Consider the following 115,343-nt stretch of genomic DNA (forward strand, 5'->3'; position numbering starts at 1 on the left):
CCATCGATTTTCCGGAAACCTCCACCACCGCGCGGCTTACCGCTCAGCTTGAGCAGGCGGTAAGCGAACTCGATGCGCAGCACGATATTGTGTTTCTCACCGACCTGCTCGGCGGCACGCCGTTCCGCGTGGCGTCAACGCTCGCGATGCAAAGGCCGGGTAGCGAAGTGATTACCGGCACCAACCTGCAGCTGCTGCTGGAGATGGTGCTGGAGCGCGACGGATTAAGCAGCGAGGCGTTTCGTCTGCAGGCGCTGGAGTGCGGGCATCGCGGCCTGACGAGCCTGGTCGACGAGCTGGGGCGCTGTCGCGAAGAAGCTCCGGCTGAGGAAGGGATATGAGCCAGCTGCTGCGCGGGCCACGGATCCTTACCGAACAGGGCTGGCTGGACGACCACCAGCTACGCATAGAAAGCGGCGCGGTTGCGGTGATTGAACCCATCCCGGCGGGCGTTACGGCGCGCGATGCGGAGCTGCTTTGCCCGGCGTATATCGATACGCACGTCCACGGCGGCGCGGGCGTGGACGTCATGGATGATGCGCCCGACGTGCTGGACACCCTGGCGATGCATAAAGCGCGTGAAGGCGTGGGCGCATTTCTGCCCACCACCGTGACCGCGCCGATGGAAGCCATCCACAGCGCGCTGATGCGTATCGCCCGGCGCAGTCAGTCCGGCGGACCCGGCGCGCAGATCCTGGGCAGTTATCTGGAAGGACCGTACTTTACGCCCCAGAACAAAGGGGCGCATCCGCCCGAGCTGTTCCGGGAGCTGGATATCGCCGAGCTGGACAGGCTGATTGACGTTTCACAGGGCACGCTACGGGTGGTGGCGCTCGCGCCGGAAAAACCCGGCGCGCTGCAGGCGATTCATCATCTTAAACAGCGCGGTATCCGCGTCATGCTGGGCCACAGCGCTGCTACGTACCGGCAAACTCTCGCCGCGTTTGATGCGGGTGCCGACGGGCTGGTGCACTGCTACAACGGTATGACGGGGCTGCACCACAGAGAGCCCGGCATGGTCGGCGCAGGGCTGACGGACAAACGGGCGTGGCTGGAGCTGATTGCCGACGGCCACCACGTCCATCCGGGAGCGATGCGTGTATGCTGCTGCTGCGCTCAGGATCGCGTGGTGCTGATTACCGATGCCATGCAGGCGGCAGGTATGCCGGACGGTCGGTATACCCTGTGCGGTGAAGAGGTCACGATGCAAAACGGCGTGGTTCGAACCGGCTCCGGCGGGCTGGCGGGCAGCACGCTGTCGCTGGATGCCGCGGTCAGAAATATGGTGGAGTATGCGGGCGTAACAGCCGAAGAGGCAATCCATATGGCCTCGCTGCACCCTGCCCGGCTGCTGGGCGTTGACGGTCAGCTTGGATCCTTAGCCCCGGGCAAACGCGCCAATATTATTGCGCTGGACGGGGGTTTACACCTCCAGCGGATCTGGATTCAGGGCCAGGCTCTCCCCCTTTAGCCCTTTCATTGTGTCTCCTTTTGGCTTTACGGCCTGAAACCGTAAGGCCTTTCTTTTCCTTTCCTTAAATTTTCCCTTTCCTTTCACGATCACACTTTTCGTTTTATTTCTTTTCTTTCATTGAAGTTTCGATTTCTTTTCTATAGATTTTATTTAACTGCTTAAGTGAATAAGTGAAACGAAACGAAAGATAGCGACACGATTGCCAGCGTCTGATGTGGAATTCACACGACTAAGGACTGAGTTATGCAACAAACCACTACCGCCACCACAACCGGCACCTGGACCGAGGAAGAGATCCGCCAGCAGCCTGTCAGCTGGATCCGCTCGCTCAACAACATCGATAACCTGCGTGCTTCGATCGACAGTTTCCTGACGCCGCTGCTGCGCAAGCGCGATCTGCGGATCGTCCTGACCGGCGCGGGCACGTCCGCCTTTATCGGCGATATCATTGCGCCATGGCTTTCAAGCCACACCGGGAAAAACTTCACCGCCGTCCCGACAACCGATCTGGTCACGAACCCGATGGACTACTTCAGCCCTGGGCACCCGCTGCTGCTGGTTTCGTTTGCCCGCTCCGGCAACAGCCCGGAAAGCGTCGCGGCCGTTGAGCTGGCAAACCAGTTCGTGCCGGAGTGCTACCACCTGTCCATTACCTGCAACGAGGCGGGGAGCCTGTACCAGAACGCCGTCGGCAGCGATAACGCCTTTGCCCTGCTGATGCCTGCCGAAACGCACGATCGCGGGTTCGCGATGACCAGCAGCATTACCACCATGATGGCGAGCTGTCTGGCCGTGTTCGCCCCGGAAACGATCAATAGCCACACCTTCCGCGACGTCGCCGATCGCTGTCAGGCGATCCTCGCCTCGCTCGGGGATTTCAGCCACGGCGTCTTTGGCAGTGAACCGTGGAAACGGATCGTGTATCTGGGAAGCGGCGGCCTGCAGGGCGCGGCGCGCGAATCGGCGCTGAAGGTGCTGGAGCTGACGGCGGGCAAGCTGGCGGCATTTTACGACTCCCCTACGGGCTTCCGTCACGGGCCGAAGTCGCTGGTCGATAGCGAAACGCTGGTGGTGGTGTTCATCTCCAGCCATCCATATACGCGTCAGTACGATCTGGATCTGCTGGCCGAACTGCACCGCGATCGCCAGGCCCTGCGCGTCGTCGCCATCGCCGCTGAAAACGATCCGGTCATTGAAGCGGGTCCGCACATTCTGCTGCCGCCTTCACGTCCGTTTATCGATATGGAACAGGCGTTCTGCTTCCTTATGTATGCCCAGGTCTTTGCGCTCACCCAGTCGCTTAGCACAGGCATTACGCCCGATACGCCATCCGCCAGCGGGACGGTCAACCGCGTGGTGCAGGGCGTCGTTATTCATCCGTGGCAGGCTTAAGAGGATCTGATTATGAGTATTATCTCGACGAAATATCTTCTGCAGGACGCACAGGCAAAAGGCTACGCCGTTCCGGCGTTCAACATCCACAACGCAGAGACGATCCAGGCGATCCTCGAAGCGTGCAGCGAAATGCGATCGCCGGTGATCCTCGCGGGCACGCCGGGCACCTTTAAGCACATTGCGCTGGAAGAGATCTACGCCCTGTGCAGCGCGTACTCCCACACCTACGACATGCCGCTGGCGCTGCACCTCGATCACCACGAATCGCTGGACGATATTCGCCGCAAGGTCAACGCGGGCGTGCGCAGCGCGATGATCGACGGCAGCCACTACCCGTTTGAACAAAACGTGAAGCTGGTGAAGTCGGTGGTCGATTTCTGCCACCTCAACGACTGCAGCGTCGAGGCCGAGCTGGGCCGTCTGGGCGGCATGGAAGATGACATGAGCGTGGACGCGGAAAGCGCATTCCTCACCGATCCGCAGGAGGCGAAACGCTTCGTCGAACTGACCGGCGTAGACAGCCTCGCCGTCGCCATCGGCACCGCCCACGGCCTGTATACCAAACGCCCGAAAATCGACTTCCAGCGGCTGGCGGAAATCCGCGAAGTGGTCACCGTGCCGCTGGTGCTGCACGGTGCGAGCGATGTGCCGGATGAGTTTGTGCGCCGCACCATCGAGCTGGGCGTGTGCAAAGTCAACGTGGCGACCGAGCTGAAAATTGCTTTCTCTGACGCGGTTAAGGCCTGGTTTGCCGAAAACCCGCAGGGCAACGATCCGCGCTTCTATATGCGCGTCGGCATGGACGCCATGAAAGAGGTGGTCAGAAGCAAGATCGCCGTTTGCGGATCGGCAAACCGATTGCTGCTTCCGGCAGAAGCCTGATTAAAAAGGAGCTTACGCTGATGAAAAAAATCCTCGCACTCTCAGTGCTGGCCATGTGCGTTTCCCATAGCGCGGTGGCCGCGAACTACGCGCTCGGTAACGACAATATTGCTCTGTCATTTGATGATGCAAACTCAACGGTAGTGGTTAAGGACACCAGGGCTAACCATCCGCTCACGCCGCAGGAGCTGTTCTTTCTGACGCTGCCGGACGAGACGAAAATCCACACCGCTGATTTTAAAATCAAGCATGTCGAAAAACAGGACAGCGGCTTGGTCATCGATTTCACCCATCCGGACTTTAACGTAACGGTAAAGCTGAACCTGGTGAAGGGGAAATACGCCAGCATCGACTACACCGTTGCCGCCGTTGGTCAGCCGCGAGACGTGGCGAAAATTACCTTCTTCCCGACCAAAAAGCAGGCTCAGGCACCTTACGTAGACGGGGCGATTAACAGCTCGCCGATCGTCGCAGACTCGTTCTTTATTCTGCCGGACAAGCCCATCGTTAACACTTACGCCTATGAAGCGACCACCAATCTCAACGTAGAGCTGAAAACGCCGATTCAGCCAGAGTCGCCGGTCAGCTTTACCACCTGGTTCGGCACCTTCCCGGAGACCAGCCAGCTGCGCCGCAGCGTAAACCAGTTTATTGATGACGTCCGCCCGCGTCCGTATAAGCCCTATTTACACTACAACAGCTGGATGGATATCGGCTTCTTTACCCCGTACTCCGAGCAGGACGTGCTGGGGCGGATGGATGAATGGAATAAGGAATTTATCACCGGGCGCGGCGTGGCGCTGGATGCGTTCCTGCTTGACGATGGCTGGGATGACCTGACCGGACGCTGGCTGTTTGGCCCGGCATTCGGCAACGGTTTTGGCAAAGTTCGGGAAAAAGCCGACAGCATGCAAAGCTCGGTTGGACTGTGGCTCTCGCCGTGGGGTGGATATAACAAACCGCGCGACACTCGCGTCTCGCATGCAAAAGAGTACGGTTTCGAAACGGTAGACGGGAAGCTGGCGCTGTCAGGCCCAAACTATTTTAAAAACTTCAATGAGCAGATCGTTAAGCTTATTAAAAACGAACACATTACCTCGTTCAAGCTGGACGGGATGGGTAATGCCAATTCGCATATTAAGGGCAGCCCGTTCGCCTCGGATTTTGACGCCTCTATCGCTCTGCTGCACAACATGCGAAGCGCCAACCCGAATCTGTTTATTAACCTGACGACCGGAACCAACGCCAGCCCGTCCTGGCTGTTCTACGCTGATTCCATCTGGCGCCAGGGCGATGACATCAACCTGTACGGCCCCGGCACGCCGGTTCAGCAGTGGATGACCTACCGCGATGCGGAAACGTACCGCTCCATTGTTCGCAAAGGGCCGCTGTTCCCGCTGAACTCGCTGATGTACCACGGGATCGTCAGCGCGGAAAACGCCTATTACGGGCTGGAGAAGGTGCAAACGGACAGCGACTTTGCCGATCAGGTCTGGAGCTACTTCGCCACCGGAACCCAGCTGCAGGAGCTGTATATCACCCCTCCAATGCTGAATAAGGCGAAGTGGGACACCCTGGCGCGGGCCGCGAAGTGGTCGCGGGAAAACGCCGGCGTGCTGGTGGATACACACTGGATTGGTGGCGATCCAACCGCGCTGCAGGTTTACGGCTGGGCATCCTGGAGCAAGGACAAAGCGATTCTCGGCTTGCGTAACCCGTCGGATAAGCCGCAAAGCTACTACCTGGATTTGACGAAAGATTTTGAAATCCCGACAGGGAACGCGGCGCAGTTTCGTCTGAAAGCGGTGTACGGCAGTAATTCAACCGTACCGGAGGAGTATAAAAACGCGGTGGTGATTACGCTGCAGCCGCTGGAAACGCTGGTGTTTGAGGCGGTGCCAGTTAGCTAAAAGACGCATAACGATCTGCAGGCCGGGTTAGGCGCAGCCGCCACCCGGCAAAACAGGCGGCAGGGGCTTACTCCCCCTGCTGCTCCAGCGCATGCTTATACAGCGCATTTTTCTTCACGCCGTGAATTTCCGCCGCCAGCGCAGCGGCCTTCTTCAGCGGCAGTTCCGCCTGCAGCAGAGCCAGCGTGCGCAGCGCGTCGGCTGGTAGCGCGTCTTCCTGCGCCTTATGCCCTTCGACAATCAGCACCATTTCACCCTTGCGGCGGTTTTCGTCCTCCTTCACCCACGCCAGCAGTTCACCCACTGGGGCACCGTGAATGGTTTCCCAGGTTTTGGTCAGCTCGCGCGCCAGCACCACGTAGCGGGCTTCTCCCCACACGGTCACCATATCTTCCAGGCTCTCCAGCAGGCGGTGCGTGGATTCATAGAAAATCAGGGTGCGCGGTTCCGCTTCCAGATCTTTTAACACGTCACGGCGGCCTTTGGATTTAGCAGGCAGGAAGCCTTCATAGCAGAAACGGTCAGACGGCAGACCTGCGGCGCTCAGCGCAGCAATGGCAGCACACGGCCCCGGCAGCGGCACAACGCGAATACCGGCTTCACGACAGGTACGCACCAGGTGATAGCCGGGATCGTTGATCAGCGGCGTACCGGCATCGGAGACCAGGGCAATGTTCTGCCCCTCTTTCAGCTTCGCCACCAGCGTTTCGGCTTTTTGTTGCTCATTGTGATCGTGCAGAGCAAACAAACGGGCGTTAATCGCGAAATGTTGCAGCAGCAGGCCGGTGTGGCGGGTATCTTCAGCGGCAATTAAATCAACAGCTTGCAGTACGGTGAGCGCACGTTGGGTAATATCAGACAAATTCCCGATAGGAGTAGGTACAATATAAAGCTGGCCTTGAGAATTATCTGCCGTTTCGTGTTGTTTCATTGTTTCGTCCGTATTGCCGATTTAATATTGAGCATTGCGTAAAAAAAAATCACTGGATACAGTATGGTACCGTTAACGTTTCTTCGAAAAAAAGCCACGCGCAGCGTGCCGCTTCTGCTGGCAGCCCTGATCTTTGCAGGCTGTGGCACCCAGGCACCTGACCAGAGCACCGCCCATCTTCAGGGTTCTGCTCAGGCTGATTCTGGCTTTTATCTGCAACAAATGTCGCAGAGTTCAAATGATACCAAGACCAACTGGCAATTACTCGCCATTCGTGCACTGCTGAAAGAGGGTAAAACCCAGCAGGCAGCCGAACTGTTTAACCAGTTGCCAAAAGATCTTAACGACGCCCAGCGTCGTGAGCAGAGCCTGCTCTCTGCCGAGCTGAAGGTCGCGCTGAAAGATTACGCCGCCGCGAAGAAGATCCTCGGGGATATTGACGTGAGCGCGCTGGATAAAAATCAGCAGGCTCGCTTCTGGCAGGCGGGCATTACCGCGGAGCAGGGGCGCCCTTCCCTGACGCTGCTCCGCGCCCTCGTCGCGCAAGAGCCGCTGCTCAGCGGTGCCGACAAGCAGAAAAATATTGATGCCACCTGGCAAGCGCTTGCCTCGATGACTCAGGAACAGGCGCAGGCGCTGGTCATCAACGCCGATGAAAACGTCCTTCAGGGCTGGCTGGATCTGCAGCAGATGTGGTTTAACAACCGCAGCGATCCAAAGATGCTGAAAGCCGGTATTACGGACTGGCAGACGCGCTACCCGCAAAACCCGGGTGCGAAAATGCTGCCAACCCAGCTGGTGAACGTGCAGAACTTTAAGCCAGCGTCCACCAGCAAAATTGCGCTGCTTCTGCCGCTCAACGGCCAGGCGGCGGTGTTTGGCCGTACCATTCAGCAGGGCTTTGAAGCCGCGAAAAACGGTACCACCTCGGTAACCGGCAGCGCGGTTCCCGCGCAGGCGGCCCAGGCGGCTAACGTGAATGATGTGGTCAGCCCGTCCGCAGCGGAGACCAGCGACCTGACCACGGCGCAAGCGCCGGCGCAGGGTACAATGCAAAACCCGGTGACGGCCCCGACGACGCCTCCGGCTACAGCTGCACCGGCTGCGGCAGCCCCGGCTACTACAGCACCTGCCACTCAGGCTCCGGCCGAGACGCAAGCGGCGCCAGCGCCTGACGCAACGGCAGAACAGCCTCAACCGCAGCCTGCACAACCCGCGGCCCAACCTGCTGCGCAGCCGCAGGCCGTGGCAACCACCAGCGCCAACCCGGGCGCTGAGTTGAAAATTTACGACACCAGCTCGCAGCCGCTTGACCAGGTTCTGGCGCAGGTTCAACAGGACGGGGCGAGCATCGTTGTCGGTCCGCTGCTGAAAAACAACGTGGAAGAGCTGATGAAGAGCAATACCACGCTGAACGTGCTGGCGCTCAACCAGCCTGAGCAGGTTCAGAACCGAGCCAATATTTGCTACTTCGCGCTTTCCCCTGAAGATGAAGCCCGCGATGCGGCGCGCCATATTCACGAGCAGGGTAAGCAGGCTCCGCTGCTGCTGATCCCACGCAGCGCGCTGGGCGATCGCGTGGCCAATGCCTTTGCCGATGAGTGGCAGAAGCTCGGCGGTGGCGTGGTGCTGCAGCAGAAATTCGGTTCCGTCTCTGAACTGCGCGCGGGCGTAAACGGTGGAGCGGGTATCGCGCTTAACGGCAGTCCTGTCACCGCGAGCCTGCCGCAGCAGCAGGGCGTGACGATTGGCGGCCTGACGATCCCTGCCCCACCTACCGACGCGCAGATTAGCGGTGGCGGCAAAGTGGATGCGGCCTATATCGTTGCCACGCCGCAGGAGATCGCCTTTATCAAACCGATGATCGCGATGCGTAACGGCAGCCAGAGCGGCGCAACGCTCTACGCCAGCTCGCGCAGCGCGCAGGGCACCGCAGGCCCGGATTTCCGTCTGGAAATGGACGGTCTGCAGTACAGCGAAATCCCGATGCTGGCAGGCAGCAACCCGGCGCTGATGCAGCAGGCGCTGAGTACCGTACGTAACGATTATTCGCTGGCGCGTCTGTATGCGATGGGTGTCGATGCATGGGCGCTGGCGAACCACTTTACCCAGATGCGTCAGGTGCCGGGCTTTGAGCTTAACGGCAACACCGGCGATCTGACCGCGACTCAGGACTGCGTGATCAACAGGAAGTTATCATGGCTCAAATACCAGCAGGGGCAAATCGTCCCGGCCAGTTAAGCCGTAAAGAGACCGGCGATGCGTGGGAGTTAAAGGCGCGTCGCTGGCTTGAAGGCAAAGGACTGCGCTTTATCGCCGCTAACGTCCGCGGGCGCGGCGGCGAAATCGACCTGATCATGAAAGACGGTCAGGTCATCGTGTTTGTAGAAGTCCGCTTTCGACAGTCCTCCCGTTTTGGCGGTGCTGCCGCCAGCGTGACGCTCGCCAAACAACATAAATTATTACAGACTGCCCACTTGTGGCTTGCCCGCCATAATGGGAGCTTTGATACTGTGGATTGCCGGTTCGATGTGATAGCCTTCACCGGAAATGAGATCGAATGGCTTAAAAACGCTTTTGGCGAAGACGCATAATTAAGATTTAAAAGGGATAACGTGCTCGAAAGAATTAAAGTGTGCTTCACAGAAAGCATCCAGACTCAGATTGCCGCGGCGGAAGCCCTTCCGGATGCTATCTCGCGTGCCGCAATGACGCTGGTGCAATCCCTGCTTAATGGCAACAAAATCCTCTGTTGTGGCAACGGCACGTCAGCCGCCAACGCACAGCATTTTGCTGCCAGCATGATCAATCGCTTTGAAACAGAACGCCCGAGTTTACCCGCCATTGCACTTAATACCGATAATGTGGTCTTAACGGCGATTGCTAACGATCGTCTGCATGACGAAATTTACGCAAAGCAGGTGCGAGCCCTGGGTCACGCCGGAGATGTGCTGCTGGCCATCTCCACGCGCGGCAATAGCCGGGATATTGTCAAAGCCGTTGAAGCCGCCGTCACCCGCGACATGACCATCGTGGCCTTAACCGGCTATGACGGGGGTGAGCTGGCGGGTCTGCTTGGGCCGCAGGATGTGGAAATCCGCATTCCTTCTCACCGGAGCGCGCGTATTCAGGAGATGCATATGCTCACGGTGAACTGCTTATGTGATTTGATCGATAACACGCTTTTCCCTCACCAGGATGATTAAGGAGTTCTTATGAAGGCTTTATCGACCCTCGCAGTCCTTATGTCTGCATTACTGCTTCAGGGATGTATCGCTGCGGCCGTTGTGGGTACCGCCGCGGTAGGCACCAAAGCGGCAACCGATCCTCGCACCGTGGGGACACAGGTGGATGACGGTACGCTGGAGCTGCGCGTCAACAGTGCGCTGTCGAAAGACGAACAAATCAAGAAAGAAGCGCGTATCAACGTGACGGCTTATCAGGGCAAAGTGCTGCTGGCAGGCCAGGCGCCAAATCTGGAGCTCGCCTCGCGTGCGAAACAGATTGCGATGGGCGTAGAAGGAACCACAGAGGTGTTTAACGAAGTGCGCCAGGGCAAGCCAATTGGCCTGGGTGACGCCTCTTCCGATACCTGGATCACCACCAAAGTGCGTTCCCAGCTGCTGGGCTCGGACCAGGTGAAATCCTCCAACGTGAAAGTGACGACTGAAAACGGCGAAGTGTTCCTGCTGGGTCTGGTGACCGACCGTGAAGGGAAAGCGGCGGCCGATATCGCCAGCCGGGTGAGCGGCGTGAAGCACGTCACCACCGCGTTTACTTACATCAAATAAAAAAAATCCCCTCGCTTGAGGGGATTTTTTTGTAGGCCCGGTAAGCGCTAGCGCCACCGGGCTTTTATTACATCAACGCAATACTCCCCACCATCACCCCGCTCAACGCCACCAGCCCTGCGGTCAGCCACAGCGCTTTCGCCGGGAACGACTTTCGCAGCATGATAAGCGACGGCAGGCTGATCGCCGGCAGCGTAATCAGCAGCGCCAGCGCCGGCGCGGTGCCCATACCGGCCAGCATCATGGTCTGAACAATCGGGATCTCCGCCGCCGTTGGGATCACAAACAGACAGCCTGCAACGGCCATCGCAATGACCCACATCAGCGTGTTGTCGATAGCGCCATCCGCATGCGGGAAGAGCCAGACGCGCGCCGCCCCCAGAACCAGTACCGCCAGGATATAGACCGGGATGGTGCTCCAGAAAAGCTGCCAGAGCGCCCTGCCCCAGCGCGCAAAGAAGCCACCCTGCGGCTCGCTGACGTCCAGCTCAACGGCTGCGGTTTCTGCAGCCGTATCCTTCACCAGTTTTTGCACCAGCGTCGCCACCACCAGCACGGTCAGCAGCCCGGCGACCAGACGGATGAACGCAAAATGCCAGCCCAGCACAAAGCCCATAAACACCAGCGTTGCCGGGTTGAGCAGCGGGTTCCCCATCCAGAACGCCAGCGCGCCGCCCATCGACACGCGCTGACGGCGCATCCCTGCGGCCACGGGCGCGGCGCAGCAGGAGCACATCATGCCCGGCAGCGAGAAAATTGTCCCCAGCAGCGTGCCCTGAAAGCGCGGCTGCCCAAGGGTTTTCACCAGCCAGTTACGGGGGATAAGCACCTGAATCAGTGACCCCAGGATCACGCCTAAGACGGCGGCCTTCCAGACGGCAAGGAAGTAGACCATGGCGTAGTCCCACGCCGCCTGAAGCGGGTTGGCATCCGCCTGAGCGAGAATAGATTTACCGATGCTGTGCGTTTCGGCGGCGGTGAAGGCTTTGCCGTAGTACGGCTGCCATTTCACGTACCAGAGGCCAACAATGACCACGAGAAAGAAGAGTGCGGGCTTCCACCACTGAACAGGTGTTGCCGCCTGAGATGAAGACTGACCAGTCATAGCATTCCCCGGAGAGTATTAGGTTATTAGCCGGGGGGAGTTTACGCCTCGCCCTGCGCGATTTCACGCAGTTTTGCCGAAGGGATAATGTTTACGCCCGCTTTCGACGGGGCCAGCCCCTCTTTTAACATCGCGCGCGCGACGTCCCGCGCCTCGATGGATTTCCAGTTGCCGGGAAGAATGCGAAACAGCGGGGCAAATATCGACTCGTTAAACCGGCGTTCGTCCCGGTGGCCGATCAGCATCGAGGGGCGCACAATCGTCAGCTGCTCCCATTTCTGCGCAATCAGCGCATCCTCCATCTTGCCCTTCACCTTGTTGTAGAAGAAAGGCGACCCGGCACTGGCGCCCAGCGCGCTGACCACCAGAAAATGTTTGGCCCCCAGCTTTTTCGCCGTGAGCGCGGTATCCACCACCAGCGTATAGTCGGCGTGGATAAAGGCCTCTTTGCTGCCCGCCTCCCGCCGCGTGGTGCCCAGACAGCAAAAGGCGATATCAATGGGATCCTGCACCTGCGCCAGCGCGTCGGTCAGCTGAGGATCGTGCGGATTAAAGACGCCGGATATGTCCGCCAGCGGTCGACGCGTCGGGGCGGCGATATAGTTCACGCGGCGATCCTGAATCAGCAGCCGCAGCAGATGATCGCCCACTAACCCGGTAGCACCTGTAATCAATACCTGACTCATCTTTTCCCCTTTACAGAATTGTCCGTTTGCGAACTCAGCGTCGTCGACCACACTTAGAAGTCTGTTACGGGTAAGTATTTACCACAAGCGGAGAAAAATCAGTCTGAAGCCAAAACAACGGAGGAAGCATGGGCAAGAAAATCGCAGTCTTGATTACCGACGAGTTTGAAGATTCAGAATTCACCTCTCCAGCAGAGGCGTTCCGCAAGGCGGGACATGAGGTCATCACCATTGAGAAAGAGGCGGGTAAAACGGTGACAGGCCATAAGGGCGAGGCGACCGTAACCATCGATGAGACCATCGATAACGTGAGTCCCTCAGATTTCGACGCTCTGCTGTTACCCGGCGGCCATTCCCCGGATTCCCTGCGCGGGGACGAGCGCTTCGTGACCTTCACCCGGGATTTTGTCTCCACCGGCAAACCGGTCTTTGCCATCTGCCACGGCCCGCAGCTGCTCATCAGCGCAGAAGTGGTCCGCGGGCGTAAGCTTACCGCCGTGAAACCGATCGTTATCGATCTGAAAAATGCGGGGGCCGAGTTTTACGATCAGGAGGTGGTCAACGACAAAGACCAGCTGATCACCAGCCGAACCCCGGACGATCTCCCGGCGTTTAACCGCGAAGCGCTACGCCTGCTCGGCGCGTAACCAGTGCAGCTTCTTGCCAAAGCCCAGGGTGTTGTCGGTAAATTTCAGCTCATCGAGGCGGATTTCCCACACCGGGGCTTTTAGCGCAGCGGCAACGGGAAAGCGGCGCGTGTAGAGCTTACGGCGCGCGTCGCTCTCTTCACCATCCAGACGACGGATCTCCCCTTTAAACTGCACGCCGCGGATCAGCGCGACCGTTTTCGGCTGGCCGTTTACCGTCCCCGCCACCTTAGCCTGCTGGCCGGTCATCTGCGCATGCCGCGTTTTGTCTTCGCTCATGACATAAAAAGCCACGCGCTCAGGATCGTAGTAGTAAAACGCATTTGCGCACCACATCTCCCCCTCGTCATAGACGCACCAGGTGACAACATGCTGCTTCGCCAGCCAGCGGTTAATGGCGGCCAGTGTTTCCATTTTCGTTCTCTCTCATGCTATGGTGCGTTCACCTTAACATACTGAATCCGTTTACCGTGTGCTGGTTTCTCTATCTTGTCCGAACCGCTGATAACGCACTCTACACCGGGATCACCACCGATGTGGCGCGGCGTTTTTTACAACATCAAACGGGAAAAGGGGCAAAAGCGCTGCGGGGGAAAGGGGAATTACAGCTCGCCTTCTCAGCGGCCGTCGGCGACCGCTCGCTGGCGCTCAGGCTGGAATACCGCATCAAGCAGCTGACGAAGCGCCAGAAAGAGCGCCTCGTGACCGGAGACGGCTCCTTTGAGGCGCTGCGCGAGAGCCTGATTAAAAGCGATTGAAATGGTCGTGATACTCGACCAGGCCGTTGACGCCGTTGAGCGCGTCGTCCGCCAGACGATGGACCTGGAAAGCGGATTCCGTACCCGGCCAGCGACAGCGCAGATCGTAATGCGCGGCCTGCTCAAAGCCCAATCGACCATAGAACGCCGGATCGCCCAGCGTGACAACGGCGGCATAGCCAAACTCATTGAGCGAATCCAGCCCTTCATAGACCAGCTGGCGCGCCAGCCCCTGCCCGCGATAGCTTTCATCTACCGCCAGCGGCGCCATGCCTACCCACTGTAGCTCTTCGCCCTGAACGATGACCGGGCTGAAGGCAACATAGCCCACCACCTGACCTTCGTCATCGGTGGCAACCAGCCCCAGCGTAATCAGGCCGTCTTCGCGAAGGTCGTGGACCAGTTGGGCTTCGGCATCGCTCGCAAAGGCGCGGCGTAACAACGCATCGATCCCCGGCGCATCAATCCCAATTTCGACTCGAATCAGCATGGCTCACCTACTGAAGTGTGTTTACCGTTCGGCGGGGTTTTCAGCCCGGCCTCAACGAAATCTGCCATTTGCATTAACATCACGCGCAGCGCTTTCGGCATCTGCTCCAGCTCAATGGCATCCATTAAATTCTTCACGTACAGGCCCAGCTCCGTGTCGCCTTCAATCACCAGACGGCGCTGGAAGAAGAGCGTATCCGGATCCTGCTTGCGCGCGGCGATCATCAGCAGATCGCTGGCGTTAGCGCTAAAGCTCACATCCGCGTCGGCGGATTCGCGTACGATCAGCTGGTCATTCTCAACGGAGGTAAACCAGCGCAGCCCGATGTCACGCACCTCAATACTTAACCAGCGGCCTTCCAGGAATTCCAGCTCGCCGTCCTGCAGCGCCTGGCGGAACTGCCAGCTCAGGACCTGCTCCAGCACCTGGCGTTTTAGCGCGAACGGCGCCAGCTTGACCGGCACGCTCAGCATTGATGGTCCAAATTGTACGAGACGTGAACGCAGTTTATCCAGCACGAGCTTTACTCCCTGATATCTATAGTCCTGCTATTTTGCCATATCCGAAGCACAACATAGCGGCGTAAATCAACAAACCGTCGCCCGCCGTACCTCATTATTGGTGTCATCAATACGCCATTAGATGCCTTAAATCAAAAATTGTCGCGTATGGGTTAATTAAAATCCCAGCTCGTTAACAATTTTGCGATCGACTACATCAGGATAAATTATGGAGCTGCTCTGCCCTGCCGGAAACCTTCCGGCGCTTAAGGCGGCCATCGAAAATGGGGCCGATGCGGTCTATATCGGGCTGAAAGATGACACCAACGCCCGCCATTTTGCTGGCCTCAACTTTACGGAGAAAAAGCTTCAGGAAGCCGTTAACTTCGTTCACCAGCACCGCCGCAAGCTGCATATCGCCATCAATACCTTTGCTCATCCTGACGGCTACGCCCGCTGGCAGCGCGCGGTGGATATGGCGGCACAGCTGGGTGCCGATGCGCTGATCCTGGCCGACCTCGCCATGCTTGAGTATGCGGCAGAACGCTATCCCCATATTGAGCGCCACGTCTCTGTTCAGGCATCTGCCACCAACGAAGAGGCGGTGCGTTTTTATCATCAACACTTTGACGTGGCCCGCGTGGTGCTGCCGCGCGTGCTCTCTATTCATCAGGTTAAGCAACTCGCGCGCGTCACGCCAGTGCCGCTGGAGGTTTTTGCCTTTGGCAGCCTGTGCATCATGGCCGAAGGCCGCTGCTATCTTTCCTCTTATTTAACCGGTGAATCGCCAAATACCGTCGGGGCCTGCTCACCTGCCCGCTTTGTTCGCTGGCAGCAGACCCCTCAGGGGCTGGAGTCTCGCCTGAATGAGGTGCTGATTGACCGCTACCAGGACGGTGAAAACGCCGGTTATCCAACTCTATGTAAAGGCCGCTATCTGGTCGACGGCGAGCGCTATCACGCGCTGGAGGAGCCGACCAGCCTCAACACGCTGGAGCTGCTGCCGGAACTGCTGGCGGCCAATATTGCCTCGGTGAAAATCGAAGGACGTCAGCGTAGCCCGGCCTATGTGAGCCAGGTAGCGAAAGTGTGGCGTCAGGCCATCGACCGCTGCATGGCGGATCCGCAGAACTACGCTCCACAGCAGGCCTGGATGGAGACGCTCGGATCGATGTCCGAAGGCACGCAAACCACGCTTGGCGCGTATCACCGTAAATGGCAGTGAGATCATCATGAAATATTCATTAGGACCGGTGCTCTACTACTGGCCAAAAGAGACGCTGGAAGATTTTTACCAACAGGCCGCGACCAGCAGCGCCGACGTGATTTACCTCGGCGAAGCGGTGTGCAGCAAGCGCCGCGCCACCAAAGTGGGCGACTGGCTGGATATGGCGAAAGGCCTGGCCGGAAGCGGCAAGCAGGTGGTGCTCTCCACGCTCGCGCTGGTGCAGGCGTCGTCCGAACTGGGCGAGCTGAAGCGCTACGTTGAAAACGGCGAGTTCATGCTGGAAGCGAGCGATCTGGGCGTGGTGAACATGTGCGCTGAACGCAAGCTGCCGTTTGTCGCGGGCCATGCCCTGAACTGCTACAACGCCGTAACCCTGCGCCTGCTGCTCAAACAGGGAATGACGCGCTGGTGCATGCCGGTGGAACTCTCCCGCGACTGGCTGGCAAACCTGCTTAAACAGTGCGACGAGCTGGGCATTCGCAATCAGTTTGAAGTGGAAGTGCTGAGCTACGGTCATCTGCCGCTGGCCTACTCCGCCCGCTGCTTTACCGCGCGCTCGGAAGACCGCCCGAAAGACGAATGCGAAACCTGCTGCATCAAGTACCCGAACGGACGCAGCATGCTGTCGCAGGAGAATCAGCAGGTGTTTGTCCTCAACGGTATTCAGACCATGAGCGGCTATGTCTATAACCTCGGCAACGAGCTGGCGTCGATGGACGGGCTGGTGGATATGGTTCGGCTGTCGCCCCTGGATACCGGCGTATTCGCGATGCTGGACGCCTTCCGCGCCAATGAAGACGGCGCCGCGCCGCTGCCGCTGACGGCAAACAGCGACTGCAACGGCTACTGGAGACGGCTTGCCGGGCTGGAGCTGCAGGCGTAAAAAAGGCTCACTTTGTTAACAACGGTTATCATTTTTTAATGCAGTATTAAAGATTGACCGTCGACAAAGTGAGCTGTTATGACTGACAAATCCATTCCGTTTTCGGTGCTGGACCTGGCGCCGATCCCTCAGGGCTCCTCGGCAAGAGAAGCCTTTTCGCACTCTCTGGATCTGGCTCAGCTGGCCGAAAAGCGTGGCTATCACCGCTACTGGCTGGCCGAGCACCACAATATGGTTGGCATCGCCAGCGCCGCGACCTCGGTTTTGATCGGCTATCTGGCGGCAAATACCACCACCCTGCACCTGGGCTCCGGCGGCGTGATGCTGCCGAACCACGCCCCGCTGGTGATTGCCGAGCAGTTTGGTACCCTGAATACCCTCTATCCGGGGCGTATTGATTTGGGTCTTGGTCGTGCGCCGGGCAGCGATCAGCCAACCATGCGCGCCCTGCGTCGCCATATGAGCGGCGATATCGACAACTTCCCGCGCGACGTGGCCGAGCTGGTGGACTGGTTCGACGCGCGCGATCCGAACCCGCACGTGCGTCCGGTGCCGGGCTACGGCGAGAAGATCCCGGTGTGGCTGTTGGGATCAAGCCTCTACAGCGCACAGCTCGCCGCGCAGCTTGGGCTGCCGTTTGCATTTGCCTCCCACTTTGCACCGGATATGCTGCATCAGGCGCTGCATCTCTACCGCACGAACTTCAAACCGTCCGAGCGTCTTGAGAAGCCGTACGCGATGGTGTGTATCAACATCATTGCCGCCGACAGCAATCGCGACGCGGAATTCCTGTTTACCTCAATGCAGCAGGCTTTTGTGAAGCTGCGCCGCGGTGAGACGGGCCAGCTTCCGCCGCCGGTGGAGAATATGCATCAGCTGTGGTCAGCCTCCGAACAGTATGGCGTACAGCAGGCGCTGAGCATGTCGCTGGTAGGCGATAAGGTGAAAGTGCGCCACGGGCTGGACGCGGTGCTGCGCGAAACGCAGGCGGATGAGATTATGGTTAACGGCCAGATTTTCGATCACCAGGCGCGTTTGCATTCGTTTGAACTGGCGATGCAGGTGAAAGAGGAGCTGGTGGGGTAGTTTTTTGCTTTTCTCCCTCTCCCTATGGGAGAGGGCCGGGTGAGGGGTTCAACCCCTCGTTTTACTGATAAACGGGCAACAGGTTAAAACTCGACAGCACGTGTACCAGTGCGTTACCAACGCCGAATACCAGAATTAGCGCAATCATCGGCTTGCCGCCCCAGACGCGGAATTTTGGGCTGCCGAAGCGTTTACGTGATTTGCGCGCCAGCAGCGCCGGCACAATCGCCGCCCAGATAGTTGCCGCCAGCCCTGCATAGCCGATGGCATACAGGAAGCCGTTCGGCCACAGCAGGCCGCCCACAATCGGCGGCAGGAAGGTCAGCAGCGCGGTTTTTAAACGCCCCATCGCAGAATCATCAAAGCCGAACAGATCCGCCAGATAGTCAAACAGGCCCAGCGTCACGCCCAGGAAAGAGCTCGCCACCGCAAAGTTAGAGAAGATCACCAGCAGCAGATCCAGGCTGCGGCTGTTCAGCACGCCGCTCAGCGCCTGCACCAGCTCGTCGATATTACCGCCCTTCTGGGCAATGCCGATAAATTCCGGACGCGGGATGTTGCCCATCGTCCCCAGCAGCCAAATCACATACAGACCCAGCGCCAACAGCGTGCCGTAGACCAGACACTTCACAATGGTGCGGGGATCTTTGCCGTAGTACTTCATCAGGCTCGGCACGTTACCGTGGTAACCGAACGACGCCAGACAGAACGGCAGCGTCATCAGCAGGTACGGCGTGTAGGAGGTGTTCACTTCGGCAACGTTAAACAGCGTGGCGGGCGTAACGTGCCCCAGCAGGCTGCCGAAGGTCAGGAAGAAGGTGATGACCTTAGCGCCTAATACAATCGCCGTCATGCGGCTCACCGCTTTGGTACTCATCCAGACGATAAACGCCACAGCCAGCGCAAAACACAGCCCCGCCAGACGCGCCGGAACGTTCAGCGACATCTCCGAGAAGGTGTGATGCAGAATCGAGCCGCTCGCCGAAATATACGCGTAGGTCAGGATATAGAGCACAAAGGCGATGGACAGCCCGTTCACCAGGTTCCAGCCTTTACCCAGCAGATCTTTAGTGATGGTGTCGAAGCTGGAGCCAATGCGGTAGTTCAGGTTCGCCTCAAGGATCATCAGCCCGGAATGGAGCATACAGAACCAGGTAAAGACCAGCGCCGCCAGCGACCAGAAGAACCACGCACCGGACATGACCACGGGCAGGGAGAACATCCCGGCACCTATAATGGTTCCGCCGATGATCACCACGCCGCCAAGCAGCGAAGGTGACGTTTGGATGGTGGTTAGTGTCGCCATACAGCCTTTTCTCCAGTCAATCATGCGGTTCTGCATTTTAATGTGACGCACTGTACCAGTACAAGAGTACAAAGGAAATAAAAAAAGCCCCGATAGCGTATATCGGGGCTGTATATTTTACTTTACGTCAGAAGCGTAAGGCTTACGCGTCACCGAAACGGCGACGGCTGGTGCCTTCTTCACGACGTGGGCCACGGTTTTCGCGACGCTCGCCGGAGAAACGACGACCTTCACCACCGCGACCTTCGCTGCGGCCGCCTTCACGACGCTCGCCACCGAAGCCGCGACCACCGCCACGACGTTCACCACCGCGGTCAGGGCGTGGCTGTGCATCACCCATCAGCTGCATGTTCATCGGCTTGTTCAGGATGCGGGTACGCGTAAAGTGTTGTAGCACTTCGCCCGGCATGCCTTTTGGCAGCTCGATGGTGGAGTGGGATGCGAACAGCTTGATGTTACCGATGTAACGGCTGCTGATGTCGCCTTCGTTAGCGATCGCGCCAACGATGTGACGAACTTCAACGCCATCATCACGGCCCACTTCAATGCGGTACAGTTCCATGTCACCCGCGTCACGACGTTCACGACGTGGACGGTCTTCACCACCACGCTCTGGACGGTCACCGCGTGGGCCACGGTCATTACGGTCGCCACGACGTTCGAAGCGATCGTCACGGTCACGGAATTCACGCTTAGGACGCATCGGCGCATCTGGTGGCACGATCAGGCTACGTTCGCCCTGAGCCATTTTCAGCAGTGCTGCAGCCAGGGTTTCCATGTCCAGCTCTTCGCCTTCAGCAACAGGCTGAATCTGCGACAGCAGCGCACGGTACTGGTCCAGATCGCTGCTTTCCAGCTGCTGCTGTACTTTCGCGGCGAATTTTTCCAGACGGCGTTTGCCCAGCAGATCTGCGTTTGGCAGGTCAGCTTCTGGAATGGTCAGCTTCATGGTGCGTTCAATGTTACGCAGCAGACGACGCTCGCGGTTCTCAACGAACAGCAGCGCACGGCCAGCACGACCCGCACGACCGGTACGGCCGATACGGTGAACGTAAGACTCGGAATCCATCGGGATGTCGTAGTTTACAACCAGGCTGATACGCTCAACGTCCAGACCACGTGCTGCCACGTCGGTTGCAATCAGGATATCCAGACGACCGTCTTTCAGACGCTCCAGAGTCTGCTCACGCAGGGCCTGGTTCATGTCGCCGTTCAGCGCTGCGCTGTTATAGCCGCTACGCTCCAGAGCTTCAGCCACTTCCAGGGTCGCGTTTTTGGTACGAACGAAGATAATCGCCGCATCAAAATCTTCCGCTTCCAGGAAACGTACCAGCGCTTCGTTTTTGCGCATGCCGTATACAGACCAGTAGCTCTGGCTGATGTCCGGGCGAGTGGTTACGCTGGACTGAATACGCACTTCCTGAGGATCTTTCATGAAGCGCTTGGTGATACGACGAATCGCTTCAGGCATGGTGGCAGAGAACAGCGCGGTCTGATGACCGTCCGGGATCTGCGCCATGATGGTTTCGACGTCTTCGATGAAGCCCATACGCAGCATTTCATCTGCTTCATCCAGTACCAGGCCGCTCAGTTTAGAGAGGTCCAGAGTACCGCGCTTCAGGTGATCCAGCAGACGGCCCGGCGTACCGACAACAATCTGTGGGCCCTGGCGCAGGGCGCGTAGCTGCACGTCATAACGCTGGCCGCCGTACAGGGCTACCACGTTTACGCCGCGCATATGTTTAGAGAATTCCGTCATGGCTTCTGCAACCTGAACAGCCAGTTCACGGGTTGGAGCCAGGACGAGGATCTGCGGTGCACGCAGGTCCGGATCAATGTTGTTCAGCAGCGGCAGCGAGAATGCTGCAGTTTTACCGCTACCAGTCTGGGCCATGCCCAGCACGTCACGACCAGAAAGCAGGTGTGGGATACACTCAGCCTGGATCGGAGATGGTTTTTCGTAACCCAGATCGTTAAGGGCTTCAAGGATAGGAGCCTTCAGGCCCAGATCTGCAAAAGTGGTTTCGAATTCAGCCATGTAGTACAAGTGCCTCGATATTAATGGCGGCCAGTCTACTTAGCTCATCGTGAAAATGATTAGCAATTTTCATTGAAAAGTGTGAACCGGCTCAAAGTAGGTGTATTGACGAACAACAACGCCCTCACCAGTTAAGGTGATGGCAATCAAAAGATTACGGGCTGATGTTTATGTCGTCAGCTATTGCTGGTCCGATTCTGCCAGGTCGTCATGCTCCTGGCCCAAGAGCGATAATTCCAACAATGCATAACGGTGCTCAACGAAGTTGTGTACGTTGTTAGCAACCGCTAATTTGAACAGTGCCGTAGCGCTGTCCATATCCCCCAGACTTAGGTAGTACTTACCTAAATAGAAGTTGGTTTCACTGAGATGCTCAGCGAGCGAGGTGTTATCCGTTGCGTCCGCCTTGAGGCGTTCCATCAGCGTTGCTTCGCTAATGTTGCCCAGGTAGAACTCGACAATGTTCCATCCCCACTGTTCCTTGTCCGATTTATCGAAGCGCTGTTTCAGTGCTTCTTTTGCCTGCTTCTCATCGAGCTTCCGCTCAACGATGTAAAGCCACAGGCTACGGAAAGGATCATTAGGATCGTCTTGATAAAACGCCAGCAGATCATCTTGCGCTAACTTATCACGACCGCCGTAATACAATGCGATACCGCGATTCAAGTGCGCGTAGTTGTAAGTTGGATCAAGCTCAAGTACAGAATCAAACGCTTCATAGGCAGCATCAAAATTGCCTGCCTGCGTTAAATAAATGCCTAAGTAATTGAATACTTCAGGCATATCAGGTCGGATAGCCAGCGCTTGTGAAAAATCATTTCGCGCCAATGCCCTCAGACCGAGACTATCATACAACACTCCGCGCTCATATAAAAGCTGTGCGCGTTCTTCATCGGTTAAAGCCCGACTGGCAAGTATTTGTTCCATGCGTGCCAGAATCACTTCCTGCTGCAAAGTCGGTTGCAATGGCACTGCGAGGACTTCGCTCTTACGCCAGGCAGAGTTGCTGCATCCTGCCAGCGTTAAAGCTGTCGCAACGAAACACCAGCGCAAAAAAGGCTTCATTTCCCACTCCCGAAGACAACTATTGGATGAACGTCCTGTCCCCCGGCGGCTTAACAAGGCGTCCTGCCTGATAATAGGCCCTCCGCAAAGCGGAGGGCAAATGGCAACTTACTCGCCTTGCTGTTCTGCTGCCTGTGCTTCTGGCGCAGCAGCTGGCTGAGACTGCTCGGTTGCTTCTTTAATGCTCAGACGGATACGGCCCTGGCGATCAACTTCCAGAACTTTCACCGGTACTTCCTGACCCATCTGCAGGTAATCGGTCACTTTCTCAACGCGCTTGTCAGCGATCTGAGAGATGTGAACCAGACCTTCTTTACCGCCACCGATGGCAACGAACGCGCCAAAGTCAACGATACGGGTCACTTTACCTGCGTAGACGCGGCCCACTTCGATCTCTGCCGTGATTTCTTCGATGCGACGGATCGCGAATTTCGCTTTCTCGCCGTCGGTTGCTGCGATCTTCACAGTACCGTCATCTTCGATTTCGATGGTGGTGCCAGTCTCTTCGGTCAGCGCACGGATTACGGAACCGCCCTTACCGATAACATCTTTGATCTTGTCTGGATTGATCTTGATGGTGTGGATACGTGGAGCGAATTGAGAAATGTCGCCACGCGGCGCGTTAATCGCCTGTTCCATCACGCCCAGGATGTGCAGACGCGCACCTTTAGCCTGGTTCAGAGCAACCTGCATGATCTCTTTGGTGATACCTTCAATTTTGATATCCATCTGCAGCGCAGAGATACCTTCGCGGGAACCCGCGACTTTGAAGTCCATATCACCCAGGTGGTCTTCGTCACCCAGAATGTCAGACAGAACAACGAAGTTGTCGCCTTCTTTCACCAGGCCCATTGCGATACCCGCAACGGCGGCTTTGATTGGCACGCCTGCATCCATCAGCGCCAGAGAAGCACCACACACGGAAGCCATGGAAGAAGAACCGTTGGATTCGGTGATCTCAGAAACCACACGAACGGTGTACGGGAACTTGTCAGCTTCTGGCATTACTGCCAGCACGCCGCGCTTCGCCAGACGACCGTGACCAATTTCACGACGCTTCGGCGAGCCAACCATACCGGTTTCGCCTACGGAGTACGGAGGGAAGTTGTAGTGGAACAGGAAGCTGTCAGTGCGCTCGCCCATCAGTTCGTCGATGATCTGTGCGTCACGTGCAGTACCCAGGGTCGCGGTAACCAGCGCCTGCGTTTCGCCACGGGTGAACAGCGCGGAACCGTGAGTACGTGGCAGAACGCCAGTACGCACATCCAGACCACGGATCATGTCTTTTTCGCGGCCATCGATACGCGGCTCGCCTGCCAGTACGCGGCTACGAACAACGTTTTTCTCGATAGCGTGCAGGATGTCGCTCAGTTCGTTAGCATCCAGCGCTTCGTCTTCAGCAACCAGGGTCGCGATAGTTTCAGACTTGATCACGTCAACCTGAGCGTAACGCTCCTGTTTGTCAGTGATGCGGTATGCATCGCTCAGACGAGATTCTGCCAGGGCTGCAACGCGTGCGTTCAGCGCGTCGTTTGCTGCTTCTGGCTGCCAGTCCCAACGTGGTTTACCGGCTTCTTTCACCAGGTCGTTGATGTTCTGGATAACGATCTGCTGCTGGTCGTGGCCAAATACCACAGCGCCCAGCATCTGGTCTTCGCTCAGCAGTTCAGCTTCGGATTCAACCATCAGTACAGCCGCTTCAGTACCCGCAACAACCAGGTCCAGCTTACTTTCTTTCAGCTCTTCCTGGGTTGGGTTCAGCACGTACTGGTCGTTGATGTAGCCAACGCGCGCGGCACCGATTGGGCCATTGAATGGAATACCAGACAGTGACAGGGCAGCGGATGCGCCGATCATGGCAACGATGTCCGGGTTAACCTGTGGGTTAACGGAAACAACGGTCGCGATAACCTGTACTTCGTTAACGAAGCCTTCCGGGAACAGTGGACGAACCGGGCGGTCAATCAGACGCGCAATCAGGGTTTCGCCTTCGCTTGGACGGCCTTCACGACGGAAGAAACCACCCGGGATTTTACCGGCAGCGTAGGTACGCTCCTGGTAGTTAACGGTCAGCGGGAAGAAGTCCTGACCTGGTTTAGCTTTTTTCTGGCCAACAACGGTAACGAATACCGCAGTGTCATCCATGCTTACCATAACGGCAGCAGTAGCCTGACGTGCCATCATGCCGGTTTCCAGCGTGACGGTATGTTGACCATACTGGAATTTACGAACGATCGGATTCAGCAAAGTTCTGTCCTTTCTTAAATGTTTGACAGCACACCACCGGTGTGCTGTCGATTTAACCCGACCTTCTTCGCATCCTCGCGACTAATGACAACCAACACCCCCATGGGTGAAGCCTCTCATTAGCCGCGCGAACCTCTGCAATGAAGATCATTTATAGCAACAATACAATAGTTTCCAGTGAATTGCTGCCGTCTGGTTGAAAAAAGGGGCCATCAGGCCCCCTTTTCTGAAACTCGCAAGAATTAGCGACGCAGACCCAGACGCTCGATCAGCGCGGTGTAGCGTGCAACATCTTTACGTTTCAGGTAGTCGAGCAGTTTACGACGCTGAGAAACCATACGCAGCAGACCACGACGGCTGTGGTGATCTTTTTTGTGCTCTGCAAAGTGACCCTGCAGGTGGTTAATCTGTGCAGTCAGCAGTGCAACCTGAACTTCGGTAGAACCGCTGTCGTTAGTACCACGACCAAACTCAGAAACGATTTTAGCTTTAGCTTCAACGCTTAGAGACATTTTCAAACTCCAAAGTATAAAGAATGTAAGGATGCCGATCTCTAATTCAGCAATCCCATGTACGCCCCGCAGATTGTTAAACAATTTACCAGGCGTTAAGCGGCGATATTCTACTCGTCTCCCCTGCTTATCGCAAGGTGAGCCGTTATCACCGTCACGCGTCGACCGGATACTCGACGACCAGACGACGAGGCGCAACGCGCCCTTCGCCATCCATTTCGCCCATACCGATGAATTTCCCTTCGTCACCTTCGGTCACGCGTACCAGTCCTTCAAGCGGCGCTTCCGCCGTACGAACCGGGTTGCCGTTCTTAAAGTAAACGGACGATGTTAAAGGAAGATTAACAACCGGGAAGTCTGCTGCCGGACTGTCCATCGGCATCAGCAAGGGATCCAGCAAATCTGCCGGCGCAATCCCCTGCGCTTCCGCCTGTTCTACCAGCTCGCGCAGCTGTTCCAGGGTCACCATCCGCTCCACCGGGTACTTGCTCACCGCCAGGCGGCGCAGGTAAATCACATGCGCGCCACAGCCCAGCTTTTCACCGAGATCGTCGATGATGGTACGAATATAGGTCCCTTTCGAACAGTGTACTTCCAGCTCCAGCTCATCGCCTTCATGGCGAATAAACAGCAGCTCATACACGGTTATCGGACGGGCTTCACGCGGGACGTCAATGCCCTGGCGTGCATATTCGTAGAGCTTCTTGCCCTGATATTTCAGCGCCGAATACATCGACGGCACCTGCATCGTGTCCCCACGGAAGCTCTCCAGCGCAGCATCAAGCTGCTCCGCGCTGAATGTCACCGGGCGCTCTTCTACTACCTGGCCGTCCGCGTCGGAGGTATCCGTGCGCTGGCCCAGTTTAGCGATAACGCGGTAACGCTTATCGGAGTCGAGCAGGTACTGGGAAAACTTTGTCGCCTCTCCGAGGCAGACCGGCAGCATGCCGGTTGCCAGCGGATCGAGCGCGCCGGTGTGGCCCGCACGGTTGGCGTTATAAATACGCTTAACTTTCTGCAGCACGTCGTTGCTGGAAGCGCCCTGGGGTTTATCCAGCAGCAGCACACCATGCACGTCGCGACCACGACGACGAGGACGACTCATTAGTCCTCCTTGCTGTCGTCCGCCGGGTTAACACGACGCTCGTCGTCATGTTTAACCACGCTGGTCACCAGGTTGGACATACGCATACCTTCGACCAGAGAGTTGTCGTAGAAGAAGGTCAGCTCAGGCACGATACGCAGGCGCATCGCTTTGCCGAGCAGGGAGCGGATGAAACCAGAGGCTTCCTGCAGCGCTTTAATGCCGTTTTTCACTGCCGCTTCGTCCTGATCGTTCAGGAAGGTAACGAACACTTTTGCATAGGCCAAATCGCGGGACATTTCGACACCGGAAACGGTGGTCATCATGCCGACGCGCGGGTCTTTAATTTCACGTTGCAGAATGAGTGCGATCTCTTTCTGCATTTCCTGCGCTACGCGCTGAGGGCGACCAAATTCTTTCGCCATAATAAATTCTCCAGACAAAAAAGGGGCTAAAAGCCCCTTTTAAAATTATTGCCGGGTGGCGCTTCGCTTACCCGGCCTACGCTAGTTAATCTTCTAAGGATTTTGGGTTGCAACAAGGCGGCAAGCTCGTGAATCCCCGGGAGCATAGATAACTATGTAACCGGGGTGAACGAGCGCAGCCAACGCAGTGGCGGCCCAAAAGCCGACGAAGATTAAGCGATGGTACGCTGAATTTCGATGATCTCGAACACTTCGATCATATCGCCAACGCGAACGTCGTTGTAGTTCTTCACGCCGATACCACATTCCATGCCGTTACGGACTTCGTTAACGTCATCTTTGAAGCGGCGCAGGGATTCCAGCTCGCCTTCGTAGATAACCACGTTGTCACGCAGTACGCGGATTGGGTTGTGACGCTTGATGTTACCTTCGGTAACCATACAGCCCGCGATCGCACCGAATTTCGGTGATTTGAACACGTCACGTACTTCAGCCAGACCAATGATCTGCTGTTTCAGCTCAGGAGACAGCATGCCGCTCATCGCTGCTTTCACTTCGTCGATCAGGTTATAGATGACGGAGTAGTAGCGCAGATCCAGGCTTTCAGCTTCAATCACTTTACGCGCAGACGCATCCGCACGAACGTTGAAGCCAACCAGGATAGCGTTGGAGGCAGCAGCCAGGGTCGCGTCGGTTTCGGTGATACCACCTACGCCAGAACCGATGATCTTCACTTTCACTTCGTCGGTAGACAGTTTCAGCAAGGAGTCGGAGATCGCTTCCACAGAACCCTGAACGTCGGCTTTCAGAACGATGTTCACTTCGTGAACTTCGCCATCGGTCATGTTGGCAAACATGTTCTCGAGTTTAGATTTCTGCTGACGAGCCAGTTTAACTTCACGGAATTTACCCTGACGATACAGTGCCACTTCACGCGCTTTCTTCTCGTCACGCACCACGGTCACTTCGTCACCGGCAGCCGGAACACCGGACAGACCCAGGATTTCCACTGGAATGGACGGACCCGCTTCCAGCACTTCCTGGCCCAGTTCGTTACGCATCGCACGAACGCGACCGTATTCGAAACCGCACAGAACGATATCGCCTTTATGCAGCGTACCTTCGCGAACCAGAACGGTAGCAACCGGGCCACGTCCTTTATCCAGGAAGGATTCGATAACCGCACCGCTCGCCATACCGTTACGGATGGCTTTCAGCTCCAGAACTTCGGCCTGCAGCAAGATCGCGTCCAGCAGTTCGTCGATACCGGTACCCGCTTTCGCAGACACGTGTACGAACTGGCTTTCGCCGCCCCACTCTTCCGGCAGAATACCGTACTGGGAAAGTTCGTTTTTAACACGATCGGGATCCGCTTCTGGCTTATCGATCTTGTTCACTGCAACCACAACCGGCACACCTGCTGCTTTCGCGTGCTGGATAGCTTCGATGGTCTGCGGCATGACGCCGTCGTCCGCAGCAACAACCAGGACAACGATATCCGTCGCCTGAGCACCACGGGCACGCATTGAGGTAAACGCTGCGTGGCCTGGGGTGTCCAGGAAGGTGATCATACCGTTGTCAGTTTCTACGTGGTAAGCACCGATGTGCTGGGTAATACCACCCGCTTCACCAGAGGCAACCTTAGTAGAACGAATGTAGTCAAGCAGAGAGGTTTTACCGTGGTCAACGTGACCCATGATGGTCACAACCGGTGCACGCGGTTCAGCCGCAGCACCAGTATCACGGTCGCTCATTACTGCTTCTTCCAGCTCGTTTTCACGACGCAGGATAACTTTGTGGCCCATCTCTTCAGCAACCAGCTGTGCGGTTTCCTGATCGATGACCTGGTTGATGGTCGCCATGGCACCCAGCTTCATCATTGCTTTGATGACCTGAGAGCCTTTAACCGCCATCTTGTTCGCCAGTTCGCCAACGGTAATGGTTTCGCCGATCACAACGTCACGGTTAACGGCCTGAGCCGGCTTCTGGAAGCCCTGCTGCAGCGCGGAACCTTTACGCTTGCCGCCTTTACCACCGCGAACAGCCGCGCGTGCTTCTTCACGGTCAGCTTTGGATTCAGCGTGCTTGTTGCCTTTTTTCGCCGGACGCGCTGCTTTTGCATTACGACCACGGCCACGGCCGCCTTCTACTTCACGGTCGTTATCATCTTCAGCCTGACGCGCATGCTGAGAAGTGGTCACGTGATAGTCGCTGGTGTCTTCAGTCGGCTCAACGGTATTCACACCATTCTTCTCGTTTTCTTCTGCCATACGGCGCGCTTCTTCGGCGACGCGGCGAGCTTCTTCTTCCAGCTTACGGCGGGCTTCTTCTTCCGCTTTACGCTTCAGCTCGGCAGCTTCATTTTCACGGCGGGCTTTTTCAGCCTGGGCGGTTTTGGTCATTTCGTCTGTCTGTTGATTGCTCACTTTGTCTTTTTCCGCAGCGTCACGCTTCACTTTATCACTTGCGTCGCGTTTCGCTTTTTCTGCGGCCTCACGTTCAGCTTTTAATTCTGCTTCACGTTTGGCGGCTGCTTCCGCCTCACGCTGAGCTTGTTCTTCCGCTTCACGCTGTGCCTGCTCTTCCGCGGCAAGGCGTTCTGCCTCTTGCGGATCACGTTTTACAAAGGTGCGCGTCTTGCGGACTTCAATTTGCACCGATTTGCTTTTGCCACCGGTACCAGGGATGTTTAACGTGCTGCGCGTTTTGCGCTGCAGCGTTAACTTGTCAGGCGTAGAACCGTGTTCACGGTTCAGGTGCGTTAACAAGGTTTGTTTTTCTTGCGCGGTCACCGAGTCATCAGCGGACTTCGGGATCCCTGCATCAGCAAATTGCTGTACCAGGCGGTCCACGGAGGTCTGAATCTCAGCAGCCAGCGATTTTACAGTTACATCAGTCATGCTGTTCCTTCCTGCTACAGTTTATTACGCTTCGTCGCCGAACCAGCAAATATTACGTGCGGCCATGATGAGCTCGCCGGCTTTCTCGTCGGTTAAACCTTCGATATCAGCCAGGTCATCAACGCCTTGCTCAGCGAGATCTTCCAGCGTACAAACACCACGGGCAGCCAGCTTGAACGCAATCGCACGATCAAGACCTTCCAGATTCAGCAGGTCATCAGCCGGCTTCTTATCGCCAAGGCTTTCTTCCTGAGCCAGTGCCAGGGTGGTCAGTGCGTTTTTAGCGCGTTCACGCAGGGCTTCAACGGTTGGTTCATCCAGACCGTCAATTTCCAGCAGCTCTTTCATTGGCACATAGGCCAGTTCTTCCAGCGTAGAGAAACCTTCTTCAACCAGAACAGTGGCGAAGTCTTCGTCAATATCCAGGTATTTAGTGAAGGTATCGATCGCCGCATGGGCTTCAGCCTGATGCTTAGCCTGCAGGTCATCAACGGTCATTACGTTGAGTTCCCAGCCGCTCAGCTGTGACGCCAGGCGTACGTTCTGACCGTTACGGCCGATTGCCTGCGCCAGGTTGCCCGCTTCAACAGCGATATCCATGGTGTGTTTGTCTTCGTCAACAACGATAGACGCCACATCAGCTGGAGCCATTGCGTTGATCACGAACTGCGCCGGGTTGTCATCCCACAGAACGATATCAATACGTTCGCCGCCCAGCTCAGTAGAAACAGCCTGGACACGCGCACCGCGCATACCGACGCAAGCACCGACCGGGTCGATACGCTTGTCGTTGGTTTTCACCGCAATTTTCGCACGGGAGCCCGGATCGCGAGCCGCCGCTTTAATCTCGATAACTTCTTCACCGATTTCCGGCACTTCGATACGGAACAGTTCTACCAGCATTTCTGGTTTAGAACGGGTCACGAACAGCTGTGCACCACGCGCTTCAGGGCGAACGGCGTACAGAACACCGCGAATACGGTCGCCTGGGCGGAAGTTTTCACGCGGCAGCATATCTTCACGCAGGATCACGGCTTCAGCGTTACCCGGCAACCCTTCGGATTTGATCTCCAGGGAGATGTTGTCGCGGTTCACTTTCTTCACCACGCCGGTGATGATTTCGCCTTCCTGATCGCGGAACTGATCGACAACCAGCGCGCGCTCGGCTTCGCGCACTTTCTGCACGATAACCTGTTTAGCGGTCTGAGTCGTGATACGGTCGAAGGTCACAGATTCAATCTGATCTTCAACGTACTCACCCACGTTCAGACTTTCGTCTTCAAAACGGGCGGCTTCCAGCGTGATCTCTTTGGTCGGCTGGGTCACTTCTTCAACGATTACCCAACGACGGAATGTATCGAAGTCACCGCTTTTACGATCGATTTCTACGCGAACATCGATCTCTTGTTCGTATTTTTTCTTGGTTGCTGTAGCCAGTGCACTTTCCAGCGCTTCGAAAATCTTCTCACGCGGCAGTGATTTCTCGTTGGAGACGGCTTCAACAACAGCCAAAATTTCTTTGTTCATCGCGGGCTTTTCACCTCAATCCAGACTGTTAAAAGTGGGGAACCAGGTTCGCCTTCTGGATATTACTCAGCGCGAACACTTCATCTTTGCCTTCGACTGTCACCGTGATCATTTCACCATCAACGGCTTTGATAATTCCCTGCCATTTACGGCGGTTCTGTACGGCCATACGCAGAACGAGAGCCACTTCTTCACCGGTAAAGCGCACATAGTGCTCGGCCGTGAACATCGGGCGATCGAGGCCAGGTGAGGAAACTTCCAGGTTGTACGCAACGGTAATCGGGTCTTCAACATCAAGAACCGCACTCACCTGGTGGCTGACATCAGCACAATCATCAACATTGATGCCATCTTCACTATCAATATAGATGCGCAGCGTCGATGTACGGCCGCGAACGAATTCGATGCCGACCAGTTCGTAGCCCAGTGCTTCGACCGGTGCAGTAATCATCTCTGTTAATTTTTGCTCTAATGTGGACAAGCCCACCCCCAAGACATAAAAAAAGGGCGTAAAGCCCAGTTATTCTGTAGTCAGATAACAAAAAACCCCGATAAATCGGGGCTTTAGATAACTGAACCCTATAGCCACAACTGTGGCCTGGAGCACTTTCCGAAAGAATTTTTTCAAATCCAGCTACGAAGGCTCTAAGTCTTCACAGTATATTTGAAAAAGAACTTTATGGGAAAGTGGTTGCGGGGGCCGGATTTGAACCGACGACCTTCGGGTTATGAGCCCGACGAGCTACCAGGCTGCTCCACCCCGCGCCTGAAACGTGGCAAATTCTACGCGTTTTGGACAGAATTTGCAAATAATGCTGGGATTTGGTACCGAAGACGGGACGTAAAATCGGCGTTTAGTATATTGATAGTTGACCCCACCTGTCAACCCAACTTCCGCCAGATCAATTAGACCAAAATTTTTACAAAAAACGCACGACTCTCTTCCGGTCTTCGCCAAAAGATGATTAAATGAATACTCACTTATTTTGCATAAAAATGCACAAGAGAGCGAAAGCGGTCTCTAATCAGTCAATCAAGCAGGGTTTTATTCTATGACGACGATTCTCAAGCATCTTCCGGTTGGACAACGTATTGGCATCGCTTTCTCAGGTGGCCTGGATACCAGCGCTGCACTGCTTTGGATGCGCCAGAAGGGAGCGGTTCCGTATGCCTATACTGCGAACCTGGGTCAGCCGGATGAGGACGACTACGATGCCATTCCTCGTCGCGCTAAAGAGTATGGTGCAGAGAACGCGCGCCTGATTGACTGCCGTAAGCAACTGGTCGCTGAAGGTATCGCGGCTATTCAGTGCGGTGCGTTCCATAACACCACCGGCGGCCTGACCTATTTCAACACCACCCCGCTGGGTCGTGCTGTCACCGGCACCATGCTGGTTGCTGCGATGAAAGAAGACGGCGTCAACATCTGGGGTGACGGTAGCACCTATAAAGGTAACGATATTGAACGTTTCTATCGTTATGGCCTGCTGACCAACGCCGAACTGCAGATCTACAAGCCGTGGCTGGATACCGACTTCATCGACGAGCTGGGTGGCCGCCATGAGATGTCCGAGTTTATGATCGCCTGCGGTTTCGACTATAAGATGTCTGTCGAGAAAGCTTACTCCACTGACTCCAACATGCTGGGTGCGACGCACGAAGCGAAAGACCTGGAATTCCTGAACTCAAGCGTGAAGATCGTTAACCCGATCATGGGCGTGAAGTTCTGGGACGAAAACGTCAAAATCCAGGCCGAAGAAGTGACAGTACGCTTCGAACGCGGCCATCCGGTTGCGCTGAACGGTAAAACCTTCTCTGATGATGTTGAACTGATGCTGGAAGCTAACCGTATTGGCGGTCGTCACGGTCTGGGCATGAGCGATCAGATTGAAAACCGCATCATCGAAGCGAAAAGCCGCGGCATCTATGAAGCCCCGGGAATGGCGCTGCTGCACATCGCTTACGAGCGTCTGCTGACCGGCATTCACAACGAAGACACCATTGAGCAGTATCACTCTCATGGCCGTCAGCTGGGTAAACTGCTGTATCAGGGCCGCTGGTTAGATCCACAGGCGCTGATGCTGCGCGATGCGCTGCAGCGTTGGGTGGCAAGCGCGATCACCGGTGAAGTGACGCTGGAATTGCGTCGCGGTAACGATTACTCCATCCTGAATACCGTGTCTGACAACCTGACCTATAAAGCAGAGCGTCTGACCATGGAGAAAGGTGAATCCGTGTTCTCGCCGGACGATCGTATCGGTCAGCTGACCATGCGTAATCTGGACATCACCGATACCCGCGAGAAGCTGTTCAACTATGTTGAGAATGGCCTGCTCTCAGCGAATTCCGGTAACGGTCTGCCGCAGGTTGAAAACCTGGAGCACAGCGATAAGAAGTAATCGCTGATATAACGTGCAAAAGGCGTCCTATGGACGCCTTTTTTGTGGACTTTCGTAGGGCGGGTAAGCGCAGCGCCACCGGTGACGCTGCGCTTACCGGGCCTACAAAACCACATCTCAGAATATGCAGACGAAAAAAAAGACGCCTTTCGACGTCTTTCTTCTGGAATATTGGTACCGAGGATGGGACTCGAACCCACAAGCCCGTTAGGGCACTACCACCTCAAGGTAGCGTGTCTACCAATTCCACCACCTCGGTACAGAATACTTAGTGCGGGATATCGCTGGCTGGCTTAGCCGGTGCAGCTGGCTGAGTCTGCTCAGTTTTCGCTGGCGCGCTCAGATTTTCCCACTCGCTTCCTTTGCTGGTCTTGTTGCTGTTGATATTACCAAGCACCAGACTGATGATGAAGAACAGCGTAGCCAGAATCGCCGTTGTGCGGGTCATGAAGTTCGCAGAACCACTTGAACCGAACAGCGTACCGGAAGCGCCTGCTCCGAAGGAGGCTCCCATATCAGCGCCTTTACCTTGCTGCAGCATAATCAGCGCTACGAGAGCGATGGCTACAATAAGGAAAACAACTAAAAGAGCTTCGTACATAATCAACCTGTTCCTTGCGGATTTGCCGCATACCAATGCTTCGACCAATTAGCAGGATTTTTGTTTCCCACTGAAGCGGGTGTGAATACTAACCAAAGCGAATGACCTTCGCAAGGGCATTTTTGACGCATTGTATCAACTGCGGAAAAAAACAGCAAAAAGCCATTAATTGCTTAAAACAAAGGCGACAAAAGCCGCCTTTTTATACATTTAGCGTGCACAATTATGCAGCTTTCACAGCGTCCGCAATACGGTGTGCAAATTCGGTTACCTGCGCTTCGTCTTCACCTTCCACCATCACGCGGATCAGCGGTTCAGTACCGGACTTACGCAGCAGCACGCGCCCACGATTGCCCAGGGCCGCTTCAACGTCAGCCATCACCGCTTTGACGTTCTCGTTTTCAAGCGGATCGCCTTTACCGGCAGTGAAGCGTACGTTAACCAGGATCTGTGGGAACATTTTCATCCCGCTGCACAGATCGTGCAGGCTCATATGGTTGCGCGCCATCGCGGCAACCACCTGCAGCGCGGCCACGATACCGTCACCGGTGGTGGTTTTATCGAGCAGGATCACGTGACCCGAGTTTTCTGCACCGATGCGCCAGCCCTTCTCCTGCAGTTTTTCCAGCACATAGCGGTCACCGACTTTCGCGCGGACAAACGGAATACCGAGCTGTTTCAGCGCCAGTTCCAGGCCCATGTTACTCATCAGCGTGCCCACCGCACCGCCGCGCAGCTGGCCCTGACGCAGGCCCTCACGAGCAATGATGTAGAGGATCTGATCGCCGTCGACCTTGTTACCTTCGTGGTCGACCATGATAACGCGGTCACCGTCGCCGTCCAGCGCAATGCCCAGGTCGGCTTTCTCTGCCAGAACACGCGCCTGCAGGGCACGAACGTCAGTTGCCCCCACCTGCTCATTAATGTTCAGACCATCCGGCTCGCAGCCAATGGTGATGACTTTCGCACCCAGTTCGCGGAAGACATTGGGGGCGATGTGATAGGTTGCGCCGTTTGCACAGTCCACCACAATTTTGAGGTGAGCCAGGCTTAGCTCATTCGGGAAGGTGCCTTTGCAGAATTCGATATAACGGCCCGCCGCATCAACGATACGGTTCGCTTTACCCAGCTCTGCGGAATCAACGCAGGTGATCTCTTTTTCCATTTCGGCTTCAATAGCTTCTTCCACGTCATCCGGGAGCTTGGTGCCGTCAATGGAGAAGAATTTAATGCCGTTGTCGTAGAACGGGTTGTGAGAAGCTGAGATAACAATCCCCGCTTCCGCACGGAAGGTGCGCGTCAGATACGCGACAGCAGGCGTTGGCATTGGGCCCGTAAAGGACGCGGACAGTCCAGCCGCCGCCAGACCCGCTTCCAGCGCTGACTCCAGCATATAGCCGGAAATACGGGTGTCTTTACCGATAATGATCTTACGGGAACCATGACGCGCCAGCACTTTGCCAGCAGCCCAGCCGAGCTTCAGGACAAAATCAGGGGTGATGGGAGCATCGCCTACACGCCCACGGATACCATCGGTACCAAAATACTTACGATTACTCATAGCGTTTGTTTTCCTTCGCTGCCAGTGTGGCTTCCACCACACGCATGGCTTCTACTGTTTCTTTGACGTCATGGACACGAATAATGTGCGCGCCCTGCATCGCCGCAATCACCGCGCAGGCCAGGCTGCCGCTCAGGCGTTCGCTCGGCCCCACGTTCAGCAACTGCCCAATCATCGACTTTCTCGACATCCCCACCAGCAGCGGCAGGTTAAAGTGATGGAATTCCGATAAGCGCGCAAGCAACGCATAATTGTGGGAGAGATTTTTACCGAAACCGAACCCCGGGTCGAGCAACAATTTCTCTTTTGGGATACCTGCACGTTCACAGCGCGCAATATGCTCAATAAAGAAGCGATTCACATCGGCAAAGACATCGTCATACCTCGGTGCTTCCTGCATGGTTTTTGGTTGGCCCTGCATGTGCATCAGGCATACCGGTAATCCCGTCTCTGCCGCAGCTTCCAGTGCGCCGGGCTCAGTGAGCGAGCGAATATCATTGATAATGTGAGCGCCCACTCTCGCCACTTCACGAATCACTTCGGGTTTAGAGGTATCAACGGAGATCCACACTTCAAACCGCTGCGCGATAGCTTCAACCACCGGCACCACGCGCGCCAGCTCTTCTTCCACAGACACGTCCGCCGCACCAGGACGCGTCGATTCACCGCCAACGTCAATGATGGTGGCACCCGCATTAATCATTAAATTCGCGTGCTTAACCGCCTCGATAAGCGTGTTATGCGTGCCGCCGTCAGAGAAAGAGTCAGGGGTAACATTCAGGATCCCCATCACATGGGGATGTGAAAGATCGAGATGCGAGTCCTGAGCGAATAATTTCATGGCGAAATCCCTGGTATCTATATCGTTAAACAGAAATGAAAAACCCCGGAGCAAGCTCCAGGGTTTGAGTTACAGACAAACGCTTCAACAGCAGTGGCTTACTTATCGCCCAACTGTTCTGACATGGTGTTGCCCGGGTTTGGCGTACGCGGTTCATCAACCGGACGCGGCGCACGCGGGGTGCCATTGTTGTCAGAATTATTGGAAGCGCCTGGGTCTTCCCAGCCCGCTGGCGGACGCACTTCACGGCGCGCCATCAGGTCGTCAATCTGCGGTGCATCGATGGTCTCATATTTCATGAGCGCATCTTTCATCGAATGCAGGATGTCCATATTGTCGGTCAGGATCTGGCGTGCACGTGCGTAGTTACGCTCTACCAGAGATTTTACTTCCTGGTCGATGATACGAGCCGTCTCATCGGACATATGTTTCGCTTTAGCCACAGAACGGCCCAGGAATACTTCACCCTCTTCCTCTGCATACAGCAGCGGACCGAGTTTGTCGGAGAAGCCCCACTGCGTCACCATGTTACGCGCCAGGTTTGTCGCAACTTTGATGTCGTTGGACGCACCGGTAGAAACATGTTCCACACCGTAGATAATCTCTTCTGCCAGACGACCGCCGTACAGGGTCGAAATCTGGCTTTCCAGCTTCTGACGGCTGGCGCTGATCGCGTCGCCTTCAGGCAGGAAGAAGGTCACACCCAGCGCACGACCACGCGGAATAATCGTCACTTTATGCACCGGATCGTGTTCCGGCACGAGGCGACCGATAATCGCGTGACCCGCTTCGTGGTATGCCGTGGACTCTTTCTGCGCTTCCGTCATCACCATAGAGCGACGTTCCGCACCCATCATGATTTTGTCTTTCGCTTTCTCGAACTCCACCATCGATACGACGCGCTTGTTACCGCGAGCGGCAAACAGAGCTGCTTCGTTGACCAGGTTCGCCAGGTCAGCACCGGAGAAGCCCGGGGTACCGCGCGCAATGATTGCCGCGTCGATATCCGGCGCCAGCGGTACGCGACGCATGTGAACTTTCAGAATCTGTTCACGGCCGCGAACGTCCGGCAGACCCACAACAACCTGACGGTCGAAACGGCCTGGACGCAGCAGCGCGGGGTCAAGTACGTCCGGACGGTTAGTCGCCGCGATAACGATGATACCTTCGTTACCTTCGAAGCCGTCCATCTCAACCAGCATCTGGTTCAGCGTCTGTTCACGTTCATCGTGACCACCGCCCAGGCCTGCGCCACGCTGGCGGCCTACGGCGTCGATTTCATCGATGAAGATAATGCACGGTGCTGCCTTCTTGGCCTGCTCGAACATGTCACGCACACGAGATGCACCGACACCCACGAACATTTCGACGAAGTCAGAACCTGAAATAGTAAAGAACGGCACCTTCGCTTCACCTGCGATGGCTTTCGCCAGCAGGGTTTTACCGGTACCCGGAGGGCCAACCATCAGCACGCCTTTCGGGATCTTACCGCCCAGTTTCTGGAAACGGCTCGGTTCACGCAGGTATTCAACCAGTTCGCCCACTTCTTCTTTCGCTTCGTCACAACCGGCGACGTCAGCGAAAGTAGTCTTGATCTGGTCTTCCGTCAGCATACGCGCCTTGCTCTTACCGAACGACATGGCACCTTTGCCACCGCCGCCCTGCATCTGGCGCATAAAGAAGATCCAGACGCCGATAAGAAGCAGCATCGGGAACCAGGAAATGAAGATAGAAGCCAGCAGGCTTGGTTCTTCTGGCGGCTCACCTACCACCTTGACGTTTTTGGTCAGAAGGTTATCAAGCAGCTTAGGATCGTTCACCGGGATGTAAGTCGTGTAACGGTTACTATCTTTCTTGGTAACGTTGATCTCACGTCCGTTGATACGCGCTTCGCGAACCTGGTCCTGATTGACCTCCTGCAGGAAGGTAGAATAATCCACCTTGCGGCCATTCGACTCGCTGGGCCCAAAGCTCTGGAATACTGACATCAGCACAACGGCAATGACCAGCCAGAGTATTAGGTTTTTCGCCATGTCACTCAAGGGATTAACCTCATATTACAACTGTGTTAAAAACAGCGTCAGGATACTCTATATCCAGTTTCATTCAAACTTTCGCCTGAAATCCACCGGTTATCATTTTCGCCCGGTCGCTACAATATACACTTCTCGGGAACGGGCCCGGGAAGAGTCCGGCTTACGAACTTTAACCTTCGCAAACAGGGAGCGAATTTCCTTAAGATACTCCTCGAAACCTTCGCCCTGAAACACCTTCACAACAAAACTACCACCAGGCGCTAGTACATCACGACACATTTCTAACGCTAGCTCCACCAGATACATGGCGCGGGGGATATCCACCGCCGGTGTTCCGCACATATTTGGTGCCATATCTGACATGACAACCTGGACCTTACTATCACCTACACGATCAAGTAACGCTTTCAGCACTAATTCATCACGAAAGTCGCCCTGAAGGAAGTCGACACCGACGATGGGATCCATTGGTAAAAGATCGCACGCGATGATTCGGCCCGTTCCGCCGATCTGCGTTACCGCATACTGGGACCATCCGCCAGGTGCAGCACCGAGGTCAACAACCGTCATCCCCGGCTTAAAAAGTTTGTCACTTTGCTGTATTTCATCAAGTTTAAACCAGGCACGGGAACGTAACCCCTTTTTCTGTGCCTGTTGAACATATTTATCGCTAAAGTGTTCCTGAAGCCAGCGGCTGGAGCTGGCAGAACGCTTTTTACCTGTCATTTAACATTTCCGTCCTGGTTCATCGTTACCTGCCTGTGACGTAAATTTCTACGCAGCTATTTGGCGATATAAGGGAGATGGCGGTAGAATGAACCGTTTTCAATCCCAACGTAAGCAAAAATATACGATGAATCTGAGTACTAAACAAAAACAGCACCTTAAAGGTCTGGCACATCCGCTCAAGCCTGTAGTGATGCTTGGCAACAATGGTTTGACCGAAGGGGTGCTTGCCGAGATTGAACAAGCGCTGGAACACCACGAGCTGATCAAGGTGAAAATCGCCTCTGAAGACAGAGACACTAAAAACCTGATCGTGGAAGCCATCGTGCGCGAAACCGGCGCCTGTAATGTACAGGTCATCGGTAAAACGCTGGTGCTCTACCGCCCATCTAAAGAGCGTAAAATCTCGCTGCCACGCTAAGGATATCCTGAATCAAACACATTTTCTGTGTGAAACGAGGGATTTCTGTCAGCAGGCGAGCAAAATGCCATGCTCCTTGAGTTGATAAAAGGCCGCTATGCGGCCTTTTTCTTTTCTTTACAATGTATCAACATCTTAGTAGAGATGCGAATTACAGGTATTCAACCTTGATAATTTCGTATTCCACTTCACCGCCAGGGGTGCGGATGGTGACAACATCGTCCTGCTCTTTGCCAATCAGGCCGCGAGCAATCGGGGAGTTCACTGAAATCAGGTTCTGTTTGAAGTCTGCTTCATCATCACCCACGATGCGATAGGTCTGCTCTTCGTCGTTGTCCAGGTTCAGCACGGTCACGGTAGAACCAAAGATCACACGCCCGTTGTTAGGCATTTTGGTGATATCAATAACCTGTGCATTGGACAGTTTTGCTTCGATATCTTTAATACGCCCTTCACAGAAGCCCTGCTGCTCACGCGCGGCGTGGTATTCAGCGTTCTCTTTCAGGTCGCCATGCTCGCGCGCATCCGCGATAGCGGCGATGATTTCAGGGCGACGCACGGATTTCAGGAAATCCAGCTCTTCGCGCAGTTTTTCGGCACCACGTAAGGTCATCGGAATAGCTTGCATTTGTTATACCTCTTAAACATTCCTGTTGGGAGCAGTGTTCCCTGCTCCTGCCCCCCTAAGCGGGCAAGAAGCAAAAAGAAAACCGACCCGGGAGCAATGCCCCAGGTCAGCAGCAATTTTTCAATTTGATATGCATTTTACCGCGAAGTTCACTATGGGTCATCGTTTACTTTGCAGTGCCATGCACCGTAGTATGACGGTTTGTTTTCGGGTTGTTAGCGCGAGATTATGCGATTTTCCAGATTTATCATCGGATTGACTACCAGTATAACGTTCACCGCCCAGGCCGCGAATGTTGATGAGTATATTAATCAGCTCCCCGCAGGCGCGAACCTTGCACTGATGGTGCAGAAGGTTGGCGCACAGGCTCCCGAGATTGACTATCACAGTCAACAGATGGCGCTGCCTGCCAGTACCCAAAAGGTGATCACTGCCCTCGCCGCCCTGCTCCAGCTCGGTCCTGACTTCCGTTTTACGACCACACTCGAGACCAAAGGTAACGTTGAGGGTGGCGAACTGAAAGGCGATCTTATCGCCCGCTTTGGCGGGGATCCGACCTTTAAGCGCCAGGATATCCGCAATATGGTTGCGGTACTGAAAAAATCTGGCGTACAGAAAATTGATGGCAATGTGCTGATCGACACGTCCATCTTTGCCAGCCACGATAAAGCCCCAGGCTGGCCGTGGAACGACATGACCCAATGTTTTAGCGCCCCCCCCGCCGCCGCGATTGTTGACCGTAACTGCTTCTCGGTTTCGCTTTACAGCGCGCCAAAGCCAGATGATTTAGCGTTTATCCGCATAGCGTCCTACTACCCGGTCACAATGTTTAGCCAGGTCCGCACGCTGGCGAAAGGCTCCCCGGATGCGCAATATTGTGAGCTGGACGTCGTGCCGGGCGATCTTAACCGCTTCACGCTTACCGGCTGCCTGACGCAGCGCGCCGATCCGCTGCCGCTGGCCTTTGCGATACAGGATGGTGCAAGCTATGCGGGTGCCATTCTGAAAGATGAACTGAAACAAGCGGGCATAACCTACACCGGCACGCTGCTTCGCCAGACGCAGGTCAACCAGCCCGGCACGGTCATCGCCAGCAAACAGTCTCCGCCGCTGCACGATTTACTGCGAATCATGCTGAAAAAGTCGGACAACATGATTGCCGACACCGTGTTCCGCATGATTGGCCACGCGCGTTTCGGCGTGCCGGGCACCTGGCGCGCGGGTTCAGACGCCGTTCGTCAGATCCTGCGCCAGCAGGCCGGGATCGAGCTGGGTAATACCATCGCCGTCGATGGATCCGGATTATCGCGTCATAATTTGATCTCTCCGGCCACGATGATGCAGGTGCTTCAGTACATTGCACAGCATGACACTGAGCTAAACTTTATTTCAATGCTGCCGTTGGCCGGGCATGACGGTTCGCTGCAGTATCGCGCCGGGCTTCACGCTGCCGGCGTGGATGGCAAAGTATCCGCTAAAACTGGCTCGCTGCAGGGGGTTTACAACCTTGCAGGCTTCATCACTACCGCCAGCGGACAACGCATGGCATTCGTGCAGTATCTTTCCGGCTATGCCGTCGAACCGACCGACCAGCGCAATCGCCGTATTCCGCTTGTTCGCTTCGAAAGCAGGCTTTATAAGGACATCTACCAGAATAACTAGCGATGAAACTACTCATAGTTGAAGACGATCTGTTATTGCAGGAAGGGCTGGCGCTGGGGCTGGCCAATGAAGGGTATGCCCTTGACTGTGCTGGCACCGCAGCGGAGGCGGACGCTCTGATCCAGAGCGGCGAATACAGTCTGGTGATCCTCGATTTGGGCTTGCCTGATAAAGACGGCGCCACGCTGCTCAGCCAGTGGCGACGCCGCGGTATCGCCAACCCGGTGTTGATCCTGACGGCACGCGATGCCATTGAGGATCGTATCACCGGCCTTGATGCAGGCGCAGATGATTACCTGGTGAAGCCTTTTGCGCTTGCGGAGCTGCAGGCGCGAGTGCGGGCGTTGATTCGCCGCTATCAGGGCCATAGTGATAACTTACTGACCGACGGCGATATTACGCTGAATCTGCAAACCCAGCAGGTACTGCGCCGTGATCAGGCCGTAGAGGTGACGCCAAAAGAGTTCGCCCTGCTTACGCGTCTGATCATGCGCAGCGGGCAAACGGTGCACAGAGAAACGCTCCAGCAGGATATCTACTCCTGGCAGGACGACCCGGGGTCAAATACCCTTGAAGTTCACATTCACAACCTGCGTCGCAAGCTCGGCAAGGACAGAATCAAAACCGTCCGTGGCGTTGGCTATCGCCTTGAGAGCCAGAAATGAACAGCATGCGTCGGCGTTTGATGGTGCTGCTGGCGGTTATTCTCTTATTTTTCCAGCTGATAAGCGTCATCTGGCTGTGGCATGAAAGCCGTGAGCAGATTGGTTTTCTGGTGAATGAAACGCTGTCGGCAAAAGCCCGCAATAACCATGTCGAAAAAGAGATCCGCGAGGCGATCGCTTCCCTTCTCGTCCCTTCTCTGGTGATGGTCGGTTTCACACTCCTGTTTTCATTCTGGGCGGTCACCTGGATAACCCGACCGCTGAATAAACTGCGTGACAGCCTGGCTAACCGTTCGGCGGATAACTTAACTCCGCTTCCTATGTATTCCGACATGGAAGAAATAGGCGCGGTGACAACCTCCCTGAACCAGCTGCTCGCCCGGCTGGACAATACTATTCAGCAGGAGCGTCTCTTCACCGCTGACGCCGCACACGAGCTTCGAACGCCCCTTGCCGGTATCCGGCTTCATCTGGAGCTTATGGCGCAGTCAGGCGCACCACAGGCTGCGACGTTAATTAGCCGTATCGATCAGCTCATGCATACCGTTGAGCAGCTGCTGATGCTGGCCCGTGCCGGACAGGCAATGGCCAGCGGACACTACGAAACCGTGAGCTGGACTGAAAATATCATTGAACCTCTCGGCCTGGGCCATGAAGCCAAAGAGCATACGGTGATTTGGCCTGCTAAAAGCGCGCTCACGGTTCAGGGAGACGCAGTGCTCCTGCGTCTGATGCTGCGCAACCTGCTGGAGAATGCCGGGCGCTACAGCCCGGCAGGGACAACGATTACAGTGACATTAACCGGGGTCGACGGGGGAACGCAGATTAGCGTGATCGATCAGGGGCCCGGTATTGATGACGCGCACCGACAGTCAATTACCGAGCCATTCCGCCGTCTTGACCAGCGCTACGGTGGCAGCGGTCTGGGCCTGAGTATTGTGCAGCGCATCGTGCAGCTCCACCACGGCAGGTTGACGCTTGAGAATGGCGCTGAAGGTGGTTTGATCGCCAGCTGCTGGCTACCCGCAACGCTGGAATAAAAAAGGCCCCCATAATGGGGGCTTTGGACAGATATTAGTGCTTGTAGATGAACTCGACGCCTTCTTCGTCGTCTTCATCCCAGTCATCGTCCCAGTCTTCATCATCTTCTTCAGCTTCCAGTTCTTCGAGCTGCTGACGGTGGTAGTCATCCCACATGAATTCGACTTTTTCAGGCTGCTTCGCTTCTTCCGCCTGAACAATTGGGTTCTCAATGATGAAGGTCATCACATCCCAGCACAGATCTTTCACGCCAACCTGGCTTGCCGCAGAGATCAGGTAATATTTATCTTCCCAGCCCATAGCTTCAGCAATCGCTTTAGCTTTCGCTTCCGCTTCGGCTTTGTCCATCAGGTCGATCTTGTTGAAGACCAGCCAGCGTGGTTTATTCGCCAGTTTTTCGCTGTATTTTTCCAGCTCACCGATGATGATGCGGGCGTTTTCAACCGGATCGGAACCGTCGATAGGATCGATATCGATAAGGTGCAGCAGCACGCGGCAACGCTCAAGGTGTTTCAGGAAGCGAATACCCAGACCCGCGCCTTCCGCAGCGCCTTCAATCAGACCCGGAATATCGGCAACCACAAAGCTCTTCTCGTTATCCATACGGACAACGCCCAGGCTTGGTACCAGCGTGGTAAACGGATAGTCCGCCACTTTTGGTTTCGCCGCAGAAACGGCGCGAATGAACGTCGATTTACCGGCGTTTGGCATACCCAGCATGCCCACGTCTGCCAGAAGCATCAGCTCCAGCTGCAGATCGCGCTTATCACCCGGCGTACCCATCGTTTTCTGACGCGGAGTACGGTTAACGGAGGATTTGAAACGGCTGTTACCCAGACCGTGCCAGCCGCCTTTCGCCACCATCAGGCGCTGACCGTGTTTGGTCATGTCACCCATGGTTTCACCGGTTCCCTGGTCAATCACACGCGTACCGACCGGAACTTTAATGGTGACGTCTTTACCGCGTTTCCCGGTACAGTCACGGCTCTGGCCGTTCTGGCCGCGCTCGGCGCGGAAGGATTTTTCGAAACGGTAGTCGATCAGCGTGTTGAGGTTCTCATCCGCCTCCAGCCACACGTCACCACCATCCCCGCCGTCGCCGCCGTCAGGACCGCCACGTGGGATATACTTTTCACGGCGGAAGCTCACGCAACCATTGCCGCCATCACCAGCCACGACCAGGATCGTCGCTTCATCAACAAACTTCATTTTACTCTCCGTAACTCATTCGCCTGAGCGGGGGACTACTACAACCGCTTCATTTTTGCGCCAACGTCCCCAAAGACGATGACCAATGGCGGAATACATCGCGCCCGCAACCACGACAAACGCACCGAGATAACCCAACAGGTTGAGCATCGGTCTGACGAAGACATCGGGCCAGGCCATTGATAACAAATCTGAAAATAACAGCGTAAACAGCGGAGTAAGCGTAATTAACGCGCTCACCTGTGCTGCCTGCCAGCGCGCCATCGCTTCGGCCAGCGCGCCATAACCGACCAGCGTGTTCAGCCCACAAAAAATGAGGCACGCCAGTTGCCAGTCGCTAAGCTGGGAAATCACACCCGGCTTGGCTAATGGCAGCAATGCTATTGTACACAAAGTGTACAATAAAAAGAGGATCTGCTGTGAGGCAAGACGACGCAATAACACCTTTTGTGCGACGCCATAGCTCACCCAGACCGTTGCTGCCCCCACACCAAAAATCACACCCCATGTGTAATCCGTCAGGCGGGTGAAAATCTCTATCAGACTGGTGTTGAAGAACATCACCAGACCGCACAGCAGCATGCTCGCCCCGATAATCTGCGTACCTCGCATCTTCTCCTTGAGGATAAAGACGCTGGCGACCATCATGCCCACCGGTGAAAGCTGACCTATCACCTGCGACGCCGTGGGGCTGAGATATTGCAGGGAAGAGCTGAACAGGATGAAGTTACCGAACAGACCGCCCGTCGCGATAGCCAGCAATACCAGCCAGCGCGGTTTGCGGAAAAGCCGCAAGGGTGGAAGCTTACCTTTGATAGCCAGAATGGCCCCGAGGCCGATGCTTGCCATCAGAAAGCGATAAAAGACCACCGTAGGCGGCTCCATCACTTCCAGTACCTGCTTCATTGCAATTGGCAGCGCACCCCAGCACATTGCGGTAGTGAGCGCCAAAAGAATACCAATGCCGGCCTGCTGCTTCATGCCCGTTTTCCCTACAGAAAAAATTACCGGGTTTCCAATGTAAAAAGCCCCGCAACAGGTTGCGGGGCTTTAATCCGTTACCGGACCGAGAAAACCTTACTCAGCAACGATGCTGATGTATTTACGGTTGTTCGGGCCTTTAACTTCAAATTTCACTTTACCGTCTGCTTTAGCAAACAGAGTGTGGTCACGACCGCAACCTACGTTGTTGCCAGCGTGGAATTTGGTACCACGTTGACGAACGATGATGCTACCCGCCAGAACGGATTCGCCACCGAAACGCTTAACGCCAAGGCGTTTAGCTTCTGAATCGCGACCGTTACGTGTGGAGCCGCCAGCCTTTTTATGTGCCATTTAAATCTCTCCTCAGGTCTTAGGCGCTGATGCCAGTAATTTTCACATCAGTGAACCACTGACGGTGGCCCTGCTGCTTACGGTAGTGCTTACGACGACGAAACTTAACGATTTTAACTTTCTCGCCACGACCGTGTGCAACAACTTCAGCTTTGATAACGCCGCCATCAACGAAAGGAACGCCGATTTTGACTTCTTCACCGTTTGCGATCATCAGAACTTCTGCGAACTCAACAGATTCGCCAGTTGCGATGTCCAGCTTTTCCAGGCGAACGGTCTGACCTTCGCTTACTCGGTGTTGTTTACCACCACTTTGGAAAACCGCGTACATATAAACTCCGCTTCCGCGCACGTCCTCGTATGAATCAGAGTGCGCTATAAATATTCACAATAGGGCGCGAATATTACGCAAAACGCGAGCCTTTGACAAGTGCTACCGTCAATACATGAAGAAAAAAAACACAACACGTACGGTAACGTTTATCTGTGCCGTTTTTTCAGTACAATCAGCACTACTATTGATAAACCGAAACCCTTCGTTACCCCATTGAAGATGGGATCAACAGGATAAAAAGCCCGGCTTTTGCGATGAATTTAGAAAAAATCAACGAGTTAACCGCGCAAGATATGGCGGGTGTGAATGCAGCAATCCTGGAGCAACTCAACTCTGACGTTCAGCTGATCAATCAGTTGGGCTATTACATCGTCAGCGGCGGCGGTAAACGCATTCGTCCGATGATTGCCATTCTGGCTGCCAGAGCCGTTGGCTATCAGGGAAATGCTCACATCACTATCGCAGCGCTCATCGAATTTATTCACACGGCCACGCTTCTGCATGACGATGTTGTGGATGAATCGGATATGCGTCGTGGCAAAGCCACGGCAAACGCCGCTTTCGGAAACGCAGCCAGCGTCCTGGTGGGGGATTTTATCTATACCCGTGCCTTCCAGATGATGACCAGCCTGGGCTCACTGAAAGTGCTGGAAGTGATGTCCGAAGCCGTAAACGTCATTGCTGAAGGCGAAGTGCTGCAGCTGATGAACGTCAACGACCCTGACATTACCGAAGAAAACTACATGCGCGTCATCTACAGCAAAACTGCGCGCCTGTTTGAAGCGGCTGCCCAGTGTTCCGGCATTCTTGCTGACTGTACCGAAGCACAGGAAAAAGGCCTGCAGGACTATGGCCGCTATCTGGGTACGGCATTCCAGCTGATTGATGATTTGCTGGACTACAGTGCGGACGGCGAGACGCTCGGCAAAAACGTGGGCGATGACCTGAACGAAGGCAAACCAACTCTGCCGCTGCTTCATGCTATGCGCAATGGAACAGCCGACCAGGCGAAAATGATCCGTGAAGCGATTGAGCAGGGAAATGGCCGCCATCTTCTGGAACCTGTCCTGGAAACCATGGCTATCTGCGGATCGCTGGAATGGACGCGTCAGCGTGCGGAAGAAGAAGCCGACAAAGCCATCGAAGCGCTTCAGGTCATTCCAGACAGCCCATGGCGCGATGCACTGATTGGTCTTGCCCACATCGCCGTTCAGCGCGACCGTTAATCCCCTTGTTTCTCCCCGCAGCGATAGCGGGGAGATTCCAGTACACACCTGTAAATTCCGTGTTCATGTAAATTCATCGGTTTAGAGACCGCATGAATAAAGCCGTGTCTTATTCTGAATATCCCTTCAAGTAACGCGAACTTTTTAGAACAAGAAGTTGAAATGGGTATAGTAACCGCGTCGTTTCAGAAGAAACGGCGTAGGTGAATCCGAACTTAAGGACGGCGTTATGGATACGAAATTTATCGACTGGCACACGGCTGATATTATTGCCGCACTGCGCAAAAGAGGCACTTCACTGGCAGCAGAGTCCCGCCGCCATGGACTGAGTTCTTCAACTCTGGCAAACGCCCTCACCCGCCCCTGGCCCAAGGGAGAATTAATTATCGCGACGGCGCTGGATACGCATCCGTGGGTAATTTGGCCTTCGCGCTACCACGATCCCATTACCCATGAATTTATCGACAGATCGCGCATGATTCGCCAGAGAAAGGTAAAAAGAGAACCGCAGGAATAACGCGTTTTTGACAGGAACAGCAACCCCCCGGTCATTGCTGGCAGGGGGCTGCCGGAACGATTACTCGCCCTTCACACGCTCGATGTTGGCACCCAGCGCGCGCAGTTTATCTTCGATACGCTCATAACCACGATCGATGTGATAGATACGGTCCACGATGGTTGTGCCTTCCGCGATACAACCCGCCAGCACCAGGCTTGCAGACGCACGCAGATCGGTTGCCATCACCTGAGCACCTGACAGTTTCTCAACGCCGTGGCAGATCACGGTATTGCTTTCGATCTCAGCATGCGCGCCCATACGGATCAGCTCCGGTACGTGCATAAAGCGGTTCTCGAAAATGGTTTCTGTGATGAAGCCAGTGCCTTCGGCAACCAGGTTCAACAGGGTGAACTGTGCCTGCATGTCCGTAGGGAACGCCGGATGCGGCGCCGTACGCACATTGACCGCTTTTGGACGCTGCCCGTGCATATCAAGACTGATCCAGTCTTCGCCGATTTCGATATCCGCACCCGCATCGCGCAGTTTCGCCAGCACCGCATCCAGGGTATCTGGCTGCGCGTTGCGACAAACAATCTTCCCGCCAGAAATCGCCGCAGCGACCAGGAAGGTACCGGTTTCGATACGGTCCGGCAGTACGCGATAGACACCGCCGCCCAGACGCTCAACGCCTTCGATGGTGATACGGTCGGTACCCTGACCGGAAATCTTCGCCCCCAGCGCCACGAGGAAATTGGCGGTATCCACAATTTCCGGTTCGCGCGCGGCGTTTTCGATGATGGTAGTACCTTCTGCCAGCGTCGCCGCAGACATAATGGTGACCGTTGCGCCCACGCTCACTTTGTCCATGACGATGTGCGCGCCTTTCAGACGACCATTAACGGACGCTTTAACGTAACCTTCTTCCAGCTTGATCTCGGCGCCCAGTTTTTCCAGACCAAAGATGTGCAGGTCAACCGGACGCGCACCGATGGCGCAGCCGCCCGGCAGAGAGACCTGACCCTGACCAAAACGCGCTACCAGCGGGCCAAGCGCCCAGATGGATGCACGCATGGTTTTCACCAGATCGTAAGGGGCTGAGAAGTTGTTCACCTTGCTGGCGTCGATCCAGACGGAACCGTTACGCTCAACTTTCGTGCCCAGCTGGGTGAGCAGCTTCATGGTGGTGTCGATATCTTTCAGCTTCGGTACGTTCTGAATTTCTACCGGCTCTTCAGCCAGCAGCGCAGCAAAGAGGATTGGCAGCGCGGCGTTTTTAGCGCCAGAAATTGTGACTTCGCCCTGGAGACGCGTTGGCCCCTGTACACGAAATTTATCCATTGTGTGCTCTCTTATAAATTCAACCGTGCTGCGGGCCTGTCGCCCTCAGCTCAAAAACCGTTTAGTTTGCGATCGCGTGCCCACTCTTGCGGGGTGAACGCTTTAATCGACAGGGCGTGGATGCGGTTATCCGCAATATATTCCATCAGCGGCGCGTACACAGCCTGCTGTTTCTTCACGCGGCTCATACCGTCGAACATCTCACCCACAGCAATAACCTGGAAGTGACTGCCATCGCCAGTGACGTGGGCTTCCTGAAGGGAGAGTGCATTCATCAGCACTGTCTGGATTTCATGATTTTCCATGGGCTCTTAATCATCTGATAGTGAAAACAAGCCCAACATCTTAGAGCAAAGTGGCGTTGTCTTAAACAAGCAAAAAGCCCCGACGATGAAACAGTCAGGGCTTTCGGAAGTAACGCACTGAAAATATTAACGAGGCAGTACGTCCTGAGGGAGATTGTAGAGCTGCGCAAGGGTCACGACATTATCGCTCGCGCCGTGAAGCGTGACGCTTGTCCCCTGCTTTTTCCCCACGGCAACCAGATGGGCAAGCAGCGCAACACCCGCCGTATCCACCCGCGTAACGTCGGTTAAGTCGATACGCGTCACGCCCTGCATCGCTTCGTGGCGTTTGTCCCACAGTGGGTTCAGCAGATCCTGATCCAGTTCACCGGACAGCTTTAATGTCTCGCCTTCACGCGACCAGCTGAGTTGCTGTGACATTACTTCTTCTCGTCCAGGGTAATTTTCTGGCGAGAGATAGACTGCAGCTGAGCGGTCAGGCCATCAATGCCTTTGGTGCGCAGCAGGTCGCTCCATTCGTTCTGTTTGGTGGTGATCATGCTTACCCCTTCGGCAATCATGTCATACGCCTGCCAGTGACCGGTCTGGCTGTTTTTACGCCACTGGAAATCCAGACGAACCGGCGGACGACCGTTAGGATCGATGATCGTCACACGGATAGGGACGATAGTCGCATCGCCCAGCGGCTGCTCAGGCGCAATCTGATAGGTCTGGCCGTGGTACATCGCCAGCGCCTGGCCATAAGCCTGTTTCAGGTATTCACGGAACGCGGCAAAGTAGGCATCACGCTGCGCAGGGGTCGCGTCTTTGTAATAACGTCCCAGCACCAGCGCACCCGCATATTTAATCTGCACATACGGCAGCAGCTCCTGGTCAACAACTTCACGCAGATAATCAGGATTAGCACGAATTTTAGGCTGTTCGTTTTTAAGACGGTCGAAGGTCTTTTTCGCCGCTTCGTCCATCAGTTTGTACGGGTTACTCTGATCCGCAGCGTGGGCGGCGGTTAGAGGGGCGATGACCAGCATGGCAACCATTAACAGTCGTTTAAACATGAATGACTTCTCCTGATATTAATTCGCAGCACCTGGCGTCGGTGCGACGTCGGTATGATCTTCGCTCTGCGCTGGGGCAGCGTCGGATTTTTTCTCATCCCCTTTACTGCTGTAAAGGAACTGACCAATCATATCCTCCAGCACCATCGCGGATTTCGTATCCTGAATGACGCTACCGTCTTTAAGGATAGTCGTTCCCAGCTCGGGATCTTCAAAGCCGACGTTAAGCGCCAGATATTGTTCGCCCAGCAGGCCGGAAGTGCGGATAGAAAGGGAGCTGGTGTCCGGGATATGGTTGTAACGCTCTTCGATATCCATCGCGACGCGTGGCAGATAGGTTTTCTCATCAAGCGTAATGTCAGATACGCGTCCGATCACCACGCCGCCGATGCGAACCGGTGAACGCGCCTTCAGCCCGCCGATGTTATCGAAGGTGGCGTAGATGCGATACGTCGGCTCGGTGCGCACAGACGTGATATCCGCCGCTCTCAGGCAGATAAACAGCGCGGCCAGCAGCGCCAGCAGCAGGAATACACCGACCCAAATTTCATTTTTTCTCGTTTGCATGAACTCAATTCCCAAACATCAGTGCGGTGAGCACAAAATCCAGACCCAGTACGGCCAGCGACGAATGTACGACTGTACGTGTTGTTGCACGGCTAATGCCCGCCGACGTCGGGATAGCATCGTAACCATTGAACAATGCAATCCAGGTGACCGTAATGGCAAATACCACGCTTTTAATCAGGCAGTTAACTAGATCCATCCGCAGGTCGATGGCGTCCTGCATCGCGGACCAGAAGAAACCGGCGTCAATGCCTTTCCAGTGCACGCCAACCAGCGAACCGCCCCAGATACCCACGGCGACAAACAGAATAGTCAGTAACGGTAAAGAGATCACCCCAGCCCAGAAACGCGGCGAGATCACGCGACGCAGCGGATCGACCGCCATCATCTCCATGCTGGAGAGCTGCTCGGTCGCACGCATCAGGCCAATTTCAGCCGTTAATGCCGACCCCGCACGCCCGGCGAACAGCAGCGCCGCCACAACCGGCCCCAGCTCGCGCAGCAGCGAGAGCGCCACCAGCATCCCAAGGCTGGTTTCCGCACTGTAGGTTGTCAGAACAAGATAGCCCTGTAGTCCAAGCACCATACCGATAAACAGACCGGAAACAATGATGATGAGCATTGACAGCACGGCGACATTATAAAGCTGCCGCACCAGCAGCGGTGCGTGCTTGCGGAATTCCGGCTTGCCGACCAGCGCGTTGAATAACATCAATCCGGCGCGCCCGAACGTCCTGATGGTTTTTATGCCACGGTGTCCGAGAGCGGCCAACGCATTTAACAGCATGAGTGGCTTAACTCCCTATTCCCAGTAAATCGTCACGATAGTCGCCCGCCGGGTAGCGGAACGGCACGGGGCCATCGGCAATACCGTCGAGGAACTGCCGCACGCGCGGATCGCAATTTTCCTGCAGCGCCTGAGCGCTGCCGTGTGCGACGATCTTTTTGTCCGCCACAATATAGGCGTAATCGGCAATGCTCAATACTTCAGGTACGTCGTGAGATACCACAATGCAGGTGACGCCAAGCGCGCTGTTCAGTTCAGAGATGAGCTTCACCAGCACGCCCATCGTGATGGGATCCTGTCCAACAAACGGTTCGTCGAACATGATTAAATCAGGTTCTAATGCAATGGCTCGCGCCAGCGCGGCGCGGCGCGCCATCCCGCCGGACAGTTCCGAAGGCATCAGCTTCGCGGCGCCCCGCAAACCGACGGCTTCGAGCTTCATCATCACCGTGCTTTTCAGCAGTTCAGGCGGCAGGCTGGTATGCTCGCGCAGCGGATAGGCCACGTTATCAAAGACATTCATGTCGGTGAACAAGGCTCCCGACTGAAAGAGCATGCTCATGCGTTTGCGGACAGTATACAGACGCGAGCGTGACATCTCCGGGATGTTTTCGCCATCGAAGAGGATTTCACCGCGATCGGGTGGGATTTGCCCACCAATGAGGCGCAGCAAGGTCGTTTTACCGATCCCGGACGGCCCCATGATGGCAGTGATCTTGCCACGCGGTACGGTCAATGAAATATCATCAAATATCAATCTGTTGGCGCGAGAAAAACTCACGCCGCGAACATCGACTAAATTCGCCATCGTTTGGCTCATTTATGGTTCCTTTATTACCCTGCTCACGTTAAGGCATGCCGCCTGAATCAGCCCTCAACTCTGCATTTTTACAGAATAATAGCCGTTGAGGTTAGCGAAAGCTGGCATTTGTTTTACTTTTCCGGCGCATAAAGTCAAAATTAGGAATTCGTTACGCCTCAGACTGTATGCAGTCCAGCCATTCCCGTGCGATGGACCGACGAGTATACCTGAAGAAAGGACTTTTGATGCTTTTAGCAACAGCACTGTTAATAATTGGTTTACTTTTGGTGGTCTACAGTGCTGACCGTTTAGTGTTTGCAGCATCTATCCTGTGTCGCCTGACGGGCGTACCGCCTGTCGTCATCGGGATGACCGTTGTCAGTGTGGGAACGTCACTTCCTGAAATCATCGTCTCTGTCTCGGCATCGCTGCATGGTCAGTTAGACCTGGCAGTAGGTACCGCGATTGGCTCCAACATCGTCAATATACTCTTGATTTTGGGCCTGGCCGCACTGCTCCATCCATTTCGCGTGCATTCTGATGTTCTGCGCCGCGAATTGCCGCTAATGTTAATCGTAAGCCTGCTGGCAGGCTGCGTATTTTACGATGGTGTGCTGAGCTACAGCGACGGCATTTTCCTGCTGGCGCTGGCCGTTATTTGGCTGCTGTATAGTGTTAAAATCGCCCGTCTGGCTGAGAAGCAGGGTCAGGATAGCCTCACGCGGGAGCAGGTCGCCGAACTGCCGCGAGAAGGCACGCTGCCTGTTGCCCTGCTCTGGCTTGGCGTTGCGCTGATCATCATGCCGATGGCAACGCGCATGGTCGTGGATAACGCGACGGTGCTGGCGAACTATTTCGCCATCAGTGAACTGACCATCGGCCTGACGGTGATTGCCATCGGCACCAGCCTGCCGGAGCTGGCCACGGCCATTGCGGGGGCTCGTAAAGGTGAGGATGACATTGCCATAGGTAATATCATCGGTTCCAACATATTTAATATCGCCATTGTGATGGGCCTGCCGGCCCTGATTACGCCAGGGCCCTTTAATCCCCTGGCATTCTCACGCGACTACGGTGTGATGTTATTGGTCAGCGTGATATTTGCCCTGCTCTGCTGGCGGCGGCAACGACAGATCGGCAAAGGCGCAGGCGCGCTGCTGACGGGTGGATTTATCGTATGGATGGCGATGCTGTACTGGCTCTCGCCTCTTCTCTCTGGGTAAACGGAAACGCACTATGTCGCAAATAGAATTGCAGCCGGGTTTTGACTTTCAGAAAGCAGGCAAAGAGGTTCTGGAGATTGAACGTGAAGGTCTGGCGCAGTTAGATCAGTACATTAATCAGGATTTTAGTCTGGCATGTGAGAAGATGTTCTACTGTGCCGGCAAAGTCGTGGTGATGGGGATGGGTAAGTCCGGCCACATTGGACGCAAAATGGCGGCAACGTTTGCCAGCACCGGAACCTCTTCCTTCTTTGTACATCCGGGGGAAGCCGCGCACGGTGACCTGGGTATGGTCACGCCGCAGGATATCGTCATCGCCCTGTCCAACTCCGGGGAGTCCAATGAAATTCTGGCGCTGATCCCGGTACTGAAGCGACTGCAGGTGCCGCTTATTTGCATGACCAGCCGTCCGGAAAGCAGCATGGCGCGGGCGGCGGATATTCACCTGTGCGTGAAAGTGCCCAAGGAGGCCTGTCCGCTCGGCCTGGCGCCGACGTCCAGCACCACCGCCGCGCTAGTCATGGGTGATGCGCTTGCCGTCGCGCTGCTCGAAGCCCGCGGTTTTACGCCGGAGGATTTCGCGCTTTCCCACCCGGGCGGCGCGCTGGGGCGCAAGCTTCTGCTTCGGGTTAACGATATTATGCACACCGGGGATGAGATCCCTCACGTCAGTAAAGAAGCCTCCCTGCGTGATGCGCTGCTGGAAATCACCCGTAAGAATCTGGGTATGACGGTCGTGTGCGACGATCTGATGAAAATTCAGGGGATCTTCACCGATGGCGACCTGCGTCGCGTGTTCGACATGGGTGTAGATGTCCGCACGCTCGGCATTGCCGACGTGATGACGCCAGGCGGTATCCGCGTCCGTCCGGGTACGCTGGCGGTGGATGTGCTGAACCTGATGCAGTCCCGTCACATTACCTCAGTGATGGTTGCCGATGGCGACCAGTTGCTGGGTGTGGTACATATGCATGATCTGCTGCGCGCAGGCGTAGTGTAATGAAGGATAAGACAATGAGTAATGCGGGTGCATCCCTTGCAACCTGTTATGGACCGGTCAGCACCCAGATGATGGCGAAGGCGGAAAACATTCGTCTGCTCATCCTGGACGTGGATGGCGTACTTTCCGATGGCCTGATTTACATGGGAAATAATGGTGAAGAGCTGAAAGCGTTTAACGTTCGCGACGGCTACGGTATCCGCTGTGCGCTCACCTCGGGTATTGAGGTGGCTATCATCACCGGGCGAAAAGCTAAACTGGTAGAAGACCGCTGTGAAACCTTAGGAATTACCCATTTGTATCAGGGTCAATCCGATAAGATGGCTGCGTTTAAGGATTTACTGGGTAAACTGGCTATCGCACCGGAAAACGTGGCCTACGTCGGGGACGATCTGATTGACTGGCCCGTGATGGCTGAAGTCGGGCTGAGCATCGCCGTTGCCGATGCGCATCCGCTGCTGATCCCGCGCGCTGATTATGTCACCCACATCAACGGGGGCCGTGGTGCCGTACGTGAAGTCTGCGATCTGCTTTTGCTGGCGCAGGGCAAGCTTGATGAGGCCAAAGGGCAATCGATATGAGTAAAACCAGACGCTGGATTATCATTTTGCTTTCGCTTGTCGCACTGGTCTTGATTGGCGTGAACCTTGCCGATCGCGACGATACGCAAACGGAAGTGGTCAACAATAACGATCCAACCTATAAAAGCGATCACAGCGACACCGTGGTCTACAGCCCGGAAGGCGCGCTGAACTATCGCCTGATTGCCCAGCATGTTGAATATTTTTCAGATGACGGTATTTCGTGGTTTACCCAGCCTGTCATGACCACATTTGATAAGGACAAAGTGCCGACGTGGTCAATTAAGTCAGATCGGGCAAAACTGACAAATGACCGTATGCTTTATCTGTATGGTCACGTTGAAGTCAACGCCCTGACCGCTGACTCGCAACTGAGAAAAATTACGACGGATAATGCCCAGATTAACCTGGTAACCCAGGACGTGACCTCGCAGGATCTGGTCACACTGTATGGCACAACATTTAATTCCAGCGGTTTGAGAATGCGCGGGAACTTACGCAGCAAGAACGCCGAGCTGATTGAAAAGGTTAGAACCTCCTATGAAATTCAAAACAAACAAACTCAGCCTTAAAGTAATTATCGCCAGCGCGATGCTGGCGACCAGTCTCCCCGCGCTTGCTGTAACGGGCGATACCGACCAACCGATCCATATCGAGTCTGATACCCAGTCTCTCGATATGCAGGGCAACGTCGTCACCTTCACGGGTAACGTCGTCATGACTCAGGGCACCATCAAAATTAACGCCGACAAAGTGGTCGTGACCCGTCCGGGTGGCGAGCAGGGCAAAGAGATCATTGATGGTTACGGCAATCCGGCAACCTTCTACCAGATGCAGGACAACGGCAAGCCGGTGAAAGGCCACGCCTCGCATATGCACTACGAGCTGGCGAAGGATCTGGTCATCCTGACCGGAAATGCGTATCTGGAACAGCTGGACAGCAACATCACCGGCGACCAGATCACCTATCTGGTGAAAGAGCAAAAAATGCAGGCCTCCAGCGAGAAAGGCAAACGCGTCACGACCGTACTGGTTCCGTCGCAGCTGCAGGACAAAGGCAAAGGCCAGGCCCCGGCACAGAAGAAGAGTAACTAATTCGTTATGGCAACATTAACTGCAAAAAATCTCGCGAAGGCCTACAAGGGCCGCCGTGTCGTAGAAGATGTCAGTCTGACCGTCAACTCCGGCGAAATTGTAGGGCTGCTTGGCCCTAACGGTGCGGGTAAAACCACCACCTTCTACATGGTCGTTGGCATTGTGCCACGCGATGCCGGCAACATTATCATTGACGATGAAGACATCAGCCTTCTGCCGCTGCACGCGCGCGCGCGTCGCGGGATCGGCTACCTGCCGCAGGAAGCCTCCATTTTCCGTCGTCTCAGCGTTTACGATAACCTGATGGCGGTCCTGCAAATTCGTAACGATCTGACCAGCGAACAGCGTCAGGATCGTGCCAACGAGCTGATGGAAGAGTTCCACATTGAGCATCTTCGCGACAGCCTCGGTCAGGCACTCTCCGGGGGTGAACGCCGTCGCGTTGAGATTGCGCGTGCGCTGGCTGCAAACCCGAAATTTATCCTTCTGGATGAACCGTTTGCCGGCGTTGACCCGATCTCGGTTATCGACATTAAACGCATCATTGAACACCTGCGTGACAGCGGGCTTGGCGTACTGATCACCGACCACAACGTCCGTGAAACGCTGGCCGTGTGTGAACGCGCGTATATAGTGAGCCAGGGCAATCTGATCGCCCACGGTACGCCGCAGCAGATCCTCGAAGACGATCATGTTAAGCGCGTCTATCTTGGGGAAGACTTCAGACTCTGATAGGGTAGAGGTAACGTAACGCCGAACCGGAGAAAAATGCTCTGAACATGAAGCAAGGTTTGCAATTAAGGCTCAGCCAACAACTGGCAATGACGCCGCAGCTACAGCAGGCAATTCGCCTGTTGCAGCTGTCCACGTTAGAACTTCAGCAGGAGCTCCAGCAGGCGCTGGACAGCAACCCCCTGCTGGAACAAACCGATCTTCATGACGAGGTAGATACTCAGCAGTCACAGGATACAGAAGCGCTCGACACCGCGGATGCACTCGAACAAAAAGAGATGCCCGACGAGCTACCGCTGGATGCCAGCTGGGATGAAATCTACACCGCCGGAACCCCTTCCGGTACGCGTGCAGACTACCAGGATGATGAGCTACCGGTCTACCAGGGAGAGACCACCCAGTCGCTGCAGGATTACCTGATGTGGCAGGTGGAACTCACCCCCTTCTCCGATACCGACCGCGCGATTGCCACCTCAATTGTCGATGCCGTTGACGACACCGGCTATTTGACCGTCACGCTGGACGATATTCTGGAAAGCATGGGCGACGACGAGATTGAGCTTGAGGAAGTCGAAGCCGTTCTGAAGCGCATCCAGCGTTTCGATCCGGTAGGCGTGGCCGCAAAAGATCTGCGCGACTGTCTGCTGATCCAGCTTTCTCAGTTCAGCAAAGAGACGCCATGGATCGACGAGGCGCGCTTAATCATCAGCGATCATCTGGATCTGTTGGCCAACCACGATTTCCGCTCCCTGATGCGCGTCACGCGCCTGAAGGAAGAGGTGCTGAAAGAAGCGGTAAATCTGATCCAGTCGCTCGATCCGCGCCCGGGACAGTCGATCCAGACCAGCGAGCCCGAGTACGTCATCCCGGACGTGCTGGTCAGAAAACACAACGACCGCTGGGTCGTTGAACTGAATTCAGACAGCATCCCTCGCCTGCAAATCAACCAGCAGTATGCCTCCATGTGCACCAGCGCGCGTAACGACTCCGACAATCAATATATTCGCAGCAATCTTCAGGAAGCGCGATGGCTGATCAAAAGTCTGGAGAGCCGAAATGATACGCTGCTACGCGTCAGCCGCTGTATTGTCGAACAGCAGCAGGCGTTCTTTGAGCAGGGCGAAGAGTATATGAAACCGATGGTACTGGCGGATATCGCCCAGGCCGTCGAGATGCATGAATCAACCATTTCCCGTGTCACCACGCAGAAGTATCTGCACAGTCCACGCGGTATTTTTGAGCTTAAGTATTTCTTCTCCAGCCATGTAAATACCGAGGGCGGCGGCGAAGCGTCGTCAACGGCCATTCGTGCCCTGGTGAAGAAGTTGATCGCCGCGGAGAATCCCGCGAAGCCACTAAGCGACAGTAAGTTAACCACCATGCTGTCCGATCAGGGTATTATGGTGGCACGTCGTACTGTTGCGAAGTATCGAGAGTCTTTATCCATTCCGCCGTCCAACCAGCGTAAACAGCTGGTCTGACACAACCGATAAGGAAGACACTATGCAGCTCAACATCACTGGACAAAACGTCGAAATTACTGAGGCTTTACGCGACTTCGTGAACGCGAAGTTTGCAAAACTCGAGCAGTATTTCGAAAGGATCAATCAGGTCTATATTGTGTTGAAAGTGGAGAAAGTGACTCATATCTCGGATGCCACCCTGCATGTTAACGGGGGTGAACTGCATGCCAGTGCGGAAGGGCAAGACATGTACGCTGCTATCGACGGCTTGATTGATAAGCTTGCACGACAGCTCAATAAACATAAAGATAAACTGAAACAACACTAATTGTCCGGGCAGTTAACGGGTGCAGGACGGCCTGTTGTGAAACACAACAGGCCATTTGTACAGTTAGCGCTTAGGTGAAATTATGATGAACAACGATTCCGCTCTTCAACTGAGCAATGTCCTTAACCAGGAATGTACCCGCAGTGCGGTTCACTGCCAGAGCAAAAAACGTGCGCTGGAGATCATCAGTGAACTGGCTGCAAAACAGCTGGGCCTGCCGCCACAGGTGGTATTCGAAGCGATTCTGACCCGTGAAAAAATGGGCAGTACCGGTATCGGCAACGGCATCGCGATCCCGCACGGCAAACTGGAAGAGGATACCCTGCGTGCCGTGGGTGTGTTTGTGCAGCTTGAAACACCCATCGCCTTCGATGCCATTGATAACCAGCCCGTCGATCTCCTCTTCGCGCTGCTGGTGCCTGCCGACCAGACGAAAACCCATCTGCATACGCTGTCGCTGGTCGCAAAACGTCTGGCCGATAAAACCATTTGCCGTCGACTGCGCTCGGCCCAAAGTGATGAAGAGCTCTATCAAATTATCACTGAAGCAGAAGGCAATCAGGATGATGCATAACCAGGAGATGGCCTTCACATCTGTTGTCCTGAGGAGAAACGGAACATGGTGCTGATGATTGTCAGTGGCCGTTCAGGGTCGGGGAAATCCGTTGCTCTGCGCGCGCTGGAAGACATGGGTTTTTACTGCGTCGATAACCTGCCGGTCGTGTTATTGCCCGACCTGGCCCGCACGCTGGCGGAGAGACAAACCTCTGCCGCCGTCAGTATCGACGTTCGCAACATGCCTGAATCGCCAGAGATCTTCGAACAGGCCATGAGCAACCTGCCTGACGCGTTCTCGCCTCAGCTGCTGTTCCTTGATGCAGACCGCAATACGCTGATCCGCCGCTACAGCGATACCCGTCGCTTGCACCCGCTATCCAGCAAGAACCTCTCTCTGGAGAGCGCTATCGATGAAGAGAGCGACCTGCTGGAACCGCTGCGTTCTCGTGCCGACCTGATTGTCGACACCTCTGAGATGTCCGTTCACGAGCTGGCGGAAATGCTGCGTACCCGGCTGTTGGGTAAACGCGAGCGTGAACTGACGATGGTGTTCGAATCCTTCGGCTTTAAGCACGGTATTCCGATTGATGCGGATTACGTTTTCGACGTGCGCTTCCTGCCGAACCCGCACTGGGATCCGAAGCTGCGTCCAATGACCGGTCTGGATAAGCCGGTGGCGGCGTTCCTCGACCGGCACACAGAAGTACACAATTTTATCTACCAGACGCGAAGCTACCTTGAGCTATGGTTACCTATGCTGGAGACAAACAATCGTAGCTACCTGACGGTGGCGATTGGCTGTACCGGCGGTAAACATCGTTCGGTTTATATCGCCGAACAGCTGGCCGACTATTTCCGCTCGCGCGGGAAGAACGTTCAGTCCCGTCATCGCACGCTGGAAAAACGTAAAACATGACCGTAAAACAAACAGTTGAGATCACCAATAAGCTGGGTATGCATGCACGCCCGGCGATGAAGCTGTTCGAGCTGATGCAGGGTTTCGATGCCGAGGTTCTGCTGCGGAATGACGAAGGTACCGAAGCGGAGGCGAACAGCGTGATTGCGCTGCTGATGCTGGATTCCGCCAAAGGGCGCCAGATTGAGGTTGAAGCCACCGGTCCTCAGGAAGAGGAAGCGCTGGCGGCGGTGATTGCCCTGTTTAACGCAGGGTTCGACGAAGATTAAGGTCTGCTATTCAGGCGGGTAGCGCTGCGCTTACCCGCTCTACATAAGATTATTACGCTGCATAAACCCCTCTCCACCCAGCTGATTCATCTGGCGCATAATCCACGCCTGACGGCTTCGCACGTACCCTGATGGGGCACTAGCCTTAAAGCGGATAGGGTTCGGTAACACAGCGGCCAATAGCGCCGCTTCTGACATGCTCAGACGGCTGGCTGGCTTATTGAAATACCGCTGTGCGGCAGCTTCGACGCCAAATATGCCGTCGCCAAACTCAGCGACGTTGAGATAGACGGTCAGAATGCGTTTTTTACTCCAGACCGTTTCCATCCCCAGGGTCAACCCCGCTTCCAGCCCTTTTCGCACCCAGCTTCGACCGTCCCACAGAAACAGGTTTTTGGCCGTCTGCTGCGACAAGGTTGACGCACCGCGCACGCGGTTTTCATGGCGTTCGTTATGGGCTAGCGCTTTCTCAATGGCCGCAACGTCGAATCCCCAGTGCTCCGGGAATTTCTGGTCCTCCGCCGCGATGACTGCCAGCCCCATGAACGGAGAGATCTCGTCCATGCTCACCCAGTCAGAGTGGGCAACGTAACCGAAATCGCCGCTGAACCACGCGCTAAGCTGGCGCTCAACCATAACGGCAGAGAACGGAACCGGCATAATGCTGAATAAAGCCAGCCCGCCTCCCCAGAATACCGCCAGCACAAGTACGATGCGCAAGAGAAAACGTTTCACCCCTGCGCCTGCGGCAAATTTACGCCTCATTCAGTCAGCACCAGCACGCGAGCCACCAGCTTTTCAATACCTGAGACCGCCTCAGCGATATTATTCGCCAGCATATACGCCGGGGTGGTGACAATTTTGTTATCTACATCAACCACAATGTCATCAACCGGGCACGGAACGTGTTCGCCCCCCATTTCCTCGACGATCTCTGCGGTATCAATATCCGTCCCGATAGTCAGACGCAGCGGGAAATCAAAAATCCTGGGCAGCATTACCGGCGCGATGCAGATAAAGCCCAGCGGTTTACCTGCCGCATGCATGGCCTGCGACAGTGCTTTAAGATGAGGATCGATCTGACACTCCGCGCCCTGCCCAGCAAAGGTACTGAGATTTTTGGCCGCGCCAAACCCACCCGGCACAATGAGCGCATCAAGCTCTGTCGGGTCTGCCTGAATAAGAGGATGGATATCACCTCGCGCAATACGCGCGGCTTCAATCAGTACATTACGAGTCTCTGCCATCGGCTCGCCGGTCAGATGATTAATCACATCTGCCTGATTTTTGTCTGGCGCAAAACAAATAACCTCTGCTCCCTGCTTAGCCAGGGCCAGCAGCGTGATTACGGCTTCATGTATTTCAGAACCATCGTAAACACCGCATCCGCTCAGCACGACACCAATCTTTTTCATCATGACAATCCTTTTCTGCAACTTGCTGAAGCACATTAATAATTTTGATTAAAACGCTATGCTTCACACATTTCACTGATTCATGTAACAAACCATTTAAGATTTGCTATCTTATCTGCGTGCGGCCTAAATTTTTCAGGCAGCGCCCTTTCGAAAATAACTTTATAAAACAGGCGCAGCCACGATTTCCCTGGTGTTGGCGCAGTATTCGCGCACCCCGGTTAAGCCGGGGTCATTTTTTTCTGGCGTCGACCCAGGCTTTAAGCACCGCCACATCGTTTTGCCACTCTTGTTTCATCTCTTCAACCCAATCACCCACGTTATCTTCCCATGCAGGTAAATCAGGCGACTGAATCTGTTGACCCAGCTGCTGCAGATGGCGTAAGCCAACCGAGCCGGCGGCACCTTTGATTTTATGTCCTTCTTCGACGATGCCCTTCTGGTCCCGGGCGGTCAGGTTTGATTCCAGCACGCTCAGATAGCCCGGCATCATTTTTTCGAACACCGCCAGACCATCGGTAATCAGTTTCGGGCCGACCAGATCGATGTACTGCTCCAGCATCGCGGTATCGAGTATCGTTTGGGCTTTTGCGCTATCAACAGACGTCATGGTGCTCTCCTCTTCATCACGGGTATCCCAGAACTTCTTAATCATGGCGGTCAGAGCAGGCACCGCCAGCGGCTTGCTGAGTACATCGTCCATACCGGCATCGAGATACTCTTTTTTATCTTTCAGCACGTTCGCCGTCAGCGCCACCAGCGGCGGCAGTTCGTCGGCCGCGTACTGACGCGTCAGCTCACGCGAAATATCCAGCCCGGTCATATCCGGCAGCTGAATATCCAGCAGAACAAGATCGTATTCGCCCGGTTTAAACATCTCCAGCGCGGCCTTACCGGTCATCGCGACATCCACGCTGTTGCCCAGTTTTTCCAGCACCGATCGCGCCACAATCACGTTCAGCTCAATATCTTCCACCAGCAGGACGTGCAGCGCGGGCAGCGGCATGTCGTCGTTTTCAAAGGTGTCTTCAACCTCTTCCGCCACCGCCGGCGCATGGACCGTCAGCGTGAAGGTTGACCCTTTACCCGGCTGGCTGGCAACGGTGATATCGCCACCCATACTCTTCGCCAGCCGTTTAGAGACCGCCAGGCCAATGCCCGTTCCGGTAGCCGGTTTCCCGCCGTTGCTGTCCTTCACCTGGTAGTACATGGCGAAAATTTTGTCCTGCTCCTCCTGCGGAATACCTATCCCGGAGTCCTCCACCTCGAAGTGCAGCATGTCGCCTTCGTCATAGCGGATGCGCACCGCCACCTGCCCCTTCTGGGTAAATTTCACCGCGTTGCTGATAAGGTTCCACAGGATCTGGCGCAGACGCGTGCCGTCAGTCACCACTTTATGCGGCAGCGGCAGGGTTGGCTCCATGACAAAACTCAGTCCCTTCTGCTGTGCCTGCAGGCCGGACAGGTTTTCGAGGTCGGCAAGGAAGCTGGTGAAATCCACAGGCTGATTATCAAGCTGAACTTTACGGCGCTCCATCTTATCCATATCAATAATATCGTTGAAGATATTACCCAGCGTGACCGCTGAGACATGGATAGTCTTGAGGTATTTCTCCTGCTCTGCGGTCAGGTCGGTATCAAGCAGAATACGGCTCAGCCCGACAATGCCATTAAGCGGCGTACGCAGCTCGTGGCTGATAGTGGAGATAAAGGTAGTCTTGTCGCGGCTGGCGCGCTCCAGAGCGTCCTGGTAGCGCTTACGCTCGGTGATATCGCGGCCAAAGCCCATCAGGCCGTGGCGTTTCCCCACGCGGTCATAGTAGGGCACCTTACGGATCTCAAAACAGGCTTTGCGTCCGTCCGGGTAATCCAGCCACTGTTCATAGGTCAGCGAGACGTTATGGCGGAATACTTTTTCGTCCGTCTCCATGACCTTGGCCGCCGCTTCTTCAGAGTAAACGTCCTGCGGCTTCAGGTTAATCAGCTGCTTCTCGCTTTTCCCGGTGAGCAACTCCATCGCCCGGTTACAGCCGGAAAACTCTTTATCTTCATTACGGTAAAACACCAGATCCGGCGAAGCATCGAGGAACGACCGCAGGAAAGAAGATTGCTGCTCAAGCTGGATCTGCGTGACCTCGCGCTCTTTCATTTCGATTTTCAGCTGCTCCAGCGTGGCCTGACGCTCGGCTTCCGCCTTCTCACGATCTGAAATCTCCTGATTCAGCTGCGCAATGTTGTCTTTAAGCTGGACGTTGAGCTTCAGGTCGCGCTCGCGCATCTCTTCCAGTTTATCGACCAGTTTTGATAGACGCTGACGGGACTCTTCCAGCTGTTCAACCACCACGGAAAGGAAATAGACCGCCCAGGGAGTAATGAGCAAGCCAAAGAAGATGGAGCGGATAACGTCGATACTCTCGACCTGACCATGCAGAACCATAGTGACGGCCATTTGCACGACAATGGCCAGAACGACCAGCGCCAGCGCAAGCAGCATGGAGAAACGCACCAGCCCAAGCTTCATCATCAGGTCGACGTAATACTGGGCAAGCATTCGAATTTGCTTCATAGAGGATCCCTTCACGACTTTATCGCTCAATAATACTCAAATTCAGGGCGAGGCGTTGAAGGTTGTGAGAAAAAGTGCCGGGTGAAACAGGAGATTAGCCTCGCTCCCGGTTAACCGGAAGCGAGGAGAGGTCGATCAGGAGCGTTTCAACAGCAGCCAGAGGCTGATCAGGAGGAAACTTGCGCTTGGCAGCAGCGCACCGATTATCGGCGGAATGCCATAAACCAGCGTCAGCGGACCGAAGATCTGATCGAGCACGTAGAACACAAAGCCGAAGCTGATACCGGTCACTACGCGCACGCCCATCGGCACGCTGCGTAACGGACCGAAGATAAACGACAGCGCCATCAGCATCATCACCGCCACGGACATCGGCTGGAAGATCTTGCTCCACATGTTGAGCTGATAACGTCCCGCATCCTGCCCGCTCGACTTCAGGTATTTCACATAGTTGTGCAAACCGCTGATGGAGAGCGCGTCAGGGTCCAGCGCAACAACACCGAGCTTATCGGGCGTCAGGTTGGTCTTCCACGTACCGGTTACAGTCTGAGAACCGGCGATCTGTTTCGGATCGGTCAGGTCAGACTCATCGACCTGGGACAAACGCCACAGTTTATGTTCGGCGTCAAATTTCGCCGAAGAGGCGTGGCGGACTGACTCCAGACGGCGCTGGTCATCGAAAGCATAGATGCTCACCCCACCCAGTTCATCATTCCCCTTCACCCGTTCGATATAGACGAAATTTTTACCGTCTTTCGCCCATAAACCTTGTTGGGTCGAGAGCAGCGAGCCGCCGTACATGGCCTGCGCACGGTAGTTACGCGCCATCTGTTCGCCCTGCGGCGCGACCCACTCGCCAATCGCCATGGTCAACAGCACCAGTGGGATCGCAGTTTTCATGACCGACAGCGCAACCTGCATGCGGGTAAAGCCCGAGGCCTGCATAACAACCAGTTCGCTGCGCTGCGCCAGCATTCCCAGCCCCAGCAGCGCGCCCAGCAGGGCCGCCATCGGGAAGAAGATCTGCACATCTTTCGGCACGCTGAGCAGGGTATACATCCCCGCGCCCATCGCGTCATAGCTCCCCTGCCCGGCTTTTTTCAGCTGATCGACAAATTTGATAATGCCGGAGAGCGACACCAGCATGAACAACGTCATCATGATGGTGGTAAAAATGGTTTTACCGATATAGCGATCAAGAACGCCAAACGCCTGCATTAGATGGCTCCTTTACGCGAGAATCGGGCACGTATGCGGCGCACAGGCACCGTATCCCACAGGTTTAATCCCAGCGCCAGTAAGATGTACAGGCTGTTGACGAACCATGTCCAGACCATAGGGTCCAGCTTACCCTTCGCGCCGTTAGAACGAATCGAGGTTTGCAGCAGGAAATAGATCAGGTAAAGCAGCATCGCCGGCAGCATAGAAAGCACGCGTCCCTGGCGCGGGTTCACCACGCTCAGCGGAACGACAATCAGCGCCATCATAAACACGGTGAATACAAGGGTAATACGCCAGTGGAACTCAGCACGCGCTCTGTCGGTATCGGTATTCCACAGGGTACGCATGTCCATTTGCTCGGTATCCGTTGGATCGAGCGCCACCGCCTGGTGGCCGATAATGGCCTGATAGTTCTGGAAATCCGTAATACGGAAGTCGCGCAGCATCGCGGTGCCTTCGAAACGGGTGCCTTTGTTCAGCGTCACGATCTGAGAACCATCTTTGCGCTGAGCAAGCTGACCGGAGTCTGCAACCACCACGGAAGGACGCGCGTTACCTTTGGGACGTAACTGCGCCAGGAATACGTCGTTGAATTTACTGCCGTCAACGCTCTCAATAAACAGCACGGAGTTGCCGTCGGTCGCCTGCTGGAACTGACCCTGAGCTAAGGCTGCCATGCCGGGGTTGGCTTTCGCTTCGGCCAGCACTTCGTCCTGATGACGGGAAGACATGGGACCCGCCCACATCACATTCACCGCCGCGACAATACCCGTGAACAGCGCCAGTATCATGGCCGCTTTCACCAGTACCGCTTTGCTCAGGCCACAGGCATGCATCACCGTGATTTCACTCTCGGTGTAGAGTTTCCCAAGCGTCATGAGCAGGCCAAGGAAAAGACTTAGCGGCAGGATGAGCTGCGCCATTTCAGGGATCCCTAAACCAAGCAGGGAAAGCACCAGATTAGTTGGAATTTCGCCGTCAACGGCCGCACCGAGGATCTTAACCAGCTTCTGACAGAAAAAAATCAGCAGCAGGATGAAGAGGATCGCCAGTTGGCTTTTGAGCGTCTCCCGCACCAGATATCTTATGATTATCACTTTAAATACGCCCGTAAAAACCCGTCTCTTTGCTGGAAAATCGCTTGTTTCATGGCTTAAACGTCATTTATTCTCTTGAGTCGTCGAAATCATCGCTAAGATTAAAACATCCGGCGGATTCACGCTTCAGGACTTTTTCTGACGTGTCGAAACCGTAGTAACGTAAGATTAACACGAAGTCACCACAACAGCGGACATGAGTTACGAAAGGTTTCAATTCTATCCGTAGCTGCCGCCGTTGTCTTTAAGATTCAGGAGCGTAGTGCATGGAGTTCAGTGTAAAAAGCGGTAGCCCGGAGAAACAGCGGAGTGCCTGCATCGTTGTGGGCGTCTTTGAACCACGCCGACTCTCCCCGATCGCCGAGCAACTCGATAAAATCAGTGACGGCTATATTAGCGCCCTGCTGCGCCGTGGCGAACTGGAAGGCAAACCTGGGCAGACGCTGTTACTGCACCATGTTCCGAACGTACTGTCAGAACGTATTCTGCTGATTGGCTGCGGCAAAGAACGCGAGCTGGATGAACGTCAGTATAAGCAGGTGATTCAGAAAACAATCAATACGCTGAATGATACCGGCTCAATGGAAGCCGTCTGCTTCCTGACGGAACTGCACGTTAAAGGACGTAACACCTACTGGAAAGTGCGTCAGGCGGTTGAAACGGCAAAAGAGAGCCTGTACAGCTTCGATCAGTTGAAGACCAATAAAAGCGAGCCGCGTCGTCCGCTGCGTAAAATGGTCTTTAACGTGCCAACCCGTCGCGAGCTGACCAGCGGCGAACGCGCGATCCAGCACGGTCTGGCGATCGCAGCCGGCATTAAAGCGGCCAAAGATCTCGGCAACATGCCGCCTAACATCTGTAACGCGGCGTACCTGGCCTCTCAGGCGCGTCAGCTGGCCGACGCCTACAGCAAAAACGTCATTACCCGCGTCATCGGCGAACAGCAGATGAAAGAGCTGGGGATGCACTCTTACCTGGCGGTCGGTAACGGCTCGCAGAACGAATCCCTGATGTCCGTCATCGAGTACAAAGGCAATCCGTCCGAAGACGCGCGCCCGATTGTGCTCGTCGGTAAAGGCCTGACCTTCGACTCCGGCGGTATCTCCATCAAGCCTGCCGAAGGCATGGATGAGATGAAGTACGACATGTGCGGTGCGGCGGCGGTTTACGGCGTGATGCGCATGGTTGCGGAACTGCAGTTGCCTATCAACGTGATTGGCGTTCTGGCGGGCTGCGAAAACATGCCTGGTGGGCGCGCCTATCGTCCGGGTGACGTTCTGACCACCATGTCCGGCCAGACCGTTGAAGTGTTGAACACCGACGCCGAAGGCCGTCTGGTACTCTGTGACGTGCTGACCTACGTTGAGCGCTTCGAGCCGGAAGCGGTGATTGACGTCGCCACCCTCACCGGTGCCTGCGTGATTGCGCTGGGCCACCACATCACCGGCCTGATGTCGAACCACAATCCGCTGGCGCATGAGCTTATTGGTGCCTCAGAGCAGGCCGGAGACCGCGCATGGCGTCTGCCGCTGGGTGACGAGTATCAGGATCAGCTGGAGTCTAACTTTGCGGATATGGCGAACATTGGCGGACGTCCTGGCGGTGCGATCACCGCGGGCTGCTTCCTGGCACGCTTCACCCGCAAGTACAACTGGGCGCACCTGGATATCGCGGGCACCGCATGGCGCTCCGGTAAAGCCAAAGGCGCAACCGGTCGTCCAGTGGCGCTGCTGTCGCAGTTCCTGCTGAACCGCGCAGGTTTTAACGGCGACGAGTGATGTAAAACGCCGGGTGGCGGCTTCGCCTTACCCGGCCTACAGCGTCACTCAACCGTAGGCCGGGTAAGCGTAGCGCCACCCGGCTTTGCATTTAAATCCACGACAAGAAGCCCCATATATGAAGAATGCAACGTTCTACCTTCTGGACAACGACACCCATCAGGATGGCCTCAGCGCCGTAGAACAGCTGGTGTGTGAAATTGCCGCAGAACGTTGGCGCGCAGGTAAACGCGTTCTGATTGCCTGTGAAGATGAACAGCAGGCGATTCGCCTGGATGAAGCGCTGTGGGCGCGCCCGCCGGAGAGTTTTGTGCCGCATAACCTGTCGGGCGAAGGCCCGCGCGGCGGTGCACCGGTTGAAATTGCCTGGCCGCAAAAGCGCAACAGCAGCGCGCGCGATATTCTGATTAGCCTGCGGATAGATTTTGCAGATTTTGCCACCGCTTTCACAGAAGTGGTAGACTTTGTCCCTTACGAAGAATCTTTGAAACAACTGGCGCGCGAACGCTACAAAGCGTACCGCCTGGCTGGTTTTAACCTGAATACGGCAACCTGGAAATAATGGAAAAGACATATAACCCACGCGATATCGAACAGCCGCTTTACGAGCACTGGGAACAGCAGGGCTATTTCAAGCCTAACGGCGACGAAAGCAAAGAGTCCTTCTGCATCATGATCCCGCCGCCGAACGTCACCGGCAGTTTGCATATGGGTCATGCTTTCCAGCAGACCATCATGGACACCATGATCCGCTACCAGCGCATGCAGGGTAAAAACACCCTGTGGCAGGCGGGGACTGACCACGCGGGTATCGCGACCCAGATGGTGGTTGAGCGTAAAATTGCCGCTGAAGAAGGAAAAACCCGCCACGACTACGGTCGCGACGCGTTCATCGACAAAATCTGGCAGTGGAAGGCGGAATCCGGCGGCACCATTACCCGTCAGATGCGCCGTCTCGGCAACTCCGTGGACTGGGAGCGCGAGCGCTTCACCATGGACGAAGGCCTGTCCAACGCCGTTAAAGAAGTCTTCGTCCGCCTGTACAAAGAAGACCTGATTTACCGTGGCAAACGCCTGGTAAACTGGGATCCAAAACTGCGCACCGCCATCTCTGACCTGGAAGTGGAAAACCGCGAGTCTAAAGGCTCCATGTGGCACATCCGCTATCCGCTGGCCGATGGCGCAAAAACCGCAGACGGTAAAGATTACCTGGTGGTCGCAACGACCCGTCCGGAAACCCTGCTGGGCGATACCGGCGTGGCCGTTAACCCGGAAGATCCGCGTTATAAAGATCTGATCGGCAAATTCGTGGTGCTGCCGCTGGTAAACCGCCGTATTCCGATTGTGGGCGACGAACACGCCGATATGGAAAAAGGCACCGGCTGCGTAAAAATCACCCCTGCACACGACTTCAACGACTATGAAGTTGGCCGTCGTCACGCCCTGCCGATGATCAACATTCTGACCTTCGACGGTGATATCCGCGAAAGCGCAGAAGTGTACGACACCAAAGGCAACGAATCCGACGTTTATTCCAGCGACATCCCGGCTGAGTTCCAGAAGCTGGAGCGTTTTGCCGCGCGTAAAGCCATCGTGGCAGCCGTTGACGCGCTCGGCCTGCTGGAAGAGATCAAACCTCACGATCTGACCGTGCCGTACGGCGACCGTGGCGGCGTGGTTATCGAGCCAATGCTGACCGACCAGTGGTACGTGCGTGCCGACGTGCTGGCGAAACCGGCTGTCGAAGCGGTTGAGAACGGCAGCATTCAGTTCGTGCCGAAGCAGTACGAAAACATGTACTTCTCCTGGATGCGCGACATTCAGGACTGGTGTATCTCCCGTCAGCTGTGGTGGGGTCACCGTATTCCGGCGTGGTACGACAACGAAGGCAACGTTTACGTTGGCCGTAGCGAAGACGAAGTGCGTCAGGAAAACAACCTGAGCGCAGACGTTGCGCTGCGTCAGGACGAAGACGTGCTGGACACCTGGTTCTCCTCCGCGCTGTGGACCTTCTCCACCCTCGGCTGGCCAGAAAACACCGACGCGCTGCGTCAGTTCCACCCAACCAGCGTGATGGTGTCCGGCTTCGACATTATCTTCTTCTGGATTGCCCGCATGATCATGATGACCATGCACTTCATCAAAGACGAAGACGGCAAGCCGCAGGTTCCGTTCCATACCGTCTACATGACCGGTCTGATCCGCGACGATGAAGGCCAGAAGATGTCCAAGTCCAAGGGGAACGTGATTGACCCGCTGGACATGGTTGACGGTATCTCTCTGGAAGATCTGCTGGAAAAACGTACCGGTAACATGATGCAGCCACAGCTGGCTGAGAAAATCCGCAAGCGCACCGAGAAGCAGTTCCCGAACGGGATCGAGTCTCACGGTACCGACGCCCTGCGCTTCACCCTGGCGGCACTGGCCTCAACCGGTCGTGACATCAACTGGGACATGAAGCGTCTGGAAGGTTACCGTAACTTCTGTAACAAGCTGTGGAACGCCAGCCGCTTCGTGCTGATGAATACCGAAGATCAGGATTGCGGCTTCAACGGCGGCGAGATGACGCTGTCTCTGGCAGACCGCTGGATCCTGGCGGAATTCAACCAGACGGTGAAAGCGTTCCGCGAAGCGCTGGACAGCTACCGCTTCGATATCGCGGCGGGCATTCTGTATGAATTCACCTGGAACCAGTTCTGCGACTGGTATCTGGAGCTGGCGAAGCCGGTGATGAACGGCGGCACTGAGGCTGAACTGCGCGGCACGCGCAACACGCTGATTACCGTTCTGGAAGGCCTGCTGCGCCTGGCGCATCCGGTCATTCCATTCATCACCGAAACCATCTGGCAGCGCGTCAAGGTGATTGCGGGCATCAACGCCGATACCATCATGCTGCAGCCGTTCCCGGAATTCGATGCGGCCAAGGTTGATGAAGCGGCGTCCGCAGATACCGAATGGCTGAAACAGGCGATCGTTGCGGTACGTAACATCCGTGCTGAAATGAACATCGCCCCTGGCAAACCGCTGGAGCTGCTGCTTCGTGGCTGCAGCGAGGCTGCCGTTCGTCGCGTCACCGAGAACAACACTTTCCTGAAGACCATGGCGCGTCTGGAAAACATCACCGTGCTGCCTGCGGATGACAAAGGTCCGGTTTCCGTGACCAAAATCATCGACGGTGCCGAGCTGCTGATCCCGATGGCGGGCCTGATCGACAAAGACGCCGAGCTGGCTCGTCTGGCGAAAGAAGTGGCAAAAGTCGACGTGGAAATTGGCAAAATCGAAAGCAAGCTGGCGAACGAAGGCTTTGTCGCCCGCGCGCCGGAAGCGGTCATCGCGAAAGAGCGTGAGCGTCTGGTTGCTTTCGCCGATGCGAAGACCAAGCTGATCGAGCAGCAGGCGGTTATTTCCGCACTGTAATGCTTTTACCCCTTACGCTTCAGGGCGTAAGGGGTATCCTTCCTGAAAACTCCTCGCTTGCACTCCCCTTTCTGCGGTGCTATTAACAGCAGTTATGTGTCAATTTTTGTTATGAGTAATGCTATGAGCGTGATTACCCCCGTCGCGACGACGATGCGCCGGATCGCTGAGCAGGATAACCCGGCAATCGCCGCCGTTATCCGCACCGTTTCTGCCGAATATGGCCTGACGGCTGACAAAGGCTACACGGTTGCTGACCCGAACCTGGACGAGCTTTACCAGCTCTACAGCCAGCCAGGGCATGCCTACTGGGTAATCGAGCAGAACGGCCTGGTGGTGGGCGGCGGCGGCGTGGCGCCCCTCAGCTGCAGCGAGCCGGATATCTGTGAACTACAGAAAATGTATTTCCTGCCAACGGCGCGCGGGCAAGGACTGGCAAAAAAGCTGGCGCTGATTGCGCTGGACCACGCGCGCAAGCAGGGTTTTACACGCTGCTACCTTGAAACAACCGCTTTCCTCAAAGAGGCCATCGGCCTGTATGAACATTTGGGCTTTGAGCATATCGATGCACCGCTGGGCTGTACCGGCCACGTTGATTGCGAAGTCAGAATGCTGAAAAGTCTGTAACTTTCGTTCCTGCCCTCTTCTGTTAAGCGGCTGTAAACTGAATGCTCTACACTCTCAGTTCACACCACAACGGGGGAAACACGATGTCGAAGATAAAAAGCTACGCCGCACCGCAGGCGGGTGCAGAACTTGAGCTGTACGAGTACGATGCGGGCGAACTAAAAGCAGAAGACGTCGAAGTACAGGTTGATTACTGCGGGATCTGCCACTCGGATCTCTCGATGATCGACAACGAATGGGGCTTCTCCAGCTATCCGCTGGTTGCCGGGCACGAAGTTATTGGCCGCGTCGTGGCGCTCGGTAGCGCCGCGCAGGACAAAGGGCTGAAAGTGGGCCAGCGCGTGGGCATTGGCTGGACGGCACGCAGCTGCGGCCACTGCGATGCCTGTATCAGCGGCAATCAGATCAACTGCCTTGAAGGCGCCGTTCCCACCATTCTGAACAAAGGCGGTTTTGCCGACAAACTGCGCGCCGACTGGCAATGGGTGATCCCGCTGCCGGACAGCATTGATATCGAATCCGCCGGTCCGCTGCTGTGCGGCGGTATCACCGTCTTCAAACCCCTGCTGATGCACCATATCACCGCCACCAGCCGCGTGGGCGTCATTGGTATTGGCGGTCTGGGCCATATCGCTATCAAGCTGCTGCACGCGATGGGCTGTGAAGTCACGGCGTTCAGCTCGAACCCGGCGAAAGAGAAAGAAGTGCTGGCGATGGGTGCGGATAAAGTCGTGAACAGCCGCGATCCTGACGCGCTTAACGCGCTGGCGGGTCAGTTTGACCTGATCATCAACACCGTGAACGTGGATCTCAACTGGCAGCCGTACTTTGAGGCGCTGGCCTACGGCGGTAACTTCCATACCGTAGGTGCCGTGATGAAGCCGCTGCCGGTTCCGGCGTTTACCCTGATCGGCGGGGATCGCAGCGTGTCAGGCTCCGCGACCGGTACGCCGTTTGAGTTGCGCAAGCTGATGAAGTTTGCCGGACGCACCAAAGTGGCCCCGACCACCGAACTGTATCCGATGTCGAAAATCAACGAAGCAATCCAGCACGTGCGTGACGGCAAAGCCCGCTACCGCGTGGTATTGAAAGCGGATTTTTGATGTGACATAGGCGGGGAATGTGCGGCCTGATGCCCTCACCCCAACCCCCTCCCACAGGGAGAGGGCGTACACACTAAAAACGGTAACGGTCGTTACCGTTTTGCATCTACCAGGGCCTTAAACACCTCCGCCACCGCGACCGCACCGGGATCCATTACCCCATCCAGATTCTCTTTATTCACATACGATGAGCGTCCCGCGCCGGCTTTCGCCATTTTCGCCGTTGCTTCGGCACCGTGCTGTGCGGCCTTCGCCGCTGCCTCGATATCGCCTTTCAGCAACGCCTCCAGCGCCGGCTGCAGCGCGTCGATCAGGGTACGATCGCCAAGATCTGCTCCACCGTACTGCTTCATCTGCGCCAGCCCGCTGAGCAATGCCTCGGCTAGCGGCTGACCATCGTGAAGCTTTTGCCCGGCCGCGGTGAAGAAGATCGACATCAGCACCCCGCTCGATCCGCCCATCACCGTCGCCAGCCGCTCGCCCACCAGCAGCAGCAGCGTCGATAGGTTATCAAGCGGGAGCTTGCGATCCTCCAGACGCTGCGCAATATCCCGCGCCCCTTGCGCAAAAGTGGAGCCGGTATCGCCGTCGCCCACTTTGGCATCCAGCGCGTTCAGTCGGTTTTCCAGCTGGAGCAGCGTTTTCGTCACCGAGGAGACATACTCGCCCACCCGCAGATTGTCCGACGGGGTGTATTCCACGCGATCGTGAATGGCGGTATGCGCCACGGTGCGCAGTGGCGCAAACGCCACGGGCTTTTGCCAGCCCAGCGTTTCAACCTCGGCGTGAATCGCCTTTTCAAAGAAATCGTTGAGCTTCAGCAGCGTGAGCGAAAAGCCCTTCATGTCCAGCGCGCTCACCAGCGGCGCGGGGCCTATCAGGTACGCGATCTCCTCTTTCAGCGCCGAATGCGCCAGTTCTTTGGTCAGCAGCGCCATCTCCAGCGCCGATACGCCGCCGAGATTGTTAATCAATACCGCAAACCGCCCTTCTCCCGCCTGCGCGCGTAACGGCGTCACCAGCGTGTCGATAATGGCTTTACTGTTCTGCGTATCCACGACGGAAGCACCGGGCTCGCCGTGAATGCCCAGCCCCAGCTCGACATGGCCCTGCTTAATGCGCCCCTCTTCCTCGTCGCTGCCCGGCAGGTTGCACGTTTGCATCGCAACGCCCAGGCTCCAGAGGTTATCGCAGGCCTGTTGCGCAATATCCCGCACCTCGCTTAGCGATTTACCGTGCTCCGCCGCATAGCCCGCAATCTTGTGCACAAGTGCCGTACCGGCAATACCGCGCGGCTGTTTGTTATCCGGCAGCGCGATATCGTCCGCCACGATCGCCATCTCCACCTTGAGGCCGTAGCGTTTGGCCTTTTCTGCCGCGAGGCCAAAGTTCAGGCGATCGCCGGTGTAGTTTTTGACGATCAGCAGACAGCCGCGATCGCCCGTGACCGCCACAATGGCGTTCAGCACCGCATCCACGCTCGGCGAGGCAAACAGATCGCCACACACTGCCGCCGTCAGCATCCCTTTGCCAACAAACCCGGCGTGCGCGGGTTCGTGGCCTGAGCCGCCGCCGGAGATCACCGCCACGCGGCTTTTGTCCCAGTCTCCACGTGCGACGATCCTGATGGCCGGATCGATATCAAGTTTGACGAGGTTTGCGTGTGGCGCAGAAAGCAGTATGCCTTCAATGGCATCGTTGACCAGCTGTTTGCGATCGTTAAAGAAGAATCTGGACATCGTTTCCCACTATTTTTGTGAACCGTATGCAAAAGCATAGTCCGCGCTGGATAATGCGCCGCAAAGTCAGGAATTTACTCAACCAAATTGCGGTCAGGTTGCCTATACTCCACCCAGGACTAAGAGAGGAAGCGCATCATGAGTACACCATTGTTAATTGCCCGGACGCTGGAAAAAGAGCTGTATTTACTGCCTGCGATGGCGAACCGCCACGGTCTGATCACCGGAGCGACCGGGACAGGGAAAACCGTCACCCTGCAAAAGCTGGCGGAGTCGCTTTCGGAGATTGGCGTACCGGTCTTTATGGCTGACGTGAAAGGCGATTTAACCGGTGTGGCTCAGGAAGGTACGGCCTCTGAGAAACTGCTTGAACGGCTGAAGAATATTGGCATCACGGACTGGACGCCGCATAACAATCCGGTGGTAGTGTGGGATATCTTTGGTGAGAAAGGCCACCCGGTGCGCGCCACCGTCTCCGATCTCGGCCCGCTGCTGCTGGCCCGTCTGCTTAACCTCAACGACGTGCAGTCCGGCGTGCTGAATATTATCTTCCGCATTGCCGACGATCAGGGGCTGCTGCTGCTTGATTTCAAAGATCTGCGCGCCATTACCCAGTACATCGGCGATAACGCCAAATCCTTCCAGAACCAGTACGGCAATATCAGCAGCGCTTCGGTGGGTGCCATTCAGCGCGGGTTATTGACGCTGGAGCAACAGGGCGCCGAGCACTTCTTCGGCGAGCCGATGCTGGATATCAAAGACTGGATGCGCACCGACAGCAGCGGTAAAGGCATCATCAACATTCTGAGCTCCGAGAAGCTCTACCAGATGCCAAAGCTCTACGCCGCCAGCCTGCTGTGGATGCTCTCTGAGCTCTACGAACAGTTACCCGAAGCGGGCGATCTGGAAAAACCGAAGCTAGTCTTCTTCTTTGACGAAGCGCACCTGCTGTTTAACGACGCGCCGCAGGTATTGCTGGATAAAATTGAACAGGTCATTCGCCTGATCCGCTCCAAAGGCGTTGGCGTCTGGTTTGTTTCACAAAACCCGTCGGATATCCCGGATAACGTGCTCGGTCAGCTCGGTAACCGCGTGCAGCACGCCCTGCGCGCCTTTACGCCGAAGGATCAGAAAGCGGTGAAAGCCGCCGCGCAGACCATGCGCGCTAATCCTGCCTTTGATACCGAAGCGGCGATTCAGGCGTTAGGCACCGGTGAAGCGCTGATCTCATTCCTGGATGCGAAGGGCAGCCCGTCCGTGGTAGAACGCGCCATGGTGATCGCGCCCTGCTCGCGCATGGGACCCGTTACCGACGATGAACGTAACGGCCTGATTAACCACTCTCCGGTTTACGGGAAGTACGAAGACGAGGTTGATCGCGAGTCCGCGTTCGAGATGCTGCAAAAAGGGGTGCAGGCGACCACCGAATCCCAGGATGCGCCTGCCGCTAAAGGGCAGTCCGTCGCCGTGGATGACGGTATTCTCGGGGGGCTCAAAGACATCCTGTTCGGCAGCACCGGGCCGCGCGGCGGCAAGCGCGACGGCGTGGTACAAACCATGGCGAAAAGCGCGGCGCGACAGGTCACCAATCAGATAGTGCGCGGCATGCTGGGAAGTCTGTTAGGCGGCCGTCGCCGGTAGACGGGGAACCCACGGGCGGCCAAGCGCCGAGCCCTGAACACCGTTCTCCTGCAGGTAGCGGTCGATTTCCACCATCCCCGTCCAGCGGTTCTCACACCATAGCGGTGCCAGAAGCGTTGGACGGCGGGCGCTGGCCGAGATGCGGTGGTAGACAATTTCCGGCGGGGTGTGGCGAATCATCTCCCCCGCCGTCACCGTATAGTCCTCAAGCTCAATACAGCTTAACCGCCCGGCTTCCCAGGCTTTCGCCATAATGCTTCCCGTAACGATATGCAGCGGGTGCAGCTTAATGCCGTCCACGCCGGTCTCAACCACCTTTTCCAGCGTCTCCAGGCCGTGCTGCTGCCCTTCACCCGGCAAGCCGACAATCAGGTGCGAGCAGACCTTCAGCCCGCGCTCGCGGGCCAGGCGCGTGGTGCGCTGGTAGCAGGCGAAATCATGGCCACGGTTAATACGGTGCAGGGTTTTGTCATGCGCGGTTTGCAGGCCCAGCTCCAGCCAGATCTCGTAGCCTTGTTCTTTGTACTCGCTGAGCAGGTCCAGCACCGCGTCCGGTACGCAGTCCGGACGCGTGCCCACGCACAGCCCAACGATGTTAGCCTGGCTGACGGCCTGCTGATACATAGAGCGCAGCACCTGCACTTCCGCCCACGTGCTGGTGTAGGCCTGAAAATAGGCCAGATACTGCTTCGCGCGGTTCACCTGGCTTGCCTGATGGGCAAGCTGTTCAGCGATAGATTTATGCTGCTGGGCTTCGTCAGCAAAGGACGCAACGTTACAGAAGGTGCAGCCGCCGCGCCCGATGGTGCCATCGCGATTCGGGCAGCTAAACCCGCCGTGCAGCGTCAGCTTATGAACCTTTTGCCCGTACCGCTGCAAAAGATCCCCACCAAACATATTGACTAATTTCTGTAACTGCATAATCTGATAGACCGTCCCGGAGAAAGGGGACAAGCCTGCCACTTTTAGCCTCTGTCGGCGATGACCTGGATCAATCGCCCTGGACGGCTTTTATCTATATGAATAAATACTCAGGATTACTGCAATTTCATTCACGCCATTCGTGATTACTTTTCCTTATGTTCTGATTGTTTTTTTCATTTATAGCGCCACCACTGAAAAACAGTGGGTTTATGCGGGTTTGCAGCCTATACCAGATTATTATTCTGCTATAAAACGGCTATTCAGCACGCTACATTGATAATACCGCTTTCATATAGTGAGTCAGATCACACTCCGCTGCGTCCTGCCAGGGCATGCAATCAATGTAAAAATAGTTAAATACCATTTAATTTCAAATGCATAAACTCTCTTTAGCACATTTTTGTATAAATAAGATTGCCATTTGACCTGTGTACCAATTCCCGATAAGTTGGAAATCCGCTGGAAGCTTTCTGGATGAGCGGCCTGCTCATCATATTTATGCAGTAATTGAGATTCCCTCTGAAGCAAGTCCTCAAACTTGTTTACCTGCGCGAAAGGATGAAAAAGAGGGCGAATGCGAGGTCCGCGTATGAAACGCAAACCCCGTCGCCATGCTCTTTCTGTGCCTGTGCGCCACGGTAAAGTTCAGTGGGAAGCCCGACGAGCCTGGGGAGGTTCACTGATATGTTGTACGATAAATCCCTTGAGAAGGATAACTGTGGTTTCGGCCTGATCGCCCACATAGAAGGCGAACCTAGCCACAAGGTAGTGCGTACTGCTATTCACGCACTGGCCCGAATGCAGCACCGTGGCGCTATTCTTGCCGATGGTAAAACGGGCGACGGTTGCGGCCTGCTGCTGCAAAAACCGGATCGTTTCTTCCGCATCGTGGCGGAAGAGCGCGGCTGGCGTTTAGCCAAAAACTACGCTGTCGGCATGCTGTTCCTGAACCAGGATCCTGAAAAGGCTGCCGCCTCACGCCGCATCGTCGAAGAAGAACTTCAGCGTGAAACCCTGTCGATTGTCGGCTGGCGCAATGTGCCAACCAACGAAGGGGTTCTCGGTGAAATCGCCCTCTCCTCGCTGCCTCGTATTGAACAGATTTTCGTCAACGCGCCTGCGGGCTGGCGTCCGCGTGATATGGAACGCCGTCTGTTTATTGCCCGCCGCCGCATTGAAAAACGTCTCCAGGACGATAAAGAGTTCTACGTCTGTAGCCTCTCTAACCTGGTGAACATCTATAAAGGTCTGTGTATGCCGGCTGACCTGCCGCGCTTCTACCTGGACCTGGCGGACCTGCGTCTGGAATCGGCCATTTGCCTGTTCCACCAGCGCTTCTCCACCAACACCGTTCCGCGCTGGCCGCTGGCTCAGCCGTTCCGCTACCTGGCGCACAACGGCGAGATCAACACCATCACCGGTAACCGCCAGTGGGCCCGCGCCCGTACCTATAAGTTCCAGACGCCGCTGATCCCTGACCTGCACGATGCCGCGCCGTTCGTGAACGAAACCGGCTCTGACTCCAGTTCAATGGATAACATGCTGGAACTGCTGCTGGCGGGCGGGATGGATATCGTGCGCGCCATGCGTCTGCTCGTGCCACCGGCCTGGCAGAACAACCCGGATATGGACCCCGAGCTGCGCGCGTTCTTCGACTTTAACTCCATGCACATGGAGCCGTGGGACGGCCCGGCGGGCATCGTCATGTCCGACGGCCGCTTTGCCGCCTGTAACCTGGACCGTAACGGTCTGCGTCCGGCGCGCTACGTCATCACCAAAGACAAGCTCATCACCTGCGCCTCTGAAGTCGGTATCTGGGATTACCAGCCTGACGAAGTGGTCGAGAAAGGCCGCGTCGGTCCGGGCGAGCTGATGGTGATCGACACCCGCGGAGGTCGCATTCTGCACTCTGCCGAAACCGATCACGATCTTAAAAGCCGCCATCCGTACAAAGAGTGGATGGAGAAAAACGTCCGTCGCCTCGTGCCGTTCGAAGATTTATCGGATGAAGAAGTGGGTCGTCGCGAACTGGACGACGATACGCTTGCAAGCTTCCAGAAACAGTTTAACTACAGCGCGGAAGAGCTGGACTCTGTTATTCGCGTACTGGGTGAAAACGGCCAGGAAGCGGTCGGCTCCATGGGGGACGATACCCCATTTGCCGTGCTCTCCAGCCAGCCGCGCATCATCTATGACTATTTCCGTCAGCAGTTCGCGCAGGTGACCAACCCGCCGATCGACCCGCTGCGCGAAGCGCACGTGATGTCGCTGGCCACCAGCATCGGTCGCGAGATGAACGTCTTCTGCGAGGCAGAAGGCCAGGCGCACCGTCTGACCTTTAAATCGCCGATCCTGCTGTACTCCGATTTCAAACAGCTCACCACCATGAAAGAGGAGCACTACCGCGCCGACACGCTCGATATTACCTTCGACGTGACCGAAGCGAGCCTCGAAGAGACGGTGAATGCGCTGTGTGACAAAGCCGAACAGATGGTGCGTAACGGTACCGTTCTGCTGGTGCTGTCCGACCGCAATATCGCGAAAAACCGTCTGCCGGTGCCTGCCCCGATGGCTGTTGGCGCTATCCAGACGCGTCTGGTCGACAAGAGTCTGCGCTGTGACGCCAACATCATTGTGGAAACCGCCAGCGCCCGCGACCCGCACCACTTTGCCGTGCTGTTAGGCTTTGGCGCGACGGCGATCTACCCGTACCTGGCCTACGAAACGCTGGCCCGTCTGGTGGATACCCGCGCGATCGACAAAGATTATCGCGCGGTGATGCTGAACTACCGTAACGGCATCAACAAAGGTCTGTACAAGATCATGTCCAAAATGGGCATCTCGACCATTGCCTCCTACCGCTGTTCGAAGCTGTTTGAAGCGGTCGGCCTGCATGACGAGGTCGCCAACCTCTGCTTCCAGGGCGTGGTCAGCCGCATCGGCGGCGCCGGTTTTGCTGACTTCCAGCAGGATCTGGTGAACCTGTCCAAACGCGCCTGGCTGGCACGTAAGCCGCTGGATCAGGGCGGTCTGCTGAAATACGTTCACGGCGGCGAATACCACGCCTATAACCCGGACGTGGTGCGCACGCTGCAGCAGGCGGTTCAGAGCGGCGAATACAGTGATTACCAGCAGTACGCTGAGCTGGTAAATAACCGTCCGGCGGCAACGCTGCGCGACCTCATTGCCCTGAATCCGGGTGATGAAGCGGTCAGCATTGACGAGGTTGAGCCTGCATCCGAGCTGTTCAAACGCTTCGACACCGCGGCGATGTCCATCGGCGCGCTGAGCCCGGAAGCCCACGAAGCGCTGGCGGAAGCCATGAACAGCATCGGCGGCAACTCCAACTCCGGCGAAGGCGGTGAAGATCCGGCGCGTTACGGCACCAACAAAGTGTCCCGTATCAAGCAGGTGGCATCCGGTCGCTTTGGCGTGACGCCTGCGTACCTGGTCAACGCCGACGTGATCCAGATTAAAGTCGCTCAGGGTGCTAAACCTGGCGAAGGCGGCCAGCTGCCGGGTGATAAAGTTACCCCGTACATCGCCAAACTGCGCTATTCCGTGCCGGGCGTGACGCTGATCTCCCCGCCGCCGCACCACGATATCTACTCTATCGAGGACTTAGCGCAGCTGATTTTCGACCTGAAGCAGGTCAACCCGAAGGCGATGATCTCCGTGAAGCTGGTTTCCGAACCGGGCGTCGGCACCATCGCTACCGGCGTGGCGAAAGCCTATGCGGATCTTATCACCATCGCCGGCTATGACGGCGGCACCGGCGCAAGCCCGCTCTCCTCCGTGAAATACGCGGGCTGCCCGTGGGAGCTTGGCCTGGTGGAAACCCAGCAGGCGCTGGTGGCGAACGGTCTGCGTCACAAGATCCGCCTGCAGGTGGACGGCGGCCTGAAAACCGGTCTCGACATCATTAAAGCGGCGATCCTCGGCGCGGAAAGCTTCGGCTTCGGTACCGGCCCAATGGTTGCGCTCGGCTGTAAATACCTGCGTATTTGCCACCTGAACAACTGCGCAACCGGCGTTGCTACCCAGGACGAGAAGCTGCGTAAGAACCACTATCACGGTCTGCCGTTCAAAGTGACCAACTACTTTGAGTTCATCGCCCGCGAAACCCGCGAGCTGATGGCGCAGCTGGGCGTGAAACGCCTGGTGGACCTGATTGGCCGTACCGACCTGCTGAAAGAGCTGGACGGTTTCACTGCTAAGCAGCAGAAGCTTGAGCTGTCTAAGCTGCTGGAAACCGCGCAGCCGCACCCTGGCAAAGCGGTCTACTGCACCGAGAACAACCCGCCGTTCGATAACGGCGTGCTGAACGCGCAGCTGCTGCAGCAGGCGAAACCGTACGTGGACGACAAGCAGAGCAAAACGTTCTGGTTTGATATCCGCAACACCGACCGCTCCGTGGGCGCCTCCCTCTCCGGCTACATCGCGCAAACGCACGGTGACCAGGGGCTGGCGGCGGATCCGATTACCGCGCACTTCAGCGGTACCGCGGGTCAGAGCTTCGGCGTATGGAACGCAGGCGGCGTTGAGCTGTACCTGACCGGCGATGCCAACGACTACGTCGGTAAAGGCATGGCAGGCGGTCTGCTGGCGGTGCGTCCTCCGGTCGGCTCAGCCTTCCGCAGCCATGAAGCCAGCATCATCGGTAACACCTGCCTGTACGGCGCGACCGGCGGTCGTCTGTTTGCAGCAGGCCGTGCGGGCGAGCGTTTTGCGGTGCGTAACTCCGGTGCTATCACCGTGGTGGAAGGCATTGGCGATAACGGTTGTGAATACATGACGGGCGGGATTGTTTGCGTTCTGGGTAAAACCGGCGTGAACTTCGGCGCGGGCATGACGGGCGGTTTTGCGTACGTCCTGGACGAAGACGGTGAGTTCCGCAAACGCGTGAACCCGGAGCTGGTAGAAGTGCTGGACGTTGATACGCTGGCCATTCACGAAGAACACCTGCGCGGTTTGATTACCGAACACGTGCAGCATACCGGTTCTTCGCGCGGCGAAGAGATCCTGGCGAACTGGCCGGCGTTCTCTGCGAAATTCGCGCTGGTTAAGCCGAAGTCCAGCGATGTTAAAGCCCTGTTGGGTCACCGTAGTCGTAGCGCAGCAGAGCTGCGCGTGCAGGCGCAGTAAGGAATTCAGATGAGCCAGAACGTATACCAGTTTATCGACCTGCAGCGTGTTGATCCGCCAAAGAAACCGCTGAAGATCCGCAAAATTGAATTTGTTGAAATCTACGAGCCGTTTTCAGAAGGCCAGGCCAAGGCACAGGCAGACCGCTGCCTGTCCTGCGGTAACCCTTACTGCGAATGGAAATGTCCGGTACACAACTACATCCCGAACTGGCTGAAGCTGGCCAACGAAGGGCGTATATTTGAAGCCGCCGAGCTGTCTCACCAGACCAACACCCTGCCGGAAGTGTGCGGCCGCGTGTGCCCTCAGGACCGTCTGTGCGAAGGTTCCTGTACGCTGAACGACGAGTTCGGCGCGGTGACCATCGGCAACATCGAGCGCTATATCAACGATAAAGCGTTCGAGATGGGCTGGCGTCCGGATATGACCGGCGTGAAGCAAACCGACAAGCGCGTGGCAATCATCGGTGCGGGCCCGGCGGGCCTGGCCTGTGCGGACGTGCTGACCCGCAACGGCGTGAAGGCGGTGGTCTTTGACCGCCATCCGGAAATCGGCGGTCTGCTGACCTTCGGTATTCCGGCCTTCAAGCTGGAAAAAGAGGTCATGACCCGTCGCCGTGAAATCTTCACCGGTATGGGCATTGAGTTCAAACTGAACGTGGAAGTGGGTCGCGACGTGCAGCTCGACGACCTGCTGAAGGATTACGACGCCGTGTTCCTCGGCGTGGGCACCTATCAGTCCATGCGCGGCGGTCTGGAGAACGAAGATGCGCCGGGCGTGTACGATGCGCTGCCGTTCCTGATTGCCAACACCAAGCAGATCATGGGCTACGGCGAAACCGCCGATGAGCCGTTCGTCAGCATGGAAGGCAAACGCGTGGTGGTGCTGGGCGGCGGTGATACCGCGATGGACTGCGTGCGTACCTCCATTCGTCAGAATGCGGCACACGTGATCTGCGCCTACCGTCGTGACGAAGAGAACATGCCGGGCTCTAAACGCGAAGTGAAAAACGCGCGTGAAGAGGGCGTGGAGTTCCAGTTCAACATCCAGCCTCTGGGTATTGAAGTGAATGCCAACGGTAAAGTGAGCGGCGTGAAGATGGCGCGCACTGAGATGGGCGCACCGGATGCGAAAGGCCGTCGTCGCGCCGAGATCGTAGCCGGTTCTGAGCACGTCATCCCGGCCGATGCCGTAGTGATGGCGTTCGGTTTCCGTCCTCACAGCATGGAATGGCTGGCGAAGCACAGCGTCGAGCTGGATTCGCAGGGCCGCGTGATTGCGCCAGAAGGCAGCGATAACGCATTCCAGACCAGCAACCCGAAAATCTTCGCCGGTGGCGATATCGTTCGCGGTTCTGACCTGGTGGTAACGGCGATTGCCGAAGGTCGTAAAGCGGCTGACGGGATCCTGAACTACCTGGAAGTGTAAAAAAAAACAGGCCCGATTGGGCCTGTTTTTTATTTCACGACGCGAAGAGCCGGACGACCACCGCGCGGAGGCGGATCGTCATCAGGGTCATTGTCGTCGTGATGATCGGGTTTATCACCATCGATAAGTGACATCACCGTGTCGCTTTCGCGCTCATCGGATGCGTTGTCATCATTCAGGCTGGCAACATCTTCATCATACGCCGCTTCCGGCTCGAACATGGTACCCGCACCGTTTTCACGCGCGTAGATAGCCAGCACGGCTGCCAGAGGTACGGAAACCTGACGCGGCACGCCGCCGAAACGCGCGTTGAAGCGCACTTCATCGTTTGCCAGCTCCAGGTTACCCACCGCACGCGGCGCAATGTTCAGTACGATCTGCCCGTCACGCGCATATTCCATAGGAACCAGCACGCCCGGCAACGTCACATCCACAACCAGGTGCGGCGTGAGCTGGTTATCCAGCAGCCATTCATAGAAGGCGCGCAGCAGATAAGGACGGCGTGGGGTAAGTTGTGACATTTCCACAGTCATTAGCCTCGGCCGAGACGCATTTCACGTTCCGGTTCAGTTAAAGATGCCAGGAAAGAGTCGCGTTCAAATACGCGAGTCATATAGCCCTTCAGCTCTTTCGCGCCAGGACCGCTGAACTCTACGCCCAGGGTTGGCAGACGCCACAGCAGCGGTGCCAGGTAGCAATCCACCAGGCTGAACTCATCGCTCAGGAAGAATGGTTTCTGACCAAACACAGGAGCGATCGCCAGCAGCTCTTCACGCAGTTGTTTACGTGCAGCGTCAGCTTCAGAAGCAGAACCGCTGGTAATCACGTTCATCAGCGAGTACCAGTCTTTTTCGATACGCTGCATGTACAGGCGGCTTTCACCACGCGCGACAGGGTAAACAGGCATCAGTGGCGGATGCGGGAAACGCTCATCCAGATATTCCATAATGATACGGGATTCCCACAGGGTCAGCTCGCGATCCACCAGCGTCGGTACGCTTTGGCTCGGGTTGAGATCGATCAGATCCTGAGGCGGGTTATCCTTTTCCACATGCTCGATCTCAAAACTGACACCCTTCTCGGCCAGCACGATACGAACCTGATGGCTATAAATGTCAGTAGGACCAGAAAACAGCGTCATTACCGAACGTTTGTTGGCAGCGACAGCCATGAAAACCTCCAGGTATATTCAGAATTTTTACTGCTACCAGCCCAACAGGGGCCAGCCAGATGTTGTATCGCCCATCCCAGAGAAAACACATTGTTCAAGAAACGAACAAAAATCGAGTATTCACCGATATTTGGGCAGAAAATTGGATGATAGTTTACCAGATTTTGATGGCTTTGTGGTGAGGGGATTCTGGAAATGTGGAAAAAGAGAAGATATATGCATGGATATTGTGGATAACCTGCGCATTATCCATAAAAAAACCCGCCGAAGCGGGTTTTTCGCCAATCGTTCTGCGTAAGCAGAATGGATTAACGTTTGGAGAACTGTGGACGACGACGTGCTTTACGCAGACCCACTTTCTTACGTTCAACCTGACGCGCGTCACGAGTAACGAAGCCAGCTTTACGCAGTTCAGAACGCAGGGATTCGTCGTACTCCATCAGAGCGCGGGTGATACCGTGACGGATCGCACCAGCCTGACCGGAGATACCACCACCTTTAACGGTGATGTACAGATCCAGTTTTTCTACCATGTCAACCAGTTCCAGCGGCTGGCGAACTACCATGCGGGCAGTTTCGCGACCGAAGTATTGTTCCAGAGAACGCTGGTTGATTACGATTTTACCACTGCCCGGTTTGATGAAAACGCGAGCTGCGGAACTTTTGCGGCGACCAGTGCCGTAGTATTGATTTTCAGCCATTGCCTATAATCCCGATTAGATGTCAAGAACTTGCGGTTGCTGTGCCGCGTGGTTGTGCTCGTTGCCTGCGTAAACTTTCAGTTTACGGAACATAGCACGACCCAGCGGGCCTTTTGGCAGCATGCCTTTAACCGCGATTTCAATCACACGCTCAGGACGGCGGGCAATCATCTCTTCAAAGGTCGCTTCTTTGATACCACCGATGTGGCCAGTGTGGTGATAGTACACTTTGTCAGTACGCTTGTTGCCGGTTACAGCAACTTTATCAGCGTTCAGAACGATGATGTAATCACCGGTATCAACGTGCGGAGTGTATTCCGCTTTATGCTTACCGCGCAGGCGACGAGCCAGTTCAGTAGCCAGACGGCCCAGAGTTTTACCGGTCGCGTCAACAACATACCAGTCGCGCTGTACGGTTTCTGGTTTAGCTGTAAAAGTTTTCATTAAAAGCTTACCCAAATAATAAGTTACACGTTGGTGAACACCCAAACGTTTAGTCAGTTGAGGTTCACACGACAAAGTCCGGCAAACCTACCCCTTCGAATAGCACATGCCGACACATAGAAAGTTTCGGGAAAAAAACCTTCTCGTAACGTGGGGTCGCAAGATTATAGAGAAGTTGAGGTCAAAGATCGACCCTTAAATGTGATTTGGAATGGGTTTTTCGGGGGTGTGTATTGTGCGGTCTGGTGCCCTCACCCCCAGCCCCTCTCCCACGGGAGAGGGTGGCATTTGTTACGGCATATGCTCCAGCTTCAGGTATTCCTCACTCTGCATCTCCTGCAGGCGCGACAGGCAGCGCTGGAACTCAAACTTCAGCCGCTCGCCCTGGTAAATCTCATATAAAGGTACCTCGGCGCTGACCACCAGCTTGACGTGGCGCTCATAAAACTCGTCCACCAGCGCAATGAAGCGTCGTGCTTCGCTCTCCATCAGCCGCGTCATCACCGGCACGTCCAGTACCATCACGGTGTGGAACAGACGCGAAAGCGCAATGTAGTCGTGCTGGCTGCGGGCATCCACGCAGAGCGTCGTAAAGGAGACAGCCAGCGTTTGGTTTTCGACGCCAAGCGTGGGCAGCGGTCGATGGTTAATCTCGAGTTCCGGGGCGTGCTCGCGTTTTGCTCCCGCCAGCGCCAGCCAGAGTGTATCCATCTCGCGGGTGGTATCGGCATTTAACGGCGAAAGCCACAGGTGCGCCTGGGTCAGCGTGCGCAGACGATAATCAACACCGGCATCGACGTTCATGATGTCGCAGTGCTGCTTGATGGCATCGATGGCGGGCAGGAAGCGTGCCCGCTGCAGGCCGTTACGATAGAGCTCATCCGGCGGGATATTCGACGTGGCCACCAGCGTGATCCCGCGGGCAAATAGCGCTTTCATCAGACCGCCTAGCAGCATGGCATCGGTGATGTCGGACACAAAAAACTCGTCGAAGCAGAGCACGTCGGTTTCAGCTTTGAACCTGTCGGCCACAATCTCCAGCGGATCGCTCTTGCCCTGTAATGCGGTCAGCTCTTCATGCACTCGCAGCATAAAACGATGGAAGTGCAGACGCTGCTTACGTGCGCCAGGCAGGCTCATGTAAAACAGGTCCATCAGCCAGGTTTTTCCGCGACCGACCCCGCCCCACATATATAAACCGCGTACAGGCGCGTGAGCCTGTGGCGCTTTTTTACCGAGCAACCGCCCAAATGCCGCCTTTAGCCCACCGTTCTGTTCAACTTCAGCGGGTTTTGCCGTGAGCTCCTGATAAATCATCTCCAGACGGTTTACCGCCTCACGTTGAACGTCATCAGGCTGATGAGTGCCCTCGTTAAGGGCCAGTTGATATCGCGATGCAGGGGACAGGTTTTGCATAATCTTATTGTTATTCCTTCAATTAACGCTCACCAGCAGACGTGACTGATGAAAAAAAGGCCGTTCTACACTACGCGATGATACGTCAGGATTCCACTTCTGCAGAAATAGCGGTTATAGTGGCATTATCAGGCACAGGCAGGAGCCGAGCCAACACCCTACGGAACAACAAGACAACGGGAGAAGTTCATGACCTGGGAATATGCGCTAATCGGTTTAGTCGTCGGCATCGTCATCGGTGCTGTGGCCATGCGTTTCGGTAATCGCAAATTGCGTCAGCAGCAGTCACTGCAGTACGAACTGGAAAAGAACAAAGCCGAGCTGGAAGAGTATCGTGAAGAGCTGGTCAGCCATTTTGCCCGTAGCGCCGAGCTGCTGGACAACATGGCAACCGACTATCGTCAGCTGTATCAACATATGGCAAAAAGCTCCAGCAGCCTGCTGCCGGAAATGACCGCGGAAACCAACCCGTTCCGCAACCGTCTGGCTGACTCTGAAGCCGGTAACGATCAGGCGCCCGTTCAGATGCCTCGCGACTATTCCGATGGCGCATCCGGCCTGCTGCGCGGCGGTGTAAAACGCGATTAATCGCACAACCTGAATTTATTTTACGGGCGCAGCGATTGCGCCCGTCCTTTCCTGATGACCCCAGCTATCATTTAGTTAAACACCTCATTGTTCAGCGGTTTAAAATTCAATAACATCAACGTGTTTTTAGGGCCGTTTTTCCTTTATTCCAGGTTACGAGAGTCAACATCGATGAAGAAAAAAAACCAGCTGTTGAGCGCTATCGCGTTAAGTGTCGGGTTATCTCTCTCGGCGTCCGTCCCTGTATTTGCCGCCATTCCCTCCCAGGTGCCTGGCCAGGCGGCTATTCCAAGCCTCGCGCCAATGCTGGAAAAAGTGTTGCCTGCGGTCGTCAGCGTTCAGGTTGAGGGCACCGCAGTACAAAGCCAACGCGTCCCTGAAGAACTGAAAAAATATTTCGGCGATGAGTCTCCCGACCAGCAGGCGCAGCCTTTTGAAGGCCTGGGCTCTGGCGTCATTATTGATGCGGCAAAAGGCTATATCCTGACCAACAATCACGTCATCAGCCAGGCGGATAAGATCAGCGTCCAGCTGAACGATGGCCGTGAATTTGATGCCAAACTGATCGGCGGCGATGACCAGAGCGACATCGCGCTGCTGCAGGTACAAAACCCAAGCAACCTGACCCAGATTGCCATCGCGGATTCAGACAAACTGCGCGTCGGCGATTTTGCCGTCGCCGTCGGCAACCCCTTTGGCTTAGGGCAGACCGCCACCTCCGGGATCGTCTCGGCGCTGGGACGCAGCGGCCTCAACCTGGAAGGGCTGGAAAACTTTATCCAGACCGATGCATCAATCAACCGTGGTAACTCCGGCGGAGCATTGCTTAACCTTAACGGCGAGCTGATTGGGATTAACACGGCTATTCTGGCCCCGGGCGGCGGCAGCATCGGGATCGGTTTTGCTATCCCCAGCAATATGGCCAAAACCCTGGCGCAGCAGCTGATCCAGTTCGGTGAAATCAAACGCGGGCTGCTGGGTATTAAAGGTATGGAGATGAGCGCGGATATCGCAAAAGCGTTCAATATCAACGTACAGCGCGGGGCGTTTGTCAGTGAAGTGCTGCCAAACTCCGGCTCGGCAAAAGCGGGCGTGAAATCAGGGGATGTGATCGTCAGCCTGAACGATAAACCGTTGAACAGCTTTGCAGAACTGCGTTCACGGATTGCCACGACGGAACCTGGCGCCAAAGTGAAGCTGGGCCTGATACGTGACGGTAAGCCGCTTGGCGTTGAAGTGACGCTGGATAAGAGCACCTCTTCCTCGGCCAGCGCGGAGCTTATCGCCCCGGCGCTACAGGGGGCTACGTTGAGCGACGGGCAGCTGAAGGACGGCACGAAAGGCATTAGCATCGATACCGTCGAGAAGAGCAGCCCTGCCGCACAGGCCGGATTGCATCAGGATGACGTGATTATCGGTGTCAACCGCAACCGCGTGCAGTCTATTGCCGAACTGCGCAAGGTGCTGGAAAGTAAACCGGCGGTTATTGCCCTGCAGGTCATGCGTGGCAATGAGTCCATCTATATTCTGTTGCGCTAAGCATTTGCGACCCGGACATCACCGCTGCGTGTGATGTCCGGATAACTCATGTTATGCTGCAAATCGTTCCTTTTTTAACGACACGCGCATCATGCTTTTAAAGCTCTTACGTTCTACTGTCATCGGTTTGATTGTTGCTGGCCTGCTGCTGCTGGCGCTGCCGTCTTTACGTCAGTTCAATAAACTGTCGGCTCCCCAGTTCGATAGCACGGATGAAACGCCGGCCACCTATAACCAGGCCGTCCGCCGTGCCGCACCTGCCGTGGTTAACGTCTATAACCGTGGTCTGAATACCTCAGCCCATAACCAGCTGGAGATCCGCACCCTCGGCTCCGGGGTAATTATGGACGAGCGCGGGTACATTATTACCAACAAGCACGTGATTAACGATGCCGACCAGATCATCGTCGCCCTGCAGGATGGCCGCGTATTTGAGGCGTTACTCGTTGGGTCTGACAGCCTGACCGACCTGGCCGTGCTGAAAATTAATGCCACGGGCGGTTTGCCGGTCATCCCGATCAACCGTAAACGTACCCCGCATATTGGTGACGTCGTCCTGGCTATCGGTAACCCTTACAACCTGGGCCAGACCATCACCCAAGGGATCATCAGCGCGACCGGTCGTATCGGTTTGAACCCCTCCGGGCGGCAGAACTTCCTGCAAACCGATGCCTCCATCAACCACGGTAACTCCGGCGGGGCGCTGGTCAACTCGCTGGGCGAGCTGATGGGTATCAATACCCTCTCGTTCGATAAAAGTAACGACGGTGAGACGCCGGAAGGGATCGGCTTTGCCATTCCGTTCCAGCTGGCGACCAAAATCATGGATAAACTGATCCGCGACGGACGCGTGATCCGCGGCTATATCGGTATCGGCGGGCGCGAAATTGCACCGATGCATACCCAGGGCGGCGGTATCGATCAGATTCAGGGCATCGTGGTTAACGAGGTGGCACCGGGTGGTCCGGCGGCTAACGCGGGAATTCAGGTAAACGATGTCATTGTGTCGGTCAACGGCACGCCAGCGGTCTCTGCGCTGGAGACGATGGATCAGGTGGCAGAAATTCGCCCGGGTTCTATCATCCCTGTTGAGGTCATGCGCAACGATAAGAAACTGACGCTGCACGTGACGATTCAGGAATACCCGGCCACTAACTGACAGGCATAAAAAAACGGAGCGATAAGCTCCGTTTTTTTTACCGGGAGACGGTTCGTATTACTTGTTAACGAACTCTTCGCCCAGGGTGATATCTTTCTTCAGCGTATCCAGCATGCCTTCCATCGCGTGTTGTTCAAACGCGCTCAGCGTACCAATGGATTTACGCTCTTCGATACCGTTTTTACCCAGCAGCAGCGGCTGAGAGAAGAAGCGAGCGTGTTCGCCATCGCCTTCAACGTAAGCGCATTCAACAACGCCTTTCTCGCCCTGCAGAGCGCGAACCAGCGACAGACCAAAACGCGCAGCCGCCTGGCCCATAGACAGGGTTGCAGAACCGCCACCCGCCTTCGCTTCCACCACTTCGGTACCCGCGTTCTGGATGCGTTTAGTCAGGTCAGCCACTTCCTGCTCGGTGAAGCTCACGCCTGGGATCTGCGACAGCAGAGGCAGGATGGTGACGCCAGAGTGACCGCCAATTACCGGTACTTCCACTTCTGTTGGCTGTTTGCCTTTCAGCTCAGCAACAAAGGTGTTGGAACGGATGATATCCAGCGTGGTTACGCCGAACAGTTTGTTTTTGTCGTAAACACCCGCTTTCTTCAGCACTTCTGCCGCGATAGCCACGGTGGTGTTCACCGGGTTAGTGATGATGCCGATGCATGCTTTCGGGCAGATTTCTGCAATCTGCTGCACCAGGTTTTTCACGATGCCCGCGTTGACGTTGAACAGGTCTGAACGATCCATGCCTGGCTTACGCGCCACGCCTGCAGAAATCAGCACCACGTCGGCACCCTGCAGAGCAGGACGTGCATCTTCACCGGAGAAGCCTTTGATTTTTACAGCAGTCGGGATGTGGCTCAGGTCAACCGCCACACCTGGGGTTACCGGAGCAATATCGTACAGGGAGAGTTCTGAGCCTGAAGGCAGTTGGGTTTTCAGTAGTAGGGCAAGCGCCTGGCCGATACCACCAGCAGCGCCGAGGACTGCGACTTTCATCCTAAACTCCTTATTATGGTTAACTTAAGTATCTGTAAATCCGTTGCGGCGACCATAATTCAGCAAGTAAATAATTACAATTTTCGTAGCTAAAGAATTTGAGGTCACGCGACTTTATCTCTCACCAGAAGACTATCTGACGACAGAGGGCAACGCATTAAGAGGTGGTTACAATACACCCTGCCCCGCCACCAAAACAACATCATTTTGATAACATTTAATTTACTTTTAAGCTTATTTGCGCGGCGTGACCCAGGCATGTTTTCTGATAACGAAATCTGATAAAATCACTCCCTTTCATAACATTATTTCAGCCTGGCGCTGAGTAGATAATTTGCATAAAAATTCATCCACATGCATAATAATGTTGTTTCTATCGTCATATTCCGGGTGACTTATGCGAAGCTCGTCTAAGCAAGAAGAATTAGTAAAGGCGTTTAAGGCGCTACTCAAAGAAGAGAAATTCAGTTCTCAGGGAGAAATTGTTCAGGCGCTGCAGGAACAAGGCTTCGATAATATCAATCAGTCGAAAGTCTCCCGCATGTTAACGAAATTTGGCGCGGTGCGTACGCGAAACGCCAAGATGGAGATGGTCTATTGCCTGCCGGCAGAACTTGGCGTGCCGACCACCTCCAGCCCGCTCAAAAACCTGGTTCTGGATATCGATCATAACGACGCCGTCGTGGTGATCCACACAAGCCCTGGTGCCGCGCAGCTGATTGCCCGCATGCTGGACTCGCTGGGTAAAACGGAAGGTATCCTCGGGACTATCGCCGGTGATGACACCATCTTTACCACACCGGCTAGCGGTTTCTCCGTGAAAGATCTCCACGAAGCCATTCTGGTACTGTTCGAACAGGAACTCTAATCCCCTCTCCCCGTAGCGCCGCTGCGGGGATCGTTCTGCTTCCGCTGCGTTTCTCACTCTTTTCCTCTGCCCTTCACTTTGACAAATAGTGCTTTTTACCACCCATTAACATTCATCTGGTGAATGCTAAATCAAAAAATCGCACAAAAAATCAAAAGCTGATATCCATATGATTTTATTAGATATAACCAACAAAAATGACAAAAAAAAGCCCAATATTATGCAATTTGGTTATAAAAAACAGACTGGTTAACACGTAATAACAAGAGAAACCATTAGTCTGGTATTAATTTTTGCCGTTATTAGTGTATACTTGATTTTGTGATGAGGGTCACGAAACAAGACCCCACGAAAAAATTCGACGAGGTAAGAATCATGAAAATCAAATCAACTGTAGCGGCGCTCAGCGTCCTGTCCGTCCTGTCATTCGGTGCTTTCGCAGCAGACTCTATCAATGCTGACCAGGCGCAATCCCGCCAGGCCATCGGCACGGTTTCTGTCGGTGCGGTCGGCACATCGCCAATGGACATGCATGAGATGCTGAACAAAAAAGCGGAAGAACAGGGTGCGTCATCCTATCGCATCATCGAAGCGCGTTCCGGTGACCACTGGCACGCCACCGCTGAGCTGTACAAATAAGTTTTAGTAATAGCTGAAAACGAAAATCTCCACTCAACGGCACCAGGCATAAAAATAGCTGTTCAACCCTTCTCGCCGTTGAGTAAAAAACCCTATTCAGGAGTAAAGACTATGAAAACCAAATTGATCATCGCAACCCTCGGTCTGGCATCCGTTCTCTCTTTCGGCGCAAGCGCAGCCGTACAGCAGGTAAATGCCGACCAGGCACAAAATCTACAGCGTATGGGCAGCGTCTCCGTAACGTCTGTCACCGGTTCACCGATGGATATTCGTCACGAACTTGCCGCCAAAGCTGAAAAAGCAGGCGCCAGCAGCTATCGCGTCACCGAACTGAATCAGGGTGACCACTGGCATGCAACGGCAGAACTGTATAAATAAACCCTCGTCGTATCTCATCATACGACTTGCCCCTGGCCTTATGGTCAGGGGCTTTTTTCATTCAATGCCGCGCGTTAAAGCGCAGCTGCCCTTCAAGCTCTTCTTCCGCTTCATCAAACAGCAATATCAGCGCGCCAAAACGTCTTCGCAGCTTATCGGGCAAATGGATGAACTCAATCTCCAGCGGTAGCGGCAACTGACTGCCGGTGACCACGTCCCACAGCGTATCCAGATTCGTCACGCTTTCTCGTTCAAGATCAAACGCCCGGATAAATTCACGGTAGAAGTCTTCCTGACTGTCGATCTCGTCAAAATCAAACGTATAGGTTTTCATTGCCAGCCACCCAGTCCAGGCGAGCGGCAGATGCCGCCCTGTCTATTATAATCCCCCAATATGCAGGGTTTTAACTTCCAGATACTCTTCCAGCCCCAGCACGGAGCCCTCTCGTCCAAGACCTGACTCTTTTACGCCGCCAAAGGGGCCGAGCTCCGTGGAGACGGCGCACTCGTTGATGCCGATCATCCCGCTCTCGATGGCCTGTGAAACGCGGAAGACCCGAGAAAGATTCTGGGTGTAGAAGTAAGCCGCCAGCCCATAGGGCGTGTTGTTGGCGCGCTGGATGACTTCATCTTCCGAGGTGAAACGGAAGCACGCCGCCAGCGGCCCAAACGTCTCTTCTTCTGCCAGCTTCATGCCCTCATGGCAGTCGCCCAGTACGGTTGGCATCCAGAAATTCCCGCCAAGCGGATGAGGCTTGCCTCCTGCCAGTACGGTTGCGCCCCGGGCAACGGCGTCGTCGACATGCTCACGCACCTTGTTGACCGCAGAAGGTTCAATCAGCGGCCCGACGACCACCCCCTCCTCAAGACCATTACCCACCTTCAGCGCATTCACCGCATCGGCGAGTTTATTCACAAATTTGTCGTAGACGGTTTCCTGAATATAAAAACGGTTCACGCTGACGCAGACCTGCCCGGCATTGCGAAACTTGTTGGCGATCGCGCCCTTAACCGCTGCGTCGATATCCGCATCCTCAAAAACGATATACGGGGCATTTCCCCCCAGCTCCATCGAGACTTTTTTCATGGTTTCTGCGGCGTTACGCACCAGCGTTTTGCCGACGGAGGTTGAGCCGGTAAAGGAGATTTTACGTACGTCGCGGCTTGCCATAATCGCATCGCTGATTTCATGCGTATTCCCGGCTACGGCGTTGAGAACACCGTCGGGCACTCCGGCCTGTTTCGCCAGCGTAAGCAGCGCAAAGGCGCTGAGCGGCGTGTTATTGGCCGGTTTAATGACCCCGGTGCATCCTGCCGCAAGCGCCGGGCCTAACTTGCGGGTGAGCATGGCCATCGGGAAGTTCCACGGCGTAATCGCCGCGACCACACCAATAGGTTCACGGGTCGCCAGAATGCGTGAGCCGGGTTTTATCGGCGGAATAATTTCACCGTTCGCGCGTTTGGCCTCTTCGGCAAACCACTGGATAAAGCTGGCGGCGTACTCGACTTCTCCCTCCGCTTCTTTCAGGGGTTTGCCCTGTTCGGTGGTCATCAACCGCCCGAGCCAGCTTTTATTCTCAATAATCAGTTCGTACCAGCGGTAGAGAATCGCCGAGCGTTCTTTCGCGGTTTTGGCACGCCATGCCGGGAAGGCCTGGGTAGCCGCTGCGATAGCGTCTTCGGTTTGCGCTTTACCCGCTTTTGCGACTTTAGCAATGACCTCGCCGGTCGCGGGATTCAGCACATCAAAGGTTGTATCCAGCGTTTTCCAGATTCCGTTGACCAGATAACCGGTCTGAAAAAGGATGTGGTCCTGAAGCGCCTGGGTCGTCATGTGTTCTCCCTTTCTGAAATGTAAGAACGTGCTGGAATAAGTATAGCCACAAAAAAACCGACGCTTTTGGCGTCGGTTTTTTTACTTCAGTCAGTTATCCGTGAGGGCATTCTGATAGCGATGCAGCATAAACACCAGCCGTCCTACCGGCTCGGTCACCTGAGGCGGCGCCTCCCAGTGCTTGAGCTTTTCCTGATAGATATCGAGCTCTTCAAGCAGCTGCGTAAAGTAGCGGCGCCGTTTGTCATCGCTGCTGGCAGAAAGCACGTGATCGGCGGTACGACGCAGCTGGCGGTGGTATGCCGACAGATCGTCGTTGATCGGCACGGGCGCGTTACGCAAACGCTGGTGCGCAATAATCATGGTTAACGCCAGGCGGAACTTCGCGATATCGCCCGGGAACTTGTTCAGCAGCAAAAACAGCTGCTGGTACAGCGCGGGGAGGTGGTTCTCTTTACGGCGCGCGGTATTCGTTGTCAAAGATGACACGGCAGCCGACACGAACTGGTTCAGCAGCACGCGGCCCGTTCTTGCCTGCGAGTTATCCCGCACCAGCAGTATCACCATCATGGCCAGGAAGCAGCCCACCAGCTGGCCTAACGCGCTGTCGAGGAACTGGCTGAAATGGAAGGTCATCGGGTTATCGAGCACGATGATGTTAATCGTACTCGCCAGCGCCCCCAGCGATCCCAGACGCCGCTTTTGCACTTCAATGCCGATAAAGAACGCCATTACCGCCAGGCTAATACAGAGCAGCAGCATGCTCTGTTGCGTCGACGGGATGATGACCAGGAAATAGAGCGCGCCTATCGGCAACGCGGCAATCGTGCCGTAAAGGAAGTCAATGGCGACCATACGCGGATTAGGCAGACGCATCGCCAGTGCGGTCACAACGGCAATCATCACCATCGCGCCGCTGCCGGACGTCCAGCCCGTCCACAGCCAGAACAGCGTGCCGAGCATGCAGGCAAGCGTCGTACGCCAGAAATTGACCATGGCGTGATGGCGCTCGGCGGATTCCGCCTTGATCACCACTTCCCCCTGCAGCACCTCTTCTTCCGCCGCGCTGATTTTGGTGTTACCGATTACGCCGCGCTTCAGCAGCAGATAGCGCGTCGCGGCGCCGACCCAGGTGTAGATGGTCACCGGCGTGTCGCGCTCCCCGGTCCAGGCAATCACCCGGCGCATGCGCTTAAGCTGCTTATGCACGTCCTGTACGGTTTCCACAGGCTCGGCAAACAGTTCGCGGAACGTATCGGTGACCGCTTCCGGCCGGGTGTTCTGAATCAGATAGGTTTCACAGGCCTGGGTAATCAGCGTCAGAGAGACGGTGTTGAGGGCTTTAAGACGTCGATTCGCGCGGGCCCAGCGCGAGGACTCCATGTTAAGGTTGCTGCGCATACCTTCCAGCGCCTGCGTACGGCGTACCAGCCCGCTCCAGGCTTTATCCACCTCTTCGCTATCGCCATGCTTAATGCACAGCTGCATCAGCTGATACTGGGCAACGATCAGCGCGTCGAGCTCACGGTCGACCTCCTGCTTGATGGAGCGCGGGGAGAAAAGCAGATCAGCGACGATCGCGCTGACAATACCAATCACAATTTCGCTGCAGCGCTCCACCGCAAACTGCGGGGCCAGCAGCGGTTCGCTTTGGATAGTGATGATAATAATCAGCGCGGTATAGCCCGCCAGTCCCCAGGCGTAGGAGTTCTCCACTTTCACCAGAGACGAGATCCAGGTGCAGAAACCGGCCCAGATGCAGCAGACCATCAGCATCAGCAGCGGGGTGCGGATCATGAGAATAATAATGGTCAGCGCCGCGAAACAGCCGATAAACGTCCCGATAATACGCAGCATCCCACGATAGCGGATCGCGCCTGAATAGGGTTCCCCGCCTGCGGCAAAGGCAGGACCCGCCGCGACAATCGCAGCCGTCAGCACTGCCCAGCGAGGGGTTTCAAGCTGGAAGTGAAAGCCAACAAACAGCGCCAGCACGATGGCGCACGCCAGCTTCACGGCGAAGCGAATGTGCTGGCTGGCGATGGAAAAGATACCCATGGCGATTAACCAAACTCGCGCAGGCGGTGGGCAATTTTACGGAAGAACGAGTCCTGGCTGGCATCCCGGTCCTTTTCACCGGTGATCACCACCGTCGCCGTGGTACCCGCAGGCCACAGATTTCCCTGCTGTTCGTCCAGGTGGATGCGCACCGGCACGCGCTGGGCCAGACGCACCCACTCCAGGTTGGAATCGACCGTCGCCATCCCTTTGGCATCGTTAGAGCTACTGGAGTTAGTCACCCCTGCGGCAACGCTGTCGACGGTGCCTTTAAAGACGCGGTTGCTGCCGAGCGGCGTAATTTCCGCCCGATAACCTGGGCGCACGCCTTCCAGCTTGGTCTCTTCCATATAGGCGAGCACGTAGAAGGAGTTCTGTTTAACCAGCGCCACGGCGGTAGAGCCACGGGTAATGAATTCCCCGGCATAGACGTTGAGGTTGGTCACCCAGCCATCGGACGGCGCGCGGATCACGGTGCGCTCGAGATCGAGCTTCGCCAGATCGCGCGTTGCCTGCGCTTTCGCCAGCTGGTGCAGCACGGTTTGCAGCACGTTGTTGGACTGGTCAATCTCTTCACGGGACATTGCCTGAACGCCTAGCTGATTACGGCGGCCTGCCTCGCGGCGTTTCTCCGCAGCGAGCGCCTGATAATAGGCCACGTCCGCTTCTGCCTCTTCCAGCGCTTTCTGGTAACGAGGCTGGTCGATGGTGAACAGGACCTGATCTTTTTTCACCAGCTGGTTATCGCGGACGTTGACCGCCGTGATAAGACCGGCCACGTCAGGGGCTATTGCCACCACATCGGCGCTGAAGCGTGCATCACGCGTCCACGGTGATTCGGTGTAATAAACCCAGGCGCGGAAAATAGCGATGAAGGCGAGGATAACCAGCGCCATTGTGATGGCAGTGCGGGAGATTTTTCTTGTTAGCGTTTTCACATCAACCTCAGACAAACATGCGCGATATCAGATAAAACAGGCAGCAATACAGCGCGGTATTGAACAATGCAGGGTGCCAGACGAAATCGTAGATCCCGGTAGGGACCAGCACCTTGCGCACCAGCCAGAAGATCGCCAGTGATAAAAGAAGCTCGAAAAATATCGGTGGGAACGACAGACCGAACACCACGATAACGGGAAACAGACTCATGTTGACCTTGATAAGAGAGAGTGCAGGCTTCAGAATTTTTTAGCGCACGCCACCGCAGGAGAGCAAGAAACGCCGGGCGAGAATGGCGCAGCCGTTATGTAATTAATAATATATTAACGTAACTGTTATGCTGTTATCTATAATATGTGATCTAAATCACTTTTAAGCCAGAGTGAACAATGGAACGTTTAAAACGCATGTCGGTCTTCGCCAAAGTGGTTGAGTTGGGCTCTTTTACCGCCGCTGCACGCCAGCTTCAGATGAGCGTCTCATCCATCAGCCAGACGGTGTCCAAACTGGAAGATGAGCTTCAGGTCAAGCTGCTCAACCGCAGTACCCGCAGCATTGGGCTGACGGAAGCGGGTAAAATTTACTATCAGGGCTGCCGCCGTATGCTGCTTGAAGTGCAGGATGTTCACGAACAGCTCTATGCCTTCAACAACACCCCCATCGGCACGCTGCGCATCGGGTGTTCTTCAACTATGGCACAAAATGTTCTCGCTGCCATGACGGCGGATATGCTGAAAGAGTACCCCGGGCTTACCGTCAATCTGGTGACGGGTATCCCGGCGCCGGACCTGATTGCCGACGGGCTGGACGTGGTGATCCGCGTCGGCGCGTTGCAGGATTCCAGCCTGTTCTCGCGTAGGCTGGGCAGCATGCCGATGGTCGTCTGCGCCTCGAAAAGCTATCTGGCGCAGTACGGCGTTCCGGAGAAACCCGCCGATCTCACCAACCACTCGTGGCTGGAGTACAGCGTGCGGCCCGATAATGAATTTGAGCTGATCGCTCCGGAAGGGATCTCCACCAGGCTGCTGCCGGAAGGACGGTTTGTCACCAACGATCCGATGACGATTTCACGCTGGCTGGTGGCGGGTGCCGGGATCGCCTACGTGCCGTTAATGTGGGTGATCAACGAGATCAACAGCGGCGTGCTGGAGATCCTCTTCCCGCGCTACCAGTCCGATCCGCGTCCTGTGTACGCCCTGTATACCGAAAAAGACAAACTCCCGCTCAAGGTACAGGTGTGTATTAACTATCTGACCGAGTATTTTGTGGACGTGGCGGAGCTGTTTCAGGGGATGCGGGGGAGAAGGAAAGAGTAGACCTTTTTCCAAAAGGAGGAGGGAGAAAAGACAGCATGGAGCAGTACCCTCTCCCCTTTGGGGAGAGGGTCAGGAAATTACGCCGTGCCGCCCACCGTCAGGTTGTCCACCTTCAGCGTTGGCTGGCCCACGCCAACCGGCAGGCTCTGGCCCTCTTTACCGCAGACGCCCACGCCGTTATCCAGCTTCAGATCGTTACCGACCATAGAGATCTGCTGCATGGCTTCAATACCGGAGCCAATCAGCGTCGCACCCTTCACCGCTTTGGTCACTTTGCCTTTCTCGATCAGATACGCTTCTGACGTGGAGAAAACAAACTTACCGGAGGTAATGTCCACCTGGCCGCCGCCAAAGTTTGGCGCAAAGATACCGTAATCAACGGATTCGATAATCTCCTGCGGCGTGGATTTGCCCGGCAGCATGTACGTGTTGGTCATGCGCGGCATCGGCAGGTGCGCGTAAGATTCACGGCGTCCGTTGCCCGTCGGCGCCACGCCCATCAGACGCGCGTTGAGTTTGTCCTGCATGTAGCCTTTCAGCACGCCGTTTTCGATCAGCACATTGTACTGCCCTGGCGTACCTTCATCGTCGATAGCCACCGAGCCGCGACGATCGCGCATGGTGCCGTCATCCACCACGGTGCACAGTTCAGAGGAGACAAGCTGCCCGATTTGACCGCTGAACACGGACGTCCCGCGACGGTTAAAGTCGCCTTCCAGGCCGTGGCCTACGGCCTCGTGCAACAGCACGCCGGGCCAGCCAGCGCCCAGCACCACCGGGAATGAGCCCGCCGGTGCAGCGACGGCATTCAGATTCACCAGCGCCATGCGCACGGCTTCTTTCGCCCACGCGTCGGCGCGTGCTTCACCGTCAACGTCGCCCAGGAACCAGTCATAGCCGAAACGACCGCCGCCGCCGCTTGAGCCGCGTTCGCGTTTGCCGTCGTCATCGACCTGCACGCTGATGGAGAGACGCACCAGCGGGCGAACGTCCGCCGCAAGGGTACCATCCGTTGCCGCAACCAGAATCAACTCATACACACCGCTCAGGCTGGCCGAGACTTCCTGCACGCGTTTATCCGCCGCGCGGGCGACTTTGTCCACGCGACGCAGGATATCCAGCTTCTCTTCACGGCTCATGCTCTGCAGCGGATCGATGCTGGTATAGAGCGCAGAGTGCTGCACTTCTCCCAGGGTTTTCACGCGACCATCACCGGTATCACGCACAATGGTACGTGCGGCCTGCGCGCTCTGCTCGAGTGCGGTAAGGCTAATCTGATCGGCATAGGCAAAACCGGTTTTCTCGCCGCTGACGGCACGGACGCCGACGCCCTGGTCGATGTTGTAGGAGCCATCTTTGATGATGCTGTCTTCTAAAACCCAGGATTCGTGATAGCTCGACTGGAAATAAAGGTCGCCGTAGTCGAGGCGGCGTTCGGTCAGTTGACCAAGAATGGAGAACAGGTCCTGATGGCTCAGGCCGTTCGCTGCGAGCAAATGTTCACTTACCAGGTTCAGACTCATCGTATTGCTACTCGTTCGTTGCCGCCCGTGGCGGTATAAAGATCGTATTTATTGAGAGTGAGGCAATTACCTGCCCACGTCAAATCATTGCTGTGCATCTTTGCGCGGCTGGCGCAGCACCTCGTTAATCTGCGGTTTATCTACCGGACCGGTAATGCGGTAGCGCAGAATGGAGACCTTGCTCCACAGCGGACCCAGCACTTTGCTGGCGGCAAACACCGCCGCACCGACAATCGGGTTCACCACAAAGGCCGCCGCCACGCCCACGCTGGCGGAAATTTCCGGCGCCACCACGGCTTCCATATCCAGCTCGCGTCGCACGAGGTTAACGGAGCCTTTCATGGCGATATCCGCTTCCAGGCCATCCACCAGCGTGTCGTCCGTATGCAGAACGCCGTCCTTGATCCACGCCGTGCTGCGGATGGAATCGTAGTAGAAACCTTCGCTGAACGTATCGCTGAAATCGAAGCGCAGCTTGCGCAGCAGCGCGTCAAAACTCAGCAGGCGCAGGATCTGCCCGGCGCGCCCCGTGCTCACGTCGGCAATTTCACCTTTGCCGAAGCGGGTTTTCAGAATGCCGTTCAGCGAGGCTTCATCCGGCTTCCACGGGGCGTCACGCCAGTGAAGATCGTAATCGACGTCAAACGACGAGCCGCGCAGCGGCGTGCTGATTCCAAAGAAATTGGCTGCCGCATCCAGCTTGTTGCCTTTAATGTCGCCCTTCAGGGACGTTCGCTGCTCGCCCGGGTTATTCACCCATTCCCCTGCGGCCGTCATGCGGCCAAAACCGGTATCAACCAGGCCGCCGGAGAGCGTAAGCGTGTTAGCCTGAATAGTGAAATCACCGTCGATACGGCCATATTTCTGCCCCCACAGCCAGCACTCCGCACAGCGCAGCTGGAGATCGGGCCAGCCGCTAAAATCGACGCGGGAGACATTACTCAGCGGCGACGTCTCTGCCGGTTTATCTTTCCCGCTCGCGGCGCTTGCCGGGTTGTAGTAGAGGTAGCGGATCGCCGCCTGCCACGGCGCGTGATTGCGCATGGTCAGCGTGCCGTTGATCTCCCTTCCCTGGGCCTCCACCTTCGTGCCGTTAGCGCCAGGCTGCGAGACAATGCTCAGATTGTTCCACTGCTGCCCGCCCAGCATCAGCGACGGCGTACGTACGGTAATGGCTTGCGGGAACTGGGCGGTTTCATCAACGTTTTGCCCAACGCCTTTCTGGAACAGCGCCAGCCACTCTGCACCGTCCATCGGCGGGAGATTCAGTTCAATGCCAGCCTGCTCCGGCAGAGGCGGCGTGGATCGGCTATCCGTTGTCCAGATGGCTTTGTCGAGGGTGAGCTTGCGGTTAAGCAGCCAGCGGCTGTTGAAGTGGTTTGTCCCGCCCGCGCTTCCGGTCAGCGCGAAGCTGTTCAGGTTGCCATCGACGTTCAGCTTTACCGGCAGGGGCTGTCCGGCCTGTTTATCCAGCGGCGCAGGCATCTGGCTCTGAAGGTTTTTCAGATCGCCCGTGATGTCGACCTTATACTGGGCGCCCGCGTGATAAGGCAGGTCAATTGCCACTTTACCCTGCCAGGCGACTGCGCCCTGCACTGACGCCTCAATGGGCTTCGGCAGGACGTCCATGCGCGCTGGCTGCCAGTTACCGTCCAGATTGACGGCCACCTGATAAGCCTTTTCACCCTCGGTGGTCGTGAAGTCGATATTAACGGGCTGATTAAACCAGCTGGCCGTAAGCGGCTCGCTCTTAAGGTTACCGTTGTCAAAGCTGAACTGTCCGCTGAGATTTTTCAGCGTGCTCTCAAGGGGTTTGATGAACAGGCTATTGTTCTTCAGGCGGACGTCGCCTTTGGCGGTGGTCATCTCGCCGTCCAGCGGGATATCAAGATGTAAGCGAGCATTCACATCGCCATCAAGCTGAAGCTGCTGGAGCGTCGCCGCCAGCGAATCTTTCAGCGGCGTCTCCTCAAAGTACGGTCCTACCGCTTTGCCCGGGCCGTTGATATCGGCATCAATCAGCAGCTTCTCTTTGGAGTAATCCGGGATGTTGGCCGTCAGGTTGCTGGCCGTCACGCCGCCCAGCGCCACGCTGTCGGACTTCATCCATAGCCCGTCATTGAGGAAGTTGAGTTCGATATCCAGGTTTTTCAGCGCGGGCCAGCCGGGCTGGAACGCAAAGGTCGCGTTATGCAGCGGGACCAGCACCTGGAACTGGCCTTCATTATGTTTGTACGGGAATAGATGCGGGTTACCGCCGTAGACCAGCGTGGCATTGTCCGCCTGACCGCCCTGAATCGCGCCGCTGAGATAGTCCACCAGGGCTTTTCCCATCAGGTTTTCCGGGAAGTAGCGCCAGGCCTGAGAGCCGTCATCGGTGCTGATCCCGGCCAGAATGCCCAGCCACGGCTCATCGCCTTCAGGCTGCAGATAGCGGAAATCGCCGCGCGCGTGCACCGCTTTGGCTTTCACATCGATATGGCGGCCATCAAGCTGGAAACCCTTTTCGTTACGAAGCCAGTTAAGCACCGCGCTGCCCTGCTCGATTTCCAGCGGCGCGCGGAAGACCGTCTCGTAAGGCATTTTGGCGTCGTGCATATCAACCGTCAGCCTGCCGTTTTCCACGCTGCCTTCCAGCTTGCCGCTAAAGTGCTCCGCCCCCGGCAGCAGCTTCCACTGCTTCCAGGCAAGATCTTTCCACGTTGCCTGGAAGCGGGTTTTTTCCGTCGCCTGGAGCGGGATGTCCAGCCCCAGAGCATCGATCGTCCCGCTCGGCTGCGTTGCCAGCCAGATCTCGCCCAGGTCCGGAGAGAGTTTTGCCGCCATCGAGCGCAGGCCCTCAATGGCCGCCAAATCGAGGTTGCTGGCGCGGATGCGCAGCTCGTCGCTGCGTTTACTGGCCGTGCCGCCGACGTCCTGCTCCGGCATCCAGGCCAGCGTCAGCGCACCGCGTGGCCACGGCTTGCCGTCCATGGTGATGCGCGTATCCGGAATGGCAAACTGCCAGCCCTCTTTCTCCTGCGTCACGTGCGCGGTGAGGTTATCGACGGAAAGCTGATGCTGCTGTTTTTCGCCTTTCCAGCTGGCGCCCCCCTGCTTGAGCCAGATATCGCCGCTGGCAAATTCGCCTTTGGTCAGGGTCAGCCAGCCTTCAAGGCTGAAACGGGCAGTCTCCAGCTGCATATTTTGCTGGAGCCAGTCGCCCAGCCACGGCTTCACGTCCACATCGTCGGCCTGCAGCCAGACTTTGCCGTTGTTTAACAGACCGTCATCGTCCCGCAGATCCATGCGCACCTGCATCACGCCGTGCTGGCCGTTCAGGCTTGAGAGATTGACCTGCCCCTCGGCGCGGTGACGTTCTTTACCGTTGAGCCAGGTCAGCTGAGGGATCGCCAGTTCGGCGCGCTGGCCGGAAAGGGTAATGAAGCTCACTTCGCTGTCGCGCAGATCGAAGTGATCGAACTGACGGAGGAAAAGATCGCTGAAGCGGTTGGCTTCCAGAACCTGACCGCTATCGCCACCGGACAGCGGCGTATTGGTCAGGAACTGGAGTTGATAAAAGGTGAGATCGCGAAACTGCCAGCGCAGATGCAGCAGGCTTTGCCAGACGTCCAGCGCCAGGGTTACGCGTTTGATTTTCAGGTGGCCGCCATCTTTCAGGCTGGCGTTGATATCCCGGACATCGAGCGTCGGGCCAAAATTCTGCCAGTTAGCGCTAATCTGGCTTACGTTCACCGGCACGCCGGTGGTGGATTCGATTTTAGCCAGCAGCTGCGGACGCCAGCTGTCCAGATGCGGTAATACGAGGCGTAGCCCGCTCACGAGCAACGCGACAATCACGACCAGCGTTGCCCCTGTAAGCAATAAAATCCCCGGCAATCGCCTCACGCATCTCTCCTTGTCAGCTTTCGTCACGCAGCGTACTGCGTCTTACATCATCACGACGTCAAACTGCTCCTGGTTATAGAGCGGTTCAATTTGTACTTTTACCTGTTTGCCGACAAAGATTTCCACTTCCGCCAGCGCGTGTGACTCTTCGCCTTTCAGCGCTTCAGCCACCGCAGGGGAAGCATAGACCAGAAAACGATCGGAGTCGTAGGCATGATGAACACGGACGATTTCGCGCATAATTTCGTAGCAGACGGTCTCAACCGTCTTTACCGTTCCGCGCCCATGGCAGGTTGGGCATTCATTACACAGCACATGCTCAACGCTCTCGCGGGTACGCTTACGCGTCATTTCCACCAGCCCCAGCTGCGAGAAGCCGTTGATGCTGGTTTTCACGCGGTCTTTGCTCAGCGCCTGCTCAAGCGAGTGCAGCACGCGGCGACGGTGGTCTTCATTACTCATATCGATGAAGTCGATGATGATAATGCCGCCCAGATTGCGCAGACGAAGCTGGCGCGCAATCGCCTGCGTGGCTTCGATGTTGGTGTTGAAGATGGTGTCATCAAGGTTGCGATGGCCGACAAACGCGCCGGTGTTGATATCGACGGTGGTCATCGCTTCGGTCTGATCGATGATCAGATAGCCGCCTGACTTCAGCTCGACCTTACGCTCCAGCGCGCGCTGGATCTCGTTTTCGACATCATAGAGATCGAAGATCGGCTGACGCCCTGAATAATGCTCCAGCAGGCCTGGCATCTCCGGAATGTACTCAGCGGTAAATTCCAGCAGCGCTTCATAGGTCAGGCGCGAGTCCACGCGAATGCGGTCAAGCTGCGCATCAGCAAAGTCGCGCAGAACGCGCTGAGCAAGCGCCAGTTCACCGTAGAGCTGGTAGCGGGTCTGGTTGCGTTTTTTACGCTCCATCACCTTGGTCCAGACGCGCTTCAGGTAAGCCGCATCCGACGCGAGGTCTTCTTCACTGATCCCTTCCGCAGCGGTACGGATGATAAACCCGCCCTGTTCATCGCAGTAGGCGCTAACCACTTTCTTCAGACGCTCGCGCTCGGTTTCGCTCTCAATACGCTGCGAAACGCCCACGTGCGACGCGCCGGGCATAAAGACCAGATAGCGGGAAGGTAAGGTGATGTCGGTGGTCAGACGGGCGCCTTTGGTACCGAGGGGATCTTTCACCACCTGCACCATCAGATCCTGCCCCTGACGCACCAGTTCAGAAATATCGCGCACGGCAAACTGCTTTTGCTCTTCGCCCGCGACGCACTCGGTGTGCGGCATGATATCGGAGGCATGTAAAAACGCCGCCTTATCCAGTCCAATATCTACAAAAGCCGCCTGCATACCCGGTAGTACACGACTGACACGACCTTTGTAGATATTGCCTACTATTCCGCGCCGCGCTTCACGCTCAATATGAATTTCCTGAAGAATGCCACCATCAATATAGGCCACACGGGTTTCCGATGGCGTTACGTTTACCAACAATTCAGCCGTCATAATTATCCCTTCCCTCACGCAGTGAGTTAAAATTGCTCAGCAACTCATACGTTTCCACCAGCGGTAAGCCGACTACGGCGTGATAGCTGCCATTAATCTTCCTGACAAAACAGCCACCCAGCCCCTGAATACCGTATGCACCTGCTTTATCCATCGGTTCACCGCTGGCAATATAAGCGGCGATGTCGTCGTCGGTAAGTACTCTGAACGTCACTTCGGTCACCACCAGGCAATCCAGCACGTGCTGGCGGTCAGCCAGCGCGACGGCCGTCATCACCTGATGCGTTTGTCCGGACATTTTGTGCAGCATGCGCGCCGCATGATCGGCGTCGCGCGGTTTCTCAAGCACTTCACCGTTCAGAATAACGATGGTATCTGCTCCCAGCACGGGAAGATCGCGTGGCACACTGGCCACGCCCGCCTGCGCTTTCTCGCGCGCCAGGCGAGACACGTACTGTTGAGCGCTTTCGCCCTCAGCACGTTTTTCTTCAATGCCGGTAACGATGCGTTCAAAAGAGACCCCTAGCTGCGTCAGGAGTTCCTGACGGCGCGGGGAGCCGGAAGCGAGATACAAAGACGTCATAGAAACCTTTTATTGCACAGCAAACTGCTGGCGAACCTTACGCATCAGCAGGAATAACCATGGCCAGAGCACACCGTTTACTACACTACTCCAGAACACTTCCGGTCGGAAAGAGACGTTGATCACTAAAAACTCTGCCCAGAAAACAACGATATCCGCAGCGAGCGACAATAACATCACCACCAGGGCCTGTTGCCAGAGCGCAAGGTTACGAAAGAGCTGGAATTTGAGTGCGACGAGGTACGCAATAATGCTCATGGACAAGGCGCGCACGCCAAGCGTAGAGCCGCTAATGAGATCCAGTATGGCACCCATCACGAAACCTGTGCCGACATTTACGCGATGCGGCAGGGCAAGGATCCAGTAGAGTAAAATGAGCAATACCCAATTTGGCCGGAAAACGAGAATGTCATCCGGCCAGGGCATCACTTGCAGTAACAGTGCAATGAGAAACGAGAGCCAGATGACCCAGCGTCCCTGGCTACGATAGCTTGCCACTACTGCCCTCCCGAAGAGAGTTTAGGCGGTGGCGGCGCATCCGGCAGCGGCTGCGTTAACCCGGTTGCCGGCGCCGGAACTGGCGCAGGCGGCCCCATGGAATCCGCAGGCGGGAGAACCTGCGGCATCATCTGCATTAGGCGCTCGTTTGCTACGCGATGCACCTCTTCAGGCGTCATCGGATTAGCACCGTTACGATCGGCGCCCCACAGCAGCAGCAGATAGCGCAGACGCTGCAAACCGGCGGTTGGGCGCGCCTGAATCACGGTATAGGCACGCTGGGTATCCAGCTTGACCGAAGAGACCACCGCAACCGGATAGCCTTCAGGGAAGCGTCCACCCAGGCCGGACGTGACCAGCACGTCGCCCACGCGAATATCCGTGTTAGCCGGCAAGTGTTCCAGCTGCAGGTCGTCGGTACAGCCGTTACCGGCCGCAATCACGCGGATGTCGTTGCGCAGAACCTGGATCGGCAGAGCATGCGTGGCATCGCAAATCAGCAGCACGCGGCTGGTCAGTTTGGCCACGGCAACAACCTGGCCCACAACGCCTTTATCACTGATAACAGGCTGACCTTCATACACCCCGTTCACGCTCCCTTTGTCGATCACAACCTGATCGCTGTAGGGGTCGTTCACGGTGGAGATCACCTGCGTGACCATTTTCTGCTCATCCTGACGCAGCGGCGAGCCGAGCAGTTCACGCAGACGCGCGTTCTCCTGCTTGTATTGCCCCAGCATCAGCAGTTCGCTGTTTTTCAGCAGCAATTCCTGACGTAATGCCCGGTTTTCGAGTTCGAGTTGGTCACGCGAAGACAGCGTTTGAGAAACGGAGTCGAGTAGTTCACGGGGACCATTTGAAACAAAGTAGAAAGGACTGACGGCGGTATCCATGTACGTTCTGATCTGGCTGAACGTACCGAGGCGGCTATCGGCAATAATGACCCCAAGCGCAACCAGAACCGCCAGAATAAGGCGAAACTGTAGCGATGGGCCACGGCTAAAAATTGGCTTCATAGGCTATGCGTATTCTCGCGTCAGAGAGAAAGGGTAGCAAATTGCTACCCTCTCAAACTCGACTACTCTTCGCTGAACAAATCGCCGCCGTGCATGTCGATCATTTCCAGCGCCTTGCCACCACCACGGGCGACGCAAGTCAGTGGATCTTCTGCAACTACGACAGGAATACCTGTCTCTTCCATTAACAGGCGGTCGAGGTTACGCAGCAGCGCACCACCACCGGTCAGAACCATACCGCGCTCGGAGATATCGGACGCCAGCTCTGGTGGGCACTGTTCCAGCGCAACCATTACCGCGCTCACGATGCCCGTCAGTGGTTCCTGCAGAGCTTCCAGAATTTCGTTGGAGTTCAGGGTGAAACCGCGTGGAACACCTTCAGCCAGGTTACGGCCACGCACTTCGATCTCACGCACTTCATCGCCCGGATACGCTGAGCCGATTTCGTGTTTGATACGCTCTGCGGTTGCTTCACCGATCAGAGAGCCGTAGTTACGGCGCACATAATTAATGATGGCTTCATCGAAGCGGTCACCACCGATACGTACGGAAGAGGAGTACACCACGCCGTTCAGAGAGATAACGGCCACTTCAGTGGTACCACCACCGATATCCACCACCATAGAACCGGTAGCTTCGGAAACAGGCAGGCCCGCACCGATGGCCGCAGCCATTGGCTCTTCAATCAGGAACACTTCACGTGCACCTGCACCCTGGGCCGATTCACGGATTGCGCGACGCTCTACCTGGGTTGCGCCAACCGGCACACACACCAGAACACGCGGGCTTGGACGCATGAAGCTGTTGCTGTGAACCTGCTTGATGAAGTGCTGAAGCATTTTTTCAGTCACGAAGAAGTCGGCGATAACGCCGTCTTTCATTGGGCGAATGGCGGCGATGTTGCCAGGGGTACGACCCAGCATCTGCTTCGCGTCATGACCCACTGCAGCCACGCTTTTCGGCGAGCCTGCACGATCCTGACGAATGGCCACAACGGAAGGCTCATTCAATACGATGCCTTGTCCTTTTACATAAATAAGGGTATTCGCGGTACCCAGGTCAATGGACAGGTCATTGGAAAACATGCCACGAAATTTTTTCAACATACTAAGGGATAATCCTGAAAGCTGGGGCGGAAAACAAAATCCGCTTACTTTACCAACCACACGCAGCAGCGACAAGGCGCAAAAATCATCTGCAACGGTGAAAATTTGTGCAGTACGTTTCCTGATGTTACAAAATCATCCCCTGACTCCCTCAGGGCTGAGTAAACAGTAGCGTTCCCCACTGACGTTTGTAACCCGTTACAGGTCGTTCACTGGCTTTTTGCTCGACATACTCAAAGCTACAGGCGCGATATTCTACGTGAAAACAGCGTAAACGGCAGGTCAAACAGAGTATCTTTGCAAATATTTTTTCACGTTGGTGTCAAGCGGTTGAGAGGCAGCAAAAAAATCCCCCTGACCGCCCATCACGCCGCGCGCTGTTAACATCTGCCATTCGCTTCTGGAGCGCACGCCCGTGGCAAATACTTGTGTTCGCGTACCCTTGCACGCTTCCACCAGACTCTGTACCAGCAGCTGGTTTTCCGTACGCTTCTCAATATTCCTTACCAGCCCCGGATGTAGCTTTAATAACTCCACATCCAGCTCCTTGATCCAGTTGGTGCTGACCAGCGTTAAACCTGCCTGCGTCACAGCGATACGTGCACCGAGCGCATTGATCAGACGTACCACCGGACGTAACCGGCTGATGTGTTGACCTACATCGGCCTCAGCAAGTTCAAAAATAATGTGTTTACGTTGCGATTTTTCGCATTGCATTAACGTATCACGTAGCCAGCGCTGAAAACGTGGGCGTATTAACGACTCCACGGTGACCTGTAACGCCAGGTTTTCTTCAGGCCAGAAGGATAAAAACGGAATCAGCCGGGTAATTTGCTGGCGGTCATACTCTTCGGACAGGCCAAATTGCAGCACCATCGGCAGATATTCCGCAGAGATGACCTCTTCGGTACCGTCAAAAATACGACACATCAGTTCACGGTGATGAACGTTGCCGTTTTTCATGACCGCGGGTTTTTGATAAATACGTGGCCCGCCGCGGCTAAGCATTTGCTCAATCAGCGTGCGCCAGCGCACGTTGCCGCGCCCTTTTTCCGGCAGCGAGTCATCGTAAACCGCCCATCCGTTGGCCCCCTGCAACACGGCGTTGCGGGTAGCGGCTTCCGCATGTTCCATCACCTGCTCTGTGGATTGTCCGCCACGCCAGGCGCAGATCCCCATGTGGACCATATCGTCCCTGTCGAGCATTTTGCTCTGCGGCAGCGCATCTACCGCCTTCAGCAGCTGGCTGGCGATGCTTTCGGATTCCTTTAGCGTACGATGAGGCAACAGCACGGCAAAGTCGCTGCGGTGATAGCGGGCCAGCAGCGCGCCCGGGTAGCGCATAATAAAGGTAGAGAGCAGGTTGATCAGCGTAAAGAGGTTTTCTTCCGCGGCCCGCTGTCCCCAGGTGTCGCGCAGGAGATCGAAATCGGGCAGGCGAATCATCATCACCACCCCGTGAGTCCCCACTTTTTCTGAATCGTCGAGCAGCGTGGCGAGCTGATTATCAAAGAAAAGACGGTTGTTAAGGCCGGTTTTATTATCCTGCGCCGCATAAGAGCGGATCAGCGTATCCATACGGCTGCGCTGGTCGCTGGCAAACTGGATTTCGGAGAGCAGGGTATCGAGCGCGCTGCTGGCGCGTGACGGCCACTCGTGAACGGAGCCACGCACCTGCGGGCCGCGTTCACCGTTCAGGATCCGCACGGAGCGCATCTCCAGCAGCTCCTGACCGGAAAGCTGGCGGCGCAGCCAGCGGACCGCGAGAAAGATCAGCAGGACGATAAACGCAACGGCGACAGTGAGCGGCGCGGTGGTCATCATGGAACGAAAATAGCTGGCCATCGGATCGAGGTAGACCATGTGTATGGTCATCCCCGGATTTTTAAGGGAATGCACCGTCACTTCCCGATACTGGCTTACCACGCCCGCGGGGCGATAGCTTCCCGGTCGTTCGTGGCTTAAAACACGATGCTTTCCCTGCAGAATGTCGATCTGAACGATATCAACAGGTACCATCAACTCATCGAGCTCACGGGAGAGCGCCGGTAGCGGCGTCGTCAGCAGACGCGTATCAATCACCGAGGCAACAGACTGTACCCGGTTGACCAGCTTGTCCTGAATGGCGGTGTAAAAGCTCAGGGAACAGCCCAGAAGCGTGACAAAAATGGTAAGCCCCGTCAGCAAGGTGATAAAAGCTGAGAACTTCGTCGTTAATCGCATCCTTGAGATTACTCCGTGGGTTGATGGGGTAGCGAGTAAGCGCTAACTTGCATTTCAAATGCGGCATACTACCAAATCGGGTGTATCTGGCAATTTATTGCGTTAAATCGGCACTGCGTTTCCCTGAGCGAGTATAGTCTTCAGAAATTATTTTCCAATCATCTGAGTCGTGAGGACCCCTTATGCAGGCTTTGATCTTAGAACAGCAGGACGGCAAAACGTTTGCCTCAGTGCAGGCGGTTGAAGAGAGTCGCCTGCCGGAAGGCGAAGTAACCGTCGACATCGACTGGTCCAGTTTAAATTATAAAGATGCGCTGGCTATTACCGGTAAGGGTAAAATCATCCGAAATTTCCCTATGGTGCCGGGGATCGATTTCGCTGGCCGGGTTCATACCAGCGAGGACCCGCGCTTCCATCCAGGCCAGCATGTACTGCTCACCGGCTGGGGCGTGGGTGAAAATCACTGGGGCGGGCTGGCAACGCAGGCGCGCGTGAAGGGCGACTGGCTGGTGCCTGTGCCGAAAGGCATGGATGGCCGCAAGGCAATGATCGTCGGCACGGCAGGCTTTACCGCCATGCTGTGCGTGATGGCGCTGGAAGATGCGGGTATCCGCCCTGAATCAGGGGAAATTGTCGTCACCGGTGCCAGCGGCGGCGTGGGCAGCACGGCAGTCACGCTGCTCCACAAGCTGGGCTATCAGGTCGCTGCGGTTTCCGGCCGAGAAAGTACCCATGACTATCTGCGCCTGCTCGGCGCCAGCCGCATTCTCAGCCGCGACGAATTTGCCGAAACCCGTCCGCTGGAAAAACAGGTTTGGGCAGGGGCGGTGGATACCGTCGGTGATAAGGTGCTGGCAAAAGTCCTGGCGCAAATGAACTACGGCGGATGCGTGGCAGCCTGCGGTCTGGCCGGCGGATTTGCCCTGCCAACCACCGTGATGCCATTTATTCTGCGTAACGTACGCCTGCAGGGTGTGGATTCCGTGATGACCCCTGCGGCCCGTCGTCATGAAGCCTGGGAACGACTGGTGCGCGATCTGCCGGAATCTTTCTATACCCAGAGCGCAACGGAGATAACCCTCAGCCAGGCGCCGGAATACGCCAGTAAGATCATGGACAACCAGTTCCACGGCCGCGCGCTGGTGAAAATCGCCTAATCTTCAAATTTTCGTGACATATTCGCGCGAATCCCTCTCCTCCGTCATGCTTAGAAAAACGCATGACGGAGGATGCCATGAAAAACCGAAAACTGACGGAAGCCGACGTAACGTCTGAGTCTGTCTTTATGTTACAGCGCCGCCAGATCCTGAAAATGCTTGGCATCAGCGCCACTGCCCTGACGCTCTCTCCAGCGGCACACGCCGACCTGCTCGACTGGTTTAAAGGCAACGATCGGCCAAAGGCTCCATCCGGCGCCCCGCTCACCTTTACGAAACCGGCCGAATGGCAAAACAAGCTGACGCTCACGCCGGAAGATAAAGTTACCGGCTACAACAACTTCTACGAATTTGGTCTCGATAAGGCCGATCCTGCCGCCAACGCGGGGAGCCTCAAAACCGATCCGTGGACGCTGAAAATTGATGGCGAAGTGGCGAAACCCCTGACGCTGGACCACCACGATCTCACTACCCGCTTCCCGCTCGAAGAGCGTATCTATCGCATGCGCTGCGTGGAAGCCTGGTCGATGGTGGTGCCCTGGATTGGCTTCCCGCTGCATAAACTGCTGGCGATGGTTGAGCCCACCAGCAACGCAAAATATGTCGCTTTCCAGACG

Annotated in this window: 109 protein-coding genes and 2 tRNA genes (2 of these 111 running past the window's edge); 49 read left to right on the forward strand and 62 right to left on the reverse strand. The window is 55.9% G+C overall.

Features of this window, described 5'->3' with window-relative positions; all coding sequences use genetic code 11:
- The 5 genes from agaF to ACMGGX_RS07070 all read left to right on the forward strand — a co-directional run.
- Window positions 1–341, forward strand: the 3' portion of a protein-coding gene (agaF, locus tag ACMGGX_RS07050) for a PTS galactosamine/N-acetylgalactosamine transporter subunit IIA (RefSeq protein WP_023333563.1). It extends 94 nt beyond the left edge of the window; 341 of the gene's 435 nt are visible here — the last part of the coding sequence; its start codon lies off the left edge, out of view; its stop codon occupies window positions 339–341.
- Entirely contained in the window at window positions 338–1,471 is a 1,134-nt protein-coding gene (gene nagA / locus ACMGGX_RS07055; RefSeq protein ID WP_420298228.1) for an N-acetylglucosamine-6-phosphate deacetylase, read from the forward strand. Before agaF ends, nagA begins: the two co-directional genes overlap by 4 nt.
- A 246-nt stretch (window positions 1,472–1,717) precedes the next feature.
- Window positions 1,718–2,866 (forward strand): SIS domain-containing protein, encoded by a 1,149-nt coding sequence (locus ACMGGX_RS07060; RefSeq protein WP_420298229.1) that lies wholly within the window; start codon window positions 1,718–1,720, stop codon window positions 2,864–2,866.
- A 12-nt stretch (window positions 2,867–2,878) separates the two neighbouring features.
- Complete coding sequence (kbaY, locus tag ACMGGX_RS07065) at window positions 2,879–3,751, forward strand: tagatose-bisphosphate aldolase subunit KbaY (RefSeq protein ID WP_023309313.1); 873 nt, start codon at window positions 2,879–2,881, stop codon at window positions 3,749–3,751.
- Window positions 3,752–3,771: 20 nt separating this feature from the next.
- Window positions 3,772–5,661, forward strand: a complete 1,890-nt coding sequence (locus ACMGGX_RS07070; RefSeq protein ID WP_420298230.1) for an enterotoxin — start codon at window positions 3,772–3,774, stop codon at window positions 5,659–5,661.
- Between the two features lie 67 nt (window positions 5,662–5,728).
- On the opposite strand, the gene rsmI is transcribed toward ACMGGX_RS07070, so the two are convergent.
- On the reverse strand, window positions 5,729–6,592 hold the full coding sequence (gene rsmI / locus ACMGGX_RS07075; protein ID WP_023309315.1) for a 16S rRNA (cytidine(1402)-2'-O)-methyltransferase: 864 nt from the start codon (window positions 6,590–6,592) through the stop codon (window positions 5,729–5,731).
- A gap of 63 nt (window positions 6,593–6,655) precedes the next feature.
- Between rsmI and ACMGGX_RS07080 the strand changes: the two genes are divergently transcribed.
- Genes ACMGGX_RS07080 through dolP form a run of 4 tightly spaced genes read left to right on the forward strand, consistent with a single transcriptional unit; the run spans window position 6,656 to window position 10,383 of the window.
- Window positions 6,656–8,833, forward strand: coding sequence for a penicillin-binding protein activator (locus ACMGGX_RS07080; RefSeq protein WP_348561701.1), 2,178 nt, complete (start codon window positions 6,656–6,658; stop codon window positions 8,831–8,833).
- Complete coding sequence (locus ACMGGX_RS07085; RefSeq protein WP_028014533.1) at window positions 8,791–9,186, forward strand: YraN family protein; 396 nt, start codon at window positions 8,791–8,793, stop codon at window positions 9,184–9,186. The genes ACMGGX_RS07080 and ACMGGX_RS07085 overlap by 43 nt, the downstream gene beginning before the upstream one ends.
- 21 nt (window positions 9,187–9,207) lie before the next feature.
- Window positions 9,208–9,798, forward strand: coding sequence for a DnaA initiator-associating protein DiaA (gene diaA, locus ACMGGX_RS07090; RefSeq protein ID WP_003861754.1), 591 nt, complete (start codon window positions 9,208–9,210; stop codon window positions 9,796–9,798).
- Between the two features lie 9 nt (window positions 9,799–9,807).
- On the forward strand, window positions 9,808–10,383 hold the full coding sequence (dolP, locus tag ACMGGX_RS07095) for a division/outer membrane stress-associated lipid-binding lipoprotein (protein ID WP_029739641.1): 576 nt from the start codon (window positions 9,808–9,810) through the stop codon (window positions 10,381–10,383).
- Window positions 10,384–10,450: 67 nt separating this feature from the next.
- Here the strand turns inward: dolP and ACMGGX_RS07100 are convergent, their stop codons facing one another.
- Window positions 10,451–11,488, reverse strand: coding sequence for a permease (locus tag ACMGGX_RS07100; protein WP_348561700.1), 1,038 nt, complete (start codon window positions 11,486–11,488; stop codon window positions 10,451–10,453).
- Window positions 11,489–11,529: 41 nt separating this feature from the next.
- Entirely contained in the window at window positions 11,530–12,174 is a 645-nt protein-coding gene (locus ACMGGX_RS07105) for an NAD(P)H-binding protein (RefSeq protein ID WP_023309320.1), read from the reverse strand.
- A gap of 128 nt (window positions 12,175–12,302) precedes the next feature.
- Between ACMGGX_RS07105 and ACMGGX_RS07110 the strand changes: the two genes are divergently transcribed.
- Complete coding sequence (locus ACMGGX_RS07110) at window positions 12,303–12,821, forward strand: type 1 glutamine amidotransferase domain-containing protein (RefSeq protein ID WP_023333577.1); 519 nt, start codon at window positions 12,303–12,305, stop codon at window positions 12,819–12,821.
- On the opposite strand, the gene ACMGGX_RS07115 is transcribed toward ACMGGX_RS07110, so the two are convergent.
- Window positions 12,801–13,235, reverse strand: coding sequence for a YhbP family protein (locus ACMGGX_RS07115; protein WP_023309322.1), 435 nt, complete (start codon window positions 13,233–13,235; stop codon window positions 12,801–12,803). The genes ACMGGX_RS07110 and ACMGGX_RS07115 overlap by 21 nt on opposite strands.
- A 14-nt stretch (window positions 13,236–13,249) precedes the next feature.
- Here ACMGGX_RS07115 and ACMGGX_RS07120 point away from each other — a divergent pair, with 14 nt between their 5' ends.
- On the forward strand, window positions 13,250–13,579 hold the full coding sequence (locus ACMGGX_RS07120) for a GIY-YIG nuclease family protein (RefSeq protein WP_023309323.1): 330 nt from the start codon (window positions 13,250–13,252) through the stop codon (window positions 13,577–13,579).
- Here the strand turns inward: ACMGGX_RS07120 and ACMGGX_RS07125 are convergent.
- Both ACMGGX_RS07125 and ubiT read right to left on the reverse strand, forming a co-directional pair.
- A complete protein-coding gene (locus ACMGGX_RS07125) occupies window positions 13,566–14,069 on the reverse strand; it encodes a GNAT family N-acetyltransferase (RefSeq protein ID WP_023309324.1) in 504 nt (167 codons plus the stop codon). The genes ACMGGX_RS07120 and ACMGGX_RS07125 overlap by 14 nt on opposite strands.
- Window positions 14,063–14,587, reverse strand: a complete 525-nt coding sequence (ubiT, locus tag ACMGGX_RS07130; RefSeq protein WP_348561698.1) for a ubiquinone anaerobic biosynthesis accessory factor UbiT — start codon at window positions 14,585–14,587, stop codon at window positions 14,063–14,065. Before ubiT ends, ACMGGX_RS07125 begins: the two co-directional genes overlap by 7 nt.
- A 211-nt stretch (window positions 14,588–14,798) precedes the next feature.
- Between ubiT and ubiU the strand changes: the two genes are divergently transcribed.
- From ubiU to ACMGGX_RS07145, 3 genes are all read left to right on the forward strand, one after another.
- A complete protein-coding gene (gene ubiU / locus ACMGGX_RS07135; protein ID WP_023309326.1) occupies window positions 14,799–15,794 on the forward strand; it encodes a ubiquinone anaerobic biosynthesis protein UbiU in 996 nt (331 codons plus the stop codon).
- Window positions 15,795–15,801: 7 nt separating this feature from the next.
- Complete coding sequence (locus ACMGGX_RS07140; protein WP_420298231.1) at window positions 15,802–16,680, forward strand: U32 family peptidase; 879 nt, start codon at window positions 15,802–15,804, stop codon at window positions 16,678–16,680.
- A 78-nt stretch (window positions 16,681–16,758) separates the two neighbouring features.
- Complete coding sequence (locus ACMGGX_RS07145; protein WP_420298232.1) at window positions 16,759–17,766, forward strand: luciferase-like monooxygenase; 1,008 nt, start codon at window positions 16,759–16,761, stop codon at window positions 17,764–17,766.
- A 61-nt stretch (window positions 17,767–17,827) separates the two neighbouring features.
- On the opposite strand, the gene mtr is transcribed toward ACMGGX_RS07145, so the two are convergent.
- The 12 genes from mtr to ACMGGX_RS07205 all read right to left on the reverse strand — a co-directional run bounded on the left by mtr (window position 17,828) and on the right by ACMGGX_RS07205 (window position 31,635).
- Window positions 17,828–19,072, reverse strand: coding sequence for a tryptophan permease (gene mtr / locus ACMGGX_RS07150; protein ID WP_420298233.1), 1,245 nt, complete (start codon window positions 19,070–19,072; stop codon window positions 17,828–17,830).
- A gap of 142 nt (window positions 19,073–19,214) precedes the next feature.
- Entirely contained in the window at window positions 19,215–21,110 is a 1,896-nt protein-coding gene (locus tag ACMGGX_RS07155) for a DEAD/DEAH family ATP-dependent RNA helicase (RefSeq protein WP_420298234.1), read from the reverse strand.
- Entirely contained in the window at window positions 21,103–21,183 is an 81-nt protein-coding gene (gene yrbN / locus ACMGGX_RS07160) for a protein YrbN (RefSeq protein WP_097397692.1), read from the reverse strand. Before yrbN ends, ACMGGX_RS07155 begins: the two co-directional genes overlap by 8 nt.
- Before the next feature lie 107 nt (window positions 21,184–21,290).
- A complete protein-coding gene (gene nlpI, locus ACMGGX_RS07165) occupies window positions 21,291–22,175 on the reverse strand; it encodes a lipoprotein NlpI (RefSeq protein ID WP_023309331.1) in 885 nt (294 codons plus the stop codon).
- Between the two features lie 108 nt (window positions 22,176–22,283).
- Window positions 22,284–24,422, reverse strand: a complete 2,139-nt coding sequence (gene pnp / locus ACMGGX_RS07170; protein ID WP_023309332.1) for a polyribonucleotide nucleotidyltransferase — start codon at window positions 24,420–24,422, stop codon at window positions 22,284–22,286.
- 242 nt (window positions 24,423–24,664) lie between these two features.
- Window positions 24,665–24,934 (reverse strand): 30S ribosomal protein S15, encoded by a 270-nt coding sequence (gene rpsO, locus ACMGGX_RS07175; protein WP_003861789.1) that lies wholly within the window; start codon window positions 24,932–24,934, stop codon window positions 24,665–24,667.
- 154 nt (window positions 24,935–25,088) lie between these two features.
- Entirely contained in the window at window positions 25,089–26,039 is a 951-nt protein-coding gene (truB, locus tag ACMGGX_RS07180) for a tRNA pseudouridine(55) synthase TruB (protein ID WP_063442175.1), read from the reverse strand.
- Entirely contained in the window at window positions 26,039–26,443 is a 405-nt protein-coding gene (gene rbfA, locus ACMGGX_RS07185) for a 30S ribosome-binding factor RbfA (protein WP_003024988.1), read from the reverse strand. The genes truB and rbfA overlap by 1 nt, the downstream gene beginning before the upstream one ends.
- 212 nt (window positions 26,444–26,655) lie before the next feature.
- Complete coding sequence (infB, locus tag ACMGGX_RS07190; RefSeq protein WP_023309335.1) at window positions 26,656–29,343, reverse strand: translation initiation factor IF-2; 2,688 nt, start codon at window positions 29,341–29,343, stop codon at window positions 26,656–26,658.
- 24 nt (window positions 29,344–29,367) lie between these two features.
- Window positions 29,368–30,870, reverse strand: coding sequence for a transcription termination factor NusA (gene nusA, locus ACMGGX_RS07195; protein WP_029739628.1), 1,503 nt, complete (start codon window positions 30,868–30,870; stop codon window positions 29,368–29,370).
- Window positions 30,871–30,898: 28 nt separating this feature from the next.
- Window positions 30,899–31,351 (reverse strand): ribosome maturation factor RimP, encoded by a 453-nt coding sequence (gene rimP / locus ACMGGX_RS07200; protein WP_014833432.1) that lies wholly within the window; start codon window positions 31,349–31,351, stop codon window positions 30,899–30,901.
- A 207-nt stretch (window positions 31,352–31,558) separates the two neighbouring features.
- A tRNA-Met gene (locus ACMGGX_RS07205) sits at window positions 31,559–31,635 on the reverse strand.
- A 287-nt stretch (window positions 31,636–31,922) separates the two neighbouring features.
- On the opposite strand from ACMGGX_RS07205, the gene argG reads away from it, so the two are divergent.
- The gene (gene argG, locus ACMGGX_RS07210; protein WP_420298235.1) at window positions 31,923–33,269 is read left to right on the forward strand and encodes an argininosuccinate synthase; all 1,347 of its coding nucleotides are present in this window, start codon (window positions 31,923–31,925) and stop codon (window positions 33,267–33,269) included.
- Between the two features lie 172 nt (window positions 33,270–33,441).
- Here the strand turns inward: argG and ACMGGX_RS07215 are convergent.
- The 6 genes from ACMGGX_RS07215 to rlmE all read right to left on the reverse strand — a co-directional run bounded on the left by ACMGGX_RS07215 (window position 33,442) and on the right by rlmE (window position 39,034).
- Window positions 33,442–33,528, reverse strand: a tRNA-Leu gene (locus ACMGGX_RS07215).
- Between the two features lie 9 nt (window positions 33,529–33,537).
- Window positions 33,538–33,870 carry a preprotein translocase subunit SecG gene (gene secG, locus ACMGGX_RS07220; protein WP_054829684.1) on the reverse strand — a complete coding sequence of 111 codons (333 nt, stop codon included), beginning with the start codon at window positions 33,868–33,870 and terminating at the stop codon, window positions 33,538–33,540.
- 223 nt (window positions 33,871–34,093) lie between these two features.
- Window positions 34,094–35,431: a phosphoglucosamine mutase gene (gene glmM, locus ACMGGX_RS07225; RefSeq protein ID WP_023309339.1), complete on the reverse strand. Its 1,338-nt coding sequence runs from the start codon at window positions 35,429–35,431 to the stop codon at window positions 34,094–34,096.
- On the reverse strand, window positions 35,424–36,272 hold the full coding sequence (gene folP / locus ACMGGX_RS07230; protein ID WP_348561694.1) for a dihydropteroate synthase: 849 nt from the start codon (window positions 36,270–36,272) through the stop codon (window positions 35,424–35,426). Before folP ends, glmM begins: the two co-directional genes overlap by 8 nt.
- Before the next feature lie 98 nt (window positions 36,273–36,370).
- Window positions 36,371–38,305, reverse strand: a complete 1,935-nt coding sequence (ftsH, locus tag ACMGGX_RS07235; RefSeq protein ID WP_029739626.1) for an ATP-dependent zinc metalloprotease FtsH — start codon at window positions 38,303–38,305, stop codon at window positions 36,371–36,373.
- A gap of 102 nt (window positions 38,306–38,407) precedes the next feature.
- Window positions 38,408–39,034 (reverse strand): 23S rRNA (uridine(2552)-2'-O)-methyltransferase RlmE, encoded by a 627-nt coding sequence (rlmE, locus tag ACMGGX_RS07240; RefSeq protein ID WP_003861812.1) that lies wholly within the window; start codon window positions 39,032–39,034, stop codon window positions 38,408–38,410.
- A 127-nt stretch (window positions 39,035–39,161) separates the two neighbouring features.
- Here rlmE and yhbY point away from each other — a divergent pair, with 127 nt between their 5' ends.
- Entirely contained in the window at window positions 39,162–39,455 is a 294-nt protein-coding gene (yhbY, locus tag ACMGGX_RS07245) for a ribosome assembly RNA-binding protein YhbY (RefSeq protein ID WP_003861814.1), read from the forward strand.
- A 151-nt stretch (window positions 39,456–39,606) separates the two neighbouring features.
- Here yhbY and greA read toward each other — a convergent pair whose 3' ends face one another.
- Window positions 39,607–40,083, reverse strand: a complete 477-nt coding sequence (gene greA, locus ACMGGX_RS07250; protein WP_014171793.1) for a transcription elongation factor GreA — start codon at window positions 40,081–40,083, stop codon at window positions 39,607–39,609.
- A gap of 228 nt (window positions 40,084–40,311) precedes the next feature.
- Here greA and dacB point away from each other — a divergent pair, with 228 nt between their 5' ends.
- Genes dacB through pmrB form a run of 3 tightly spaced genes read left to right on the forward strand, consistent with a single transcriptional unit; the run spans window position 40,312 to window position 43,450 of the window.
- Window positions 40,312–41,745 (forward strand): serine-type D-Ala-D-Ala carboxypeptidase, encoded by a 1,434-nt coding sequence (gene dacB, locus ACMGGX_RS07255; RefSeq protein ID WP_032659718.1) that lies wholly within the window; start codon window positions 40,312–40,314, stop codon window positions 41,743–41,745.
- Window positions 41,746–41,747: 2 nt separating this feature from the next.
- Entirely contained in the window at window positions 41,748–42,410 is a 663-nt protein-coding gene (pmrA, locus tag ACMGGX_RS07260; RefSeq protein WP_033146744.1) for a two-component system response regulator PmrA, read from the forward strand.
- Window positions 42,407–43,450, forward strand: a complete 1,044-nt coding sequence (pmrB, locus tag ACMGGX_RS07265; protein WP_420298236.1) for a two-component system sensor histidine kinase PmrB — start codon at window positions 42,407–42,409, stop codon at window positions 43,448–43,450. The genes pmrA and pmrB overlap by 4 nt, the downstream gene beginning before the upstream one ends.
- 34 nt (window positions 43,451–43,484) lie before the next feature.
- Here pmrB and cgtA read toward each other — a convergent pair whose 3' ends face one another.
- The 4 genes from cgtA to rplU form a co-directional block, all read right to left on the reverse strand.
- Window positions 43,485–44,660, reverse strand: a complete 1,176-nt coding sequence (cgtA, locus tag ACMGGX_RS07270; protein WP_023333597.1) for an Obg family GTPase CgtA — start codon at window positions 44,658–44,660, stop codon at window positions 43,485–43,487.
- Window positions 44,661–44,675: 15 nt separating this feature from the next.
- Entirely contained in the window at window positions 44,676–45,641 is a 966-nt protein-coding gene (locus tag ACMGGX_RS07275; protein WP_023309346.1) for a DMT family transporter, read from the reverse strand.
- A gap of 96 nt (window positions 45,642–45,737) precedes the next feature.
- Complete coding sequence (rpmA, locus tag ACMGGX_RS07280; RefSeq protein WP_004385076.1) at window positions 45,738–45,995, reverse strand: 50S ribosomal protein L27; 258 nt, start codon at window positions 45,993–45,995, stop codon at window positions 45,738–45,740.
- 19 nt (window positions 45,996–46,014) lie between these two features.
- The gene (rplU, locus tag ACMGGX_RS07285) at window positions 46,015–46,326 is read right to left on the reverse strand and encodes a 50S ribosomal protein L21 (protein ID WP_003025032.1); all 312 of its coding nucleotides are present in this window, start codon (window positions 46,324–46,326) and stop codon (window positions 46,015–46,017) included.
- A 257-nt stretch (window positions 46,327–46,583) separates the two neighbouring features.
- On the opposite strand from rplU, the gene ispB reads away from it, so the two are divergent.
- Window positions 46,584–47,555 (forward strand): octaprenyl diphosphate synthase, encoded by a 972-nt coding sequence (gene ispB / locus ACMGGX_RS07290; RefSeq protein WP_045355402.1) that lies wholly within the window; start codon window positions 46,584–46,586, stop codon window positions 47,553–47,555.
- A 229-nt stretch (window positions 47,556–47,784) separates the two neighbouring features.
- Window positions 47,785–48,072 (forward strand): DNA-binding transcriptional regulator SfsB, encoded by a 288-nt coding sequence (gene sfsB / locus ACMGGX_RS07295; protein ID WP_023309348.1) that lies wholly within the window; start codon window positions 47,785–47,787, stop codon window positions 48,070–48,072.
- Window positions 48,073–48,132: 60 nt separating this feature from the next.
- Here the strand turns inward: sfsB and murA are convergent, their stop codons facing one another.
- The 7 genes from murA to mlaF all read right to left on the reverse strand — a co-directional run bounded on the left by murA (window position 48,133) and on the right by mlaF (window position 52,926).
- Window positions 48,133–49,392 (reverse strand): UDP-N-acetylglucosamine 1-carboxyvinyltransferase, encoded by a 1,260-nt coding sequence (gene murA, locus ACMGGX_RS07300; protein WP_023309349.1) that lies wholly within the window; start codon window positions 49,390–49,392, stop codon window positions 48,133–48,135.
- Window positions 49,393–49,442: 50 nt separating this feature from the next.
- On the reverse strand, window positions 49,443–49,697 hold the full coding sequence (gene ibaG, locus ACMGGX_RS07305; RefSeq protein WP_008501458.1) for a BolA family iron metabolism protein IbaG: 255 nt from the start codon (window positions 49,695–49,697) through the stop codon (window positions 49,443–49,445).
- Window positions 49,698–49,823: 126 nt separating this feature from the next.
- Window positions 49,824–50,117, reverse strand: a complete 294-nt coding sequence (mlaB, locus tag ACMGGX_RS07310; RefSeq protein ID WP_348561692.1) for a lipid asymmetry maintenance protein MlaB — start codon at window positions 50,115–50,117, stop codon at window positions 49,824–49,826.
- On the reverse strand, window positions 50,117–50,752 hold the full coding sequence (gene mlaC / locus ACMGGX_RS07315) for a phospholipid-binding protein MlaC (RefSeq protein WP_029739617.1): 636 nt from the start codon (window positions 50,750–50,752) through the stop codon (window positions 50,117–50,119). Before mlaC ends, mlaB begins: the two co-directional genes overlap by 1 nt.
- Before the next feature lie 18 nt (window positions 50,753–50,770).
- On the reverse strand, window positions 50,771–51,319 hold the full coding sequence (gene mlaD / locus ACMGGX_RS07320) for an outer membrane lipid asymmetry maintenance protein MlaD (RefSeq protein WP_023309352.1): 549 nt from the start codon (window positions 51,317–51,319) through the stop codon (window positions 50,771–50,773).
- A gap of 4 nt (window positions 51,320–51,323) precedes the next feature.
- Window positions 51,324–52,106 carry a lipid asymmetry maintenance ABC transporter permease subunit MlaE gene (mlaE, locus tag ACMGGX_RS07325; protein WP_023333605.1) on the reverse strand — a complete coding sequence of 261 codons (783 nt, stop codon included), beginning with the start codon at window positions 52,104–52,106 and terminating at the stop codon, window positions 51,324–51,326.
- 7 nt (window positions 52,107–52,113) lie between these two features.
- The gene (mlaF, locus tag ACMGGX_RS07330; RefSeq protein WP_023309353.1) at window positions 52,114–52,926 is read right to left on the reverse strand and encodes a phospholipid ABC transporter ATP-binding protein MlaF; all 813 of its coding nucleotides are present in this window, start codon (window positions 52,924–52,926) and stop codon (window positions 52,114–52,116) included.
- A 227-nt stretch (window positions 52,927–53,153) separates the two neighbouring features.
- Here mlaF and ACMGGX_RS07335 point away from each other — a divergent pair, with 227 nt between their 5' ends.
- The 11 genes from ACMGGX_RS07335 (at window position 53,154) to npr (ending at window position 61,073) form a co-directional block, all read left to right on the forward strand.
- Window positions 53,154–54,131, forward strand: coding sequence for a calcium/sodium antiporter (locus ACMGGX_RS07335; protein WP_023309354.1), 978 nt, complete (start codon window positions 53,154–53,156; stop codon window positions 54,129–54,131).
- 13 nt (window positions 54,132–54,144) lie between these two features.
- Window positions 54,145–55,131, forward strand: a complete 987-nt coding sequence (gene kdsD / locus ACMGGX_RS07340; protein WP_023333606.1) for an arabinose-5-phosphate isomerase KdsD — start codon at window positions 54,145–54,147, stop codon at window positions 55,129–55,131.
- Window positions 55,132–55,145: 14 nt separating this feature from the next.
- Window positions 55,146–55,712, forward strand: a complete 567-nt coding sequence (gene kdsC, locus ACMGGX_RS07345; RefSeq protein WP_023309356.1) for a 3-deoxy-manno-octulosonate-8-phosphatase KdsC — start codon at window positions 55,146–55,148, stop codon at window positions 55,710–55,712.
- Window positions 55,709–56,284, forward strand: a complete 576-nt coding sequence (gene lptC, locus ACMGGX_RS07350) for an LPS export ABC transporter periplasmic protein LptC (RefSeq protein ID WP_023309357.1) — start codon at window positions 55,709–55,711, stop codon at window positions 56,282–56,284. Before kdsC ends, lptC begins: the two co-directional genes overlap by 4 nt.
- Window positions 56,253–56,807, forward strand: a complete 555-nt coding sequence (gene lptA / locus ACMGGX_RS07355; protein ID WP_023309358.1) for a lipopolysaccharide ABC transporter substrate-binding protein LptA — start codon at window positions 56,253–56,255, stop codon at window positions 56,805–56,807. Before lptC ends, lptA begins: the two co-directional genes overlap by 32 nt.
- Window positions 56,808–56,813: 6 nt before the next feature.
- Complete coding sequence (gene lptB, locus ACMGGX_RS07360) at window positions 56,814–57,539, forward strand: LPS export ABC transporter ATP-binding protein (RefSeq protein ID WP_023309359.1); 726 nt, start codon at window positions 56,814–56,816, stop codon at window positions 57,537–57,539.
- 47 nt (window positions 57,540–57,586) lie between these two features.
- On the forward strand, window positions 57,587–59,020 hold the full coding sequence (rpoN, locus tag ACMGGX_RS07365; RefSeq protein ID WP_023309360.1) for an RNA polymerase factor sigma-54: 1,434 nt from the start codon (window positions 57,587–57,589) through the stop codon (window positions 59,018–59,020).
- Window positions 59,021–59,042: 22 nt separating this feature from the next.
- On the forward strand, window positions 59,043–59,330 hold the full coding sequence (gene hpf, locus ACMGGX_RS07370; protein WP_008501444.1) for a ribosome hibernation promoting factor: 288 nt from the start codon (window positions 59,043–59,045) through the stop codon (window positions 59,328–59,330).
- Between the two features lie 82 nt (window positions 59,331–59,412).
- A complete protein-coding gene (ptsN, locus tag ACMGGX_RS07375) occupies window positions 59,413–59,904 on the forward strand; it encodes a PTS IIA-like nitrogen regulatory protein PtsN (protein ID WP_008501443.1) in 492 nt (163 codons plus the stop codon).
- A 45-nt stretch (window positions 59,905–59,949) separates the two neighbouring features.
- A complete protein-coding gene (gene rapZ, locus ACMGGX_RS07380) occupies window positions 59,950–60,804 on the forward strand; it encodes an RNase adapter RapZ (RefSeq protein ID WP_014885397.1) in 855 nt (284 codons plus the stop codon).
- Complete coding sequence (gene npr, locus ACMGGX_RS07385; RefSeq protein ID WP_003861872.1) at window positions 60,801–61,073, forward strand: PTS phosphocarrier protein NPr; 273 nt, start codon at window positions 60,801–60,803, stop codon at window positions 61,071–61,073. The genes rapZ and npr overlap by 4 nt, the downstream gene beginning before the upstream one ends.
- 39 nt (window positions 61,074–61,112) lie before the next feature.
- Here the strand turns inward: npr and mtgA are convergent, their stop codons facing one another.
- From mtgA to lptF, 5 genes are all read right to left on the reverse strand, one after another.
- Window positions 61,113–61,838: a monofunctional biosynthetic peptidoglycan transglycosylase gene (mtgA, locus tag ACMGGX_RS07390; RefSeq protein ID WP_045355397.1), complete on the reverse strand. Its 726-nt coding sequence runs from the start codon at window positions 61,836–61,838 to the stop codon at window positions 61,113–61,115.
- Window positions 61,835–62,488, reverse strand: a complete 654-nt coding sequence (gene elbB / locus ACMGGX_RS07395; RefSeq protein ID WP_348561891.1) for an isoprenoid biosynthesis glyoxalase ElbB — start codon at window positions 62,486–62,488, stop codon at window positions 61,835–61,837. The genes mtgA and elbB overlap by 4 nt, the downstream gene beginning before the upstream one ends.
- Window positions 62,489–62,720: 232 nt before the next feature.
- Window positions 62,721–65,054 (reverse strand): aerobic respiration two-component sensor histidine kinase ArcB, encoded by a 2,334-nt coding sequence (arcB, locus tag ACMGGX_RS07400; RefSeq protein WP_063442167.1) that lies wholly within the window; start codon window positions 65,052–65,054, stop codon window positions 62,721–62,723.
- A 135-nt stretch (window positions 65,055–65,189) separates the two neighbouring features.
- Window positions 65,190–66,272 carry an LPS export ABC transporter permease LptG gene (lptG, locus tag ACMGGX_RS07405; RefSeq protein WP_023309364.1) on the reverse strand — a complete coding sequence of 361 codons (1,083 nt, stop codon included), beginning with the start codon at window positions 66,270–66,272 and terminating at the stop codon, window positions 65,190–65,192.
- A complete protein-coding gene (gene lptF / locus ACMGGX_RS07410; RefSeq protein WP_024906345.1) occupies window positions 66,272–67,372 on the reverse strand; it encodes an LPS export ABC transporter permease LptF in 1,101 nt (366 codons plus the stop codon). Before lptF ends, lptG begins: the two co-directional genes overlap by 1 nt.
- A 266-nt stretch (window positions 67,373–67,638) precedes the next feature.
- On the opposite strand from lptF, the gene pepA reads away from it, so the two are divergent.
- The 5 genes from pepA (at window position 67,639) to ahr (ending at window position 74,297) form a co-directional block, all read left to right on the forward strand.
- A complete protein-coding gene (gene pepA / locus ACMGGX_RS07415) occupies window positions 67,639–69,150 on the forward strand; it encodes a leucyl aminopeptidase (protein ID WP_023309366.1) in 1,512 nt (503 codons plus the stop codon).
- A gap of 118 nt (window positions 69,151–69,268) precedes the next feature.
- Window positions 69,269–69,712 (forward strand): DNA polymerase III subunit chi, encoded by a 444-nt coding sequence (holC, locus tag ACMGGX_RS07420; RefSeq protein WP_008502815.1) that lies wholly within the window; start codon window positions 69,269–69,271, stop codon window positions 69,710–69,712.
- A complete protein-coding gene (locus tag ACMGGX_RS07425; protein WP_420298237.1) occupies window positions 69,712–72,567 on the forward strand; it encodes a valine--tRNA ligase in 2,856 nt (951 codons plus the stop codon). Before holC ends, ACMGGX_RS07425 begins: the two co-directional genes overlap by 1 nt.
- A gap of 123 nt (window positions 72,568–72,690) precedes the next feature.
- The gene (locus ACMGGX_RS07430; protein ID WP_182382755.1) at window positions 72,691–73,194 is read left to right on the forward strand and encodes a GNAT family N-acetyltransferase; all 504 of its coding nucleotides are present in this window, start codon (window positions 72,691–72,693) and stop codon (window positions 73,192–73,194) included.
- An 83-nt stretch (window positions 73,195–73,277) separates the two neighbouring features.
- A complete protein-coding gene (ahr, locus tag ACMGGX_RS07435) occupies window positions 73,278–74,297 on the forward strand; it encodes an NADPH-dependent aldehyde reductase Ahr (RefSeq protein ID WP_033146757.1) in 1,020 nt (339 codons plus the stop codon).
- A gap of 92 nt (window positions 74,298–74,389) precedes the next feature.
- Here ahr and ACMGGX_RS07440 read toward each other — a convergent pair whose 3' ends face one another.
- Complete coding sequence (locus tag ACMGGX_RS07440; protein ID WP_319876795.1) at window positions 74,390–76,036, reverse strand: dihydroxyacetone kinase subunit DhaK; 1,647 nt, start codon at window positions 76,034–76,036, stop codon at window positions 74,390–74,392.
- Between the two features lie 138 nt (window positions 76,037–76,174).
- Between ACMGGX_RS07440 and ACMGGX_RS07445 the strand changes: the two genes are divergently transcribed.
- Window positions 76,175–77,677 (forward strand): helicase HerA-like C-terminal domain-containing protein, encoded by a 1,503-nt coding sequence (locus ACMGGX_RS07445; protein WP_023309371.1) that lies wholly within the window; start codon window positions 76,175–76,177, stop codon window positions 77,675–77,677.
- Here the strand turns inward: ACMGGX_RS07445 and ACMGGX_RS07450 are convergent.
- A complete protein-coding gene (locus tag ACMGGX_RS07450; RefSeq protein ID WP_420298238.1) occupies window positions 77,657–78,598 on the reverse strand; it encodes a TIGR01212 family radical SAM protein in 942 nt (313 codons plus the stop codon). The genes ACMGGX_RS07445 and ACMGGX_RS07450 overlap by 21 nt on opposite strands.
- Window positions 78,599–79,285: 687 nt before the next feature.
- On the opposite strand from ACMGGX_RS07450, the gene gltB reads away from it, so the two are divergent.
- Window positions 79,286–83,746 carry a glutamate synthase large subunit gene (gltB, locus tag ACMGGX_RS07455; RefSeq protein ID WP_181593941.1) on the forward strand — a complete coding sequence of 1,487 codons (4,461 nt, stop codon included), beginning with the start codon at window positions 79,286–79,288 and terminating at the stop codon, window positions 83,744–83,746.
- Between the two features lie 9 nt (window positions 83,747–83,755).
- Window positions 83,756–85,174, forward strand: coding sequence for a glutamate synthase subunit GltD (gene gltD, locus ACMGGX_RS07460; protein WP_023309377.1), 1,419 nt, complete (start codon window positions 83,756–83,758; stop codon window positions 85,172–85,174).
- A 29-nt stretch (window positions 85,175–85,203) separates the two neighbouring features.
- Here the strand turns inward: gltD and sspB are convergent, their stop codons facing one another.
- From sspB to zapE, 5 genes are all read right to left on the reverse strand, one after another.
- Window positions 85,204–85,701 (reverse strand): ClpXP protease specificity-enhancing factor, encoded by a 498-nt coding sequence (gene sspB / locus ACMGGX_RS07465; protein WP_024906337.1) that lies wholly within the window; start codon window positions 85,699–85,701, stop codon window positions 85,204–85,206.
- A gap of 5 nt (window positions 85,702–85,706) precedes the next feature.
- On the reverse strand, window positions 85,707–86,345 hold the full coding sequence (gene sspA, locus ACMGGX_RS07470; protein ID WP_014885418.1) for a stringent starvation protein SspA: 639 nt from the start codon (window positions 86,343–86,345) through the stop codon (window positions 85,707–85,709).
- A gap of 308 nt (window positions 86,346–86,653) precedes the next feature.
- The gene (gene rpsI, locus ACMGGX_RS07475; protein ID WP_003860436.1) at window positions 86,654–87,046 is read right to left on the reverse strand and encodes a 30S ribosomal protein S9; all 393 of its coding nucleotides are present in this window, start codon (window positions 87,044–87,046) and stop codon (window positions 86,654–86,656) included.
- Window positions 87,047–87,061: 15 nt separating this feature from the next.
- Entirely contained in the window at window positions 87,062–87,490 is a 429-nt protein-coding gene (gene rplM, locus ACMGGX_RS07480) for a 50S ribosomal protein L13 (RefSeq protein ID WP_006178824.1), read from the reverse strand.
- A gap of 291 nt (window positions 87,491–87,781) precedes the next feature.
- On the reverse strand, window positions 87,782–88,906 hold the full coding sequence (gene zapE / locus ACMGGX_RS07485) for a cell division protein ZapE (RefSeq protein WP_181593943.1): 1,125 nt from the start codon (window positions 88,904–88,906) through the stop codon (window positions 87,782–87,784).
- Window positions 88,907–89,095: 189 nt separating this feature from the next.
- Between zapE and zapG the strand changes: the two genes are divergently transcribed.
- The 3 genes from zapG (at window position 89,096) to degS (ending at window position 92,192) form a co-directional block, all read left to right on the forward strand.
- On the forward strand, window positions 89,096–89,494 hold the full coding sequence (gene zapG / locus ACMGGX_RS07490; RefSeq protein ID WP_008502832.1) for a Z-ring associated protein ZapG: 399 nt from the start codon (window positions 89,096–89,098) through the stop codon (window positions 89,492–89,494).
- A 171-nt stretch (window positions 89,495–89,665) separates the two neighbouring features.
- A complete protein-coding gene (gene degQ, locus ACMGGX_RS07495; protein WP_181593944.1) occupies window positions 89,666–91,033 on the forward strand; it encodes a serine endoprotease DegQ in 1,368 nt (455 codons plus the stop codon).
- A 91-nt stretch (window positions 91,034–91,124) separates the two neighbouring features.
- Window positions 91,125–92,192 (forward strand): outer membrane-stress sensor serine endopeptidase DegS, encoded by a 1,068-nt coding sequence (gene degS / locus ACMGGX_RS07500; protein WP_023309386.1) that lies wholly within the window; start codon window positions 91,125–91,127, stop codon window positions 92,190–92,192.
- Between the two features lie 57 nt (window positions 92,193–92,249).
- Here degS and mdh read toward each other — a convergent pair whose 3' ends face one another.
- A complete protein-coding gene (gene mdh, locus ACMGGX_RS07505) occupies window positions 92,250–93,188 on the reverse strand; it encodes a malate dehydrogenase (protein WP_023309387.1) in 939 nt (312 codons plus the stop codon).
- Between the two features lie 397 nt (window positions 93,189–93,585).
- On the opposite strand from mdh, the gene argR reads away from it, so the two are divergent.
- From argR to yhcN (ACMGGX_RS07520), 3 genes are all read left to right on the forward strand, one after another.
- The gene (gene argR, locus ACMGGX_RS07510) at window positions 93,586–94,056 is read left to right on the forward strand and encodes a transcriptional regulator ArgR (RefSeq protein ID WP_023309388.1); all 471 of its coding nucleotides are present in this window, start codon (window positions 93,586–93,588) and stop codon (window positions 94,054–94,056) included.
- A gap of 375 nt (window positions 94,057–94,431) precedes the next feature.
- Window positions 94,432–94,695, forward strand: a complete 264-nt coding sequence (yhcN, locus tag ACMGGX_RS07515) for a peroxide/acid stress response protein YhcN (protein WP_023309389.1) — start codon at window positions 94,432–94,434, stop codon at window positions 94,693–94,695.
- Between the two features lie 111 nt (window positions 94,696–94,806).
- Window positions 94,807–95,073, forward strand: a complete 267-nt coding sequence (gene yhcN, locus ACMGGX_RS07520) for a peroxide/acid stress response protein YhcN (RefSeq protein WP_032659672.1) — start codon at window positions 94,807–94,809, stop codon at window positions 95,071–95,073.
- Window positions 95,074–95,134: 61 nt separating this feature from the next.
- Here the strand turns inward: yhcN (ACMGGX_RS07520) and ACMGGX_RS07525 are convergent, their stop codons facing one another.
- From ACMGGX_RS07525 to aaeX, 5 genes are all read right to left on the reverse strand, one after another.
- The gene (locus ACMGGX_RS07525; RefSeq protein ID WP_023309391.1) at window positions 95,135–95,407 is read right to left on the reverse strand and encodes a barstar family protein; all 273 of its coding nucleotides are present in this window, start codon (window positions 95,405–95,407) and stop codon (window positions 95,135–95,137) included.
- A gap of 45 nt (window positions 95,408–95,452) precedes the next feature.
- Window positions 95,453–96,907, reverse strand: a complete 1,455-nt coding sequence (locus ACMGGX_RS07530; protein WP_420298239.1) for an NAD-dependent succinate-semialdehyde dehydrogenase — start codon at window positions 96,905–96,907, stop codon at window positions 95,453–95,455.
- Between the two features lie 90 nt (window positions 96,908–96,997).
- Window positions 96,998–98,965, reverse strand: a complete 1,968-nt coding sequence (aaeB, locus tag ACMGGX_RS07535) for a p-hydroxybenzoic acid efflux pump subunit AaeB (RefSeq protein WP_045355383.1) — start codon at window positions 98,963–98,965, stop codon at window positions 96,998–97,000.
- 5 nt (window positions 98,966–98,970) lie between these two features.
- The gene (gene aaeA, locus ACMGGX_RS07540) at window positions 98,971–99,903 is read right to left on the reverse strand and encodes a p-hydroxybenzoic acid efflux pump subunit AaeA (protein ID WP_047743528.1); all 933 of its coding nucleotides are present in this window, start codon (window positions 99,901–99,903) and stop codon (window positions 98,971–98,973) included.
- A gap of 7 nt (window positions 99,904–99,910) precedes the next feature.
- The gene (aaeX, locus tag ACMGGX_RS07545) at window positions 99,911–100,114 is read right to left on the reverse strand and encodes a p-hydroxybenzoic acid efflux pump operon protein AaeX (protein ID WP_003860416.1); all 204 of its coding nucleotides are present in this window, start codon (window positions 100,112–100,114) and stop codon (window positions 99,911–99,913) included.
- A 179-nt stretch (window positions 100,115–100,293) separates the two neighbouring features.
- On the opposite strand from aaeX, the gene aaeR reads away from it, so the two are divergent.
- A complete protein-coding gene (gene aaeR, locus ACMGGX_RS07550) occupies window positions 100,294–101,220 on the forward strand; it encodes an HTH-type transcriptional activator AaeR (protein ID WP_023309395.1) in 927 nt (308 codons plus the stop codon).
- A gap of 77 nt (window positions 101,221–101,297) precedes the next feature.
- On the opposite strand, the gene tldD is transcribed toward aaeR, so the two are convergent.
- The 8 genes from tldD to csrD form a co-directional block, all read right to left on the reverse strand.
- A complete protein-coding gene (gene tldD, locus ACMGGX_RS07555; RefSeq protein WP_029740073.1) occupies window positions 101,298–102,743 on the reverse strand; it encodes a metalloprotease TldD in 1,446 nt (481 codons plus the stop codon).
- Between the two features lie 84 nt (window positions 102,744–102,827).
- Window positions 102,828–106,631 carry an AsmA2 domain-containing protein YhdP gene (gene yhdP / locus ACMGGX_RS07560; RefSeq protein ID WP_420298240.1) on the reverse strand — a complete coding sequence of 1,268 codons (3,804 nt, stop codon included), beginning with the start codon at window positions 106,629–106,631 and terminating at the stop codon, window positions 102,828–102,830.
- 42 nt (window positions 106,632–106,673) lie between these two features.
- Window positions 106,674–108,143 carry a ribonuclease G gene (gene rng, locus ACMGGX_RS07565; protein WP_010436156.1) on the reverse strand — a complete coding sequence of 490 codons (1,470 nt, stop codon included), beginning with the start codon at window positions 108,141–108,143 and terminating at the stop codon, window positions 106,674–106,676.
- Window positions 108,133–108,726, reverse strand: a complete 594-nt coding sequence (locus ACMGGX_RS07570; protein ID WP_023309398.1) for a Maf family protein — start codon at window positions 108,724–108,726, stop codon at window positions 108,133–108,135. The genes rng and ACMGGX_RS07570 overlap by 11 nt, the downstream gene beginning before the upstream one ends.
- Before the next feature lie 9 nt (window positions 108,727–108,735).
- Window positions 108,736–109,224: a rod shape-determining protein MreD gene (mreD, locus tag ACMGGX_RS07575; RefSeq protein ID WP_023309399.1), complete on the reverse strand. Its 489-nt coding sequence runs from the start codon at window positions 109,222–109,224 to the stop codon at window positions 108,736–108,738.
- A complete protein-coding gene (gene mreC / locus ACMGGX_RS07580; protein WP_023309400.1) occupies window positions 109,224–110,240 on the reverse strand; it encodes a rod shape-determining protein MreC in 1,017 nt (338 codons plus the stop codon). The genes mreD and mreC overlap by 1 nt, the downstream gene beginning before the upstream one ends.
- Window positions 110,241–110,302: 62 nt before the next feature.
- Window positions 110,303–111,346: a rod shape-determining protein MreB gene (gene mreB, locus ACMGGX_RS07585; RefSeq protein ID WP_000913396.1), complete on the reverse strand. Its 1,044-nt coding sequence runs from the start codon at window positions 111,344–111,346 to the stop codon at window positions 110,303–110,305.
- Between the two features lie 282 nt (window positions 111,347–111,628).
- Window positions 111,629–113,569 carry an RNase E specificity factor CsrD gene (gene csrD / locus ACMGGX_RS07590; RefSeq protein ID WP_048981162.1) on the reverse strand — a complete coding sequence of 647 codons (1,941 nt, stop codon included), beginning with the start codon at window positions 113,567–113,569 and terminating at the stop codon, window positions 111,629–111,631.
- 182 nt (window positions 113,570–113,751) lie between these two features.
- Between csrD and ACMGGX_RS07595 the strand changes: the two genes are divergently transcribed.
- Both ACMGGX_RS07595 and msrP read left to right on the forward strand, forming a co-directional pair.
- Window positions 113,752–114,726, forward strand: a complete 975-nt coding sequence (locus ACMGGX_RS07595; protein ID WP_420298241.1) for an MDR family oxidoreductase — start codon at window positions 113,752–113,754, stop codon at window positions 114,724–114,726.
- A 77-nt stretch (window positions 114,727–114,803) separates the two neighbouring features.
- A protein-coding gene (msrP, locus tag ACMGGX_RS07600; RefSeq protein ID WP_029741739.1) for a protein-methionine-sulfoxide reductase catalytic subunit MsrP crosses the window boundary here: on the forward strand, window positions 114,804–115,343 show its 5' portion. The gene runs 462 nt beyond the window's last position; only the first 540 of its 1,002 coding nucleotides appear in the window; the start codon lies at window positions 114,804–114,806; its stop codon lies beyond the right edge, outside the window.

This window comes from Enterobacter sp. BNK-29 (genome assembly GCF_048684785.1).
GTDB classification, from domain to species: Bacteria; Pseudomonadota; Gammaproteobacteria; order Enterobacterales; family Enterobacteriaceae; genus Enterobacter; species Enterobacter cloacae_M.

Coding starts and splice junctions, on each gene's coding strand:
- hpf (WP_008501444.1), top strand. CDS start 59,043: ATGCAGCTCAACATCACTGGACAAAACGTCGAAATTACTGAGGCTTTA.
- zapE (WP_181593943.1), bottom strand. CDS start 88,906: ATGCAAAACCTGTCCCCTGCATCGCGATATCAACTGGCCCTTAACGAG.
- murA (WP_023309349.1), bottom strand. CDS start 49,392: ATGGATAAATTTCGTGTACAGGGGCCAACGCGTCTCCAGGGCGAAGTC.
- yrbN (WP_097397692.1), bottom strand. CDS start 21,183: ATGAAAATTGCTAATCATTTTCACGATGAGCTAAGTAGACTGGCCGCC.
- ACMGGX_RS07080 (WP_348561701.1), top strand. CDS start 6,656: ATGGTACCGTTAACGTTTCTTCGAAAAAAAGCCACGCGCAGCGTGCCG.
- ACMGGX_RS07530 (WP_420298239.1), bottom strand. CDS start 96,907: ATGACGACCCAGGCGCTTCAGGACCACATCCTTTTTCAGACCGGTTAT.
- argG (WP_420298235.1), top strand. CDS start 31,923: ATGACGACGATTCTCAAGCATCTTCCGGTTGGACAACGTATTGGCATC.
- yhbY (WP_003861814.1), top strand. CDS start 39,162: ATGAATCTGAGTACTAAACAAAAACAGCACCTTAAAGGTCTGGCACAT.
- elbB (WP_348561891.1), bottom strand. CDS start 62,488: ATGAAAAAGATTGGTGTCGTGCTGAGCGGATGCGGTGTTTACGATGGT.
- glmM (WP_023309339.1), bottom strand. CDS start 35,431: ATGAGTAATCGTAAGTATTTTGGTACCGATGGTATCCGTGGGCGTGTA.
- arcB (WP_063442167.1), bottom strand. CDS start 65,054: ATGAAGCAAATTCGAATGCTTGCCCAGTATTACGTCGACCTGATGATG.
- pmrB (WP_420298236.1), top strand. CDS start 42,407: ATGAACAGCATGCGTCGGCGTTTGATGGTGCTGCTGGCGGTTATTCTC.
- greA (WP_014171793.1), bottom strand. CDS start 40,083: ATGCAAGCTATTCCGATGACCTTACGTGGTGCCGAAAAACTGCGCGAA.
- truB (WP_063442175.1), bottom strand. CDS start 26,039: ATGAGTCGTCCTCGTCGTCGTGGTCGCGACGTGCATGGTGTGCTGCTG.
- ACMGGX_RS07450 (WP_420298238.1), bottom strand. CDS start 78,598: ATGCAGTTACAGAAATTAGTCAATATGTTTGGTGGGGATCTTTTGCAG.
- mlaE (WP_023333605.1), bottom strand. CDS start 52,106: ATGCTGTTAAATGCGTTGGCCGCTCTCGGACACCGTGGCATAAAAACC.
- secG (WP_054829684.1), bottom strand. CDS start 33,870: ATGTACGAAGCTCTTTTAGTTGTTTTCCTTATTGTAGCCATCGCTCTC.
- yhcN (WP_023309389.1), top strand. CDS start 94,432: ATGAAAATCAAATCAACTGTAGCGGCGCTCAGCGTCCTGTCCGTCCTG.
- holC (WP_008502815.1), top strand. CDS start 69,269: ATGAAGAATGCAACGTTCTACCTTCTGGACAACGACACCCATCAGGAT.
- gltD (WP_023309377.1), top strand. CDS start 83,756: ATGAGCCAGAACGTATACCAGTTTATCGACCTGCAGCGTGTTGATCCG.
- ftsH (WP_029739626.1), bottom strand. CDS start 38,305: ATGGCGAAAAACCTAATACTCTGGCTGGTCATTGCCGTTGTGCTGATG.
- ACMGGX_RS07060 (WP_420298229.1), top strand. CDS start 1,718: ATGCAACAAACCACTACCGCCACCACAACCGGCACCTGGACCGAGGAA.
- argR (WP_023309388.1), top strand. CDS start 93,586: ATGCGAAGCTCGTCTAAGCAAGAAGAATTAGTAAAGGCGTTTAAGGCG.
- mtr (WP_420298233.1), bottom strand. CDS start 19,072: ATGGCGACACTAACCACCATCCAAACGTCACCTTCGCTGCTTGGCGGC.
- rplM (WP_006178824.1), bottom strand. CDS start 87,490: ATGAAAACTTTTACAGCTAAACCAGAAACCGTACAGCGCGACTGGTAT.
- cgtA (WP_023333597.1), bottom strand. CDS start 44,660: ATGAAGTTTGTTGATGAAGCGACGATCCTGGTCGTGGCTGGTGATGGC.
- nagA (WP_420298228.1), top strand. CDS start 338: ATGAGCCAGCTGCTGCGCGGGCCACGGATCCTTACCGAACAGGGCTGG.
- rbfA (WP_003024988.1), bottom strand. CDS start 26,443: ATGGCGAAAGAATTTGGTCGCCCTCAGCGCGTAGCGCAGGAAATGCAG.
- csrD (WP_048981162.1), bottom strand. CDS start 113,569: ATGCGATTAACGACGAAGTTCTCAGCTTTTATCACCTTGCTGACGGGG.
- ibaG (WP_008501458.1), bottom strand. CDS start 49,697: ATGGAAAATCATGAAATCCAGACAGTGCTGATGAATGCACTCTCCCTT.
- zapG (WP_008502832.1), top strand. CDS start 89,096: ATGACCTGGGAATATGCGCTAATCGGTTTAGTCGTCGGCATCGTCATC.
- sspA (WP_014885418.1), bottom strand. CDS start 86,345: ATGGCTGTCGCTGCCAACAAACGTTCGGTAATGACGCTGTTTTCTGGT.
- ACMGGX_RS07440 (WP_319876795.1), bottom strand. CDS start 76,036: ATGTCCAGATTCTTCTTTAACGATCGCAAACAGCTGGTCAACGATGCC.
- nlpI (WP_023309331.1), bottom strand. CDS start 22,175: ATGAAGCCTTTTTTGCGCTGGTGTTTCGTTGCGACAGCTTTAACGCTG.
- mlaC (WP_029739617.1), bottom strand. CDS start 50,752: ATGTTTAAACGACTGTTAATGGTTGCCATGCTGGTCATCGCCCCTCTA.
- mreC (WP_023309400.1), bottom strand. CDS start 110,240: ATGAAGCCAATTTTTAGCCGTGGCCCATCGCTACAGTTTCGCCTTATT.
- rplU (WP_003025032.1), bottom strand. CDS start 46,326: ATGTACGCGGTTTTCCAAAGTGGTGGTAAACAACACCGAGTAAGCGAA.
- folP (WP_348561694.1), bottom strand. CDS start 36,272: ATGAAATTATTCGCTCAGGACTCGCATCTCGATCTTTCACATCCCCAT.
- rsmI (WP_023309315.1), bottom strand. CDS start 6,592: ATGAAACAACACGAAACGGCAGATAATTCTCAAGGCCAGCTTTATATT.
- rng (WP_010436156.1), bottom strand. CDS start 108,143: ATGACGGCTGAATTGTTGGTAAACGTAACGCCATCGGAAACCCGTGTG.
- ACMGGX_RS07275 (WP_023309346.1), bottom strand. CDS start 45,641: ATGAAGCAGCAGGCCGGCATTGGTATTCTTTTGGCGCTCACTACCGCA.
- mlaF (WP_023309353.1), bottom strand. CDS start 52,926: ATGAGCCAAACGATGGCGAATTTAGTCGATGTTCGCGGCGTGAGTTTT.
- ACMGGX_RS07430 (WP_182382755.1), top strand. CDS start 72,691: ATGAGCGTGATTACCCCCGTCGCGACGACGATGCGCCGGATCGCTGAG.
- ACMGGX_RS07110 (WP_023333577.1), top strand. CDS start 12,303: ATGGGCAAGAAAATCGCAGTCTTGATTACCGACGAGTTTGAAGATTCA.
- ptsN (WP_008501443.1), top strand. CDS start 59,413: ATGATGAACAACGATTCCGCTCTTCAACTGAGCAATGTCCTTAACCAG.
- ACMGGX_RS07145 (WP_420298232.1), top strand. CDS start 16,759: ATGACTGACAAATCCATTCCGTTTTCGGTGCTGGACCTGGCGCCGATC.
- rpsO (WP_003861789.1), bottom strand. CDS start 24,934: ATGTCTCTAAGCGTTGAAGCTAAAGCTAAAATCGTTTCTGAGTTTGGT.
- lptB (WP_023309359.1), top strand. CDS start 56,814: ATGGCAACATTAACTGCAAAAAATCTCGCGAAGGCCTACAAGGGCCGC.
- yhcN (WP_032659672.1), top strand. CDS start 94,807: ATGAAAACCAAATTGATCATCGCAACCCTCGGTCTGGCATCCGTTCTC.
- ACMGGX_RS07570 (WP_023309398.1), bottom strand. CDS start 108,726: ATGACGTCTTTGTATCTCGCTTCCGGCTCCCCGCGCCGTCAGGAACTC.
- ispB (WP_045355402.1), top strand. CDS start 46,584: ATGAATTTAGAAAAAATCAACGAGTTAACCGCGCAAGATATGGCGGGT.
- ACMGGX_RS07595 (WP_420298241.1), top strand. CDS start 113,752: ATGCAGGCTTTGATCTTAGAACAGCAGGACGGCAAAACGTTTGCCTCA.
- mtgA (WP_045355397.1), bottom strand. CDS start 61,838: ATGAGGCGTAAATTTGCCGCAGGCGCAGGGGTGAAACGTTTTCTCTTG.
- pepA (WP_023309366.1), top strand. CDS start 67,639: ATGGAGTTCAGTGTAAAAAGCGGTAGCCCGGAGAAACAGCGGAGTGCC.
- kdsC (WP_023309356.1), top strand. CDS start 55,146: ATGAGTAATGCGGGTGCATCCCTTGCAACCTGTTATGGACCGGTCAGC.
- dolP (WP_029739641.1), top strand. CDS start 9,808: ATGAAGGCTTTATCGACCCTCGCAGTCCTTATGTCTGCATTACTGCTT.
- ahr (WP_033146757.1), top strand. CDS start 73,278: ATGTCGAAGATAAAAAGCTACGCCGCACCGCAGGCGGGTGCAGAACTT.
- rpmA (WP_004385076.1), bottom strand. CDS start 45,995: ATGGCACATAAAAAGGCTGGCGGCTCCACACGTAACGGTCGCGATTCA.
- rapZ (WP_014885397.1), top strand. CDS start 59,950: ATGGTGCTGATGATTGTCAGTGGCCGTTCAGGGTCGGGGAAATCCGTT.
- rpoN (WP_023309360.1), top strand. CDS start 57,587: ATGAAGCAAGGTTTGCAATTAAGGCTCAGCCAACAACTGGCAATGACG.
- degS (WP_023309386.1), top strand. CDS start 91,125: ATGCTTTTAAAGCTCTTACGTTCTACTGTCATCGGTTTGATTGTTGCT.
- mlaD (WP_023309352.1), bottom strand. CDS start 51,319: ATGCAAACGAGAAAAAATGAAATTTGGGTCGGTGTATTCCTGCTGCTG.
- ACMGGX_RS07115 (WP_023309322.1), bottom strand. CDS start 13,235: ATGGAAACACTGGCCGCCATTAACCGCTGGCTGGCGAAGCAGCATGTT.
- ACMGGX_RS07445 (WP_023309371.1), top strand. CDS start 76,175: ATGAGTACACCATTGTTAATTGCCCGGACGCTGGAAAAAGAGCTGTAT.
- aaeX (WP_003860416.1), bottom strand. CDS start 100,114: ATGAGTCTGTTTCCCGTTATCGTGGTGTTCGGTCTGTCGTTCCCACCG.
- ACMGGX_RS07155 (WP_420298234.1), bottom strand. CDS start 21,110: ATGGCTGAATTCGAAACCACTTTTGCAGATCTGGGCCTGAAGGCTCCT.
- ACMGGX_RS07120 (WP_023309323.1), top strand. CDS start 13,250: ATGCTATGGTGCGTTCACCTTAACATACTGAATCCGTTTACCGTGTGC.
- kbaY (WP_023309313.1), top strand. CDS start 2,879: ATGAGTATTATCTCGACGAAATATCTTCTGCAGGACGCACAGGCAAAA.
- aaeB (WP_045355383.1), bottom strand. CDS start 98,965: ATGGGTATCTTTTCCATCGCCAGCCAGCACATTCGCTTCGCCGTGAAG.
- ACMGGX_RS07105 (WP_023309320.1), bottom strand. CDS start 12,174: ATGAGTCAGGTATTGATTACAGGTGCTACCGGGTTAGTGGGCGATCAT.
- lptG (WP_023309364.1), bottom strand. CDS start 66,272: ATGCAGGCGTTTGGCGTTCTTGATCGCTATATCGGTAAAACCATTTTT.
- ACMGGX_RS07125 (WP_023309324.1), bottom strand. CDS start 14,069: ATGCTGATTCGAGTCGAAATTGGGATTGATGCGCCGGGGATCGATGCG.
- kdsD (WP_023333606.1), top strand. CDS start 54,145: ATGTCGCAAATAGAATTGCAGCCGGGTTTTGACTTTCAGAAAGCAGGC.
- mlaB (WP_348561692.1), bottom strand. CDS start 50,117: ATGTCACAGCAACTCAGCTGGTCGCGTGAAGGCGAGACATTAAAGCTG.
- npr (WP_003861872.1), top strand. CDS start 60,801: ATGACCGTAAAACAAACAGTTGAGATCACCAATAAGCTGGGTATGCAT.
- pmrA (WP_033146744.1), top strand. CDS start 41,748: ATGAAACTACTCATAGTTGAAGACGATCTGTTATTGCAGGAAGGGCTG.
- infB (WP_023309335.1), bottom strand. CDS start 29,343: ATGACTGATGTAACTGTAAAATCGCTGGCTGCTGAGATTCAGACCTCC.
- tldD (WP_029740073.1), bottom strand. CDS start 102,743: ATGAGTCTGAACCTGGTAAGTGAACATTTGCTCGCAGCGAACGGCCTG.
- ACMGGX_RS07140 (WP_420298231.1), top strand. CDS start 15,802: ATGAAATATTCATTAGGACCGGTGCTCTACTACTGGCCAAAAGAGACG.
- rlmE (WP_003861812.1), bottom strand. CDS start 39,034: ATGACAGGTAAAAAGCGTTCTGCCAGCTCCAGCCGCTGGCTTCAGGAA.
- dacB (WP_032659718.1), top strand. CDS start 40,312: ATGCGATTTTCCAGATTTATCATCGGATTGACTACCAGTATAACGTTC.
- aaeR (WP_023309395.1), top strand. CDS start 100,294: ATGGAACGTTTAAAACGCATGTCGGTCTTCGCCAAAGTGGTTGAGTTG.
- nusA (WP_029739628.1), bottom strand. CDS start 30,870: ATGAACAAAGAAATTTTGGCTGTTGTTGAAGCCGTCTCCAACGAGAAA.
- sfsB (WP_023309348.1), top strand. CDS start 47,785: ATGGATACGAAATTTATCGACTGGCACACGGCTGATATTATTGCCGCA.
- lptC (WP_023309357.1), top strand. CDS start 55,709: ATGAGTAAAACCAGACGCTGGATTATCATTTTGCTTTCGCTTGTCGCA.
- ubiU (WP_023309326.1), top strand. CDS start 14,799: ATGGAGCTGCTCTGCCCTGCCGGAAACCTTCCGGCGCTTAAGGCGGCC.
- mreB (WP_000913396.1), bottom strand. CDS start 111,346: ATGTTGAAAAAATTTCGTGGCATGTTTTCCAATGACCTGTCCATTGAC.
- ACMGGX_RS07100 (WP_348561700.1), bottom strand. CDS start 11,488: ATGACTGGTCAGTCTTCATCTCAGGCGGCAACACCTGTTCAGTGGTGG.
- lptA (WP_023309358.1), top strand. CDS start 56,253: ATGAAATTCAAAACAAACAAACTCAGCCTTAAAGTAATTATCGCCAGC.
- ACMGGX_RS07525 (WP_023309391.1), bottom strand. CDS start 95,407: ATGAAAACCTATACGTTTGATTTTGACGAGATCGACAGTCAGGAAGAC.
- rpsI (WP_003860436.1), bottom strand. CDS start 87,046: ATGGCTGAAAATCAATACTACGGCACTGGTCGCCGCAAAAGTTCCGCA.
- ACMGGX_RS07335 (WP_023309354.1), top strand. CDS start 53,154: ATGCTTTTAGCAACAGCACTGTTAATAATTGGTTTACTTTTGGTGGTC.
- gltB (WP_181593941.1), top strand. CDS start 79,286: ATGTTGTACGATAAATCCCTTGAGAAGGATAACTGTGGTTTCGGCCTG.
- degQ (WP_181593944.1), top strand. CDS start 89,666: ATGAAGAAAAAAAACCAGCTGTTGAGCGCTATCGCGTTAAGTGTCGGG.
- ACMGGX_RS07070 (WP_420298230.1), top strand. CDS start 3,772: ATGAAAAAAATCCTCGCACTCTCAGTGCTGGCCATGTGCGTTTCCCAT.
- ACMGGX_RS07425 (WP_420298237.1), top strand. CDS start 69,712: ATGGAAAAGACATATAACCCACGCGATATCGAACAGCCGCTTTACGAG.
- mdh (WP_023309387.1), bottom strand. CDS start 93,188: ATGAAAGTCGCAGTCCTCGGCGCTGCTGGTGGTATCGGCCAGGCGCTT.
- ACMGGX_RS07085 (WP_028014533.1), top strand. CDS start 8,791: ATGGCTCAAATACCAGCAGGGGCAAATCGTCCCGGCCAGTTAAGCCGT.